The sequence below is a fragment of the Acinetobacter baretiae genome (genome assembly GCF_015627105.1).
Classification (GTDB): Bacteria; Pseudomonadota; Gammaproteobacteria; order Pseudomonadales; family Moraxellaceae; genus Acinetobacter; species Acinetobacter baretiae.
On record NZ_VTDM01000018.1, the window covers coordinates 1 to 83,731 of the forward strand.

Consider the following 83,731-nt stretch of genomic DNA (forward strand, 5'->3'; position numbering starts at 1 on the left):
GAAAGGAACACCATGTTATGGCTCATTTAACTGGCAATTAAAGAACCAAACCAATGCCATTGGTGCATTATATCAAGGTCAACTATTTGCAGTTGGTTTATTCGACTGCAAAATTAATTCAAATGTATTTCATTTTTGGGTAGAGCAGTTTCTTATTCCCGAACTACCCCAAAATAGTGTCATCGTGATGGATAATGCGACCTTTCATAAGCGATCGGATATACAGGAGTTATTGGAACACTATGGGCATCAGATTTTATGGTTGCCTGCTTATAGTCCTGATTTGAATTCTATTGAAAAGACATGGGCACAGATTAAGAAAAAAAGAAAAGAATGGCAAGAGGATTTTATTGATCGACTCTTTCAGATGTTTTTTCATTTCTGTATGAGTAATTAGATTGTTTGACTATATAATTTTTTACTTACAATGTTTTGAACTATTCATTCGTCAACGCCTTTAAATTTTTAATATATAAATTAATTTAACTTAATAAACTCGCTGCTATATTAATACAAATCGCTAAAATTAATGTGTTGTAGGCAAAAGCGAACAGTAAATGTAACGTATTTAAACGTCTCATTTTTGAACTTGTAATGGAGACATCTGCAGTTTGTGAAGCAGTTCCAATGACGTAGCTAAAATAAATAAAATCTGAGTATGTTGGCTTTTGTGTTTTTGGAAATTCTAAGCCTGTCTCTTGGTGTTTTTGATATGCTACATAAAAATCATGTGCATAGTGAATTGCAAAAATTGTATGTACAAAAAACCAAGTACTCATAATTGTAAAAATGGATAATGCTACACGCGCATATTTAATATCGGACTGAGCAGGAATGTGTGATAAATTGACTAATATTGCACATAAACACATGATCAAGGCAATAAATACCAATAGTAAAATCGTCCATTTTCCTTCATCTTGTTTTTTAGCTCTACGAATAATATGCTGTTGTTGATCTCCTTTTAATTGAGTGAAAGTACACATTAAATAAAAAATTACCGCAATATTCCAACTAATAAGTGTGATTGTAGACCATTTCCAATCCGTAGTTGTGTGTGTAATTAAACCAATCATTACACCGACAGGAATCATGGTATAAAAACGTGGATGATGAATTATGCCAAAATAGATTTTTTTTAAATATTTCATAAATACTCCTTTTATTCTTTTTAGTGTGTATAGATAAAGCTTAAATGAAGATGAATTGTTTTCTATAAAGCAAATATTATTCTGCTGAGTAGTAGTATTTTGTTTTAAAATCTTTTTAAGATATTTGCATAAATAGGTTGATACATGTCTATAGATTCACAAGAAATACAGGCGATTCATACAAAAAACTATTTACATTGGTTTCGTCATTCTGCTCCTTACATTAATGCACATAGAAATAAAACATTTGTTATTTGGTTTGAAGGCGCAGCCTTAAAGCAAACAGATTTTCATCATATTATTCATGATATTGCATTACTACACTCTTTAGGTATTCGTTTAGTTTTAGTTCATGGTGCTCGTGAACAAATTGATGATGAAATTTCAAAACAAGGGATTCAAACACCATCATATTTAAATCGTCGAGTAACTACTCGAGAGGCACTTCCCGCAGTAATGAGTGCTGTAGGCGCTTCACGGTTATACGTTGAAGCATTGTTATCTATGGGACTTGCGAATTCGCCAATGTTTGGTGCTAAGATTGATGTTGTTTCTGGTAATTTTATTACGGCTAAACCATTTGGTATTCATGATGGTGTAGATTTTAGTTTGAGCGGTGAAGTCAGGGCAGTAGATACAGTATGTATAGAAAGTTTACTAGAAAAAAATAATATTATTTTACTTGGCCCTACGGGTTATTCTACAACAGGAGAAGTTTTTAATTTGTTGTCTCAGGAAGTTGCGACAAAAACAGCAGTAGCTTTAAATGCAGATAAATTGATCTTTTTATGTCATCAAGATGGCTTAAAAAATAATAAAGGTCAATTGCTTAGAGAAATTTCTCCACATCATTTAGATCAATATATTGACCATGAAAATGATGTTGATACTCAAATGTCTTTGTTATTAGAAAATGCAAAAGAGGCTTCTTTAAATGGTGTACAGCGTGTACATTTGTTGCCATTTTCTTATGATGGTGCATTGATTCAAGAGTTATTTACCCGAGATGGTATGGGAACAATGATTACAGATGCGCATTATGAACAAGTACGCACAGCGACTATTCATGATGTAGGTGGTTTGATGGAGTTATTAAAACCTTTAGAGAAGCAGGGAATCTTAGTTTATCGATCTCGAGAGCGTTTAGAACATGAGATTGATCAGTTTGCTGTGATTGAGCGAGATGGTGCAATTTTAGCATGTGCAGCACTGTATCCGATGCATACTCAAAATCATGAATTTAAGAGTGCGGAAATTGCCTGTGTTGCGGTACATCCTGGTTATCGTAAATCAAATCGAGGACAACAAATTTTGGCATTTTTAGAACAAAAAGCACAAAACTTAGGTATTAAATATTTATTTGTACTCACAACAAGGACAGCACATTGGTTTTTAGAGCAAGGTTTTATGCAAGCTGGCGTTGATGATTTGCCGAGTAGTCGACAACAATTGTATAACTATCAGCGTAACTCACAGGTATTTAGAAAAGAAATTTTAGTGACTTAGATAGGCAAAAACGATGGTAGTTACTTGATTTTTTAATGAAAAAATCAAGTAAATTCAATGCAAAAACAAAACTAATTGATCTAAAATCAATGGTTCAAATTCTTTGATTGATTGTCATTATGGAACTTAAAAAAAGTACACAAAAACGCCATCAGCTTTTAAATGCAGCGTTGGATGTCTTTTGTCTGTATGGGTTTACTGGTGCAAGTTTAGATGACATTGCTAAACGTTCAGATATGCATAAATCAAATATTTTCTATTATTTTTCAAATAAAGAAGCATTATATATTGAAGTATTGACATCTGTGCTACAGAAGTGGTTGGAGTCTATGCAGATGTTAAATGTAGATGAAGATCCTGAAGAAATGTTGACCAAGTATATTGAAAGTAAACTTGAATTTTCACGTTTAAATCCAAAAGCATCTAAATTATTTGCCTTAGAAATTATACAGGGTGCACCTTATATTCAAACGATTCTAAAAGGTTCAATTAAAAAACATTTTAGACGTAAAGTGAAGGTGATTGCTCAATGGCAAACACAAGGGAAAATAGCGGCAGATATTTCACCTGAATTATTTATTATGAATTTATGGTCTATTACACAAAGTTATGCTGACTTTGAAACACAATTTGAAGTGCTTATTGGTAAAACACTGCGTAATCGCTCATTTTACCAAACAGCAATGAAAAATAATCTCCAATTGTTATTACACGGGGCATTGGTCAAATAAAAGTGCAGCATGTTTGCCATTGTCGTGCAGGTCAAAGACCTGCTCCAATGCCTGTAAAATTTATTTGAAAACGGGTCTACCTAAAAAGTATAGTTAATCTGTGATGATGACTCGTCTTTATGTATGTTTTAAATGTAAAAGACAGGCAAAGAAGAAATTATGTAATCAATTCGTATATTGGTTTTAAGTTAATCATACTTTTTTTGTGCTGCTCAGAGAGATAAAATCTCACTTTACGCTAAACAACAATAACACCCATAGTAGAGAATATGGCAAAATAGTGGCTTAAAACAGATAAGCATTATTGACTGATCTATGAATTTACTTCGCTTAAATGCATCAACACAGCACCTCAATTTGCCTCAAACCGCAGTGACAATTGGTAATTTTGATGGCGTGCATTTAGGGCATCAAGCCATGATTAAGCAATTAAAAACGGTGGCGCAACAAAAACAACTTAAAACGTTAGTCATGTTGTTTGAGCCACAACCGCTTGAAGTATTTTATGGTGAAGATGCACCTCCTAGAATTTCATCTTTGCGTGAAAAAGTGACTTATTTAAAAGAGCTCGGCGTAGATTATATTGTCGTGGCTCGTTTTGATCATTTTTTACGTGAACAAACAGCTGCAGAGTTTGCGTCTTTACTCAAAGAAAAACTCAACACACAAACGTTAGTCCTTGGGGATGATTTTCATTTTGGGAAAAATCGTCAAGGTAATACTCAATTCTTACGTCAAGCAGGTTTTGCTGTAGACAATTTGAATACAGTAGTTTTAAATGGACAGCGGGTGAGTTCTACTCGTGTTCGAGAAACGCTACAGGTCGGAAATTTAGCATTAGCTGCACAATTGCTAGGGCGACCTTATAGTATGATCGGAAGAGTTCAGCATGGTGACAAGCTAGGACGTACTTTAAATTTTCCGACCATCAATGTGGCATTAAAACGACATAAACCCTGTTTAAAAGGTATTTATGGTGTTGATGTACGATGTGAAACACAATCTTTACTTGATGTGGTTCGCAAAAATGATCTCACCCAAGGTATATTAGGTTATCAACCCAATACTTTATTTGGTGCCGCAAATTTAGGTGTGCGCCCTGCCATTGAACAAAAACAGCCACAGTGGCGGTTAGAGGTACATTTTCCCGATGTTTCTGCTAACCTGTATGGTTTACTGATGCGTGTCACTTTTTTGCATTATTTACATGGTGAACGTAAATATCTGTCATTTGAAGCATTAAAAGCAGGAATTCAAGATGATGTTTTGCAGTTACGACAATTTCGTTTGCAGAACACACAGTTTCCTTTTCACTAATTTTTATTTTGAAGTATAACGAGTTTATATACTCTGAAACACTGGAAGTAACTTGCATGAGCGATAAGCAAAATCCTGAAAATGTCGTGGACTATAAAGCCACATTAAACTTACCAGGCACCGAGTTTGCAATGAAAGCAAATCTTGCGGTACGTGAAGTTAAATGGTTACAAGAGTGGTATGCAGACAATATTTATCAGCGAATTCGCGACTCTCGTATTGGCAAAAAAAAATATACTTTACATGATGGCCCCCCGTACGCGAATGGTCAAATTCACTTAGGGCACGTAGTAAACAAAGTTCTGAAAGATATTATTGTAAAAAGTAAAACATTAGATGGTTTTGATGCACCATATGTTCCTGGTTGGGATTGCCACGGTTTACCGATTGAATTAAAAGTCGAAGAAAAAATTGGTAAAGTTGGGCAAAAAGTCGATGCTGCAACATTTCGTAAGCATTGTCGTGAATATGCTTTAGAACAAGTCGATTTACAGCGTAATGATTTTAAACGCTTAGGCATCTTGGGTGATTGGGACAATCCATACTTGACCATGAATTTTGATCAAGAAGCAAATATTGTACGTGCAGTCGGTGCGATCCAAAAAAATGGCCATATTCAACCCGGCTTAAAGCCAGTCAACTGGTGTTTAGATTGTGGTTCTGCATTGGCAGAAGCAGAAGTTGAGTATGAAGACAAAAAATCAGATGCGATAGATGTAGGTTTTGCGATCGTAGATTTAACGGCACTCTCTGAGCGTCTAGGTGTGGCAGTGACTAATCCAACAGATATGGTCATTTGGACGACAACACCTTGGACGATGCCGGCCAACCAAGCTGTGGCTGTACATGCACAGATTGAATACCAATTGGTAGAAGTACAAACTGAACGTGGATTACATAACTTAATCTTGGCAAAAGATCTTGTTGAGTCTGCATGTGAGCGATATGGCTTAGAAAACCCTGTGGTCTTGGCTGATTTTTCAGGGGAGAAACTTGAAAAATTATTGCTACAACATCCTTTAATTTCTGAACGCCAAGTGCCTGTTATTTTAGGTGAACATGTTATTGCAACCAGTGGTACAGGTGCAGTACACACGGCACCAGGCCATGGTGTAGATGACTATAAAGTCGGATTACAATACGGATTGCCTGTTGATAATCCTGTTGGTGGTAATGGTGTGTATTTACCAACTTCACCCTTGTTTGCAGGGGAACACATCTACAAAGCCAATCCAAAAATTATTGCCGCATTATCTGAAAATCACCGTTTATGGGCACATGTGCCAATTCGACACAGCTATCCACATTGCTGGCGTCATAAAACCCCAATTATTTTCCGTGCAACCCCACAGTGGTTTATTAGCATGGATCAACAAGGGTTGCGTCAATCTGCGCTTCATTCTATTGAAAAAGATATTGAATTTATTCCAAACTGGGGTAAAAACCGTATTGAATCAATGATTGATGGGCGTCCTGATTGGTGTATTTCTCGACAACGTACATGGGGTGTGCCGATCCCATTTTTTGTACATAAAGACACCAATGAATTGCATCCACGTACTGCAGAATTGATTGAAGATGTTGCATTATTAATCGAAAAAGAAGGAATCGATGCATGGTTTAATCGTGAACCTAAAGATTTCTTAGGTGAAGATGCAGATCAATACAATGCTGTGCGTGATACCTTAGATGTTTGGTTTGATTCAGGTACCACGCATTATGCTGTGCTTGAGCAACGTGCTGAATTAGAAAGCCCTGCTGATTTATATTTAGAAGGTTCAGATCAGCATCGTGGTTGGTTTCAATCCTCTTTACTAACATCAGTAGCGATCCATGGACGTGCCCCATATAAGACCTTATTAACACATGGTTTTACTGTCGATGAAAAAGGGCGTAAATTGTCTAAATCACTTGGTAATTACATTCCTTTAGAGGAAATTACCAAACAGCTTGGTGCAGATGGTTTACGCTTATATGTCGCATCAAGTGATTATCGTTATGAGATTGCTGCATCAAAAGAAATTTTTAATCGTGTAAGTGATAGTTATCGACGTATTCGTAATACTTTACGATTCTTGTTAGCAAACTTAAAAGGCTTCCAACCAAGTACAGACTTGTTGCCAACAGAACAATTGATTTCACTTGATCAGTATATTTTACAACGCGCCAATGAAGTACAAAGCACCATTGTAGCGTCGTATACTGAGATGAATTTTCATGCAGTGTGTAGTGCATTAACCAATTTCTGTATTAATGATTTAGGTGGTTTTTATCTCGATATTATTAAAGATCGCCAATACACTACTAAAGCGGATTCACACGCTCGTCATTCGGCACAAACTGCGCTGTACCATATTGTACAAGCTTTTGTTCGTTGGATGAGCCCGATCTTAAGCTTTACGGCTCAAGAAGCATGGCCATTGATTCCTGAACAAAATGAAAAATATGTATTTACAACACAGTGGTACGATTTACCACAAGTGGCATCAAATCTATTATCTGAACAAGATTGGCAACAATTAATTGCGGTAAAATCTGCTGTAAACAAGCAAATTGAAGTGGCACGTAATGCAAAGGCAGTGGGTGGAAATTTATCTGCGAAAGTCAGCGTATGGGCAACGCCTGAACTAGAGGCTTTATTTAATCGTTTAGAAAATGAGTTGCGTTTTGTTTTGATTACTTCACAAGTTGAAGTCCATGGTTGGTCAGAAACACAAGGTGAAGCAACTGAAATACAAGGCTTACGTGTTTTGGTGAGTGCAGCAGATGGTGAAAAATGTGCGCGTTGCTGGCATGTATTGCCAGATGTAAATACACATTCAGATCATGTGGGATTATGTTCTCGCTGTATTGTTAATGTGGATGGTGTAGGTGAAGAGAGAAAATATGCCTAACTTGCCAGTAAAGCCAAAATTTTACCGATCGAATATGTTATGGCTTGGATTATCTATCTTAGCCATTGTCATCGATCAATGGACCAAATCAATTGCAACTCAGCATTTGAACTATGCTGACCCACAGCATGTAGTGCCGTTACTCAATTGGACGTTACTACATAACTATGGTGCAGCATTTAGTTTTTTATCAGATGCTGGTGGGTGGCAACGTTACATTTTTACAAGTTTAGCTGGGTTGGTTTCGGTCGTATTTATTTATTGGTTAATGCGAATGCCCAAAGGTATATATGTCTTGCCTGCCGCAATTGCTTTAATTTTGGGTGGTGCAATTGGAAATTTAATCGACCGTGTCACTCTGGGGTATGTTGTTGATTTTATTCATGTATACTATGAAAGTTATAACTTTCCTGCCTTTAATATTGCTGATAGTGCGATTACTTTAGGGACAATTTTACTATTGATAGACACTTTCTTTTTAGAAAAAAAACGTCAAATAGGTAAAGAAAATGGCCAATAATATATGCCCAAATGAAGAAATACGTATTGAATCGGGTTGTTCAGTCACTCTACATTTCTCTGTGGCATTAGAAACTGGAGTTGAAATTGACAACACACGTCAGCATGAAACACCTGTGCAATTGGTGATGGGTGATGGTAATTTATTACCAGGTTTTGAAAAAGCATTATTGGGTTTAAGAGCAGGTGACCGCCGTACAGTGCATTTACCACCAGAAGATGCATTTGGGTCTTGGAATCCGGACAATGTACAGCGCTTTGATACGGTCAAGTTTGAAGAGTTTCCAATTGAAGGACATATTATTGAATTTGAAGATAAAGCCAAAGCTACAGTGTTTGGAGTCGTTAAATCAGTCACTGATGATGTAACAGAGATTGATTTTAATCACCCATTGGCAGGTAAAAATATTACTTTTTCAGTTGAGGTATTTAAAGTCATTCCAACAGGTGAACAAGCTGTATCTTTGTTATAACTGTATTTTATGCGTTAGCGCACATCTATAATGGTATTGTTGGCATCGACCAATACAAAGTCACTGTTAATTTTATACCACTGCTGTGAATTTTCTGCTGTAGGTAGATGAAACGCTAGCGCATTTACTTTGTATCGGTCACTGCGATAGTGCTGTGGAATGGTGTAGCCAGTTTTCCATTTTAGCTGTTTGAGTCGTTGAAATCCTCTTTCTTCACGTGCGCGTCGACGTTCTTGTAAGTCCTCAAACAGATCATCATTTTGTCTGTAATCAGAGCCAATATGACGTCCTCCCATCATACGGTCACTGCCATGAGAAGTATCTCCACCAAAGCCACCACCATGCATACCTCCTCCACCGGGGCCTGCAAATGTCAGTGTCGTGATGCATAAATTGAAGGTACATGTGACCAAAAGACGATTTTTCATCGGACACACTCAAAAACAGATAAACGATTGAGGACTAGTGTAGTGTATTGTGTTTAAAAAATTACCAAGAAATTGTGAAGATCATGAGGTGATTTATTTAATACACAGTGCATTTGATCACTTTTGAGGTTTATTGCGCATTTAAACTTTGGCCATTGATCTCTTTACTGTCTTTACCCATTAAATACAGATAGCTTGGCATGAGTTTTTCTGCTGTAGGCAATGTGAGTGGATCTTCATCTGGAAAAGCTTTTGCACGCATAGCAGTACGTGTTGCACCAGGGTTAATACAATTAAACCGTATATGTGGATAGGTATTTTCTTGTGCAAAAATCTGACTCAATGCCTCTACACCACATTTAGAGATAGAATAGGCACCCCATAGTGCACGTGCTTCACGTCCTACACCTGAACTTGTAAAAATCACTGAAGCATCATCTGATTTTGCCAATAAAGGCAATAATGCTTGTGTGAGTGCAAAGGGGGCTTTGAGATTGACTGCCATGACATCTTCCCATGTTTCTAAATCATAGCTTGCCAAAGGAACACGCTCACCTAAAATGCCTGCACTATGTAAAATTCCATCTAATCGACCAAATTGTTGTTCTAACGTGTTGTATAGTGCTTCATAGTCACGTACCGAAGCACTCGAAAGTTGCAATGGTAAAATGGCAGGTTGTGGTGCACCTAAATTTTCAATGTCATCGTAAATGACTTCAAGTTTATTGAGTGTACGGCCGTGTAAAACGACCGTTGCACCATGTAAGGCATAGCTAATGGCTACTGTTCGACCAATACCATCGCTTGCCCCTGTAATCAGAATAATTTTACCTTTAAGTAAGTCGGGTGCTGCTTGATATGTTAAATGTGGCATAAAAACATCTCCCTGATTGTGTGCTTAAACGTGTTGAAAAATCTCTTGTGTTAACGTCTCTACGTTATGCACAATTGCATTTGCTTGCCATGCATTAAGATCATCTTTATCGGCATGTGGTAGATAACCATAGGCTGCAAGTATGGTGTACATGTGTGCTGCACGCCCTGCATCAATATCTCTTGGGTGGTCTCCGACATAAATGATATCTTGAGGTTGAATTTTAAGATATTTTGCTGCTAAAAACATCGGTTCAGGGTCAGGTTTAGTGTGTTTAACATCTTCAGGACACACTAAAACAGCACAGCGTGTATCTAATTGAAGAGCGTGTAATAAACGCTCAGATAGATCTCTTGGTTTGTTTGTTACAATACCCCAAGGAATATTTTTGCGCTCAAGTGCGTCAAGAAGAACTGACATACCAGAAAAGAGTTGACTTTCGACTGCAATATTTTCTGCGTATTCATCTAAAAAACGCTGTCGATAGCGGTTAAATTTTTCATCTTGTGGTGATATGTCGGGATACGCCAGTTGTAACATGGCTCTAGCACCTTCAGAAACTTGCTCACGTATTGCATCTGCATGAATGATCGGTTTATTTTCTGCCTGACACATTGCTTGAATAATGCGAATAAAGTCAGCAGCAGTGTCAATGAGTGTACCGTCTAGGTCAAATAAAACAGCTTTTTTCATGACTATCCCTCACGTTGCGTATGCAACATATAATTGACATCGACATTGGGTGCAAGCCAGTATTTCTTAGTAATTGGGTTGTAATGAAGGCCAATGCTATGTTTGAAGTTTAACTGGGCTGCTTTAATATCTTGTTTTAACTCATTTGGGCGAATAAATTTATGATAATCATGCGTACCTTTAGGAAGGAGCTTTAAAATATATTCAGCACCAATAATTGCAAAAAGATAAGATTTTGGGTTTCTATTAATGGTTGAAAAGAAGACATGCCCATTTGGCTTAACCAATTGCTGACATGCTTTGATGATAGATGCAGGGTCAGGAACATGTTCTAACATTTCCATACAAGTGACTACATCGTATTGGCCTGCTTGCTCTTGAGCCAACTGTTCCACAGGAATTTGTTGATATTGAATATTGTGTACAGACTCTTTTTGAGCATGTAAACGTGCGACATTTAGTGGAGCTTCACCCATATCTATGCCTAAAACATCGGCACCAAGGCGAGCCATACTTTCAGATAAAATACCCCCACCACAGCCCACATCGAGAACTTTTTTCCCTTGTAAGCCCTGTGAGTGTTGATTGATCCAATTTAAGCGCAATGGGTTAATCTCATGCAGTGGACGAAACTCTGATGTTTTATCCCACCACTTTTCAGCAAGGGCTTCAAATTTTGCAATTTCTTGTTGATCTACATTTAATACTGACATATCGCTATCCATAATCTTTTATTTTATATTTCTAGTGTAGCGTGTATTCGTAAAAAAGCGATAACAGATAAAAAAAACTTCACACAAACAAGACGTTTTAGGCATGAATATTTTTGCATAAAAAGGTAATCTATAGTTTAAGACGATGATTTTAGTAGGACAGACGAGAGATTATGAAAAAATTTATTATTCATGGGTTTGCAGCAACGGTCATGGCTTTTTCTGTGCAAGCGATGGCAGCAGAGCCATTTGTTGCAGGTAAAGATTATACGGTATTAAAAAACCCAAGCCCTGTTACAGGTAATAAAATTTTAGTTCGTGAGTTTTTTTGGTATGGATGCCCACATTGTTTTAAATTAGAGCCATACATGCAAACATGGCTTAAAGCAATGCCAAAAGATGTATCATTTCTACGCACACCAGCGGCAATGAACCCTGTTTGGGAGTCAGGTGCAAGAACATATTATGCATCTGAACTGTTAAATGTTCGTCAAAAAACACATTTGCCACTGATGCATGCAATACATGTTGATAATCAACAAATTTTTGATCAGGTATCTGCTGCTAAGTTTTTCACAAAGTATGGTGTACCTGAAGCCCAATTTAATAGCGCATATAATTCTTTTGCGGTCAGTACACAGGTTGCTGAATCGAATAAACTTGCACAACAATACCAAATTACAGGTGTACCTGCGGTGATTGTGAATGGTAAGTATATGGTTCAAGGCGAAGACGGTAAGGTGACGCAGGTACTCAATTATTTAATTGAAAAAGAGCGTAAAGCGAAATAATCAAATGAAAACAAACGTATCTTTAATTCTTATAAAGGTACGTTTTATATTTTTGATTTACGTAACAAAAGCACGTTTTAAAAAGACCACTTTATTAAAACACGCACGCAAAAAGATGACTTTATCTTCAATCATATGGGTGTCTATTTTATGCAATTTAATCCATTGCTTTGACCAAACCATTGAAAGCTGAAGTAAAAGTTCTGCATATGTTCGTAGTGCGTTTTCTTCGCATACACGGTAGTATTCGAGACGTTTAAGGTCAAGCACAAGGTCATTGGCCAAGTCTTCTACGTCTTGTTCAATACTCCTTTCTAACACTGGATATCCTCCCCAACGTTCAGATACGAAAAAATGCCAATATAAGGCATGTTCTTCAACAGATTTAAAAAACATGGCCAAACGCACTTCTGTATCTTCTTCTGTATGAGTTAGAAATCGTGCACGAGATTGGAACAATCCGCTTTTAATAAATACACCCACTTGATCAACTGTGGCTTGAGCGAGTGTATCTTTATTGGGGAAGTAGCGATAAATTGCACTCGGCGCTAAACCCACTTCTTGGGCAACCTGTCTGAGACTGATATTGTAAAAAGGTTGTCCTTGGTAGCGAAGCAAAAGTACTTTATCAATAATATTTTGTCTGTTTTGGATTTTTCGTTCAGCACGTATCGACATATTGCATTCATCCATAGTTTACTTTTTGTCGTAAAATATAAAAATGTAAGTGTCCTTAGATGAAACGATGTAAGGCGTGTAAGAGAGTATGACCTTTGTAACGAACAAAGGCCATAAAAAGTCGGATTATTTTTGCGCTAAATAGGCTTTCGCTACATTCAGCACGTAGTCTTGGCACGCTGAACCTGTATTTGGATTGTAATTACCATTATTGGTAATATTATTAGACAAAACTCGAATACCTAAAAAGGGCACTTTATAAAGCGAGGCCACTTGTGCTGCCGATGCTGTTTCCATCTCTTCTACAGAAGTCTTGTAGTTTTGATGAAAATATTGAATACGATCCAACTCATTGTTCCAAACATCTGCCGAACCAATCACACCCTCAACCACTTGTCCTTGTGTATATGTGGTTTTAAGTTGGTTTGCGACAGCCAATAATTTAGGATCGGCTTGAAAACGTAAATGGCGTGTTTCTTCTTCTGGTGTATTATTTTTTGGCAATAAATTAAATGACTTGTTCCATGTGAGTGAGTTTGAACCCTCTCCAAGTGATTTTTTAGGTGTGATAAATGCACTGATATTTTCAGATTCTTTGCCGAGTACAATGTCAAATACTTTTAATGCAGGATCATGGCCACCTGAAGTGCCTTGATTAATAATGGCTTTGGGTTTGTAATGCTCAATGGCTAATGTAGTGGCAGCAGCAGCATTTGACATGCCCATAAGGGTACGAGAAATGACAATAGGATAGCCTTGGTATGTACCTTCCCAAAATTGCCAACCACCATACGTTTTTGTTTTAACGTTTTTTAATTGGCTGACCATACGATCAGTTTCAATATCTAAAGCACCTTGAATAACAACAGGTGCTTGTTTTGTTGCTGCATGTACTTGTACTGCAAGTAAGAGTGCACTCGATAATGCAACAGATTTAACGACAGTTTTTAACATAAAAATATTCCTAAAATACGTTATTTTAAAGCTTTGACATATTGAATGACGAGTTGAGATGAATTTTTTGCAGCTAGAGCAAAGAAAGTTCCTTCTTCATTTTCACCTGCTCCTCCACCTGCAAGGTCAGACACAGAGCGAAATACAATAAAAGGTACATTATTTGTATAGGCAACATGGCCGATTGCTGCTGATTCCATGTCGACCACATTGGCTTTAAAGGTGTCTGATGCAAATTGGCGAAGACCTGCATTATCCATAAAAGATTGCCCAGAAACACCATTTCCACCAAAGACCACTTTAGGAGTATGGCTTAAACAATGTTGGTCTGCGGTACAACGATCTAATTGTGGCTTTGCTAGAATACTTTTTGCTTGAGTTAATAAATTTTCATCAACTTTGAACCAAAATTTTTCTTCAGGGGCAGCTGTACCGTTGGCAATTTGGACATCTTGAGGATAAATCATGCCAAAGTTTGGATAAGGCGTCTTTAAAAACGCAGGTGCAACAAACTTACCATTGACCTCACGTGCCATAATGCTTTCTAAATATTGCCCCCATTGATCTGGGACGGAAACATCACCAATACTAAGTGCTGGATTAACGCCACCTGCAATACCAGAGAACACAATATTTTTGATATTGAAGTGATCAAGTGCCATTTGTGTGGTCATCGCGGCATTCACCATCGACATACCTGATAAAAAAAGCACAACGTCTTTATTACCAATTTTTCCTGTATAAAATACGCTGCGATTCACAATATGTTGTTTAGAGTCTTTAAGTGCGGCCAATAGCTCAGGAATTTCGGGTTGAAATGCACAAACAATGGCTGTACGTGATGTAGTATCAATTTTATGTGCAAATACACTACTACAAAGTAAAAATGCCATAATAAAGGTCAGCAATTTTTTCATAGAATTTACCTTAAAGAATAAATAAGTTGATCAATTTAAAGCAATCAATATGCCAAAATTAAAATGTAATCACATGACTAAAGCAATCAGCTTATAACTAACGCGATAGACATCGAAGCATCATAAACATTTAAAAACATGTGTCTTTGGTTACTCTTGAAACGATATCGCTGAAAACCTAGGGGTAAAATTAACATTTTTTAATATAAATGAAATAAAATATACACTGAATTTTAACATTAATGTGATTTTGCATTGAATGTGTCTTATTGCTAGTGGCATATAAATTGCTTAGTGAAGTAAGTGCTATTTATCTATGTGCAATAATAATTTTGATTGAGGAGAGCATTATATAATGTCAACCAAATTCATGAGCTGTGTTTTGGCTGCTACAGCAACATTTTGTGGGATGGGGCAAGCAACTGCGGGTATCGATGCAACACTTTGGGGAATTTATAGTAATGATATTAAATTTAGCCCGAAAAAAGTTGAAAATGCTTATCTAGAGCTTGAATACATGGGTCAAACAGGCCCAATCGATTGGTATGGTTATTTTGATGCACCGAAGTATTTTGGGGGAAATGACAATATTAATGGGGTTTGGGATAAAGAAAAAAATACGTCATTTATGTTTATGGAACATCAACCTAAATTATCTTTAAATCGTTTAACGGGTAAAGATTTATCTATAGGTCCATTTAAAGATTGGTTTATTGCGGCCGATTGGATTTTAGATGCAGGTAATGATGTACTTACTCGCCAACATACATTGTATTATGGCTTAGGGACGTCCATTGACACACATACCAAACTTGGAATGAATGTTAATATTTTTACCCGTCAACAATGGGAAAATTATGGTGCAGCAAATGCATATACATCAAATGATGGTGGACGTTTACAAGTCCAATTTTTCTATCCAATTTATCGTTTCTCAAATGGCGGAAGTGTAAATTACTTTACTTTCTCTAACTATGATTTTGGTTCAAAGTTAGGTGAAAGAACCGCAGGTGGTACACGTACGAATGAAGCATTAGTATCTACACATATATTTTCATATCAATTACAAAACTTTCGTGCATATACAGCCGCGCGTTATTTTCATAATGGTAGCCAATTTAAAGATGGTGCAATCAACAACTGGGGTAGTGGTGACTTTGCCCAAGACAGTACAGGTTGGGGATACTATGTGGGTTTAGGTTATAAATTTTAAAGAAAAATCATGAAAAGGCGATGTGGTGTAAGCGATATCGCCTTTGTAGAGATAGAAGTTAGCCTTTTTGTATTTTTATAAAAAATGGTCGATATCAGACCAATACACAACAGATAAATATCAAGACACCATCATAGAAATAGCGTGTTTACATCAGTAATAAATATTTGTTCTATGTGTTTTAGATCATTTGACCGCGCAACGGATGGCATAAATATGCCATAAAAATCTGTTACAATCTTGCGCAATTAATTTTGTATAAAAAGGATACTTGATCATGCGTATAGACCAAAGAACAGCAGAGCAGTTACGTGATGTTAAAATTACTCGTCAGTATACGCGTTATGCTGAAGGCTCTGTACTGATTGAATTTGGCCACACCAAAGTATTGTGTACTGCTAGTGTAGAACACAGTGTACCACGATTTTTAAAAGGCAAAGGACAAGGCTGGATCACTGCTGAATATGGCATGTTGCCACGCTCAACGCATACACGTTCAGACCGTGAAGCGGCACGTGGTAAACAAAGTGGGCGTACACAAGAAATACAACGCTTAATTGGTCGTAGTTTACGTGCGATGGTTGATTTGAAAAAACTGGGTGAAAATACAATTACCATTGACTGTGATGTACTTCAAGCAGATGGTGGTACACGCACAGCTGCAATTACAGGGGCTGCAGTTGCATTGGTCGATGCTGTAAATACCCTCATTGAAAATAAAAGAATTAAACAAGATCCACTTAAAGGATTGATCGCCGCTATTTCTGTGGGGATTTATCAAGATCAGGCATTGTTGGATTTATGTTATGAAGAAGACTCAAATTGCCAAACCGATTTAAATGTGGTGATGACCCAAAGTGGTGAATTTATTGAAATTCAAGGCACAGCAGAAGATAAGCCGTTTACTCGTGAACAGTCAAATCAAATGTTAGAATTGGCAGAGCAAGGCATTCAAAATCTGATTAAAAAACAACAGCAAGCATTAGGTTGGTAAGATCTATTGAGGTCGCTTAAAAAAGCCAGTGTCATGACACTGGTTTTTTTAGGTGTATGCATGTGCTTATTTTAATTCGATTGCACTAAAATATATACGCATCAACAAATTTTGTGCTAATTTAGAGAGGTCTTATACATTTTGTATGGCTGTAAAAGTGCAACAAAGTCGTCTTTTTGAAATCTGTATACTAATGTCGTATTTGATTTAGAGTGACGAGTCAATAAGGTACTTTAAACGTGATTGATAAGTGTAGTTTTTAAATAATCTTGATTTAAACATTACGCTACTTGGAAAGGGAAATGGAGTCGGGCATGTCATATTATGCGATTATGTTTGAAACAGATGATGCAAACTTTGGACGAGTAGAAGATGCTATTCATACCGTTTCAAAAGGGCATTGCCAAAAAATTGCACACAATTTTTGGGTTGTAAAAACCGTTCACCCCGATGCTAAAAAAGTGCGTGATTATATCAAAAACTATTTAAAGTTAGACTTTGACGATAAAGTCTTTGTTGTAGCAGTCAAAGAAGATGAGTCTCCTTGGGCATCTTGGGGCTTAGACAAACAGGTTGTAGATTGGTTAACATCTAAACCTTAAATTGCTGTACCGAAGTATCAAATATATTAAAGAAGATGGACTTTTACTTTAAAAGGTGAGTATAAAATGATTAATGTTGCTATTAATGGATTCGGCCGTATTGGACGTAGCTTTGTACGTGCGTTACAGGCAAAGCAAAATGAAATTAACATCGTTGCAATTAATGATCTTGGATCTGTAAAGCAATTAGCACATCTATTAAAGTATGATACAGCTTTTGGTAATTTCCCAGAAGCTATTCGCATTGAAGAAAATGCAATCTTTATTGGCGATAAAAAAATTGCAGTATACCAAGAAAGAGATCCAGAAAATCTACCTTGGAAAGAGTTAGAAGTTGACGTTGTACTTGAATCTACAGGTGTATTTGTTAGTGGTCCTGCTGCATCAAAACATTTAAAAGCAGGTGCGAAAAAAGTAGTTATTTCTGCACCAGCATCTGATGTAGATTTAACAATTGTTCATGGTGTAAACCAACATTTATATGACAAAGAAAATCATCACATCGTATCAAATGCATCATGCACAACAAACTGTTTAGCACCAATTGCTAAAGTGATTCATGATAACTTCGGTATTGAAAGTGGTCTAATGACAACAATTCATGCCTATACACAAGATCAAAACTTGCAAGATTCACCGCATAAAGACATGCGCCGTGCACGTTGTGCAGCACAAAACATGGTACCTACATCTACAGGCGCTGCAAAAGCCATTGGTCTAGTTATTCCTGAACTAAAAGGGAAGCTTGATGGTTACGCAGTACGTGTACCTGTGATTACAGGTTCAATGGTTGATTTAACATTAAATCTGAAAAAAGAAACAACTGTTGAAGAAGTTAAAGCTGTTGTGAAAAAAGCGGCTGAAAATGAATTAAAAGGTGTACTTGAATATACAGAAGATGAAATTGTATCTTCAGATATTATCAAGAACCCATCTTCTTCAATCTTTGATGCAGAATTAACCAACCTTATGGGTGGTAAATTCCTAAAAATCACAAGCTGGTATGACAACGAATGGGGCTTCTCTAATCGTTTGATCGATACGATTCAGGTTGTTGCTAAATAAGCTTCACTGAAAAACATAAGCCAGTATGTCTATCTTAGATATACTGGCTTTTTTAATGAGATTATAGAAATATAACCGCAATCCATGTAATCGTAATAATACTTAAAGCCATAAATTGTGCAGCACTCCCCATGTCTTTGGCTATTTTAGCTAAAGGATGGCGATCTAAAGAAATTCGGTCAACAACCGCTTCTATTGCAGAATTGAGCAATTCGACCATAATGGCAAACAAACCCACAATGATTAATAAAATATGCTCGACTTTAGAAATATCTAAAAGAAAACTAATTGGTAATAACACTAAATTTAAGTAAATAATTTGTCGAAAGGCTGCTTCATTTTTGAAAGCAGATTTAAAACCAGACATCGAGTAATTGAAAGCATTAAAAATACGTTTTAACCCCGTTTGACCTTTGAGGGGAAGGTGCTGACTCATAATAAAAATAATCATTAACAGTAATGATTTAGATCATACCGTGTTCAGTATGAAGTAAAAATGAAATTATAGATAAAATTAAACCGTGATGTAATATCTTATGTATTTGTCAATAAAACTTGTTATGCTCATTTTTTTGTTACAGTAACATTTTAACATGCAAGAAAGATCTAACCATTTTTTGATTGAAAAAGGGTGTCTTCATGGTGCAAGACAAGTGAGTTCACCGAATTTTAATGCTCGACCAGATGCTACAGACATTCAGTTGATCGTTATACATAATATTAGCTTACCTCCTGCACAATTTGGTGGTGGATATATTGAGGATTTTTTTCAAAATCGCTTAGATCATCATCAACATCCTTATTTTAAGCACATTGAAGGGCTAAAAGTTTCTGCACATTTGGTAATTTTACGTACAGGTGAGGTCATTCAGTGTGTTAACTTAAATGATCGTGCTTGGCATGCAGGTCGTTCGAGTTATTTAGGGCGTCCAGAATGTAATGATTATTCGATTGGAATTGAGTTAGAAGGGTGTGATCATTTGCCTTTTGAGCGCATACAATATACGGTGTTGTCAAAGGTTGTGGCATGTTTACAAGCACATTATCCTCAAATTCAACAGCATTTGGCAGGGCACTCTGACATTGCACCAATACGAAAAACAGACCCTGGTCCATGTTTTGACTGGATACATTTTCGTAATCTCGTCTCGAAAGAAAAAAGTAATCATTGCTAATTTATAACGGAAAAAAGTTTTTTTTTGATTAAAATAGCGACTTTAAAAATAACGAATTAGGAATCACGCATGGCGCTTTGGCGATCGACATTTGTCGTAAGTGCAATGACGATGCTCTCACGTATTTTAGGTTTAGTCCGTGACATGGTGTTGTTAAATGTATTTGGAGCAGGAAAAGAGTTTGATGTATTTGTAGTGGCCTTTCGTATTCCTAATTTTTTTAGGCGACTCTTTGCTGAAGGTGCATTTTCTCAAGCGTTTATTCCTGTACTGACTGAATATAAAACTGAGCGTTTACATGCAGAGGTACAAATACTGATTAGTCGTGTATTTGGTTGCTTGTTGATGTTGATGTCAACTTTAACTTTGTTTGCGATGATCATTGCACCTGCAATTATCTATATTTATGCACCAGGATTTCATGAGCATCCAGAAAAATTTGCTGATGCTGTTGGGATGTTTCGGTTAACGATTCCATATTTATTGTTTATGTCATTAACTGCATTTGCAAGCAGTATTCTCAATAGTTATGACTCATTTTTCAGTCCTGCCTTTTCGCCAGTGTTACTCAATGTTGCCATGATTGCAGGTGCATGGTGGTTAGCTCCATATATGGAAACCCCTATTATGTCTTTAGGGTGGGCTGTTATTGCCGCAGGCATGGTGCAATTGGCCATACAAATTCCTGAACTGTGGCGTAAAAAATTACTGATTACACCTAAAATAGATTTTAAACATGAAGGTGTCAGAAAAATTTTAAAACTCATGCTTCCTGCACTTTTTGGTGTGTCTGTGACGCAAATTAATTTATTGCTCAACACCATTTGGGCTTCTTTTATGCAAGATGGTTCGGTGTCGTGGCTTTACAGTGCAGAACGTATGACAGAATTGCCATTAGGTTTAATTGGCGTGGCGATTGGTACGGTGATTTTACCTTCACTTTCAGCACGCCATGCCGAACAAGATACTGAAAAATTTAAGGCCATGATTGATTGGGCTGCTCGGGTGATTATTTTGGTGGGTGTACCTGCCAGTTTGGCATTGTTTATGTTGTCTACTCCAATCATTCAAGCATTATTTCAGCATGGTGAGTTTTCTTTAAGAGATACTCAAATGACAGCATTGGCTTTGCAATCTATGAGTGGGGGCGTGTTGGCCTTTATGCTGATTAAAGTCTTTGCGCCGGGGTTTTATGCACAACAAGATACAAAGACACCTGTTCGTGTGGGGTTAATTGCTGTGGCAACGAATGCAATTAGTAATGTGATATTTATTAGCTTATTTAAATATTTAGATTGGCATGCTCCACATATGGCATTAGGAATGTCATCTTCTCTTTCTGCTTTAGCCAATGCAGGATTATTGTATTATTTTTTACATGTTCGTGGCATATTTCGCTTTGGTTCACATTGGAAAAAAATTGCCTGTCAATATGGCATTGCCAATGTCACCATGGTTGTGGCGCTATGGTGTGGATTACATTTTTACGATGGTACACAGGCTCAGTGGATACGTATTGCTGAAGTGATGGGTTTATGCGTGGTGGGTGTTTTAGCATATGCAGTTGCACTGATCTGTAGTGGTTTTAGGCCACGACATTTAAAACCTTAAACGAATGTTTATTGTACTGCCCTTGATATGCTTAAAAGGGCAGTCACCTATATTATTCTGCAACTTTAATCAGTTCAACATCAAAAATTAAAGTACTGTCTGGCTCAATTGCATCGCCTGCACCAATAGCACCATAACCTAATTTGGCTGGAATAAAAAAGCGAGATTTACCTCCCTCTTTCATGGTACCCAAACCTTGTGCAAGGCCTGTGATTACTTCATTAATTTTTAAAGTTACAGGTTGCTGACGTGCAATGGAGCTATCAAAAACAGTACCATCAATTAAGCGACCTTCATAATTAATAGTGACTGTACTGTCTTTGCTTGGGCTACGACCTGTACCTGCATTCAGTACTAGGTATTGAAGGCCTGTATCTGTGGTAATAACCCCAGTTTTTTTTGCGTTATCTGCTAAAAACTGTTCACTTTCACGATTATTTTTTTCTGAAACACGCTGTAGCGCATTTAATTCTTTTGCTTCTGATTGTTTTTTATATCGATCAAGAACTTTCATCATCTCTTGTTCTGATAAAGCAGGTTGTCGACCTTTAGCTGCGCTACTTAAACCTTGAATAAATGCATCAAGATTAATTCCTTGTAAGGCATCTGCATTATTTTTTCCCAATAAATAACCCAAACTGTAGCCCGCTTGATCACCTTGTGGGCTACTTGATATCACCGTATTATTGTTCGGTACTGCCATCAGTGAGCTAGATATACTGACCATGGTACACAAGACTAAAATATTCTTTATCATTTCATGACCTCTAAATTAAAAATGGAGAGCATTACCGCTCTCCATCATCTGATTATTTGACTGAGATGAGGTCGACTTTAAAAATCAACACGCTATTTGCAGGAATACTGCCGACACTGTGTTCGCCATAACCTAATTTAGCAGGGACATAAAGCATCATGCTACCGCCTTCTTTAATCATTGGTAAACCTTCAACCCAACCTGGAATGGTCGATGCAAGTGGTAAATCGACAGGTTCATTACGCTTAAATGAGCTGTCAAATACTGTTCCATCTACAAGCTTGCCTTCATAATTGACTTTCACAGTAGACATGGCAGTAGGAGATTTCCCTGTACCTTCTTTTAGAATTTGGTATTGCAGTCCTGAAGCTGTGGTTTTAATATCTGGTTTCTTTGCATTGTCTGCCAAGAATGTATCATTTTTTGCATTTAATGATTTTGCTTTTTCTTCTAATGTTTTTTGATACGCAGTCAATGCATTTTTAACGTCTTCTTCACTATAACGCGCTGTTTTATGTGACTTGCCATCTTCAATGCCTTTGGCAAGTTGCTTGCTGTCTATTTCTTCTGGCAACTGTGAACCGAGTTGGTAGCCTTGAGTGTAGCTTAAAACTTTAATTGGGTCTGTTGTTTTTGCAACTTTTGGTTTTTGTTCTGCTTCATCGTGTTTTGAACAAGCGACAGGCAGGAGTGCCATGCCAGTTAAAAGAACCGCAACAGAAACAGGTAAAATCTTACTCATAGTGATATCCTAACATCTACATTTTTATCATACTGCGAAGTATGATGTGACTTATTAAACCAAGCATATAACGTATTGTATCGAAACGATATGCTTTTTATGTGAAAGCAAGAAGCTTAAGTGAAAAAAGCTGTTGAAAAACTGTAAAAGCCCCCTTAAATTTTAACTTTTTTTCGCTACATTTTTCAAAAACAAAAATCGCAAATTCTGCTATATTAACGCCTTGACCGATCGCTGAAAGGTCACCAAAAAAAATATTAATTTTTAGGATAAAAACCATATGTTGCAACACCCTCACCTTCGTATTGCAGTGGTTGGACTAGGCTATGTTGGCCTGCCTTTAGCTGTTGAATTTGGTAAACAGGTCGCAACAGTTGGGTTTGATATTCAAGAAAAGCGTATTACAGCTTTACGTCAAGGACATGATCACACTTTGGAAACATCGGCTGATGAATTGGCTCAAGCCACGCATCTAAGCTATAGCACCACTATTGAAGATTTAGCAGAATGTAATTTTTTTATTGTGACAGTACCTACACCAATCGATCAGTATAAACAGCCCGATTTAATGCCTTTGATTCATGCCTCAAAAAGTATTGCAACTGTATTAAAAAAAGGCGATATCGTTGTATATGAGTCTACAGTCTATCCCGGTGCAACAGAGGAAGTCTGTATTCCTATACTCGAAGAAATATCTAGATTACGCTTTAATCAAGATTTTTTTGCAGGTTATAGCCCTGAACGTATTAATCCGGGTGATAAACAACACCGAGTGACCAATATCTTAAAAATTACATCTGGCTCAACACCAGAAACAGCAGAATATATTGATTCTGTTTATCGGTTAATTATTCAAGCAGGGACTTATAAAGCAACCACCATTAAGGTCGCGGAAGCAGCCAAAGTGATTGAAAATACACAACGTGATGTCAATATTGCATTGATCAATGAGCTTGCGCTGATCTTTAATAAAATGGGTATAGACACAGAGGAAGTTTTACAAGCAGCAGGTACGAAATGGAATTTTTTACCTTTTCGCCCAGGGTTGGTCGGAGGGCACTGTATTGGAGTGGACCCGTATTATTTAACTCATAAAGCGCAAGCCATTGGATATCATCCAGAAATCATTTTGGCAGGTCGACGTTTAAATGATGGTATGGCAAGTTATGTGGTCACACAATTGATCAAAACGATGATCAAAAAACGAATACAAGTAGAAGAGGCAAAGGTTTTGGTCTTAGGGCTGAGTTTTAAAGAAAATTGCCCAGATGTCAGAAATACAAAAGTAATTGATATTGTTAAAGAATTAAAAGAATATCATATTGATGTAGATATTTATGACCCATGGGTAGATACACACGATGTGATGCATGAGTATGGCGTTAGTTTAATTGATACACCTAAACAGCAATATTATGATGCTGTTGTATTGGCTGTAGCACATGATCAATTCAAAACCTTGACACAACCCCAAATTGCACAAATGGCAAAAACTAATTTTGTATTGTATGACTTAAAGTATGTGTTACCAAAGCATGTTGTTGATATTCGTTTGTAGTCACATATGAAAAAAGTATATCGTAATTCACTGTGGATGATGTCTGAAAAGCTATTGTCTATTGTGGGGCTAATTTTTGTGACATCATTTGTAGCACGATACATTGGCCCTGAAAACTTTGGTAAATTAACGTTTGCGACGTCTATTTTTGCGATTGTACAAACCCTTGCCATGTTTGGTTCAGACAATATTATTTTTCAAAAAACCAGCCAACGCCGTGCAACAGGTGAGCGTATTATTGCTGCCACTAAACATACACGCAATGTATTTTATGTGCTCTTTGCCACTGTTGTTTTGGGGTATTTATATTTTTCTGTCGATCAATTGACCTTCATTTTTTCATTGGCCTCTTGTGTGGCCGTGTATTTTGCATTGCACGATGTTTATAACATCTATTTTAATGCGACCCTACAGTCACATTTAAATACATTGTGTAATGTCACGGCAATACTGGTGAGTTTAGCGGTACGTTATGCAATTGCAATGTGGCAGTTACCTGTTGAGTACTTAAGTGTTCCGATTATATTGGTGACCTTCATTCCATTTGTCATGCGCCGTATATTGTTTGAAAAGTATAAAACGACTCAACTTTACTCACTAAAGCAACGCCATACACAATATCGCAATTACATGCTTGGGGTCGGTAAAAAATTGGTTTTATATAGTTTATCTGTTGCCATTTTTACTAAAACATCACAATTGTTTTTAGGGTTGTCGTCACAGCATGATTTAGGTATTTATACTGTAGCCATGACTTTAGGTGCAAGTTTTTACTTTGTGCTTAATGCATTGATTTCTTCATTTTTAACTCAGATTTATGCAGAAAAATCATTTGAACACAGCCAAGTGATGGTGGCACGTTTAAATAGTATTGTGGCAGGAGTCGCTTTATCGGCATTGATGTTCTTTGCACTTTTTGGACATTTAATTGTTGATTGGCTGTATGGGCCAGCCTATGTAGAAGTGAATCATATTTTAATTCCTGCAGTGATAGTGACTTTATTTTCGGGCTTATCTACTGTGGCAGAAAAATATTTAATTAAATTTAATGCATATGACTATTTGCATAAAAAAACCATATTGTTGGTCTTGTTTAACGTGGTTTTAACGTACAGTGCAATTCATTTTTATGGCCTAAATGGTGCTATTTGGGCGATTTTAGTCACTGAATTGATGTCATTAACCTTGTTTAATTATTTTTATAAAAATGCTGTGATCTTGAACACGCATATACGTATGTTTAAACCTTCGACTTATCGACACTTGTAGGCGCATGATCATGCAACTAAGCTTAATTATTCCGATCTATAAGGTGGAATCTTATATTGAGGCATGTATACAAAGTGTATGTATGCAATTACCACAAGATGGTGTTGAAATTATACTAATCAATGATGGTACACCAGATCAGTCGATGTATTTGGCACGTGAGTATTTACAAAGACAATCCGCTTTTGTACAACAACAGTTTAAATGTATTGATCAGCAAAATATGGGATTAAGTGGTGCACGCAATACAGGTTTAGCGCATGCAACAGGGCAGTATGTGGCTTTTTTAGATGCAGATGATGTACTCAAAGCCGATTATTTCCAAGAGATTTTAAGTATTTTAAATGCTCATCCCATGCTTGATCTTATACAATTTCAAGCAGAACGAATTGATGATCAGGGTAAACATTATGCCTTTTTGAGTACAGTGCCCTATACAGGATATCAGCAACTGACCAATGATATGTATTTGAATTTATTTAATCGCTCAGCATGGTTTTCTTGGCTTCGGGTATACCATCGTGATTTATTTAAAGACATACAATTTCCTGTTGGTCGTAATTATGAAGATGCATATACCACGCCATTTTTATTTTTAAATGCGAAAAATATCTATTTTAGTCATACAGTTTTATTGCAATATCGCATAAATGCACAAGGTATTACTGCCACAAAATCTACAAAAAATATTGATGACTTAGGGCAATGTGCGTTGCATTATCTTGCTTATTTGAAGCAATACCCTGTACTCACACCTACACTTATTTCAATCAGCCAATCTTACATTTATGACAGTTTAAGTGCTGAAGGGTACGATTATGCGTGTTTACGTTGGTCGAAACTTAAGCCGTGTATTGAGCAAGCACAAATCGACCATCGCTTACTACATAATCGCGGTAATCGTTTATTTTTACGCTTTGGCGTTTATTTTTTAGCGGTCGACCGTATTTTACGTCTGTGGGGGTTAAAATCATGACCACACAAAATATTTGTTTTTTGATTGGTAATTTGAATTTGTCGGGCGGTACTGAACGTGTAACTACGGTATTGGCCAACGCATTGGTCGAAGATGTAAATACACAGGTACATATTTTAAATATTTATGCAGGTGATCAGCCTTTTTTTGATTTATCTTACCGTGTAAAAAATCATGCATTGTTTACTGAAAAAGTGTCGATGAAAAAACATGCAATGTCTAGCATATTTAAGATTCGTAACTATGTAAAAACCCATCAAATTCATAGCTTGATTGTGGTCGATAGTATTTCTTGCGTCTTTACGGTACCTGCATTATATGGTTTAAAAGTACAACATATTTGTTGGGAGCATTTTAGTTTTCATGTAGATCTGAATCAAAAATTTCGCCGTTGGGGTCGTAAACTCGCATCACGCTATTGCGATGAGATAGTGACTTTAACACAACATGATTTAGCACAATGGAAACTGCACTTACCACATCATAAAGCACAGATTCGCTGTATTTATAATCCACTTCCTTTTAACGTGCAAACATCCACAGTTCCGCAACATAAAACAGTGCTAAGTGTGGGACGTTTACGACATGAAAAAGGTTTTGATCTGTTATTAAAGGCATGGGCTGTTGTACAAGAATATTATCCAGATTGGAATTTAAAAATTGTGGGTTCTGGGGTCGAACAAAAGGCATTACATACACATGCGCAGACATTAAATATTTCTGATTCTGTTGTATTTTGTCCTGCAACCGCAAACCTTTTTCCGCATTATCAGCAGGCGGGTATATATGTACTTAGTTCTCGTTCAGAAGGCTTTGGCATGGTGTTGCTAGAAGCAATGGCTTTTGGCTTGCCAATTGTGGCGTTTAAATGTCCTGTGGGCCCTAAAGAAATTTTACAGCACACACAAAATATTGTGGTAGAGCCTGAAAACTATAAGGCTTTGGCAGAAGGTTTAATGCAATTTATGCAAGATCCAGTACAGTATCAGGCATGTGCTCAGCGCAATAAAATAGATGTTACAGCGTATGATGTGTCTCATGTGGTGCAAGAGTGGCAACGTATCATGCATAGGAATGATACGCGATGAAAATTTTATTGGTCATTACCGGTCTAGGTTTAGGTGGTGCTGAACATGTGGTGCTGAATTTAGCAACACAGCTACTTAAGCGTGGACATCAGGTTAAAATTGCCTACTTGAAAGGACAGGTCAGACTGAAAGTACCTGAACATATTCAGACATATGCATTGGGTTTAGATTCCATGTTGCATTTACCTAAAGTGGTGCGCCGTTTTAGACAATTGCTTAAAGAATTTCAACCCGACATAGTACATGCACATTTATTTCATGCGATGATCTTCTCTCGCATAATGCGTATGTGTGGCGGTATGTATCCATTAATTTGTACAGCACATAGTACTGCTGTTGGGGGCAAACTACGGTGCAGGCTATATGGTTATACAGATGCTTTATCTGATCTAAATACCAATGTGAGTTATGAGGCAACGCAACATTTTATTGCACAAGGTGCTTTTTCAACCCAACGTAGTACAACTGTCACCAATGGTATAGATACAACTAAATTTATTTATGATGTGCAGGATCGAACACAGTATCGTCAACAGTATCATCTGACTGAACAAGACGTTGTTTTTATGGCGGTAGGGCGTTTTAACGTAGCCAAAGATTATGACAATCTCATCGATGCTTTTGCACAGTACAAAAATCCAAACAAAAAATTATTTATTATTGGTGATGGGGTACTACGTGAGCATATTACACGTTTGATACAACAGCAACAATTGAGTGCACAGGTAACTTTGGTTGGAGCACAGTTCCACGTGGAACATTGGTTGCCTATGGCAGATATTTTTGTATTGTCATCGGCATGGGAAGGCTTTGGTTTAGTGGTTGCAGAAGCGATGAGCTGTGAACGGGTCGTGATTGCAACAGATTGTGGTGGAGTCAAAGAAGTGTTGGCGTGTTCTGAATGGTTAGTTCCACCAAAAAATAGTCAAGCATTGGCTGAAAAAATGTCTGCTGCGGGTCGTTTAACGGTCTGTGAAAAAGCGCAGATTGGACAAAAACATCGTCAACGTATTCAAGCACATTATAGTCTTGAGAACATGTGTGACCATTGGGTCAAGATCTATCAAACGTATTTAGGATAAACCATGACAACAGCATATCAACAACAATGTGAACAATTGAAGCAGCAGCCAAAAACATGGTTAATCACAGGGGTTGCAGGGTTTATTGGTTCCAATCTACTCGAAAAACTACTCAAACTTAACCAAAATGTGGTTGGTCTAGACAATTTTTCTACAGGTTTTCAGCATAATTTAGATCAAGTACAACGTGCTGTTACTTCAACACAGTGGCAACGTTTTTCCTTGATTCAAGGAGACATTTGTTGCTTGGCCGATTGTGAACATGCCTGTCGTGATATCGATTATGTTTTGCATCAAGCTGCGCTAGGCTCGGTACCCCGTTCAATTGAACAGCCGATTGCCACGAATTCAACAAATATTGATGGCTTTTTAAATATGTTGGTGGCTGCAAAAAATGCACAGGTTAAAAACTTTGTCTATGCAGCGAGTAGTTCAACGTATGGTGATCACACCGCACTACCTAAACAAGAAGATATTATTGGGCAACCGCTATCTCCTTATGCAGTGACAAAATATGTTAATGAGCTGTATGCCAGTGTGTTTAAACGCAGTTATGATTTTAACTCGATTGGTTTACGTTACTTTAATATATTTGGTCCAAGACAAACCCCTGAAGGAGCATATGCGGCCGTTATTCCTCAGTGGACAGCTGCGATGATTGCACAAAAAAACGTGTTTATTAATGGCGATGGCCACACCAGTCGAGATTTTAATTTTGTCGATAATGCAGTACAGGCAAATATTTTGGCAGCATGTAGTACAGATGTGAATGCTTTAAATCAAATTTATAATGTTGCAGTAGGTGGCCGTACTACACTAAATGAATTGGTTGAGTTACTCAAAGAAAACTTAGCTAAACATGCAGTGAATTATACACAAGCAGTGATATACAGAGATTTTCGTGCAGGCGATGTTAAACACTCACAAGCAGATATCAGTAAAATTGAACAGCGTTTAGGCTATGTGGCTGAGTTTAATTTAGCACAAGGGATTGAGCGTGCTATGCCTTGGTACATTTCACATTTACAAGGCCAACTGTCGTGAAAAAGTTTTGTATTATTTCTAATGATTTATATACAGTGCGTAATTTAAGAGCAGATCTGTTGGCTGATTTGGCAGAAAAATCTTATCAGATTCATATTTTAGTGCCAAATATTACAGATTGCCCTCGGGAGCAAGCCTATTTTAAACAACTTGGTTACCACATACATCCATATTTTTTAAAAAAAACAGGCACGAATCCAATACACGATAGTCAGACTATTTTTAGTTTATATCAACAACTCAAACGTATTCAGCCACATAAAGTTTTAAGCTATACCATTAAACCTGCCATGTACGGTACGCTTGCTGCTTATATGGCAGGTGTTGCAGAACGCTATATTTTACTGAGTGGGTTAGGTTATGCATTTCAGACTACACATACTGGTTATTTTAAATATATTAAAAAAATATTCGATCGGTTGTTTCGTTTTAGCCTGTCGAAAGCCACACGCGTGATTTTTCAAAATTCTGATGATTTAGCTTTGATTGAACAATTAGGGCATTTAAACAACGTTTCTACGGGCGTTGTTAGTGGATCTGGGGTGAATATGAATCATTTTTCACGTCAACCATTAGTACAAGATCACCTGAAAAATAATCTTCCTGTATTTGTCATGATTGCTCGTTTATTACGAGACAAAGGCATTTACGAATATATGGAAGCTGTACAACACATTAAAAAAACGTACCCTGATGCAGTGTTTCATTTGGTGGGTTGGATTGATCAAAACCCAGAAGCGATTCATACATCTTTACTTGATGATTGGATTGATGAGGGCTTAATCAATTATTGGGGCAAGTTAGATGATGTGCGATCTGTGATTGCACAAAGTAATATTATGGTGTTGCCTTCTTATAGAGAAGGTACGCCACGTTCAGTATTGGAAGCCATGGCGATGGGACGGGCAGTGATTACAACTAATGCACCGGGTTGTAAAGAAACCATTGTTGATGGGGTCAATGGTTATCAAGTCAGTGTGGGTTCGGCCAATGACCTAGCACAAGCAATGCAAAAAATAATCATTCAGCCTCACGATATTACTCGTATGGGGCAAGCATCATATGACATGGTGAAAACACGTTATGATGTGAACTTGGTCAACCAACACATGATTGCATTAATGCAGTGTTAATTTTACCTTTTGTTCTGATGAATGCTGTTACGATCGTACCGATATCGGGTAAAATACGCACGCATTCATCATTTTTTGAAGTAAGACACCATTTTATGGGACTATGCCCTGAATGGTTGAGGTCATCACCATGTGTAAACGCGTTATTGATATTGTCATTGCATCTATTGCATTGGTGCTATTGTCTCCTTTGTTTTTGTATGTCATGTGGAAAGTGAAAAAGAATATGGGCTCTCCTGTATTTTTTTATCAAGAACGCCCAGGTAAAGATGGCAAGCTATTTAAAATGATGAAGTTTCGTTCGATGAAAGATGCGTATGACGAACAGGGTCAAGCCTTGCCTGATGAAGCACGTATTACATCTTTTGGGCAAAAACTACGCTCAACGAGTTTGGATGAAATGCCACAATTATTAAATGTAATAAAAGGGGATATGAGTGTGGTTGGCCCCCGTCCTATGCTCAAAGATTTTGTCGCGTTATACTCACCTGAACAGGCCCGTCGTTTATTGGTTCGTCCGGGCATGACCGGCTTGGCACAAATTAGTGGGCGTAATGAATTAGATTACGATGAACGTTTTAAACTCGATGTATGGTATGTTGATCATAGAAATATATTGATTGATTTTAAAATTATGTTTAAAACAGTATGGGTTATGCTAAAAAAAGAAGGTGTCAATGCGCCAGGCCATGTTGGGCCATCACTGTTTAAAGGAAACTCTTCAGAGGAATCTAAAAAAGAGACCTAATATCAATTACTGTTAAATATTATTAATGAAGTAAAGTAGAGTCGTTATGATTACAAAAGCTATTCTTCCTGTTGCTGGTTTAGGAACACGTTTTTTACCTGCAAGTAAATCAATTCCAAAAGAAATGGTCACTGTGGTAGATCGCCCTGCCATTGAGTATGTGGTGAAAGAAGCGGTTGCAGCAGGAATCAAGCAAATTATTTTAGTCACGCACTCATCAAAAGCATCAATTGAAAATTATTTTGATCGTAATTTTGAGCTTGAGACTACCCTTGAAAATAAAAAGAAATATGATTTGTTGGCTGAGATTCAGCATATCGTACCGAGTGATGTCTCTATTGTTAGTGTAAGACAACCACAACCCTTAGGTTTAGGCCATGCAGTACTGTGTGCCAAAGATATTGTGGGCGGTGAAGATTTTGCAGTGTTGCTACCTGACGTTTTAGTGAAAGACCAAACAGAACACAGTGACTTGGCACAAATGGTCGAACGCTTTAAGCAAACACATGCAGCGCAAATTATGGTTGAAGCCGTCCCTGAGCATTTAGTCAACCAATATGGAATTGTCGATGTTGCGCAATCCCCAGCGGTTGGGCAAAGTGTAAAAATGAAAGGGATTGTTGAAAAACCTGCTGTTGATCAAGCCCCAAGTAATTTATCTGTTATTGGTCGTTATATTTTACCGGCTAAAGTAATGCAAATTTTAGAAACAACACCTAAGGGTGCGGGCAATGAAATTCAATTGACAGATGCCATTGCACAATTACAAAATGAAGAAACTGTCGAAGCATTTCGTATGCAAGGTCAAACATTCGACTGTGGAAGTAAACTTGGCTACTTAAAAGCCGTATTACATTATGGTGTGTCACATCCAAAACTGGGTGAAGACTTCCAACAATTGATTAAAGAGCTTCAATTATAATAAGGATTCGTCATGAAAATTGCAGTTTATGGAACGACATTACATGCAGGCGTCATGGCGAGCTTATTTGCAGAGTATGGGCACCAAGTTTTTTGGTGCCAATATCCAACTGACAAAGATTTTTGCTCAGTGGTGTATCAAGATAAAGCCGTAAATGAGCTGATTAACAAACAGATGGTACGAAAAAATTTACACATCTGTTCAGCCTGTGACGTTTCTGTTGCGGTTGATACATACTTTTTTGCTTTTAACTCGCATGAATATGCACTGGCACAATACGTATTAAAAGATATTCAAAACAAACCAGTAATTCATCCAAAATTGATGATCAATGGATCAAGTTTTGGTTTAGAAGGTACGAAAAAATTACAAGCCCTTGCAACAAAAGATGACTGGTGTTATTTACCAGACACCATACAAGAAGGCAATACCTTAGATAGTGTGACGAAAGTTGAACATATTGTTATTGGGGTAGATGGTGACGCTGCCAAGCAAAAAATAAAAGAAGTATTACGTCCATTTTATCATGCAAATCATCACTATTTATTCATGCCCATTTTAGATGCCGAATTCACCAAACTTAGTGTTTCTGGCATGTTGGCCACTCGTATTAGTTATATGAATGATTTAGCACAAGTTGCAGAAAAACTAAATATTGATATTGCCAACGTGCGTTTAGGATTAGGCGCAGATTCTCGCATTGGTTCTGCATATATCGCTCCGGGTGTAGGATTTGGCGGAGAGAATTTTTCACAAGATATTTTGACACTCACACAAACCATTGAAGAAACAGGCATAAAAAGTGATTTGCTTGAACAGGTTTGGGCGATCAATGAACAACAAAAAGAGCTTTTATTTCGAAAGCTATGGCAATACTACCAATGTGATCTCAAAGGCAAAGTGGTTGCCATTTGGGGGGCATCATTTAAAGAAAATACACCACGCATTAACTTTTCACCGATTCATACTATGTTAGAAGCCCTATGGGCACAAGGTGTAACAGTTCAGTTACATGATCCCGAGGCGTTGCCTTTGATTGCTAAAAAGTATGGGTCACGTGAAGATTTAGTGTTGTGTGAGTCTCGCTATGAGGCGGTAGAAAATGCCGATGCACTATGTTTGCTGACGGCATGGAAACAATATTTAAGTCTAGATTATACCCGCTTACATCAATTAATGAAGCACCCACTCATACTAGATGGCCGTAATGTTTATGATGCAGCCTATGTGAAATCACAAGGCTTTGCATATGAAGGAGTTGGACGAATATGAGCGATCAAATTACCCGCTTCCCTAAAGAGGCAATTAATACCCCTTATAACCATTTAAAAAAACGCTCAGATGAACTCGCGTCTATACATCTAACAGATTTATTTCAGCAAGATTCAAACCGTTTTCAACATTTTTCACTTTCATTACATGGTTTAACTTTAGATTATAGTAAGCAACGTGTCGACCAATATGTAATGAATGAACTGATGGCCTTTGCTAAACAGCAAAAGTTAGAAGACTGGATTAAACGCTTATTTTCACAAGAGCAAATTAACTATACAGAACAAAGAGCAGTGATGCATTGGGCATTACGACTCCCACAAAACAGCACAGAACATACAGCAGTAGCTCGGCAAGTACATGAACAACTAGAAAGAATGTACAAGCTCGTGGATAAAATTCATGCTGGGCAATACCGAGGTGTGACCGGTGAAGTCATTCAAGATGTAGTCAACATTGGTGTGGGGGGGTCAGATCTTGGGCCATTGATGGTCAGCCATGCATTATCTGATTTTAAGGTAAATACAAAAAATGCTTTAAAAATGCATTTTGTATCTACGATGGATGGCACACAACTGTCAGATATTTTGCATCAAATTCGTCCTGAAACCACCTTATTTATTGTGTCATCGAAATCATTTGGTACCATTGATACGCTCTCAAATGCACAAACCGCACGTTTGTGGCTACAAAAAGCACTCGGTGATGACGATAAAGTGGTAAAAAGTCATTTTGTTGGAGTGTCTACAAAACCTGAAAAAATGACAGCATGGGGAATTGCGCCACATCGCCAATTTAAACTGTGGGATTGGGTTGGAGGAAGATACTCTTTATGGTCATGTATTGGTTTGCCTATTGCCTTAACCATTGGTGTAGAAGGGTTTAAAGACTTTTTAGCAGGTGCGTATGCAGTAGATCAACATTTTCAACATGCGCCTTTTGAACAAAATATGCCTGTGATTTTGGCCTTATTAGGAATTTGGAATACTAATTTTCTTAATATTCCAACCCATGCCGTACTACCATATGATGGCCGTTTAAAATACTTTACATCTTACCTACAGCAATTAGAAATGGAGTCGAATGGTAAAACCATTCAAAGAGATGGCCATAAAATAAAACAAACCACATGCCCAATTATTTGGGGTGAAGTTGGGCCGAATGCACAACATGCGTTCTATCAACTTTTACATCAAGGTACACACTCTGTAAGTTGTGACTTTATTGCACCAGTACAGCGCTATAATGCAAAACAGTTTACTTATGCAGACAATGCTGAGGCATTGGTCATTCAGCATCATTTGGCTTTGTCAAATTGTTTAGCACAAGCCCGTTTATTGGCATTTGGTAATGATGTCTTAGCGAAAGATGAAATAGATCATCTGCCTGATTACAAACAGTATGAAGGGAATCGACCAAGTAGCACAATGCTGATGAATGAATTGAATCCTCATAATTTAGGAATGATGATTGCTTTATACGAACATAAAGTTTTTGTGCAATCTGTCATGTGGAACATCAATGCATTTGATCAATGGGGTGTAGAAAAAGGTAAAGAAATTGCGAATCAATTATTGCCTGTACTCAATGGTGAAACCACAGATCTTTCACAATTTGACGACTCAACACGCGGTTTATTAGAAATATTATTAGGAAAAAATCATGGCTAATATTTTAGTCACAGGCGGTGCAGGTTTTATTGGTTCTCACACCTGTTTAGCATTGCTTGAAGCAAAACACACGGTGATTGTGATTGATAACTTAAAGAATAGTTCAATACGTGCATTACAGCGTGTCGAAAAATTGGCTCAAAAGACGCTCACTTTTGTCGAAGGTGATATTCGTGATGAAAATATTCTAGATCAAATTTTTGCACAACATCAAATTGATGCCGTGATTCACTTTGCTGGACTCAAAGCGGTTGGTGAAAGTCAAGAATTTCCATTGTCATATTTTGAACATAACATTGCAGGAAGTATTTGTTTATTCAAAGCCATGGAAAAAGCGGGTGTTTTTCGTATAGTATTTAGTTCATCTGCAACCGTATACGGTGATCAACATCCGTCACCGTTACATGAGTCTATGCCCACGGCCATGCCAAATAATAACTATGGTTACACCAAGTTGATGGTTGAGCAGTTATTAGAAAAATTGGCTATTGCCGATTCGCGTTGGTCAATTGCATTACTGCGTTATTTTAACCCAGTGGGTGCACATGCTAGCGGTGAAATTGGTGAAGACCCACAAGGTATACCAAATAACCTGATGCCATATGTCACACAAGTGGCTGTTGGTCAGCGAGAGAAACTATCTATTTTTGGTCATGATTACAATACCCCCGATGGTACAGGTGTACGTGATTACATTCATGTTGTTGATCTTGCAGATGCGCATTTGTGTGCGTTAGATCACCGTTTAAATACGACAGGATGTAGAGCATGGAATATTGGTACAGGGCAGGGGATTTCAGTCTTAGAAATTAAAAATACTTTTGAAGAAGTGAACGGTGTAAATATTCCATTTGCTTTTTCACCTCGCCGTGAAGGTGATGTTGCAGTATGTTTTGCCGATAATCAACGTGCAGTAGATGAACTCGGTTGGACGCCAAAATATCATTTAAAAGATATGTTAAAAGATAGTTGGCATTGGCAAAAGAAAAACCCTAAAGGGTATGCCTGTTAACTCAAACTAAAAAAACGCAGCCTTGGCTGCGTTTTTTTACAATTGCATTATTTATGCTGTAATTAATGCAGTCACTTCTTCAACATACGATTGTAATGATCGACCCGCTGCACCAGCACGTACTTCAATATTTAAACGTAATAGAGGCTCGGTGTTTGATGCACGAATATTTAAACGCCATGTACCAAAATCTAAACTCACGCCATCTGTTTGATCTATGCTTGGTTGAGCAACCGAGTAATGATCAAAAATACGTTGAATGACTGTTTTAGTATCAGAAACTTTAAAGTTAATTTCACCACTACATGGGAATTTAGCAATCATGTTTTCAACCAACGATGACAACGATTGTTGCGTTTCAGACAGCAATGCAGACACTAAAAGCCATGGGATCATGCCACTGTCACAGTAAGCAAAATCGCGGAAATAATGATGAGCGCTCATCTCTCCGCCATATACTGCATTTTCTTCGCGCATGATTTGTTTAATAAATGCATGTCCCGATTTAGACTGTACAGCTGTCCCTTGATATTTTTCAACAATATCTAAGGTGTTCCATACTAAACGTGGATCATGCACAATTTTTTCACCACTTTTTTGAAGTAAAAATGCTTGTGCTAACAGACCTACAATATAGTAGCCTTCAATAAATTGCCCTTTTTCATCGAACAAGAAACAGCGGTCAAAATCGCCATCCCATGCAATCCCCATATCTGCTTTATGTTCAAGTACGGCTTCAGAGGTACTGGCACGATTTTCGACTAATAATGGGTTAGGAATACCGTTTGGAAAAGTACCATCTGCTTCATGATGGATTTTCACAAATTCAATTGGAATATTTTTTTCTTTAAATTGTGCTTCTAACGCATCAATCACATGTCCTGCTGCACCATTACCTGCATTCACCACTAATTTTAATGGGCGAATTTTTTCAGGTTGAATATAAGTGAGCAAATGTTCAACAAATTCAGGCAAAATATTGTAATGAGTGGTTGTGCCTTTAGTGGTCACATCTTCAAATTGATTGGTTTCAGCCAAGGCTTGAATTTCTTTTAGGCCAGTATCTGCACTAATTGGTCGAGAGTTTTCTCGTACCAATTTCATACCGTTGTAATCCATTGGATTATGGCTTGCAGTAACTTCAATACCACCTTGTACGTCTAGGTGAAAAGCACCGAAGTATACTTCTTCTGTACCTGTCATGCCTAAATCGAGTACATTCACCCCAGCATCATTGAGTCCTTGAATCGTTGCTTGCTTTAAGCTCTCACTACTTAGGCGGACATCACAGCCCACAACAATTTGTGTTGGTTTATAAATTTGACCATAAGCGCGGCCCACTTTATATGCAATTTCTTCGTTTAGTTCAGTTTCTAGTTTGCCTCGAATATCATAGGCTTTAAAACAAGTCAGTGTTGTCATAGCTTTTTCTGTTGTTTCTAATGTTTACAAGAGTTTTGATTATAACGAGCATTTGGTCACTTGTAAGCATAAAAAACCTGCACTTTATAAAAGATCAACACAATATAGTGGCTTAAACTTTGCGTATCATTTTTGAGTTGGTGAGCTTGTACGGTATGTTTTTTTCGATATAAGACTTAGGTATAATTTATTCATATTTTAAATTTCATTTAAAGTGTAAAGTTAAGTAAAATTATAAAAAATATATTGATATAAATAAGTATTTGATTAATAAAGATAATAAAATATTTTTTGTGATTCAAGATTTTAACTGTGTAATTTTTTGTTGACCTAACCATAGCCCATGAGTACATTAACCCCGTCTTGAGGGAGCATGTCAGAAGTGTCATTGTGAAGTGATATGCTTAGTCTTTCCATTTCTGATAGATGTTGTGTTTTAAGACACAGCAAAGATCAGGCAAAGTAAATAGGGTTTTTAACCTATGAAAAAAATAAAGATTAGTTTGGCGTGGCAAATTTTAATCGCATTGGTTTTAGGGGTCATTGTTGGTGCTATTTTGCATGAACAACCTGAAGTTAAAGATTATATTGTAACCAACTTTTTAAAGCCAGCAGGTCAGATTTTTATTAGTCTGATTAAAATGATTGTAGTACCAATTGTTATTTCTACACTTATCTTAGGCATTGCTGGGGTTGGGGATTCGAAAAAACTAGGAACATTGGGTTTAAAGACCATTATTTATTTTGAAGTAATCACAACTGTTGCGATTATTTTGGGAATCTTCCTTGCAAACACTTTCCAGCCTGGTGCTGGTGTAGATATGTCTTTGTTGCATAAAGTAGATATTTCGCAATACGAACATACGACTGAGCAAGTTCAATCAGGTACACATAGCTTTGTTCAAACCATTTTATCACTCATTCCTTCAAATATTTTTAGTGCAATGGCAAATGCCCAAATGCTACCGATTATTTTCTTTTCGGTTATTTTTGGTGTAGGTCTGTCTGCATTGCCAAATGAAACAAAGCAACCTTTGTTAGATGTGATGAAGTCAGTTTCTGAAGCAATGTTCCGAGTAACACATATTGTGATGATGTATGCACCTATTGGTGTATTTGCATTAATTGCAGTGACCGTAGCAAGCTTTGGGTTCTCATCATTAATACCATTAGCAAAACTGGTTATTTTGGTGTATTCGGCAATTTTAATTTTTGGTTTAGTCATTCTTGGTCTTGTTGCCAAATTCTGTGGCCTTAATATTTTTACGATTATTAAAATCTTAAAAGACGAACTGATTTTAGCATTCTCAACGGCAAGTTCAGAAACAGTATTGCCACGTATTATGCAAAAAATGGAAGCATATGGTGCACCAAAGGCCATTTCTAGTTTTGTTGTACCTACAGGTTATTCATTTAACTTAGATGGCTCTACATTATATCAAAGTATTGCGGCAATCTTTATTGCGCAACTTTATGGTATTGATTTGTCTTTAACACAAGAAATTGTGTTGGTATTAACCCTTATGGTGACTTCTAAAGGCATTGCAGGCGTACCGGGGGTATCTTTTGTGGTATTACTTGCAACGTTAGGTTCAGTTGGTATTCCATTAGAAGGCTTAGCATTTATTGCAGGTGTTGACCGTATTTTAGATATGGCACGTACCGCATTAAATGTGATTGGTAATGCATTGGCAGTGCTTGTGATTAGTAAGTGGGAAAAACAGTTTGATACTGAAAAAGCCAAAGCATATGAGTTGTCTTTAAAATAAAATTAGTATGGTAATCATAAAAAACGGTTCATTATGAACCGTTTTTTTTACTGTGATTTATTTGATTTTCGTTGATATTTAAAATAACTATAAAAGAAAATCAGTAGACCTACAGCATATAAAATCCCTGAAAGTAAGAGAAGAGATAAGCCTGCGGCATACACCAACCAAGCAGCATACAGTGTTGCGATAGATGCAATACAGATATGTTTACTTTGACCAAGTTTGAGCGAAGTTTTAAGGTAAAAGGCAGAAACTAAAAAGTAAGGTAATAAAATCATCACAGATGAAATGAGGAGCAAATTGTTGTAGTTTTTATCAAAAAAACAAACCGCAATTAAAGAAACCTGAACCACAATAGAGGTGAGCCATAGTGAAGCAATCGGCACATTATTTTCATTGGTTTTTAAAAAAATGTCAGGAAAAGCACCATTTTTAGCAGCAAGAAAAGGGATTTCTGTTGCAAATAAAGTCCAACTTAAATATGAAGAAGCCACTGAAATAATAAGACCTACGGTAATAATGATTGTACCGGGTAAACCAATCAGATGCGTTAAAATGGTTGCCATAGATGGGTTATGTAAACCGGCAATATCTGCTCGACTGAGCACACCATAAGACAGTACAGTCACCATAATATAAAAAACTAATGCGACTACAACACCTAGTACAGTGGCTTTGCCAATGTCATGACGGTTTTTAGCACGAGATGACAAAACTACAGCACCTTCCACCCCAGTAAATACCCATAGTGTGATGAGCATTAAGTCTTTAACCTGTTGCCATACAGGGACTTGTAATGACGTATCTAAAAAATTAAGTTTAAATAAGTCGAGCTTGAAGGCAATAAAGCTGAAAATAATGAATACAACCATGGGTACGATCTTGGCAATGGTGGCAACCAAATTCACAATCGCTGCTTCTTTAATGCCTTTACTCACCAATAAGTGAATGAGCCACACAAAAATTGAAGAACCAATGATGGCATATAAGGTGTTACCTTCACCAAAGATAATCTGTTCTTTCGTGTCTACAAACATTCCTAGTGCAGAAAATGCAATCACCACATAACCGACAATACCAATGGTTGTACACAGCCAATATCCCCAAGCTGAACAAAAACCAATCAGCTCACCAAAACCTTCACGTGCATAGTTGTAAATACCACCTTCGAGTGTTGGAAACTGACGAGATAAATAAAGCAGGGAATAGGCTAAAAATAAAATACCGACCCCTGTGATTCCCCATGCAATGATTAATGCTGAACCATTAGCAACTTGAGCCATATTTTGAGGTAGGCTAAACACACCAGAACCAACCATTGAGCTAAACACAAGGGCAGTAAGAGCGACTAAACCGATTTTACGAGAAGAAGAAGACATAGTTATTATTCTTTAAGGTGGATAGACAATTGCTGTATGTGTGCTGGGCTAATACCACAGCACCCTCCAATTAAACTTGCACCTGCTTCTTGCCATTGTTTCGCAAAATCTAAGTACATCTTTTCATCGAGGTCTTTTCGAACATCATCTAATCCATCATTTGCTGTTGCCGTTTCATTTTGTGGTGGAAATGCATTGGCATATGCCCCAACATGCACATGAGGCAGTAATTGCTTCATTTCATGAATGGCCTGTAAAATGACTTCAGGCTGACAACAGTTAAATAAAACGGTATGTATGCCTAGTTTTTGAATGAGCTGTGCTGCTTGAGCTAAAGTTTCACCTGAGCGTAATTGACTTTGTGGTAAGTCAACATTGTCTTGTAAAGTAAATGAAACCCAATATGGTCGATCATCTTTAGGTACAAGAGCATGCACCATTTCTACTTCTTGTAGGCAAGATTGTGTTTCTGCAAGCCAGAGGTCAACATCGTGTGTTAATGTCTCAATAATAGGTAGCGCAATATCAGACACTTGATCTTGATCAAATAGGTCTGCACGGTACGAACCAAATAATGGTGGAAGACAGCCTGCAATTTTGGTTTGCTTTTTGGTGGCTTGTACTGCAAGTTTTGCTTGCTCAAGTGCGACCGCAGTCAGTTGTCTCACTTCTTTTTTAAAACGCTCTTCACCAATATGAAATGGTACAACGGCATAGTTATTTGTGGTAATGACTTCAGCACCTGCTTCAATGAAGTCAATATGAACTTGTTTCACAATGTCTGGTGCTTCCCATAAAGCAAGTGCAGACCATTCAGGTTGGCGAAATGGTGCGCCACGGCGTGCTAACTCTCGTCCAACACCACCATCTAAAATTTTCATTGTTTGCCCCAAGTTAAACTTTTATTTGGCAGTATACTGAAAAATGATGGTTTTTCGTTAATCAAGTTTTCAATAAACTTATTCAAAAAAATATTAAATGAATTTTATGGATATGGATGTGGATTATTTTTATATGAACCATAAAAAAAGCCAAGTCATACAACTTGGCTTTTTTATTATCTGGTTTGGTTATGCTTTTTCAGCGACCAGCTCAGGTTGTTTTTGTTTGAGGAGTGCATAGGTAATACCTGTTAATACACTACCTGCACAAATGGCCAATAAATAGGCACCAGCATGGTTCATCGCATTTGGAATTAAAAGGACAAAAATACCGCCGTGTGCTGTTTTGAGCTCACAGTTTAAATACGCAACCAAAGCACCTGTCAGTAGACCACCTAAAATACAACTTGGAATCACACGTTTAGGATCTTTTGCAGCAAATGAAATTGCACCTTCAGAAACAAAACATAAACCCAATACGAAAGAGGCTTTGCCTGTATCTCGTTCTGCTTGTTCAAATTTTGCTTTTGCTAAAAATGTTGCAATTGCCATACCTAAAGGAGGGACCATGCCACCTGCCATAGCTGCAGCAATTGGCATGTAGTGATTTGTTGTAAATAGACCAATGGCCACAGCATAAGCGGCCTTGTTAATTGGACCACCCAAATCAATACACATCATACCGGCAATGACCATGCCCATTAATACAGCATTGGTTGAACCCATACCCGTTAGAAACGTCTTTAGCATTTCAAAAAGGTAAGCGACAGGTGTACCCACCACATAAACCATCAGCAACCCTGTCACTAAGCTTGCTAATAATGGAATAATCAAGATTGGTTTTAATGATTCAACACTTTGGGGGAGTTTGAGTTTTTTAGCTAAAAAGAGGGCAATGTAACCTGCGATAAAACCAGATGCTATGCCACCTAAAAATCCAGCACCCAAAGGCCCTGAGGCCAATAATCCACCAATTAAGCCAGGTGTTAAACCTGGTCGATCTGCAATAGAGTAAGCAATATAGCCTGAAAGCATAGGTACCATTAACATCATGGCTGTTTTGCCAATCATGGCAAGATTTGCACCCAATGAGCCATCTACAGGATGTATACCAAATACTAAAGAAATGGCGAGAATCAAACCACCTGCAACCACCATGGGTAGCATGTAAGAAATACCTGTAAGCAAGTGTTTATATAAACCAGCTTGCTCTTTTTTCTCGTCTTGGGCTTTAGTTGTAGATTGTTTACCAGAATCTAAAACGGTTGCCTCTTTCACTGCATTTTCAAAGGCTTTGTCTGTTTGTTTGAGTGCAAAGCCTGTAGCACAACGATATACACGTTTACCCACAAAGCGATCTGTATTCACTTCAATATCTGTGGCTAAAATAACAATATCTGCTTGAGAAATGCTTTCAGCAGTTAAGATATTTTTTGCCCCTACAGAGCCTTGAGTTTCAATTTGAATCTCATAGCCATGCTTTTTTGCACCCTGTTGCAATGCTTCAGCAGCCATAAACGTATGCGCTACGCCCGTTGGACAGGCAGTAATTGCAACAAAACGAGTTGCCCCCGTAGCTGTTGTTGCTAATTGATCTGCCGTTGTTGCTGTGCTGAGTGCATGTGCCAAAATGTCTTTTGTATTGCTTTGAGCAACATCTAGACTCACAATTGAAACGGTTTTTTGTTCAATCATTTTGGTGTTTGTCGGCTTATCACCAACAATAATGACCTGTTGTGCTGTACTGATCGCTTCATCTTCGAGCGATTGTGCAACAGTGGCAGTGTAACCTTGTTGAGTGGCAGTTTGAGCCAGTTTACGTGTTAAAATAGATGCATTAACAGGTTTTTCTGCACTATTTGGCACAAATAGAATATGTTTGGTCTCTTCCATGTTATTCACCTAGCTCAAAGAATCAACAGTGATTTGTTTTTTTAGATTGTCAATCGCTGATAAATCTTCTATTGCAAATCCAATTTGAGTCACTGCATTGCTACCAATTGCAGTGGCTGTTTTGAGGGTTTCCTCTGGAGAGTATTGACTTAAAAAGCCATGAATCATACCTGCAACCAAAGAATCGCCTGCACCAACAGTACTTTTTACATGTACTCTTGGCGCTTTAGCATGTAATGGATGTACAGGATGTACCCAATTCACGCCATGTTCACCCATAGAAATCACAATGTTTTCAATATCAACTTGATGATCTTGAATTAATTGTTTTTGTTGTGCAAACGTTTCGGCAGGTTGGTTATATGCCTCAGCCAATTCATCTGTATTGGGTTTAATTAGCCACGGATTCGCTCGAATGGCAGCACTTAATGCAGGGCCACTCGTATCAACTACGACTTTTTTACCTTTACTTTTAAGCCATTCAATCAGTTCAACCAACTCAGTGGTGGTAAACCCTTGAGGCAAGCTTCCTGAAACAACCACAATTTCTACAGGATCAAGTAAGCCTTCAATCGTTGCATGGAGCGCGTCTTTATCTTTTTGTGTGACAGCAAAACCTTTTCCATTAATATCGGTCATTCGCCCAGATTGTTCACCTACTTTAATATTTTGACGAGTCTCGCCTTGAATATAAATGAAGTGATTGTCAAAACCTTCATGCGCAAAATGTTTATCAAAAATTTGACGATTTTCTTGACCCAAAAAACCAGTAATGATTGCTTTGTGGCCAAGATCTTTGAGCACTTGTGCGACATTTAAGCCTTTGCCTGCCGCAAGGCTTTGAGCTGACTGTTGACGATTTACATGCCCAACATGAAGGGTGTCAATCTGAATCGTGACATCAATTGCAGGATTGAGTGTTACGGTTAAAACTTTTGCCATAGTTATTCACCTAATTCTCGTACGGCTGTTGCGCTGTCACAGAGCAAAGCTTTCTGTGCAATTTGTTGGCATTCAGCAAAATTTAACTGACGAATTTGTGCTTTGACCAACGGGATACTTGTACTTGACATGCTGAGTTCATCAACGCCAAGACCCATCAATACAGGCACAGCTTTTGGATCTGCTGCTAATTCACCACAAATACCGACCCATTTCCCATGTTGATGTGCAGCACGGACGGTTTGGTCGATCAAAAGAAGCACACTTGGGTGTAAGCCATCTGCTTCTGCAGATAAAACAGGGTGACCACGGTCAATGGCCATGGTGTATTGGGTTAAATCGTTTGTACCAATACTGAAAAAATCAACTTCTTGTGCCAAAATTGGCGACAATAATGCAGCTGATGGCACTTCGATCATGATACCTACTTCGAGGTTCTCACATGGGTATGTTTCACGTAGCTCGTCTAAAATAATTTTTGCTGATCGCCATTCTTCTACACGTCCAATCATTGGAAACATAATACGTAGTGGGCGATTATCTGATGCTTTAAGCAAAGCAATCAATTGTTTACGAAGTAAATCTGGTTTACGTAAAGTTAAACGAATACCACGTACACCTAAGAATGGGTTTTCTTCTTCTGGGATCGGAACGTATGGGAGTGGTTTATCTCCTCCAACGTCTAAAGTACGTACCACTAAAGGACGGCCTGCAAGGTCATCTAAAATGACACGGTATTCAGATTCTTGAGTGGCTTCGTCTGGTGCACTATTGTGTGCCATAAAAACCAACTCAGTCCGTAGTAGTCCAATGGCTTCAGCACCATCTTTTACAGCTTTTTGTCCAGCATTGACTTTACCAATATTGGCTGCGATTTCGACTTGATGACCATCTAAGGTGATTGCTGGCTCTTGGCAGTGTTTTTCTGCTTCAATACGAATTTGGCGTTGGCGTTCACGTTCTGTAACGGCATGTTCAATCAATGATGCTTCAGGGCTAAGAACAAAGTCGCCATTGTCGCCATTAATCAGTACGGTTGAGTTACTTTCAATATTGAGTACGCCTGCACCTGCACCTACAATCGCAGGTATACCAAGCGCACGAGCCACGATGGCACTGTGGGCACTTGCACCGCCTACAGCGGTCAAAATACCAGCCACACGTTCTTTATCTAAGCGTGCAACATCGCTTGGCCCGACGTCATGCATAATTAAAATATAGGGTTCTTTGGGTTCAACCACATCAGGTACATTACATAATACAGCCAGTACACGTTCACCAATATCACGTAAGTCAGCAGCACGTTCAGCCAATAAGTGATCTTGCAAAGACTCTTGTGCTTTAGCTGCAGCTTCAATGTGCTCATGCCATGCTGCAGGCGCAGAAAGATTTTGCTTTAGTTTTTGATGTACACCTTGAATGAGATCAGGATCATCAAGCATTGCTAAATGGGCTGTGAAAATTTGCTTGATGGCTTCAATTTTGCTTTCAGCAATAAAGTCTTTAATATTGCTTTGTACGTGTTGAATCGCTTGTTCAAGTTTTTCAGTTTCTGCTTTTAAATTTTTGCTTTGGCGTTCGTAGTTAAATTGGCGTGGTTTAATTACATGTGCAGGGCCAAAAGCTAAACCACTCGATGCAGGAATACCAGAGGTTTGATCTTCGGTACTTTCGTCAAAGCGTAATACTTCTACTTTTTCTACTGCTTGAGTACTTGCTGTATTTTCCTCAATTGGTTCAACGTCTTCTCCTAAGCCATTTTTAACAGCCTGAATAACGTCATTTAATCCTGCCACTGCATCGGTATCAGGCTCTGCAATAAAAGTCAGCACTTGGCCACGTTTGCAACCAAGTGACAAAAGTTTGGTTAAACTTTTGGCTGAAATAAACTGGCCATCATCAACAGATACTTGTATATCGCCGACAAACTTTTTAGTGACATTAACAAGCTGTGTTGCAGGTCGTGCATGTAAGCCATGTGCATTGGCTAAAGTCACGTGCATTGATGGCCAATCTGGAATAATTTCTGCACCAATAATTTGTGCAATTTCATGACTATCGTGTTCGTAGGTCAGTTTTTTGAGTTGTTCAGGATCAAATAAAATATCCATTAAACGGTTAAACTGAGGCATGTCTAGTTGATCATTGCTTGCAATACACAATAATGTATTGAGCTCTTCACCTTGATACTCAAGTGCAGATTCAGGCTTTACAATACTCACAGCAGGGTTGAGTACATGTTGGTTGGCCGTCACTGACCAAATACCTTCACCAAGGTGAATCATTTGTTTGGTATCAAGTGCAGTAATAAAGCCAGCTTCAACAGCTTTTTGTTGTTTTAAACGTTGTGCAGCATGCCAAAATACATCATCAATATCGGTAGCAGGGACTTGTGTTTCGATTAAATTTTCGTGTAGTGCTAAAGACAGTGGTTGTGCTTGAAGAAGTTCAATAATTTGTTCTGCAGATGTAGCTTGTTTTACACGGTCAGAGACATCATTAATGAGTGCTTTTGTGAGTATTTGTAGTACTTGTAAATGTTCGTCAGATTTAGCTGCAATAACCACAGCGAGGTATATTTTATTTTCTCCATCCCAGACCACACCTTCGGGGAAGTGTGCTAGGCGGACACCTGTTTGTAAAATATATTGTCTGGATTGGGGTGTACCATGTGGAATTGCAATGCCTTGTCCTAGGTACGTTGCACTTTGTTGTTCCCGTGCTTTTAAACCATCCAAGTATTCAGGGGTAACGAGCTGGTCTTCAACTAAAATGTTGACTAGACACTGTAACGCCTGAGCTTTATCAACAGCATGTTGATTCATTCTAACATGTTGTATATCTAGCGCTAACATAAAAAATCCTTGAAAAACATCATAAATCGAGTTAAGGCGCTGCCTTTCCGGGAAGAGTTAAAGGCAAATTCTACTATGCTTTGTCTGTAAAAGCAGTTCTTTTGGTGACAAGACATGGCGGTAAATTTATTTTCGAAAGTTTACTTGAATTTACTTTCAATAGGTTGAGATTTTTTTCATTTTGAAAAACCTTATATAAATCATAAGTATATATTTTTAATACTTTATCGGTTATTAGATTCATCATACAATAAGTCCTTTTATTGTGCCAAGAAAAGAAAGTGAAGTCATGACACCTGCATGTAAGCTGTTAAAACAAAAAAATATTGCCTATACGTTACATGAGTATATTCATGATTCAAATTCGACCAATAGCTATGGTTTAGAAGCTGTAGAAAAACTTGCATTGCCTGCACAAGAAGTATTTAAGACATTACTTATTAGTGACAGCAAAAACTATTATGTGGCTATTTTACCCGTAAGTCATCAATTGAATTTAAAAAAAGTAGCATCAATACTAGGCTGTAAAAAACTTACATTAGCAGATGCAAAAGTTGCACAAAGATTAACAGGTTTTGTTGTAGGGGGAATTAGCCCAATCGGACAAAAAAGACGTTTAAAAACCGTGATTGATTGTACGGCACAACATTACACAAAAATATATGTAAGTGGAGGACGTAGAGGGCTCGATATTGGCTTAAACCCAATGGATTTATCATTATTACTTGATGCTGAATTTGCAGATCTAATATAGATGAAAAAAATGGTGAAATATAGGTCATATACGATTGAAATGTCTTTAATACACATTGCTTTATTGAAATTTGATTAAAATTCAATATGGCCAGTATTTTGAACGACTAATATATTTCTATTCCTAAGTCATAAGTGACATATAGATATTTGATTAAAAACCTACATTACAAATAAAACCATTAATATTTGAGATCAACTACAAATAAGCGCTATTTAAAATAGGATTTACTGAAAATAGGCGTACACATTTGAACTGACATATGATGTTAAAAAAGTGTGATCTATCATCACTATACTTTTGCGTGTGGCTTGGTTTTAATGCTTTTATAGGTAATATCAGGTGTCATCCCAATTTTCCTTGTTATTTTGGGATTTTAATGGTGAAAAATAGTGTTTTTCTTATATTAAGAATGATAGTGTTTTAAGCTAAAATAACCTAAATTACAGATTGTGAGTATCTTTAAGTTATTATGTTTTAGATAAGTTTATATAATAAATAGGGTGATTTTTCCAAAAATAGAAAGTGGATGCGATATAAATATAGTCAAACCACTCAAAAATACATACAAGTAAAAGCTACCAAATACGGCTACATAAGGCTTTAGCATGATTAACTGTATGAACAATTAGATGGTTTCACTATAGGTTACAGCATTAAAAATAAGTTATTACTTTTCAAATCATGTTCATAAAAATATCTAAAACAGTGTCTTATTCAAATAGCTTACATAAAAGTAGTGCTTTTAAGAAATAAACAGCTCATTTTAAGCCTTAAATCATAAATGAGCAGAATAATTCATCGTGGTAGAGCGATATATAACGTCATAACATTATTAAAGATTTTAATATGAATCAGAACACTAAAGAAAAGCCATCAAAATTATTATTGTTGTTGGTATTAAGTGCACTAATGGCCTTTACCTCTTTGTCTATAGATATTTACTTGCCTGCCATGCCAGTGATGCAAATAGATTTGAAAGGCCATGTGGAGTTGACAATTACAAGTTTTTTAATGGCTTTTTCAGTGGCTCAATTAATTTGGGGGCCAATTAGTGATTATATTGGACGAAAAAAGCCGTTATTTATTGGAATGATTTTATTTGTCATAGGCTCTATTGGTTGTGCACTGTCTCAGACCATCGATCACATTATATTTTGGCGAATTTTTCAAGCATTAGGTGCATGTACTGCACCTATGCTAGCAAGAGCAATGGTTAGAGATTTGTATGATCGTGTGGAAGCAGCACAAATGCTTTCAACATTGATGCTGATTATGGCGATCGCACCTATTTTAGGTCCATTAATTGGCGGACAAATATTAAAATTAAGCTCTTGGCATGCCATTTTTTGGTTGCTTGCAATGATTGGTATGATCATGTTTTTGTGTATTTTTAAATTACCTGAAACACATCTAGTAAAAACTCAACAGCAAAAAAATATGCCCATTCGACAAGCTTTTCTTAATTATGGTCATTTATTAAAAAATTGGCTTTTTATGCGATATGTGCTGTCATTAACAGCATTTTATGTTGCAGCATATGCATTTATTGTAGGTTCTCCTTTAGTCTATATTTCTTATTATCATATCGACTCGCAACATTATGGTTGGTTATTTGGTTTAAATATTGTCGGTGTGATGCTAGTCAGTATCATTAATAAAAAATTGGTTAAGCATGTTGCACTACATATATTACTGAAATGGGCAACAACGATATCTATGGTGGCGATGTTAATCTTGATATATTTGTTTTTTTCAGGGCATATGACTTTATTGCGATTAGTCATTTTTTTATTTATTTTCTTCTCTATGAATGGTGTGGTTGCTGCGACCTCAATCGCTGCTGCCTTAGATATGGTACCTCAAACGGCAGGATCCGCTTCTGCTTTGATTGGATCAATGCAATACGGCAGTGGGGTAATTTCATCATTATTACTCACGTTGGGTAAAGGTGATTCACCGCAAGCCATGATTGTGATTATGGCGATATTTGCTACCGTTAGTGCGTTTATTGCATGGTTTCCGCAGTATCATTCTAAATAATTCAAATCCTGTTTAAGCTTTTATTTAACAATTATTTACGTATGGTATTTTGATCAAATACTGAAATTATGTAGCAGATACTTTTAGTTACTCACAGTTGTTTTTTTAAGGGAAATCGGTCTATTTATTATACTGGACTGTAAAGGAAAGCATTTATTTTATATAAAAATATAAAACAGTAGCTTCCTTAAATTTCTTAATAGGATTCAGATTGGATGAATTTTTATATGATAAATCAATTGCTTATATTGTTATAGTGTGTCTGAGAGTTGTACATGTATTTGGTGTATCATCAAAAATACTCACAGATTCAAAATCAAAAAGCCTAATGAATATATTCACTCATACACACATAAAATAAAAATGAGCGTAAAGCTGGGATGTTAGATAGATCTTTAATTAAATGTATGACAATGAATGTAATGCCTGTGTACTTAGTTTTGGTAACGTTTATATCGAATAACAGTCGAGTTTAATCTGTATTTAAACCTGATTAAAATTTTTATTATTCAGCGTAGAGTCATATTATATTGAGTATTTGATATGTGTTTTTAAAAGTTGAGTATCTTGTATTTAAGATACTCAACTGTGTTGCTAACTTATAAAGTTACGTATTAAGGGAGTGTATAAGCAATTACATAATCCCCCCGATTTTCATTACTGCCTGTGCGTGTTGCACCGCCTGCAACCATCACAATATATTGTTTACCATCTTTACCAACATAACTCATAGGCGCACCTTGACCACCTACAGGTAGACGACTACGCCAAACTTCTTTACCTGTATTGCTATCTAACGCGCGTAGGTAATTGTCCAAAGAGCCATGGAAGAATGTTAAGCCACCTTTGGTGACCAGTGGGCCTCCCATTGTTGGCATACCAATTGGTATATGTACACCAGGACGAATGCCTTTGACTGGTGCATCTTCAATGCTGCCCATAGGCACTTGCCATTTGGTTTGCCCATTGGTTAAGTCAATTGCAGTCATTGTCCCAAAAGGTGGTTTAAAGCATGGAACACCTAATGGAGAAACAAACATTGAGCGTTCTACACCCCAAGGCGTTCCTAACTGCTCAGAATACTCACCCTCTGTACTTGGCTTTAAACCGATACGTTGAGCATCTTCACGCTTAATGAATTTACCCCATTGCGCCATACGAATATCATTTACAATCAGTGTACCTGTAGATGCATCTAATGCACCACCACCCCAATTGAATCCACCGTAATAACCAGGATAAATAAGGGTTCGTTTTTGATCAGAAAGTGGTGTAAATTCACCCTCCCAACGCATTTCTTTAAATTGAATACGGCAGATCAACTGATCAAATATGGTTGCACCCCACATATCTTGTTCTTTTAATGGGTCTGTACCCACAGAAATCGCTGAATATGGTTGAGTTGGAGACACTTGCATACCAGGCATAACATCTGTTGCTACAGCACGTTGTTCTACAGGGAATACAGGTTTACCATCACGGCGATCAAGAACAAAAATTTGCCCACGTTTTGTTAATTGAACAAGTGCTGGAATTTTGGAACCATCTTTTTGTGGAATATCATATAAGATAGGTTGTGATGATACATCATAGTCAAACGCATCAATATTCGCCGTACGGAAATGCCAACGCTCTTGACCGGTTTTCATGTCTACAGCAACAATAGAGTCGTTATATTCGTTTGAATATGAATGACGGTTACCTGTCCAAAAATCTGGAGTTTGGTTGCCTGTTGGGAAATAGGCTAACCCAAGTACAGGGTCGTATGCAGCCGTACCCCAGAAATTAGGTGTTTCAATTTTATATGTTTCACCTGGAGGTAGGGGAGTACTGTCGTTTTTACCTCGTGCAGCATCCCATGCCCAAAGCAGTTTGCCTGTCCGTACATCGTAACCACGCACAACACCTGAAGCTTCACCCACCGTAAGATTGTCGTTGAGCTTACCACCTACAAGAACAACACCATTTGCCACTAAAGGCGCTGAAGTTAAATAATATGAACCTTCAGCAGATGCACCAAGACCGTCTAATAGATTAACAAATCCGTCTTGACCAAAGTCATCACACTTTTTACCTGTTTGAGCATCTACCGTAAACAGTCGCCCATCATTGGTTGTACTCACAATACGTGTTGCACAGACTTGATCTTTTGCTACGTAGTCTTGACCAGAGAGTTGACTGAGATCTGCATAAGATACGCCGCGGCAACGCTTCCAATGTGCGTTACCCGAGGTTTCGCGTAATTTAGGGTCAAAACGCCAGTTTTCTTTACCGCTGATTGGATCTAAAGAAATAACTTCATTGTGCGGGGTGCATAAATACATCGAGTTATCGACTTTGAGTGGCGTTACTTGATATTCAGCACCATTAATCGCTAAGTCACCTGTGCGATAAGTCCATGCAACTTTTAAATCTTTTACGTTATCTTTATTAATTTGAGTAAACTGCGCAAAGCGGTCACCAGAGTTGTTTCTTCCCCAAGCACTCCAATCATCACCTTGATTGTCACCTGCTGTGGGGTTAATTATTGGTGATGAAGCTGTATTTTTTGCTTCTACTGTTGGGTGTGGTTTAAACATACTTGCAATAAATCCAAAGAAAATTATTGCAAATATTCCGATCAGTCCCCAAGAAGCCTTTTGATTGATTACAGGTTGTTTCGATTTTTTGAGAAGTTTTGGGGCAAAGAACGTGATAACTAGTGCAATGACAATAAATGTAACAATACGAGGAACCAATTGCCAAAAGTCTGTACCCACTTCCCATAATGCCCAAAGGGTTGCTGTGATGAGCAAAGCTATAGATATCCAAAAAGCATATGCTTGTTTTTTGAATAACCCAATTCCAATAGCAATCATTGCTATGCCAGCAAAGAAGTAAAAGAATGATCCATCTAAACTGATTAGATAGGCACCGCCTAAAGCTAAGCCTATACCAAATAGTATTAGTAATATGCTGACTATACGTAATAATACCGTATTCATAATTACTCCTTTATAAATATATTCAAAGTCCAATTTTGAATCATATGTTTAAGGCAATAACGGTAATGAGATCGGATTAGAAATGTATTTTTATATACGATAAAAATTGATATTGTGTTGAGAATATCAACGAAAACAGTGGTGCACACAGCATGACTGTGTAATCAAAACTGTTACATCCAATATGAGCGATATAAAATGAGCGGCTCTAATCCTTGAGCTTATTACTTACTCTCAAAGCTTTCCTGCTTTCGAGAGTATCTACGTAATGCATTACTGACATAAACATATAGACGTACATATCTTTACACAAAAAGATCTTTTTTTAAACATTTGTTTTATTTTTTATAATTATTTTAAGATTCTTATGATTCAAATGAATAATACGGATTTTTAAAAGACGACATATGACCATAGATTTTTGACATAAATCACACATTCGGCATGTAAATTAATATTTTTATTTAATAGCAATATGACAGGTATACACAGACGGTTTCATGCTTGGTTAAATTGGATGATTAACTTTAATTACGATTATTAGACTTTTATTTTTGATGCTTTCTAGGTAGGCACACACCAGCCTGAACGCTTTGAGTTGAAGTAATTTAGGGCGACACGGTTGTTTATAATCATAAAATATGGCGGTGAGAGAGGGATTCGAACCCTCGATACGCGCAAACGTATACACACTTTCCAGGCGTGCTCCTTAAGCCACTCGGACACCTCACCAACGATGGGCGATGATACCCAAAAAATTCAACTCTGCCAAGATAAAACGTACCTGCTTACAGCAAAAAGCATTATATAGTGATAAAATCTCGTTTAAATGCAGAGTGAACGTAGTTTTTTTATGCAAAATTCAAATGATAAGCCATCTAAATATGCGATTACACTTGCCGCTTTAGGTGTGGTATTCGGTGACATCGGAACAAGTCCATTATATGCGATAAAACAATGCTTTATTGAGGCACATATTGCGCTAAGTGAGTCTACAATTATGGGTATTTTGTCATTGGTTTTTTGGTCAATGATGCTTACCATTAGTGTTAAATATGTCACCTTTATTATGCGAGCAGATAACAATGGTGAAGGCGGTATTATGTCGCTGTTGGCATTAAATTTACGCCCAAAACATATCAATAAACACACAAAAATATTACTCATTGCGCTAGGTTTTATTGGTGCTTCTTTATTCTTTGGTGATGGAATCATTACCCCTGCAATTTCAGTACTTTCTGCGGTTGAAGGGTTAAGTATTGCAACACCTGCATTTAATAAATGGCTGATGCCAATTGCACTTGGAATTTTAACCGCATTGTTTTTGGTACAACGACATGGTACAGCAACCATGGGCAAGTTTTTTGGCCCTATTACCTTAACGTGGTTTCTTTCAATTGGTGCTTTAGGTGTGATGAGTATTATCAAAACACCTTTTGTTTTAGAGTTAGTTAATCCTTATTGGGCAATCCATTTTATTATACAAGAGCCTGGTGTCGCTTTTTTAGCGATGGGTGCAGTGGTGCTGACACTCACAGGGGGGGAAGCCTTGTATGCAGATATGGGACATTTTGGTCGTAATCCTATTCGACTAGCATGGTTTGTTGTAGTGTGCCCATGTTTAATGATCAATTATGCAGGGCAAGGCGCATTATTACTGCGTGATCCTAGTGCGATTTCTAATCCGTTCTATATGCTTGTTCCTGATTGGGGCTTATACCCAATGATTGCTTTAGCCACAGCAGCAGCCGTGATTGCGTCACAAGCAGTGATTACAGGTGTGTTTTCAATGGCAAATCAAGCCATACAATTACGTTATTTGCCACGTCTAACCGTACATCACACCTCAGATATAGAGCAAGGTCAAATTTACTTACCCTTTATTAATTGGGTTTTATATATTTCTGTGGTGATCTTAATCTTACTTTTTCATAACAGTGCCAATTTGGCGAGTGCTTATGGTGTGGCTGTGACTATGACCATGTTGTGTAGTACGATTTTAGTTACAGCATATGCACGAAGTGGTTGGAAGTGGCCAGTTTGGAAATTGGCACTCTTTGCAGTCCCTTTTTTACTAATGGATATTGTATTTGTATCGTCAACATCATTAAAGATTTTAGCAGGAGGGTGGGTGCCACTTGCGATAGGTGTGGTTGTATTCACTATATTAATGACATGGAAGAATGGGCGTGAAATTGTGATTCAACGTTTAGAAAAAGATGCTTTACCTCTTGAGTTATTTATTAAAAGTGTGAGCATGAGTGATGACACAAAATATGTACCGGGTGAAGCAATTTTTCTGACAGGCACACCAAATATCGTTCCGCATGCCATGTTGCATAATATTAAGCACAACAAAGTGCTTCACGAACGTAATATTATGATTACGGTGGTGACGCAAGATGTTCCTTTTGTTTCAGATCAAGATCGGATATATATTGAAAAATTAGATGCGCGTTTTTATCGTATATTTTTATATTATGGCTTTAAAGACCAGCCTAATGTGCCTGAAGCTTTAGAAAAAGCATATCACGAACTTCATTTTGAATTTGATATGATGCATATGAGTTTCTTTATTTCAAGAGACAGACTCATACATACAGTGGGGCAAGGAATGGCACCGTGGCGAGAGAAACTCTTTATTTCCATGTATCGAAATACCAGTCCTGTGAGTGATTTTTATCAAATCCCAACCAATCGGGTTGTAGAAATGGGTAGCCAAATTGAAATTTAAATAAAAAAACCGAGCGCCTAGCGCTCGGTTTTTTTATAGGTCACTTATTTTATGGTGAACGTACAGGTGCATTATCTGTATTGGCAGGTGATGCATTGGTATTAATTGGATCAGGTGAAATAAGTTGATACTCTCCACTTTGTAACAATTTGGCCAAAGAACCGGGTTGATCATTGACCGTTGTCGATACTGTAACCTTTGATAAACTCTCTAGCGTTTGTCCGGGTTGTACAGCAGGCTCTGCAAATGCAGAATGAAGAGATGAAAAACCGACCAATAGGCCAGTAACGAAAATAATATGACGCATTGTTCGACTCCAGAGCTTTGAAATCATGATATAGCAACAGTTAAACTCTTATTTTACACCCTTCCAAAGGTGCTTTATATAAAAGTAAATGCCATCGTTACATACGGGTAGAGGTAAATAGAAGGTGATTTTCGAAAACCGTTTAATCTATAAACAATTAACGCATCACTAATATACTTTATAATGTGAGATTGTTAATCTCTTCTTAAATTATTGCATTTGAAAAAAATATGAAGTCTGTGGCGAATGGTTTAAATTGCTTTAAAACAGGTATGAGTCATCAAATTATGAGTGTATCTCGCTATATGTACTTAGGTGCAATGTGTAGTGTGTTACTGCCACATACGGCCATGGCAAAAGTAGAAAACCTTTGGTCAACCATGCCTTGTACTAGTCAATTTTATAATAATGCGCCCCCTTATTTGGTTAAAGACAGTCTTAAAAAAAACACCACAGCATTATGTTTTAATGGTTTTAACGTGATGTATTCAGGGGTCTCTAAAACGCCATTTTGGAGTGCAGAATATTTAACACCTACACGTTTAAGCCAAAAAATAAAACGACAAGATAGCTTTCATGAAGAAGAGCGAGTGCCTTCGATTTACCGTGCAACACTCAAAGATTATAAAGGTTCGGGGTATGATCGTGGTCATATGTCTCCAAATGGAGATATGCCAGATGAAATGTCACAATATGACAGTTTTTCACTGGCTAACATGGTGCCACAAGCACCAAAAAACAATCAAGAAATATGGCGTATGCTTGAAGAAGCAACTAGAGGTATGGTCACCAAACAAAAGCAAGACGTTTATGTGGTGACAGGCCCTATATTTTCTGGAAATAAAATTCAAACCATTGGCAACGGTGTTTTTGTACCTTCTGCCGTATTTAAAGCAGTTTATTATCCCAAAACAGGGGTGATCGGTGCTTACTATGCACCAAATAATAATTCTTTACAGGTGAGTGTGGTGAGTGTTTGCCACATTGAAGCATTGACAGGTATGAATCTTTTTCCTGCATTAAATGAATCAGCAAAACGCAAAATTTATGACTTACCTCAATCAACCGCAGATGTACAAAGTAATGTAAAACCACGCTATTTGTCTGAAGATACCAAAAGTAGTTGTGCATCGGCAGTCAGCCATGACGATTTAATTGCACTGAAAAAACAATTTTCTGCCCCTCATCGCCCTGTAGGAGATGCTGAAACAACAGCTACGAGTGGTACACAAAACCATTGGATATTATTCTTTAAAAATATTGTCATGGATTTACTTGCGTTTTTTACGAAATTAATGGCTAAATAATCATCAATTGAGAGCAACAATAACAAATAGGAGTAAATATGTTTAAACCATTTGAAACCGATGAGTCATCTGCAATATATGATCTTACTTTAGAAAATGGCGCTGATCGAATAAATATATATGGCAATTTACAGGTGACGAAAGATCAAGACGGTTTAAAAACCGCAAAAGCGTTGCAAGCCTTCGTCAATGACCTTGTCATTGCTTTAGAGCAAACAACAGAATTGCCTGAAAAAATTAAAATACAAGATCAAAAAGAGGTTGAGAATCCCTTTTTATAGGTGTTAACGACGCATCAATTTTTGCAGTGTAAAAATACTGAAAAATAAAAATGCCATGGTTAATACAATACTTAAACCTGTGGCAATATTGAGTAGTGCGCTTGACCAAAGCCCAATAGATAATGCCACTTGGCCTAATATAAAGGCAAACAAAACCATTTGTTTAGGAGAATTTGCCAACAGTCGTGCAGTCAAAGCAGGAATGACCAATAAAGCGCCCATGAGCAATGAACCTACTGCTCGAAGTGCAAGTACAGTAAACATGGCGAGTAAAAGCATAAACACTAAGCGCTGTAACTTTGCATTAACACCTTCACTAACAGCGATGTCAGTATCAATTGCAATTTGAATTTGAGGGGTCCAAAAGATATATAAAACTGCAATTGCTATAAAAATAACAGCAGAAAAGAGCGGTAAATCTGTCCAATTAATAGTGAGTAAGTCACCAAATAAATAACTTTGTAACTCAGGTCGAAGGAGTGGAAGTTGTTGAATTAACAATAAACCACTACAGAGCAATGTGGCTGAACATAAAGCCAATAGTGCATCATTGGGTAAGCGTCGGTCATGTAAAAACCATAAAATTGCGACCAATAACAAGGCTAAAAAAGACACGCCAAGCCATAAGGGTAAAGACAATAACCCTGCCACAGCAACTCCAAGCAAAGTGCCGTGTGCCATTGTATCTGCAAAAAAAGACATACGGCGCCATAACATAAGACAACCGAGTGGTGCAGTGAGAAAAATAAGTAAACTGCCCATGACCCATGCAGGGAGCAATAGTTGTAACCATTCGATCAAGATCTATATCTCCGCTTCGGGATGAATGTGAGGAGTAGAATCATGCTGGCATGTCGTTGGTGTATCGCCGTGGGCACAGTGATCATGATGATGCTGATAAAAAGTACGTTGAGTTCCAAAAATGGCTAAATATTCAGGATGCTGTTGTACATTTTCAGGTGAACCGCTACAGCAAATGTGTTTGTTTAAGCAAATAACACGATGTGTACCTTGCATGACCCATTGAAGATCGTGTGACACCATAATTACGGCACAGCCATAACGTTCGGGTAAAGTACGAACATAGGCGTATAGTTCAGCTTCAGATTGAATATCTAACCCTTGCATTGGTTCGTCTAAAACCAAAACGTGTGGTTGTCTAAGTAACGCACGTGCCAATAATACTCGTTGACGCTCACCGCCAGAGAGCAGTTGTACTTTGGCATCAAGTAATTTGTAAATGCCTGTTTCTTCAATGATTTGTTGTTTAATACGTGGTGAGCATTTTTCTAAAGCAAGTAGATCCTTCACACGCAAAGGTAAACTTAAAGACGGATGGAATTTTTGAGGGACATAAGACAGTTTTAAATGATTGGCTTTTTTTATATAGCCTTGATTTGGCTGGACAATGCCAAGCAATACTTTAATTAAAGTCGATTTACCTGCCCCATTTGGCCCAATAAGTGTCACAATTTCATTCTCATGGAGTGTGAAATCTACACCTGTAAGAATATGGCGTTCATCGAGCTGAACGTGAATATTATCTAAAGAAATCAGTTCAGACACTATGCGAGATTGCACTGGCGACATGTTCCTGAAATTTCAATGGTGGTATGATGAATGGTAAATTCATCTGAGCCTGCAAGCATAGATAATTGATTCAGCGCAGAATCTGCAGAAGCTTCTTTGACTGTTTTGCAATTTGAACAAATTAAAAAAGCAGCTTGATGTCCTTCTCTAGGGTGACAACATGGAATAAATGCATTAATAGAACTTAATCGATGAATCAAACCCATATCAAGTAAAAAATCTAAACTTCGATACACTGTCGGTGGGGCAGCAGGTTTATCTGAGGTATTTTTGATTTGCGCTAAAATATCATATGCCCCAATTGGGCCATGAGATTGTAAAATTAAAGAAAGTACTTCTTTCCTAAGCGGTGTAAGACGAGCATGATTTTGACTGCATAGATTTTCAGCTTCAAGCAGTCGAGTATCGATGTCTGCATGATCATGTACGCCATGCACTGTATTATCATGTGAATGAGTACATGATGCCATATAATTTACCTGACCTGAAATAAGAGATTTTGACGATATATTTTCGAAATTATATTAGCATATTTCTGATATATGTTACAGTATAACGTAAAATGTTATATTATAACGCTTAAAATCGTATGATTAACACAAATGAGATCGACCATGGCACGTTTAATTGCAGTATTGATGTTGGTTTTTTATAGCCATAGTCTTTGGGCAAAAGGATTTGTTGTTTCAATTCATCCATTATATCTGATTGCTCAAGAAGTCACCAAGGGAATTGAACAACCAGAGTTACTGTTGGGCAATCAATCCGGTCATGACATTCAGTTAACGCCTGAGAATCGTAAAAGTATACAAGATGCAGAGTTGATTATTTGGTTAGGTAAAGCACACGAAGCCCCTTTAAGCAAATTACTGACAGATAACCCTAAAGCGTTTTCACTGCTTTCATCGGGTGTGCTAAATACTTTACCGTTAAGAGATGTTAAAGGAAATACCATTGCTCAGTCTGTTGATAGTCATGTTTGGCTAGAGCCAAATAATGCAGTTAGAATTGCCTTTTTTATTGCAGCAACACGTTCTAAACAACATCCTGAACATAAAGAACAATACTGGGCCAATGCACGTGCATTTGCACAAAAATTTCTAATTGCAACACATCAATTTGGACAGCATAAAACACCGAGGAAATATTGGTCATACCATGATGCTTACCAGTATATTGAACGTCCATTAAACATTAAGCTTGCAGGTACACTCACCAATGACCCGCATGTGCCACCAACTGTCGCTCAAATTAAATACCTCAATGACAATAGACCTTATCCAAGTATGTGTTTATTGGCAGAGGGTGAAGCAAATCGAAGCCAATATCAAAAATTACAACCCATACAATTTCAGCCTGTTGATGAAAGTTTAAAAGGTGAAAATGATTTCATTCAAGCGTGGATTGATCTTGCACAAAAAATTCACCAATGTGTGCAAACATCAACCAAATCTTAAAAAATAGGCTTAACTTAAGCTTAAATTAAAAAAAACTCGCTTTTTACCAAAAAGGTGGCGCTAACCGTCGGAAAAGATTGCATGTTGAGGGGGGTGACTCTATAATGCCTGCGATTAAAAACGATCATGAGTTAAACTTTTGAACATTCATGTTAGGTGTCAGCCAAAATGGCTCAAGTAAAGCGTATGATAGACCTACGTTTTGCCAAAGCTCAGGTCTGTTTACAAGCATTAATGATTCCAGTATCAGCCTTTATTACATGGCTTTTGAAAGGTGGAGCGGCTGCAAAAAGTATTGCACTTGGTGCATTGGTTTGCTGGCTTGCATGTACCTATTTTTCATGGCAGTCCTTTCGGACCGCAGGAGCACGCGCTTCAAAGCAAGTGCTTTTTAATATGTATAAAGGAATGATGGGTAAGTTTGCGATTGTTATGATTGGATTTGCTTTAATTTTAAACAATGTGAAACCGTTGTCACCAATTGCATTGTTTTGTGGTTTTATACTTGTTCAGATGATGTCATGGGTTGCCCCTTTTTTGGTGTCTAGACGAACAAAATAAACAAGTATAAGCACATAAAATTGAATATTATTGGAGAGACACGAGATACCTTTGCAGTACGCAGTATTCGTTTCTCTTTTTCGTAATTGACATTGACCAGGTGTGATTTATGGCTGCTGAAGAACATGCCCTGACTTCGACCGAGTATATCAAGCATCACTTGACCAACATGACCTATGGCAAATTGCCAGATGGAACATGGAAATTGGCTGAGAGTGCAGAAGAAGCTCAACAGATGGGGTTTTCTGCTATTCACTTGGACTCAATGGGTTGGTCAATTGGCCTTGGGGTCATTTTTTGCTTTATTTTTTGGTTAGTTGCTAAAGCTGCAAATGCTGGCGTACCTACTAAACTACAAGCTGCTGTAGAAATGATTGTTGAGTTCGTTGATTCAAATGTTCGAGATACCTTTCATGGTAAATCTCGCCTGATCGCCCCACTTGCACTGACCATTTTCGTGTGGATTTTCCTCATGAACTTGATGGATTTGATTCCTGTTGACTTTATTCCATATCTAGCACAGGTCATCGGTGCAAATGTATTTGGTATGGACCCACATCACGTATACATGAAAATTGTTCCAACTACAGACATCAATGTGACTTTAGGTATGTCGTTGTCTGTGTTTGCATTAATTATTTTTTATGGTGTACGTGAAAAAGGTGTAGGTGGTTTTGTTGGCGAGTTTGCACTCAACCCATTTAACCCAAGTAATTTGTTTTTTAAAGTATTGCTTATTCCAGTAAACTTAGTTTTAGAATTAGCAACTTTCCTAGCAAGACCAGTTTCATTGGCGCTACGACTCTTTGGTAACATGTATGCAGGTGAATTAATTTTCATTCTGATTGCACTATTACCATGGTGGGCACAATGGGCACTGTCTGTGCCGTGGGCAATCTTCCACATTCTTGTAATTACGCTGCAAGCTTTTGTATTTATGATGCTTACAATCGTTTACTTGAGTATGGCAAGCGAAAAACATTAATGGTATTGCCTAACTGTATTAATAGGGTTAGGCGTAATTTATATTTTAATTTGGTATAACCTAACCTCTGAGGATTTTTTCATGGAATTAGTAGTTGGATTATCTGCGATTGCAGTAGCTCTTTTAATTGCACTTGCAGCACTAGGTACTGGTATTGGCTTTGCATTGTTAGGCGGTCGTTTTCTAGAAGCAGTTTCACGTCAACCTGAACTTGCACCACAACTTCAAACACGTATGTTTATTGTTGCGGGTCTTCTTGATGCGATCCCTATGATCAGTGTTGGTATTGGTCTATTCATTCTTTTTGCTAATCCGTTTGTTGGCTTAGTAGGTTAATTCGTATATTCCAAAATTATGTGATTGAGGAATTGCAATGAATATCAACTACACATTATTTGGTCAAGCAATTGCATTTTTAGTTTTCGTCATATTTTGCATGAAGTTTGTTTGGCCACCACTAATCAATGCGATTAGTGAACGTCAACGTCGAATCGCTGATGGCTTAAACGCTGCTGAAAAAGCAAAAGCAGATCTTGCTGATGCACAGGCTCAAGTGAAAAATGAACTTGATGCAGCAAAAGTTCAGGCAGCACAATTGATTGAACAAGCGAATCGTCGTGCAAATCAATTGGTTGAAGAAGCACGTACACAAGCAACTGCTGAAGGTGAACGTATTCGTCAACAGGCGCAAGAAAATGCTGATCAAGAGATCAATGCTGCTCGCGAACAATTACGTCAACAAGTTGCTGCTTTGGCAGTAGATGGTGCAGAAAAAATTCTTAACCAAAATGTTGATGCAGAAGCTCACAATGCCATGCTGACTCAGCTGGCTGCGAAACTCTAAGAGAGGCGAGATATGTCTGAACTCTTGACGTTGGCACGCCCGTACGCTAAAGCAGCATTTTCTTATGCTGCTGAGCAAGGTGTAACTGACAATTGGTCAAATGCATTACAAATGCTCAGTGCTGCGGTGCAAGACGAAGCATTTTCCGCTTATTTGAACCGTCCTGAGATGACTCCGGAAGGGCAATTAAAGCTTCTTACGCACGTTTTAGGTGAAGCACAATCAGAAGCACTATCAAAATTCATCTTACTTTTGGCTGAAAATGACCGTTTGGCATTGCTTCCACAAGTATTAACTGAATACGAAGAGCTCAAGTCACAACGCAATAAAATTGTTGATATCGATATTGAATCAGCATTTCCGTTGACAGCAGTACAAGAACAGTTACTGATTCAAGCGTTAGAAAAACGCTTTAATAGTGGTGTGAAAGTATCTGTGAGCGTTAACCCTGCACTCATTGCAGGTGTTGTGATTCGTGCAGGTGATCAAGTGATAGATGATTCTGCGTTGAGCAAGCTTGAGAAAATGCGGACTCGTCTTCTTGCCTAAAGCAAAAGACTGAACTAATACAAGATTGAGGAATAGCGCAATGCAACAACTGAATCCATCCGAGATCAGTGCGCTCATTAAACAGCGTATCAGCGATCTGGACACTAGCGCAACTGCGAAGACTGAAGGCACGATTGTAAAAGTGTCTGACGGTATCGTGCGTATTCACGGCCTTGCTGATGCAATGTACGGTGAAATGATCGAATTTGACGGCGGCTTATTTGGTATGGCACTGAACCTAGAACAGGATTCAGTGGGTGCCGTTGTCCTAGGTAATTACCTTGGCCTTCAAGAAGGTCAAAAAGCACGTTGTACAGGCCGCGTATTAGAAGTTCCAGTTGGTCCTGAACTTCTAGGTCGTGTGGTTGATGCTTTGGGTAACCCAATTGATGGGAAAGGCCCAATTGATGCAAAATTAACAGATGCTGTTGAAAAAGTAGCACCTGGTGTAATTTGGCGTCAAAGCGTAGATCAACCTGTTCAAACAGGTTATAAATCAGTAGATACCATGATTCCTGTAGGCCGTGGTCAGCGTGAGTTGATCATTGGTGACCGCCAAACAGGTAAGACAGCAATGGCGATTGATGCCATTATTGCGCAAAAGCAATCTGGTATTAAATGTGTTTACGTTGCAATTGGTCAAAAACAATCGACCATTGCAAACGTTGTACGCAAGTTAGAAGAAACAGGTGCAATGGCATATACCACTGTGGTTGCTGCTGCTGCTGCTGACCCTGCTGCAATGCAATACCTTGCACCGTATGCTGGTTGTACGATGGGCGAATACTTCCGCGATCGTGGTGAAGATGCATTAATTATTTATGATGATTTGTCGAAACAAGCTGTTGCTTATCGTCAAATTTCATTGCTACTTCGTCGTCCACCAGGCCGTGAAGCGTACCCAGGTGATGTATTCTATCTTCACTCACGTCTATTAGAGCGTGCATCTCGTGTATCTGCCGATTATGTTGAGCAGTTCACTAAAGGTGAAGTGAAAGGTAAAACAGGTTCACTGACTGCACTGCCAATTATTGAAACACAAGCAGGTGACGTATCTGCATTCGTTCCAACAAACGTGATCTCAATTACAGATGGTCAGATCTTCTTAGAAACATCATTATTTAATGCAGGTATTCGTCCTGCGGTAAATGCGGGTATTTCTGTATCACGTGTTGGTGGTTCTGCGCAAACGAAAATTATCAAGAAACTCTCTGGTGGTATTCGTACAGCACTTGCACAATATCGTGAGCTTGCAGCATTTGCTCAATTTGCATCAGATCTTGATGAAGCAACACGTAAACAGCTTGAACATGGTCAACGTGTGACTGAGCTTATGAAGCAAAAACAATATGCTCCATACTCAATCGCTGACCAAGCAGTGTCAATTTATGCTTCAAACGAAGGCTACATGACTGATGTTGAAGTCAACAAAATTGTAGCATTTGATACCGCATTAATTGCATACTTCCGTTCAGAACATGCTGAATTAATGCAACAAATTGATGCAACTGGTAAATACGACAAAGACATCGAAGCTGCACTTAAAGCCGGTATTGAGAGCTTTAAAGCAACTCAAACTTACTAAGTTTTTCACGGATCAATGTTCGAAGGCTTTGATTTAAAGCTTTCGAACAGTAGGTTATTAAGCATATGGCAAATTTAAAAGAAATTCGCGCCAAAGTAGCCAGCATTAAAAACACGCAAAAAATTACGCGTGCAATGCAAATGGTCGCTGCTTCAAAAATGCGTCGTGCGCAAGATCGTATGGCCGTAGGGCGTCCGTATGCCGAAAATATGCACCGTGTTATTGCTCACTTGGTACAGGCTAATCCTGAATACAAACACCGTTACATGATAGATCGTCCTGTAAAACGCGTTGGTTATATCATCGTGTCTTCAGACCGTGGTCTAGCAGGTGGTTTAAACATTAACTTGTTTAAAAAAGTAGTTCAGCATGTTCAGCAACAAAAAGAGCAATCAATTGAAGTTCAATTTGCTTTAATTGGTCAAAAAGCGGTGTCTTTTTTTAATAGCTACGGTGGCAAAGTACTTGGTGCAACCACGCAAATTGGTGATGCACCAACATTAGATCAGCTTTCTGGTTCAGTACAAATCATGCTTGATGCTTTCGACAAAGGCGAGTTAGATCGTATCTACCTTGTGTCGAATGGTTTTGTCAATGCAATGACACAAAAGCCAAAAGTTGAGCAACTTGTTCCTTTAGCGCAGGCAGACGAAGGCGAAGAACTAAACCGTAATTATGGTTGGGACTATATCTATGAACCAAATGCAGAACAACTGCTAAATGGTTTATTGGTTCGCTACATTGAGTCGGTGGTTTATCAGGGTGTGATTGAAAATATCGCATGTGAGCAATCTGCACGTATGGTTGCAATGAAAGCAGCAACTGACAATGCAGGTCAGCTTATTAAAGACCTACAACTCGTTTATAACAAGCTGCGTCAAGCCGCGATTACTCAGGAAATCTCTGAGATCGTTGGTGGTGCCGCTGCCGTTTAACAATATTGAAATTTGAATTGAGGAGACAGCAATGAGTAGCGGTCATATCATTCAGATCATCGGCGCGGTTATCGACGTCGAGTTTGAACGAAACAGTGTTCCTAAAATCTATGATGCGCTTCATGTTGATGGTACTGAAACTACTTTAGAAGTTCAGCAGCAGCTTGGTGATGGCGTCGTACGTACAATTGCAATGGGATCAACAGAAGGCCTTAAACGTGGTCTAACTGTAACCAATACTAATGGCCCAATTTCTGTACCTGTTGGTGACGGAACATTAGGTCGTATTATGGATGTATTAGGTCGCCCTATTGATGAAGCAGGTCCAGTTGAGGCATCATCTCATCTACCAATTCATCGTCCAGCGCCTTCTTATGCAGAACAAGCTGCATCGACTGACTTACTAGAAACTGGTATTAAAATCATTGACTTACTTTGCCCATTTGCAAAAGGTGGTAAAGTTGGTTTATTTGGTGGTGCCGGTGTTGGTAAAACTGTAAACATGATGGAGTTAATCAACAACATTGCAAAAGCGCACAGTGGTTTATCTGTGTTTGCTGGTGTTGGTGAGCGTACTCGTGAAGGGAATGACTTCTATCATGAAATGAAAGATTCCAACGTACTTGATAAAGTAGCGATGGTTTACGGTCAGATGAATGAGCCACCAGGTAACCGTTTACGTGTTGCACTGACTGGTTTGACCATGGCTGAATACTTCCGTGATCAAAAAGATGAAAATGGTAAAGGCCGTGATGTCTTATTGTTTGTTGATAACATCTACCGTTATACACTAGCGGGAACAGAAGTATCTGCACTACTAGGTCGTATGCCATCTGCTGTAGGTTACCAACCAACACTTGCAGAAGAAATGGGTGTATTACAAGAGCGTATTACTTCGACTAAATCAGGTTCGATTACATCTATTCAAGCGGTATATGTACCTGCCGATGACTTAACAGATCCATCACCTGCAACAACATTTGCTCACTTAGATGCAACTGTTGTATTGAGTCGTGATATTGCATCTCAAGGTATTTATCCTGCAATTGATCCACTTGACTCAACATCACGTCAATTAGATCCATTGGTTGTTGGTCAAGAGCACTATAGCATTGCACGTGAAGTGCAAAATATCTTACAGCGTTACAAAGAACTAAAAGATATTATTGCTATTTTGGGTATGGATGAATTGGCTGAAGAAGATAAATTGGTAGTTTACCGTGCGCGTAAAATCCAACGTTTCTTCTCTCAACCATTCCACGTTGCTGAAGTATTTACTGGTGCACCTGGTAAATTGGTACCGCTTAAAGAAACGATTCGTGGCTTTAAAGGTCTTCTCGCTGGTGAATACGACCATATTCCAGAACAAGCGTTCTATATGGTGGGTGGCATTGACGAAGTGATTGCTAAGGCTGAGAAACTCTAATAAGGAGATCATCTCATGGCAACGATGCAATGTGATGTCGTAAGTGTTAGTGAATCGTTATTCTCTGGCACAGTGACTATGTTGATTGCTAAAGGTGTGGGTGGTGAACTCGGTATTATGCCAAGTCACGCTCCGCTTGTAACTTTGCTAAAACCTGGTCCAATACGTGTTGTGCTTGAAAATGGTAAAGAAGAAGTCATTTATGTGTCTGGTGGTGTATTAGAAGTACAACCTCACGTAGTTACTGTTCTTGCCGATACAGCCGTCCGTGCAGAAAACTTAGATGAAGTGGCAATTTTAGAAGCACGTAAACATGCTGAACAATTGCTAGCAAATCAAAAGAATGATTTGGATGCCGCAGCAGCGTTAGCATCTCTGTCAGAAGTTGCAGGACAACTTGAAACCATTCGTAAAATGAAGCATCGTGCAATGTAAATTGTTGATGTGAAAAAAGCCACTCAATCATGAGTGGCTTTTTTTATGTCTATTTGTTTTTGCATGTGATAAATATACGTTACTATACATTCAAAATTCGAGAAGAAAATGACTGAATTTAAGTCGGTAGATGGAGTCACGTATCATGTTAAAAATGAACTTGAAGTGATTGAAATAGATAATCAATTTTGTAATGCAATCATTTCATTACAAGGCGCACAAATATTAGAGTTTAAATCAAACAAAATGATAAATTCTAAAGGTTTACTTTGGACATCTTCTTTAAATACATATCAACAAGGTAAAGCAATTCGTGGTGGTATTCCATTTTGTTTTCCTTGGTTTGGCGGGCATAAAATACATCATGATTATCCTGCCCATGGTTTTGCTCGTTATCTTCCATGGCAGTTAATAGATGTAATTTATGCAGAAAAAAAAGGTCATGAGTTGGTGTTTCAATTAAAAGATACAGCGCATACTCGTCATTTATGGAATCATTCATTTCAATTACAGATGAAAATTTGTTGTCAAGATAAGCTAACTTTACATTTTGAAATCATCAATACGGGTGATATAGAGTTTGAATATGAATTTGTTTGGCACAGTTACTTTCCTGTAGATATTTATCATGCCAAAATCAAGGGATTGCATCAGACAGCATATATTGATCAATTAAAACATATGCAAGATGATGTACAAACAGAAGAATATATTGAAATAGAAAAAGAAATGGACAGAATTTATCCAAAAACAAAAGGAGTATTTAAAATTAGTTCGGGTCAAATGCCTACGATTTATGTCAAAAGTAATGCTAAAAGTGCAGTTGTTTGGAATCCATGGTTAACTAAAGCACAACGTTTGGCAGATGTGGGAGATCAGGCATGGCAAGATTTTGTGTGTTTAGAATCAGGCCAAATAAAAGATGCTAGTATGAAACTAGCACCTAATGCATCTGCTACATATGAGTTAATCATTTCTGATCATGACATGATATGAGCTTATTTTGCTAATTCAATTTCAATACACTTGAGAAACTCAGAGTCACTTGCAAGGGTGTCTGGTGAAAAGCGCGCAACAACATCACCATTTTTACCCACGATAAATTTTTCAAAGTTCCATAAAACTTCTGGTTCATCTGCTACATCAATGGATGCACTTTTCAGCTTTTCAGCAAATGCTTGTCCACCAATACGATGTGGCTGTGCATCAGTCAAGTATTGATATAGCGGATGTTTATCTTCACCAACGACAGAAATTTTGGAAAATAAAGGAAAATCAACTTTATAATTCAATGAGCAAAATTCTTCAATTTCATCATCAGATGCAGGCTCTTGTTGTAAAAAGTTATTGGCAGGGAAGCCAAGAACAGTTAATCCACTTGATTTCTTATCATGAAACAATGTCTGTAACCCTTCGTACTGAGGGGTTAAGCCACATTTAGATGCAGTATTGACAATGACTAAAACATGTCCTTGATAGTCTTTTAAACTGCTATTTTGTCCTTTAATATTTTTAACAGGAATATCATAAATTTTTGCCATGGAATCATCCTTTCATTGAGAGCATGAGTTACTTGTGTGAAAAAATAATTATGTGAGATAAGTTTATGATTTGATATATACGCTCTGTAAATTTTTCAATATTCATTTACAACTAATATTAGTTATCATTATTTTTTATGCAAACGAGTGAGTAGTGACATGAATATGTCATAAAATTGCGTTTAAATACCGCTTTAAGTTTGATAATGATCAATATATAGGGGTGAGTATCTCATGATACATAAGAAAAAATTACTTTCAGTATTAACTTTACTGCTTGGATATTCAACATGGTCTATTGCACATGCCGACCATCAGGATTTAATTGCACCCCAAGCAAAAGGTGATGTATCTCAATTTTCAGGTGCAACACGCTTGAAAGAAGAACGCAGTCAAGCTTTAAAAGCGGCTATTAGTCAACGTCATGTAAAAAATGTGATTTTAATTATTGGTGATGGAACCAGTGACTCTGAAATTACCAGTGCACGTAATTATATCAAAGGTGCAAGTGGTTATTTTCCTGGTATAGATGCTTTGCCATTTACAGGCAGTTATACCACTTATGCATTGAATAAAGATAAAAGTATTGAATATGTGACAGATTCTGCAGCTTCAGCATCTGCATGGGCAACAGGTGTAAAAACGTATAATGGTGCTTTAGGGATTAATATTTATGATCAGCCACAAACATCAATATTAGCACTTGCAAAGAAAGCGGGTTATGCAACAGGTAATGTAACAACGTCTGAATTACAAGATGCAACACCTGCAGCACTAATATCACATGTACCAAAACGTAAATGTTATTCACCATCATCAACCACTAAATTATGTCCAAAAGAGGCACTAGAAAATGGTGGATTAGGTTCAATTTCTGAACAATTACTAGATGCCCGTGCCGATGTAACTTTTGGTGGTGGTATGAAATCTTTCCAAGAAAAAGCAACAGCAGGAAAATTTCAGGGTAAGAGTTTGTTAGAACAGGCTCAAACTGAAAACTATCAAATTGTTACTGACAAATCAGAACTAGATCGAGTCGTGATTGCAAATCAAAAACAACCTGTACTTGGTGTATTTGCATCGGGGAATTTGGCTGTACGATGGGTGGGCCCAGAAGCAACACATGGTGGAAATGAAAAACCTGCCGAGCGCTGCCAACCGAATCCTGAATACAAAGCTTCGACACCAACGTTAAAAGAAATGACAGATAAAGCGATTAATTTGCTAAAAACCAATCCAAAAGGTTTTTTCTTACAAGTTGAAAGCGCATCGATTGATAAACGTAACCATGAAGCAGACGCATGTGGACAAATTGGTGAAACTTTAGCACTTGATGAAGCCGTACAATCAGCATTGGCATTTGCGAAAACTCATCCAGATACCTTAATTATTTTAACGGGCGACCATGCACATACCAGTCAAATTGTGCCTTTAGACTCGCCAAGCCCAGGTAAAACGGTCAAATTATTAACGCAAGACAATGCACCAATGGTACTTAATTACGCAACTTCTGACAAAGGAAGTCAAGAGCATACAGGTTCTCAAGTACGTGTTGCTGCACATGGGCCAAGAGCTGCAAATATTGTTGGTTTAACAGACCAAACAGATCTGTTTTTCATTATGAAAGATGCACTTAAAATTAAGTAACTCATTTATATAAAAATATCTCTCAAATGTAATGTTTATATTTGGGAGATTTTGAGAAAAAATATTTTTTTAAAAAATACAATATATTTTATGTTAATTCATATACTATAGTAGTGTGTATCTTATTTTGTATAAGTTTTACACAAATTAGAAGTATTTTAGCATTATGATATAAAAAAGCTTTATTTTTCTCGTAATTTTTAACGAGTTCTAGCTACACCGGCTTTTTATCATTTTATATCTCATAGAGGTAGACAGCATATACCTCTAAATTTTAGGAGTTTTATAAATGACAGTTTTAAAGAATAAGATATTATGTTCAGTACTTATGTATTCTACCGTCAGTCTATTAAGCACAGCTTATGCAGCAGATACCTTACAAAAAATTAAAACAAGTGGCAAAATTACACTCGGCTACTCTGAATCGTCAGAGCCTGTTTCATATGCAGTAGCTGGTAAGCCTTTAGGATATGCTCTTGATACTTGCCATAATATTGCCAATGAAATCAAAAAAGAATTACAAATACCAAACTTAAAAATAGAATATAAAAAAGTAACGGCTGAACAACGTATTCCTGAAGTCACTTCAGGTCAGATTGATTTAGTTTGTGATACGACAACCAATACAAAAGATCGACAAAAAGAGATTGGCTTATCTATTAACTATTTTGCAGCTGAGGTACGCTTCGCTGTAAAAAAAGACTCAAATATTAAAGATATACAAGATTTGAATGGTAAATCGGTGGTGACTACGAAAGGAACAACCTCTGAAAAGCATATTTTGCATATAGAAAAATCAAAAAATATTATGCTCACGACTTCTTATGGTAAAAACCATACAGAAGCATTTTCTATGTTTGCATCTGGAAAAGTGACTGCTTTTTTACAAAATGAGTCGATTTTGGCAAGTTATATTGCAAAATCACCGAATCCAAAAGATTTTATTATTCTTGGTGGTCAAGCTTTAGCGGTAGAGCCTTATGCTATTGTATTTGCTAAAGACGACAGTAAACTTAAAACGGTTGTAGATAAAGTAATTTTAAACATGTGGACGTCAGGTCAAATGGATCAGTTATATAAAAAATGGTTCCAATCGCCGATTCCACCACAAAACATTAATTTAAATATGCCACAAAGCCAAATTTTTAAGTATTTAAAAACACATCCAAATAATAGTGGCATTGTATTATAAGACCGATATGAAAAAAATGTATCACTGTTAAGTGAATCTACATTTAAAAAAAGCGCTTTAATAAACAGTGAGGGATACTGAATATTAGAGGGCTTTTTTTTATATTTTAGATTGCATGATCATCTACTTATAGTTATTAACTATCATCATTATCGTTTTTCTCATAAAAATTGGATCTATATTTGTTAAAAAGTATAGCGCAATAGTATTTGACTATGACTAGATGTCTCTTTTTTATACAGCACAGTGCAGACTTATGACCAATAAAGTGTAGAGCTTGACAGATTTTCTATATAAAAAACGTATAAATAGCGGAAATTGGCTTTCATTAAAGTATTCTTTATATAAATTTAGTTATAGTTTAAAACTATTTTTAAAAGAGGCATTTTTTGCACATAATCTAATCCATAGTGATTCAGTCGGATATCACTCACCAGTTAACCCTCTGATGTGTATTAACGCACATCATTTTCAAGCCCAGCTAACTCATTTTCAGCTGGGCTTTTTTTATGCACGAATAATTGTTCCTGTACGCGCATCAATAATACGACTCGGTTCAGAAAATGATCCTAGTTCTCCATCAATGTATGTGACTTGATCTTGAAAATAATCTTTTGCACTCTTTAATGATGTTGCAGGTATGGCACCTGCAGGGTTAGCACTTGTTGAAACAATAAAATGACCAAATGCTCGACATACAGAATGACATAGTGGGTGCTGTGTTACACGAACAGCAACACTATGATGCTCACCTGTAATCCATTGAGGAATACTTGCATCGGAAGGTAATAGCCACGTAGTCGCTTTAGAGCCTATATGTTGTTGACTCCAGCTTGCCATAATGCGTTGTTGAATGTGGAGATCTAATGATTTGAATAAATGTTCCACTTGGGAGATATCGCTGGCCAATAAAATGACCCCTTTTTCAATAGGGCGCTGTTTTAAAGTGAGTAGTTTTTGAAATGCTTGTTCATTGAGTGGGTCACAGCCGAGCCCCCAAACCGCTTCCGTAGGGTAAGCAATCACTTTTCCTTGCTTCAAGTCATTGACGGCTTGAGTAATTGTTGGCTCAAGTGGCATGTGTATTCCTTAGACCGATGAGAGAGTGTGTTTAAAGTACAACCCAAATTGTTGCACGCATAAACCTTCAAGTTCAAGCTCCATAAGATTTGAAAGAAGTGTACTCGTAGGTATTTGTGTTTTAGCAAAAATCTCATCAAGATCTTGCCCTTGCCAAGATAATGCGTGATAAGTGGCACTTAAATGTATTGGAATATCGCTAGAGCTTTGAGGTAATTCTGTTTGAGATGCATTTTTTTCGATATGCCAATGCGTAGGTAGTGCAATATCTTCTAAAATTTGTGTTGGATGATCAACTAAAATCGCTCCATCACGAATCAGTTGATGACAGCCTTGATAGTGCGCATCATAAATATGCCCCGGTGTTGCAAAAATCAATTTCCCTTGTTCAGCCGCTGCTTTGGCCGTAATTAAAGAGCCACTATTTAAAGATGCTTGTGTCACCAATACAGCCAAGCTAAGCCCACTGACAATGCGATTACGGCGAGGAAAGTGATGTTGTAGAGGTGGGGTAAATGGTAAAAATTCAGTAACAATTGCCCCTTTATGACGAAGTATTTGTTCTTTAAGTGAGGTGTTTGATTTAGGGTAGGTGGTATCTATCCCTGTTGCGATGACAGCAATGGTTCTATGGTGTTGTAAAGCTGCATCATGCGCTGCTTGATCTACACCACTAGCAAGTCCACTGGTAATTGTAAATCCTGCTTCAGCCAAAAAATATGAAAAATCATAACTGATTTGCATACCCGCTTTCGATGCTTTTCGGCTACCAACAATAGAAATTTGGGGTGTGTTGAGTAAATCAGCACAACCTTGACCCAATAAAATGGGTGGGCAGTCTGAGTAATGTAAGAGTTGCTGAGGGTAATATGGATCTTGGGTTGTACAAACAAAGTCACATTGATGGCAAATAATATCGATCAATGTTTGAAACTGTGCTTGTGAGTCAGGTTGTTGAAACTCTCTTGCACGTTCTATATGATTTTTATGAATCTTAAGTGTAGACCATTGCATTAAGTTTTTAGGGTCAAGTACAGCATCAATATGACCAAAGTGATTTACTAATTTGTGGTAACTCGCTAAGGAATGTTGCACGAGATACCACAAAGTAATCACTTGGTATTGATGTCTAGATAATTGCACAGACATAAATCGATTACTAATTACTCAGGAGCTTGTATTTTAGCACCTAATTGAATAGGAATACGGCTCTTTAAAACGTAACCATAGCTAATATGATTGAATGTTCTAAAGACCATAAGTTCACCTATGGTTTCGGTAGGGAGCTGTTGATGAATGTTTAGATCACGACTAATGACTGCAGTTTGAGTAATATTAAACACTTGTCCTACTTCAACGCCTTGATCACTGCCTTGATCGATCGTCACAATACTGTGTTTTGCTGCATCACCGATACTACCTGCCACTCGAATAATACGACCACTGCTAATTAAGGCTGGTGTTGGTGTGAAAGTCGTGAGTAAACTGTTGTTTTGCTCGGGTAAAACCAGATCTTTTTGTTTGACTTCTTCGTTATAGGTTTTAGTCAACTCTAAGGTTGCAATATCTTGCTGAATATCTGTCACTACGCCTGAAGCTGTTTGAATAAGCTCGGTGCCAGCATTGATTGTTTTTTTATCGTCACGATGAAGAATATACGGTTGCGTGGTTTTATATACTGCATAACGCTGACCGATATTGAGCCCTTGACCAGAAACATAGACTTTTTGTCCAAGCGCAGAAGACAGGCGTCCATTTTCAGACCCTATAATATAGGGGGTGTGTTTTATCGATTCTGCAGAAACGATATTGGCACGATTTAGCCAGACTTGAATATCTTTTAATGGAATAAGAGGAATTGCATCAGATAACGCTTGTACGCGCACTCTTGGTAATATTTCGGTGGTTTTTAAACCTGCTGCACGAGAAACGATACCGCTACAGCCATCACCTTCGTCTTTGCCAATCAGTGTATTGTTTTGATCTTTACAAATGAGCAAGCGGTCATTGGGATAAATTAAATTTGGATTTTTAATATGACTATTTTTAACCCAGATTTGTGGCCATAACCAAGGTTTTTGTAAAAACAACCCTGAAATATGCCAAAGCGTATCGCCTTTTTTTACCACATATACATTCGGTGCTGTTGAATTTAGATGGACAGGTGCTGCTGTAACATGTGATGCCACGAACACACTTCCCAAAACTAAAGATGAAACAAGTGCTTTTGCAGTCATCTGTTGAATCAGCTGTTTCTTTTTATACTGAAAAACTGCCCCAATATGATCAAAATTTTTTTTCATCTGTGTAATGCTCAAAACGATAGTGGTGAGATTCAGTTATAATAGCTAAAATTGTGGTTAATATTCTAGCAAGAAACGATTTTATCGTAATGATTTATGCAAATTTTAAGGAGGGCACATGGCCTTACTACCAATTCTTAGCTTTCCTGACCCACGTCTACGCATAATTGCTAAGCCAGTAGAGCAAGTAACAGCAGAAATCCGTACCTTAGCACAAGATATGTTCGATACGATGTACGATGCGCCAGGTATTGGTTTAGCTGCAACACAAATTGATCAGCATATCCAGCTTATTGTAATGGATTTATCTGAAAATAAAGACCAACCGATGGTTTTTATTAATCCTAAAGTGACTCCTTTGACGGATGAAATGCAACAGTATGAGGAAGGCTGTTTGTCTATTCCTCAAGTCTATGACAAAGTTGAACGACCTGCTCGAGTACGTATAGAGTACACTGACTTAGAAGGACAACATATTGATACTGAAGCAGATGGACTACTGGCCGTGTGTATTCAACATGAAATGGACCATTTAAACGGAAAACTTTTTGTTGATTACTTGTCGCCATTGAAGCGTCAGCGTGCTCGTGAAAAGGTTGAAAAGTACGTTCGTCAATGTGAAAAAAAGAGTAATACGAAAACTTAGTGAATGTATATAATTTCTGAGGCTTCTAATATGTATATATTAGGTGCCTCAAGTCATGAATAAAAAATACACCTGAAGATGAATATTGATTGATTTATTAAATAGTAATCATTAACATTACGTTTTTTATTACAGTAATGTTTCAATTTGAGTATTCAGCAGAAATTTCACGCCATATTATATTTTGCAATATTTCTGATTTGCCTGATTACTCATTTATTTTTCATATACTTAATATTTAATGAAAGTGTTTTCTTTGCTAAAACAAAGCAAGCGACCGCTTTAAAAAATACTGTGCAAGGGGCAAATCCTATACATGTTCGTTGGCAGCGTTCAACGGAAATATTGTCTAAAGAAAACCGACCAAAACCAATTCAGCAAAAGAGGGTTCAGTCACAACAGCACACTGTTGATCAAAGACATTCTGTTATAGCAACACAAGTGAGTCCACGAGTGACTGCACGTGTAGACAATAAACACATAGACTCATCATCTGAAAATCCAACAAATCCAACAAATCCAACAAATCCAACAATAGAAAAACATATTACGTCGTTTAATGAGATGCCTGTGTCGGTACCACAACATTCATTAGAAAAAGAAAAGCGAGTATCAGTTTCACCATCTATAGATGAAACATCAGAACAGGTGCAAGCAGTCGAAAAAACGATGCAATCTACAGCAACGCCTTCTCGTGATGTACAAATTAGTGATGTACAAATTATCAGTCGTCAAGTCAGTTATCCAAGTCGTGCACGTGCCTTAGGGGTTGAAGGACGAGTAAAAGTAAAATTTGATATTTCAAATCGAGGCACAGTTAAAAATATTCAGATTCTTGAAGAGGCACCCAAAGGCCTTTTTGTAAATGATCTTGTGCAAGAAATGGCACGTTGGCGATATCACGTTACACAGGGTGTAACAGATCAAATGGTTCATATTGTCTTTCGTTTAGATGGGCGAGTTGTGGTTGAAAATCCATAGATAATTATTTTTTGTCAGTAGGGGAAGTGAAAATACTCATGAATAGAAGCGTATATACCTTTTTAGTTTTTGGTGCATTAGTAAATGCTGCATACGCTGAAGAAAAAGCACTAGTATCAGATGAAGACACTATTGTGGTTCGATCTACACCCACCAGTCAAAGTATGGGTACACAAATCATTACTGCAACACAAATTGCAAAAATGCCAACACGTAACGGTTCTATTACTGAATTGCTTAAAAACAATCCCAATGTACAGTTTTCAAATCAATCAGATAATAGTAATACTCCCGGTGAATTACAGCCTGAAAATGTATCATTTCATGGTGAGAAATTTTATCAAAATAGTTATTTGATTGATGGCTTATCTAATAATAATACCATTAATCCCGGTGCAAATAATGGTGAGTTATCCAATAGCCCCGATGGTTATTCACCAACAGATTTACCTGCAGGTGGTACACAAAGTTTTTGGATTAATGCTGAGTTGATTGCTTCAGCAGAAGTGTTTGATTCTAATATTTCTGCTAAATATGGTGGTTTTACTGGTGGTGTAGTCGATGCAAAGTTAAAAGATCCAGATTTAAATAAACCATCAGGCCGTATCTCTTTTCGTACCACTAACCATCATTTAACAGAATATCATGTTGATGATCGTATTCATGAAGCATTTGAGCAAGCAACGAGCTTAACGTATCAACCTCAATTTACTAAAAAGTTTTATACAGCAACGATTAACCAACCCCTATCCGATCAAGCAGGTATTATTTTTTCATATAACCGACAAGAGTCGGATATTCCTTTTTACCATAGTGTGTTGGGGAAATGGGAAGATCAAAATAGAAAGTCTGAAAACTTTTTACTTAAAGGAAGTTATTTGTTAGCAAATGGCGATACTTTACGTGCTACAGCAATGTATTCACCTCACGAGTCAACATATCCAAAAAAAGATGTTGAAGACGGTGCATTTACCAATACAGGAGGAGGGTATCGCTTTAACTTAGAGTGGAATCATTTAGCACAGTGGGGCAAAGTAACGAGTCTGATTGGGTATCAGTTTGAAGAAAACGATATTCAACATGAATCAGACTACTATGCTAGTTGGTACAATCGTTACCAAAATACAAACTCTAAAAGCATTTCTTGGAACTCAACAGGATCAGCATCGACAGCAACACGTCTAGGATATTATGGGGGGTCTGGTCATTTTGCCACTGAAAAAAGTAGCTTAACTGCAAAACAAGATTATGAGCTAAAGCCAATACAGTGGGGACAGACACAACATCAAATTGATCTAGGTTGGAACATAGACAACTACAGTGCCCGTTATCAAAGGTTTGGCGATGTGATTTCAAGTCGTGGAACATCCACATGGAGTACGGCAACTGTTTGTCAAGCAGGCGATGTACTGTGTTTAGAGGGTGAACAATATTTTAAAAACCGTACTTTGTACCCTGCACGTGTAGTTAAAGGCAACTACACCAATATTGCAGCATATTTACAAGACAGTATGCGATGGAATAATTTCGAAGTTACAGCAGGTATGCGGTTATCTTATGATGATTATTTAAGTAACTTAAATATATCGCCTAGATTATCGGGTTCTTTCGATGTATTTGGTGATCACAAAACGCGATTATTTGCAGGTGCAAACCGTTATCATGCCCAAAGCTTATTGGCTTATAAACTTCGTCAAGGAATCAGTGAGTACTACGTGCAAAGTCGTACAAATGCAAGTAGTGCATGGACGACAGGCACCTTGACTAAAGCATCATATGATTATGATATTTCAACCTTAAAAACGCCATATAGTGATGAGTTAAATCTGGGTATTTCACAGCGTATAGCAGATACGGTATGGACTTTAAAATATGTTAACCGCCAAGGTCGAGATCAGTTTGGGCGCAATAATGCAACAGCCGCTGATGGGCAAAAATATTATTACCTGTCTAACGAAGGTAAAACGAAAGGTAATACAGTATCACTAAACATTGAACCAATCAGCCCGTATGCTTTTAAATATATTGACTTAACATGGTCATTTAATGCCAGTTACAGCAACAATAAATCTAGCTCACAAACTTATTATGATGTCAGTAACACCGATGAAAACATGGTGGTATTTGACAATAAGCTGATGCAACGTGGTGACATGGATGCCCTTGATTATAGTACGCCGTGGAAAGCATATTTTAATGTAGATATGACTGTACCACGCTGGAACTTCAATTGGACACAGCGTTTAGGTTACACCTCGGGTTATAAATCATATTCAACATCAACACTCATTTGTGATGGTACAGGTCTTTGTGGTAACTACGTTGGAAATGCAACGCTGTATACACCTGTAAAATATAAAAATTATGTATCTTACGATTGGCGTTTTAGTTATACCAAACCAATGTTTAAAACTCAAAGTCTAGAGCTGACAGTAGATGTAATGAATGTATTTAACACTGCCATAGAAAGCTCTAAATCAACCACATTAAGCAGTGCAATAACCTATAAAACAGGCCGTCAAATATGGCTTGGCGCTGCTTGGAACTGGTAAATAATTGAACCGTCATAAAAGTCGATGAAGATCGTAATTGCATCGGCTTTTATATGTAATGACTGATATATAGAGAATGAATATGTTGAAATACCTTCCTTGCATGACAGTTCTTGTTGTGCTCTTAACCCCTGTGTTTGGTCATTCAGAAATACTAAGCCCGATGCCAAAAATGACTTATGGCACATTAGATAACGGACTTCAGTACACGATCGTACCACTTGCAGGCCAAGGAAATCGTATAGATATACGTTTACTGGTTAATGCAGGCGCACTTGAACAAACTTTAGAGCAAGATGGTGTGGCGCATATGGTTGAACATATGGTATTTCATCACAGTAAAGAGCTTAACCAAGGTGTAGGGCATTACTTACAACAACAAGGGTGGCAAAGAGGTAAACATTATAATGCCGTCACGAATCATGAGCGCACCATGTTTATGATGAGTCCGCCAGATGGTAAAAAATCTTTAGACGTAAGCTTAAAAGCATTAAGTCAAATGGCCTATGCGAGTCAATTTAATCAAATTGAATTAGATCAAGAACGTCCAATTATTCTTGAAGAATGGCGTGGGAAATTAGGTGTTGCTGATCGTATGAATGAGCAACGTTTGCAAGCGATTCGAAAAGATGCCTTATATACTCAGCGTTCGGTAGCTGGTACAGAGCAATCTATCCAAACCATGCCATTATCGCAATTACAGACATTTTATCGAACATGGTATGTACCACAAAATATGCAAATTTTAGTTATTGGTGATGTCGATAGCCAGCATACAAAAAATCAAATTCAAAAATATTTTAGTGCGCTACCACCAACAAATATTCCTCAAAAAGAAAATTATGATGTTGCGTTAAAAAACCAACTCAGAGTGGTGCAATTACAAGACAGTGAAAGCGGGAGTAGTCAAATTTCATATATCTATCGTTTTGCAGATCATTTGGCAAAACAAAATAGCCTTCAAGGGTTAAGACAACGTTTATTACAGCAAATAGCTCTAGAAGCTTTAACACAACAAATCAAACAACAGTCAAAAACTGGCCTTGATCCAATTAGCCATTTGGTTGTACGTAAATCAGATATTGGGCCAAATAGTTTTGCAGTCGGTATTTTTGCAGATGTTGTGCCAGGAGGGCATCAAGAGGCATTGCCAATATTACTTGAAGAAATTTCACGATTACAGCAAAATCCATTATCAAACACACTTGTTACGCGTATTAAAAAGAACATACAAAATACAGCAGAGCAAATGATCCAAGCACCAGAACAACGAGAGTTTTCTGATTGGGTGCGAAAAATTGTTCCAGTATGGCAACAAAATCAAAATTATTTAGGCAGTGTCTATATTGGACAACAAGCACTACAACTTCTTCCAAGTATCAGTTACGACGACGTTAATCAGCAAGTGAATGATTGGTTAAACTCAACAGACCAATTAATACAGTACAGTGTACCGGGAATGACGAAAATTAATTTACCTCGTGCAAGCGATATTTTAGCACTTCAGCAGAAATACAAACATACACCACTTATGCTTAAAATATCAAAAGATATTGAAACACCGCAACTTTCTATCAAGAAAAATGTCGGAAAAATAAGTGAAAAACACATCAAATCGACATCTAGTCAAGAATGGAAACTTAGTAATGGCGACCGAATAGTTTGGCTAAAAACAGAACTGGCCAAAGATAAAATCTACTTTACAGCACAAGCAGATGCAGGTTTTTTGCGTCAAGATTTAAATGCATGGCAAGCACAAATTGCGTCACAGTTACTGTCACAAACAGGACCTGAACAATGGCAACAAGAACAGCTTCAGGCATGGAAGAAACAGAACAATGTTCAATTCTCAATTGAACAACAGCCACAAAAATTAGTTTTTTCAGGACAAGCATCAGAAAATAACATTACGCCACTGTTGCAGTTGTATGCTGCGACACAACAGCAGATAACTTTTAACACACATGTTTTAGCATCAGGCACGAGCATGCTTATGCGTAAAAAAGCATTAGAACAAACCTCCATTTCAGCCATAAAAAGTAAAGACATACAGCAACTAAGATTTAATCAAAAAAATATAGAGCCAAGTTTGGAGGATCTCAAAAAACTGCAACCCAATGTATTAACACAGCAATGGAATAAAATACGAACCACACCCGTCACATTTTACATATTAAGTGCAAGAGAACCTGAAGCATATCAACTCGACATAGAGCAATATCTTGCTGGCATTACACGACAAACATATATTGCACCCACCTCATATGTACAACAACAACCTGGCGTACTGAAAAAAGTAGCTGCAATTAATATTGAGCCTAGAGCTGAAGTCAGAGCGTGGAGTCAAAAGCAGTATATTTGGACCCCAGAAATTGCAATGCAGGTAAGCATCGTGAGAAATTTGGCAGAAAAATACCTGAAACACACATTAAGAGATCAAATACAGGGTATTTATCGTATGAAAATCAACAGTGAATTAGACGATACAAATAACCTGATCAAAACAGAAATTAGTTTTACTACTGCACCTCAGCGCACAGAGGAGCTTTGGAAGCAGACATTACTTACTTTAAATCAACTTTCAGATTTAATCACTCAAGAAGATATTCAAGAGCAAAAAAAATATTTTCAAGACAGTGAAAAAAATAAAGCACTTGATATTAATACACTACAACGAAGATTAATTTTGAGTGATCAACACTATAAAAATAGCAACTACTTAGAACAAGCAGGTCAACTTAGTCAACACATTGATGAAAACACGATTCGCCATTTAGCAAAACAAATTTTTGATCCTCAAAACTATGCGCTGTACATCACTACACCTCCAATAGATGTAAATTAAGCTCATAATGATCAAATAAACCTAAATAACGGTTTTTTTGCCCTCATTAAGAAAAAAAGGCGTTATTTAAGGGATTATTGTTTGAATAACGTTCGTTTGCAGACTAATTTTAAAAAAAGCATTATTTAGGGGTTGCAAAGGCTAGGGGATTATATATAATGCGTATCCATCGGCGGTGCTGTTGAGAGAAACTTCTTGATAAACAATAGCTTAGTTGATTAATTTAGGGTTTTGACTTTAAATTGATTGGTTGGGGTTGAGTTAAGTAGTTTAAAAAAACTTTCAAAAAGCATTTGACAAACTTTGGAAACGGAGTAGAATGGCCGACCTAGCTTACTGATGACGAATCAGTTAGAAGATCATTAATAGAATTGAAGAACAACTTGTGTGGATTTTTACTGAGTTATCACTGATATGAAATACATATCATTGAAATGACTAGTAGAAATTT

General features: G+C 37.5%; 76 protein-coding genes and 1 tRNA gene. 49 read left to right on the forward strand and 28 right to left on the reverse strand.

Features of this window, described 5'->3' with window-relative positions; translation table 11 throughout:
* Positions 1-397: transposase (locus tag I2F17_RS07990; RefSeq protein ID WP_211139539.1), on the forward strand; the 397-nt coding region annotated here is incomplete at its 5' end.
* Positions 398-482: 85 nt separating this feature from the next.
* Here I2F17_RS07990 and I2F17_RS07995 read toward each other — a convergent pair.
* The gene (locus I2F17_RS07995) at positions 483-1,151 is read right to left on the reverse strand and encodes a DUF1345 domain-containing protein (protein WP_211139540.1); all 669 of its coding nucleotides are present in this window, start codon (positions 1,149-1,151) and stop codon (positions 483-485) included.
* A gap of 144 nt (positions 1,152-1,295) precedes the next feature.
* On the opposite strand from I2F17_RS07995, the gene argA reads away from it, so the two are divergent.
* The 6 genes from argA (at position 1,296) to I2F17_RS08025 (ending at position 8,591) form a co-directional block, all read left to right on the forward strand.
* Positions 1,296-2,657, forward strand: coding sequence for an amino-acid N-acetyltransferase (argA, locus tag I2F17_RS08000; protein WP_196423303.1), 1,362 nt, complete (start codon positions 1,296-1,298; stop codon positions 2,655-2,657).
* A 119-nt stretch (positions 2,658-2,776) separates the two neighbouring features.
* Positions 2,777-3,388 (forward strand): TetR/AcrR family transcriptional regulator, encoded by a 612-nt coding sequence (locus I2F17_RS08005; protein ID WP_211139541.1) that lies wholly within the window; start codon positions 2,777-2,779, stop codon positions 3,386-3,388.
* A gap of 315 nt (positions 3,389-3,703) precedes the next feature.
* The gene (ribF, locus tag I2F17_RS08010; RefSeq protein WP_211139542.1) at positions 3,704-4,705 is read left to right on the forward strand and encodes a bifunctional riboflavin kinase/FAD synthetase; all 1,002 of its coding nucleotides are present in this window, start codon (positions 3,704-3,706) and stop codon (positions 4,703-4,705) included.
* 56 nt (positions 4,706-4,761) lie between these two features.
* Positions 4,762-7,599, forward strand: coding sequence for an isoleucine--tRNA ligase (ileS, locus tag I2F17_RS08015; protein ID WP_211139543.1), 2,838 nt, complete (start codon positions 4,762-4,764; stop codon positions 7,597-7,599).
* On the forward strand, positions 7,592-8,119 hold the full coding sequence (gene lspA / locus I2F17_RS08020; RefSeq protein WP_196423307.1) for a signal peptidase II: 528 nt from the start codon (positions 7,592-7,594) through the stop codon (positions 8,117-8,119). The genes ileS and lspA overlap by 8 nt, the downstream gene beginning before the upstream one ends.
* Complete coding sequence (locus I2F17_RS08025) at positions 8,109-8,591, forward strand: FKBP-type peptidyl-prolyl cis-trans isomerase (RefSeq protein ID WP_196423308.1); 483 nt, start codon at positions 8,109-8,111, stop codon at positions 8,589-8,591. The genes lspA and I2F17_RS08025 overlap by 11 nt, the downstream gene beginning before the upstream one ends.
* 14 nt (positions 8,592-8,605) lie before the next feature.
* Here the strand turns inward: I2F17_RS08025 and I2F17_RS08030 are convergent, their stop codons facing one another.
* The 4 genes from I2F17_RS08030 to ubiG all read right to left on the reverse strand — a co-directional run bounded on the left by I2F17_RS08030 (position 8,606) and on the right by ubiG (position 11,299).
* Complete coding sequence (locus tag I2F17_RS08030; RefSeq protein WP_196423309.1) at positions 8,606-9,019, reverse strand: RcnB family protein; 414 nt, start codon at positions 9,017-9,019, stop codon at positions 8,606-8,608.
* A gap of 130 nt (positions 9,020-9,149) precedes the next feature.
* Positions 9,150-9,893 carry a YciK family oxidoreductase gene (locus I2F17_RS08035; protein WP_196423310.1) on the reverse strand — a complete coding sequence of 248 codons (744 nt, stop codon included), beginning with the start codon at positions 9,891-9,893 and terminating at the stop codon, positions 9,150-9,152.
* A 24-nt stretch (positions 9,894-9,917) separates the two neighbouring features.
* Positions 9,918-10,586, reverse strand: a complete 669-nt coding sequence (locus tag I2F17_RS08040) for an HAD family hydrolase (protein ID WP_196423311.1) — start codon at positions 10,584-10,586, stop codon at positions 9,918-9,920.
* A 2-nt stretch (positions 10,587-10,588) separates the two neighbouring features.
* The gene (gene ubiG / locus I2F17_RS08045; protein WP_196423312.1) at positions 10,589-11,299 is read right to left on the reverse strand and encodes a bifunctional 2-polyprenyl-6-hydroxyphenol methylase/3-demethylubiquinol 3-O-methyltransferase UbiG; all 711 of its coding nucleotides are present in this window, start codon (positions 11,297-11,299) and stop codon (positions 10,589-10,591) included.
* A gap of 173 nt (positions 11,300-11,472) precedes the next feature.
* Between ubiG and I2F17_RS08050 the strand changes: the two genes are divergently transcribed.
* Positions 11,473-12,090: a thiol:disulfide interchange protein DsbA/DsbL gene (locus tag I2F17_RS08050; protein WP_196423313.1), complete on the forward strand. Its 618-nt coding sequence runs from the start codon at positions 11,473-11,475 to the stop codon at positions 12,088-12,090.
* Positions 12,091-12,147: 57 nt separating this feature from the next.
* On the opposite strand, the gene I2F17_RS08055 is transcribed toward I2F17_RS08050, so the two are convergent.
* The 3 genes from I2F17_RS08055 to I2F17_RS08065 form a co-directional block, all read right to left on the reverse strand.
* Positions 12,148-12,768, reverse strand: a complete 621-nt coding sequence (locus tag I2F17_RS08055) for a TetR/AcrR family transcriptional regulator (RefSeq protein WP_196423314.1) — start codon at positions 12,766-12,768, stop codon at positions 12,148-12,150.
* A 126-nt stretch (positions 12,769-12,894) separates the two neighbouring features.
* Positions 12,895-13,722, reverse strand: a complete 828-nt coding sequence (locus tag I2F17_RS08060; protein WP_196423315.1) for a 5'-methylthioadenosine/S-adenosylhomocysteine nucleosidase — start codon at positions 13,720-13,722, stop codon at positions 12,895-12,897.
* A gap of 20 nt (positions 13,723-13,742) precedes the next feature.
* Positions 13,743-14,639, reverse strand: coding sequence for a 5'-methylthioadenosine/S-adenosylhomocysteine nucleosidase (locus I2F17_RS08065; protein ID WP_196423316.1), 897 nt, complete (start codon positions 14,637-14,639; stop codon positions 13,743-13,745).
* 355 nt (positions 14,640-14,994) lie between these two features.
* Between I2F17_RS08065 and tsx the strand changes: the two genes are divergently transcribed.
* From tsx to gap, 4 genes are all read left to right on the forward strand, one after another.
* Entirely contained in the window at positions 14,995-15,852 is an 858-nt protein-coding gene (tsx, locus tag I2F17_RS08070; protein WP_196423317.1) for a nucleoside-specific channel-forming protein Tsx, read from the forward strand.
* Positions 15,853-16,129: 277 nt separating this feature from the next.
* Positions 16,130-16,846 (forward strand): ribonuclease PH, encoded by a 717-nt coding sequence (gene rph / locus I2F17_RS08075; protein ID WP_211139544.1) that lies wholly within the window; start codon positions 16,130-16,132, stop codon positions 16,844-16,846.
* 314 nt (positions 16,847-17,160) lie between these two features.
* Positions 17,161-17,448, forward strand: coding sequence for a hypothetical protein (locus I2F17_RS08080; RefSeq protein ID WP_196423319.1), 288 nt, complete (start codon positions 17,161-17,163; stop codon positions 17,446-17,448).
* Positions 17,449-17,514: 66 nt separating this feature from the next.
* Positions 17,515-18,513, forward strand: a complete 999-nt coding sequence (gene gap, locus I2F17_RS08085; RefSeq protein WP_196423320.1) for a type I glyceraldehyde-3-phosphate dehydrogenase — start codon at positions 17,515-17,517, stop codon at positions 18,511-18,513.
* Between the two features lie 61 nt (positions 18,514-18,574).
* Here gap and I2F17_RS08090 read toward each other — a convergent pair whose 3' ends face one another.
* On the reverse strand, positions 18,575-18,949 hold the full coding sequence (locus I2F17_RS08090) for a diacylglycerol kinase (RefSeq protein ID WP_196423321.1): 375 nt from the start codon (positions 18,947-18,949) through the stop codon (positions 18,575-18,577).
* A 157-nt stretch (positions 18,950-19,106) separates the two neighbouring features.
* On the opposite strand from I2F17_RS08090, the gene ampD reads away from it, so the two are divergent.
* Together ampD and murJ are read left to right on the forward strand one after the other, a co-directional pair.
* A complete protein-coding gene (ampD, locus tag I2F17_RS08095; protein WP_211139545.1) occupies positions 19,107-19,688 on the forward strand; it encodes a 1,6-anhydro-N-acetylmuramyl-L-alanine amidase AmpD in 582 nt (193 codons plus the stop codon).
* Positions 19,689-19,757: 69 nt separating this feature from the next.
* A complete protein-coding gene (murJ, locus tag I2F17_RS08100) occupies positions 19,758-21,299 on the forward strand; it encodes a murein biosynthesis integral membrane protein MurJ (RefSeq protein ID WP_196423323.1) in 1,542 nt (513 codons plus the stop codon).
* Positions 21,300-21,351: 52 nt separating this feature from the next.
* Here the strand turns inward: murJ and I2F17_RS08105 are convergent, their stop codons facing one another.
* The 3 genes from I2F17_RS08105 to I2F17_RS08115 all read right to left on the reverse strand — a co-directional run bounded on the left by I2F17_RS08105 (position 21,352) and on the right by I2F17_RS08115 (position 23,087).
* The gene (locus tag I2F17_RS08105) at positions 21,352-22,056 is read right to left on the reverse strand and encodes an FKBP-type peptidyl-prolyl cis-trans isomerase (RefSeq protein ID WP_211139546.1); all 705 of its coding nucleotides are present in this window, start codon (positions 22,054-22,056) and stop codon (positions 21,352-21,354) included.
* A gap of 52 nt (positions 22,057-22,108) precedes the next feature.
* A complete protein-coding gene (locus tag I2F17_RS08110; protein ID WP_211139547.1) occupies positions 22,109-22,798 on the reverse strand; it encodes an FKBP-type peptidyl-prolyl cis-trans isomerase in 690 nt (229 codons plus the stop codon).
* 97 nt (positions 22,799-22,895) lie between these two features.
* Positions 22,896-23,087, reverse strand: coding sequence for a hypothetical protein (locus I2F17_RS08115; RefSeq protein WP_211139548.1), 192 nt, complete (start codon positions 23,085-23,087; stop codon positions 22,896-22,898).
* On the opposite strand from I2F17_RS08115, the gene tviB reads away from it, so the two are divergent.
* The 12 genes from tviB (at position 23,079) to galE (ending at position 36,572) form a co-directional block, all read left to right on the forward strand.
* Positions 23,079-24,356: a Vi polysaccharide biosynthesis UDP-N-acetylglucosamine C-6 dehydrogenase TviB gene (tviB, locus tag I2F17_RS08120; protein ID WP_211139549.1), complete on the forward strand. Its 1,278-nt coding sequence runs from the start codon at positions 23,079-23,081 to the stop codon at positions 24,354-24,356. The two genes, I2F17_RS08115 and tviB, sit on opposite strands and share 9 nt — an antisense overlap.
* A gap of 6 nt (positions 24,357-24,362) precedes the next feature.
* On the forward strand, positions 24,363-25,625 hold the full coding sequence (locus I2F17_RS08125) for a lipopolysaccharide biosynthesis protein (RefSeq protein WP_211139550.1): 1,263 nt from the start codon (positions 24,363-24,365) through the stop codon (positions 25,623-25,625).
* A 10-nt stretch (positions 25,626-25,635) separates the two neighbouring features.
* The gene (locus tag I2F17_RS08130) at positions 25,636-26,601 is read left to right on the forward strand and encodes a glycosyltransferase (protein ID WP_211139551.1); all 966 of its coding nucleotides are present in this window, start codon (positions 25,636-25,638) and stop codon (positions 26,599-26,601) included.
* Positions 26,598-27,689, forward strand: coding sequence for a glycosyltransferase family 4 protein (locus I2F17_RS08135; RefSeq protein WP_211139552.1), 1,092 nt, complete (start codon positions 26,598-26,600; stop codon positions 27,687-27,689). The genes I2F17_RS08130 and I2F17_RS08135 overlap by 4 nt, the downstream gene beginning before the upstream one ends.
* Positions 27,686-28,771 (forward strand): glycosyltransferase, encoded by a 1,086-nt coding sequence (locus tag I2F17_RS08140; protein WP_211139553.1) that lies wholly within the window; start codon positions 27,686-27,688, stop codon positions 28,769-28,771. Before I2F17_RS08135 ends, I2F17_RS08140 begins: the two co-directional genes overlap by 4 nt.
* 3 nt (positions 28,772-28,774) lie before the next feature.
* A complete protein-coding gene (locus tag I2F17_RS08145) occupies positions 28,775-29,815 on the forward strand; it encodes an NAD-dependent epimerase/dehydratase family protein (protein WP_196423332.1) in 1,041 nt (346 codons plus the stop codon).
* A complete protein-coding gene (locus tag I2F17_RS08150; protein WP_328705928.1) occupies positions 29,812-30,948 on the forward strand; it encodes a glycosyltransferase family 4 protein in 1,137 nt (378 codons plus the stop codon). The genes I2F17_RS08145 and I2F17_RS08150 overlap by 4 nt, the downstream gene beginning before the upstream one ends.
* 130 nt (positions 30,949-31,078) lie before the next feature.
* Positions 31,079-31,696 carry a sugar transferase gene (locus tag I2F17_RS08155; protein ID WP_196423334.1) on the forward strand — a complete coding sequence of 206 codons (618 nt, stop codon included), beginning with the start codon at positions 31,079-31,081 and terminating at the stop codon, positions 31,694-31,696.
* A gap of 46 nt (positions 31,697-31,742) precedes the next feature.
* Positions 31,743-32,618: a UTP--glucose-1-phosphate uridylyltransferase GalU gene (galU, locus tag I2F17_RS08160; protein WP_196423335.1), complete on the forward strand. Its 876-nt coding sequence runs from the start codon at positions 31,743-31,745 to the stop codon at positions 32,616-32,618.
* 12 nt (positions 32,619-32,630) lie between these two features.
* Entirely contained in the window at positions 32,631-33,890 is a 1,260-nt protein-coding gene (locus I2F17_RS08165; protein ID WP_196423336.1) for a nucleotide sugar dehydrogenase, read from the forward strand.
* Entirely contained in the window at positions 33,887-35,560 is a 1,674-nt protein-coding gene (pgi, locus tag I2F17_RS08170) for a glucose-6-phosphate isomerase (protein ID WP_211139554.1), read from the forward strand. The genes I2F17_RS08165 and pgi overlap by 4 nt, the downstream gene beginning before the upstream one ends.
* Entirely contained in the window at positions 35,553-36,572 is a 1,020-nt protein-coding gene (galE, locus tag I2F17_RS08175; RefSeq protein WP_211139555.1) for a UDP-glucose 4-epimerase GalE, read from the forward strand. The genes pgi and galE overlap by 8 nt, the downstream gene beginning before the upstream one ends.
* Before the next feature lie 51 nt (positions 36,573-36,623).
* Here galE and I2F17_RS08180 read toward each other — a convergent pair whose 3' ends face one another.
* Entirely contained in the window at positions 36,624-37,994 is a 1,371-nt protein-coding gene (locus I2F17_RS08180) for a phosphohexomutase domain-containing protein (protein WP_196423339.1), read from the reverse strand.
* A gap of 482 nt (positions 37,995-38,476) precedes the next feature.
* Between I2F17_RS08180 and gltP the strand changes: the two genes are divergently transcribed.
* The gene (gene gltP, locus I2F17_RS08185) at positions 38,477-39,763 is read left to right on the forward strand and encodes a glutamate/aspartate:proton symporter GltP (RefSeq protein ID WP_196423340.1); all 1,287 of its coding nucleotides are present in this window, start codon (positions 38,477-38,479) and stop codon (positions 39,761-39,763) included.
* 47 nt (positions 39,764-39,810) lie between these two features.
* Here gltP and I2F17_RS08190 read toward each other — a convergent pair whose 3' ends face one another.
* The 5 genes from I2F17_RS08190 to ptsP form a co-directional block, all read right to left on the reverse strand.
* A complete protein-coding gene (locus tag I2F17_RS08190) occupies positions 39,811-41,145 on the reverse strand; it encodes a basic amino acid/polyamine antiporter (RefSeq protein WP_211139556.1) in 1,335 nt (444 codons plus the stop codon).
* Positions 41,146-41,150: 5 nt separating this feature from the next.
* Complete coding sequence (locus I2F17_RS08195) at positions 41,151-42,026, reverse strand: homocysteine S-methyltransferase family protein (protein WP_196423342.1); 876 nt, start codon at positions 42,024-42,026, stop codon at positions 41,151-41,153.
* 189 nt (positions 42,027-42,215) lie between these two features.
* Positions 42,216-43,919, reverse strand: a complete 1,704-nt coding sequence (locus tag I2F17_RS08200; protein ID WP_196423343.1) for a fructose-specific PTS transporter subunit EIIC — start codon at positions 43,917-43,919, stop codon at positions 42,216-42,218.
* Between the two features lie 9 nt (positions 43,920-43,928).
* Positions 43,929-44,861, reverse strand: a complete 933-nt coding sequence (gene pfkB, locus I2F17_RS08205; RefSeq protein ID WP_196423344.1) for a 1-phosphofructokinase — start codon at positions 44,859-44,861, stop codon at positions 43,929-43,931.
* Positions 44,862-44,863: 2 nt separating this feature from the next.
* Positions 44,864-47,716: a phosphoenolpyruvate--protein phosphotransferase gene (ptsP, locus tag I2F17_RS08210; RefSeq protein ID WP_211139557.1), complete on the reverse strand. Its 2,853-nt coding sequence runs from the start codon at positions 47,714-47,716 to the stop codon at positions 44,864-44,866.
* Between the two features lie 289 nt (positions 47,717-48,005).
* On the opposite strand from ptsP, the gene ybaK reads away from it, so the two are divergent.
* Positions 48,006-48,470, forward strand: a complete 465-nt coding sequence (ybaK, locus tag I2F17_RS08215; RefSeq protein WP_211139577.1) for a Cys-tRNA(Pro) deacylase — start codon at positions 48,006-48,008, stop codon at positions 48,468-48,470.
* Between the two features lie 849 nt (positions 48,471-49,319).
* The gene (locus I2F17_RS08220) at positions 49,320-50,513 is read left to right on the forward strand and encodes a multidrug effflux MFS transporter (protein ID WP_196423346.1); all 1,194 of its coding nucleotides are present in this window, start codon (positions 49,320-49,322) and stop codon (positions 50,511-50,513) included.
* 614 nt (positions 50,514-51,127) lie between these two features.
* On the opposite strand, the gene I2F17_RS08225 is transcribed toward I2F17_RS08220, so the two are convergent.
* Positions 51,128-53,497: a membrane-bound PQQ-dependent dehydrogenase, glucose/quinate/shikimate family gene (locus tag I2F17_RS08225; RefSeq protein ID WP_211139558.1), complete on the reverse strand. Its 2,370-nt coding sequence runs from the start codon at positions 53,495-53,497 to the stop codon at positions 51,128-51,130.
* Positions 53,498-54,139: 642 nt separating this feature from the next.
* Positions 54,140-54,229, reverse strand: a tRNA-Ser gene (locus tag I2F17_RS08230).
* Positions 54,230-54,350: 121 nt separating this feature from the next.
* Here I2F17_RS08230 and I2F17_RS08235 point away from each other — a divergent pair.
* The gene (locus tag I2F17_RS08235; RefSeq protein WP_196423348.1) at positions 54,351-56,231 is read left to right on the forward strand and encodes a potassium transporter Kup; all 1,881 of its coding nucleotides are present in this window, start codon (positions 54,351-54,353) and stop codon (positions 56,229-56,231) included.
* 49 nt (positions 56,232-56,280) lie between these two features.
* Here I2F17_RS08235 and I2F17_RS08240 read toward each other — a convergent pair whose 3' ends face one another.
* On the reverse strand, positions 56,281-56,538 hold the full coding sequence (locus I2F17_RS08240; protein ID WP_196423349.1) for a hypothetical protein: 258 nt from the start codon (positions 56,536-56,538) through the stop codon (positions 56,281-56,283).
* Between the two features lie 350 nt (positions 56,539-56,888).
* On the opposite strand from I2F17_RS08240, the gene I2F17_RS08245 reads away from it, so the two are divergent.
* Together I2F17_RS08245 and I2F17_RS08250 are read left to right on the forward strand one after the other, a co-directional pair.
* Complete coding sequence (locus I2F17_RS08245; protein WP_235985125.1) at positions 56,889-57,845, forward strand: DNA/RNA non-specific endonuclease; 957 nt, start codon at positions 56,889-56,891, stop codon at positions 57,843-57,845.
* A 38-nt stretch (positions 57,846-57,883) separates the two neighbouring features.
* The gene (locus I2F17_RS08250; protein ID WP_196423350.1) at positions 57,884-58,126 is read left to right on the forward strand and encodes a hypothetical protein; all 243 of its coding nucleotides are present in this window, start codon (positions 57,884-57,886) and stop codon (positions 58,124-58,126) included.
* 3 nt (positions 58,127-58,129) lie between these two features.
* Here I2F17_RS08250 and znuB read toward each other — a convergent pair whose 3' ends face one another.
* The 3 genes from znuB to I2F17_RS08265 are packed head-to-tail and all read right to left on the reverse strand — an operon-like array spanning position 58,130 to position 60,186.
* Positions 58,130-58,927 (reverse strand): metal ABC transporter permease, encoded by a 798-nt coding sequence (znuB, locus tag I2F17_RS08255; protein WP_211139560.1) that lies wholly within the window; start codon positions 58,925-58,927, stop codon positions 58,130-58,132.
* Between the two features lie 3 nt (positions 58,928-58,930).
* Complete coding sequence (gene znuC, locus I2F17_RS08260) at positions 58,931-59,716, reverse strand: ATP-binding cassette domain-containing protein (RefSeq protein ID WP_211139561.1); 786 nt, start codon at positions 59,714-59,716, stop codon at positions 58,931-58,933.
* Positions 59,692-60,186 carry a transcriptional repressor gene (locus tag I2F17_RS08265; RefSeq protein ID WP_211139562.1) on the reverse strand — a complete coding sequence of 165 codons (495 nt, stop codon included), beginning with the start codon at positions 60,184-60,186 and terminating at the stop codon, positions 59,692-59,694. The genes znuC and I2F17_RS08265 overlap by 25 nt, the downstream gene beginning before the upstream one ends.
* Positions 60,187-60,330: 144 nt before the next feature.
* Here I2F17_RS08265 and I2F17_RS08270 point away from each other — a divergent pair, with 144 nt between their 5' ends.
* From I2F17_RS08270 to I2F17_RS08320, 11 genes are all read left to right on the forward strand, one after another.
* On the forward strand, positions 60,331-61,173 hold the full coding sequence (locus I2F17_RS08270) for a metal ABC transporter solute-binding protein, Zn/Mn family (RefSeq protein WP_196423354.1): 843 nt from the start codon (positions 60,331-60,333) through the stop codon (positions 61,171-61,173).
* A 168-nt stretch (positions 61,174-61,341) separates the two neighbouring features.
* Positions 61,342-61,734 carry an ATP synthase subunit I gene (locus tag I2F17_RS08275; protein ID WP_211139563.1) on the forward strand — a complete coding sequence of 131 codons (393 nt, stop codon included), beginning with the start codon at positions 61,342-61,344 and terminating at the stop codon, positions 61,732-61,734.
* A gap of 109 nt (positions 61,735-61,843) precedes the next feature.
* Positions 61,844-62,719: a F0F1 ATP synthase subunit A gene (gene atpB, locus I2F17_RS08280; protein ID WP_196423356.1), complete on the forward strand. Its 876-nt coding sequence runs from the start codon at positions 61,844-61,846 to the stop codon at positions 62,717-62,719.
* Between the two features lie 81 nt (positions 62,720-62,800).
* Entirely contained in the window at positions 62,801-63,055 is a 255-nt protein-coding gene (gene atpE / locus I2F17_RS08285) for a F0F1 ATP synthase subunit C (RefSeq protein WP_092749547.1), read from the forward strand.
* A gap of 37 nt (positions 63,056-63,092) precedes the next feature.
* A complete protein-coding gene (locus tag I2F17_RS08290) occupies positions 63,093-63,563 on the forward strand; it encodes a F0F1 ATP synthase subunit B (protein ID WP_196423357.1) in 471 nt (156 codons plus the stop codon).
* A 12-nt stretch (positions 63,564-63,575) separates the two neighbouring features.
* Positions 63,576-64,112 carry a F0F1 ATP synthase subunit delta gene (locus I2F17_RS08295; RefSeq protein ID WP_211139564.1) on the forward strand — a complete coding sequence of 179 codons (537 nt, stop codon included), beginning with the start codon at positions 63,576-63,578 and terminating at the stop codon, positions 64,110-64,112.
* Positions 64,113-64,152: 40 nt separating this feature from the next.
* Positions 64,153-65,697 (forward strand): F0F1 ATP synthase subunit alpha, encoded by a 1,545-nt coding sequence (gene atpA / locus I2F17_RS08300; protein WP_211139565.1) that lies wholly within the window; start codon positions 64,153-64,155, stop codon positions 65,695-65,697.
* Positions 65,698-65,762: 65 nt separating this feature from the next.
* Positions 65,763-66,632: a F0F1 ATP synthase subunit gamma gene (gene atpG / locus I2F17_RS08305; protein ID WP_196423360.1), complete on the forward strand. Its 870-nt coding sequence runs from the start codon at positions 65,763-65,765 to the stop codon at positions 66,630-66,632.
* 31 nt (positions 66,633-66,663) lie between these two features.
* The gene (atpD, locus tag I2F17_RS08310) at positions 66,664-68,058 is read left to right on the forward strand and encodes a F0F1 ATP synthase subunit beta (RefSeq protein ID WP_196423361.1); all 1,395 of its coding nucleotides are present in this window, start codon (positions 66,664-66,666) and stop codon (positions 68,056-68,058) included.
* 15 nt (positions 68,059-68,073) lie between these two features.
* A complete protein-coding gene (locus tag I2F17_RS08315; RefSeq protein WP_196423362.1) occupies positions 68,074-68,493 on the forward strand; it encodes a F0F1 ATP synthase subunit epsilon in 420 nt (139 codons plus the stop codon).
* A gap of 108 nt (positions 68,494-68,601) precedes the next feature.
* Positions 68,602-69,489: a D-hexose-6-phosphate mutarotase gene (locus I2F17_RS08320; protein WP_211139566.1), complete on the forward strand. Its 888-nt coding sequence runs from the start codon at positions 68,602-68,604 to the stop codon at positions 69,487-69,489.
* 2 nt (positions 69,490-69,491) lie between these two features.
* On the opposite strand, the gene I2F17_RS08325 is transcribed toward I2F17_RS08320, so the two are convergent.
* On the reverse strand, positions 69,492-70,034 hold the full coding sequence (locus I2F17_RS08325) for a glutathione peroxidase (RefSeq protein ID WP_211139567.1): 543 nt from the start codon (positions 70,032-70,034) through the stop codon (positions 69,492-69,494).
* A gap of 234 nt (positions 70,035-70,268) precedes the next feature.
* On the opposite strand from I2F17_RS08325, the gene phoA reads away from it, so the two are divergent.
* Positions 70,269-71,681: an alkaline phosphatase gene (phoA, locus tag I2F17_RS08330; protein WP_211139568.1), complete on the forward strand. Its 1,413-nt coding sequence runs from the start codon at positions 70,269-70,271 to the stop codon at positions 71,679-71,681.
* A 289-nt stretch (positions 71,682-71,970) separates the two neighbouring features.
* A complete protein-coding gene (locus I2F17_RS08335) occupies positions 71,971-72,873 on the forward strand; it encodes an amino acid ABC transporter substrate-binding protein (protein ID WP_211139569.1) in 903 nt (300 codons plus the stop codon).
* 507 nt (positions 72,874-73,380) lie between these two features.
* Here the strand turns inward: I2F17_RS08335 and I2F17_RS08340 are convergent.
* The 3 genes from I2F17_RS08340 to I2F17_RS08350 are packed head-to-tail and all read right to left on the reverse strand — an operon-like array spanning position 73,381 to position 76,256.
* Entirely contained in the window at positions 73,381-73,953 is a 573-nt protein-coding gene (locus I2F17_RS08340) for an L-threonylcarbamoyladenylate synthase (protein WP_211139570.1), read from the reverse strand.
* 9 nt (positions 73,954-73,962) lie between these two features.
* Positions 73,963-75,102, reverse strand: a complete 1,140-nt coding sequence (dprA, locus tag I2F17_RS08345) for a DNA-processing protein DprA (RefSeq protein WP_211139571.1) — start codon at positions 75,100-75,102, stop codon at positions 73,963-73,965.
* 14 nt (positions 75,103-75,116) lie between these two features.
* Positions 75,117-76,256 (reverse strand): LysM peptidoglycan-binding domain-containing protein, encoded by a 1,140-nt coding sequence (locus I2F17_RS08350; RefSeq protein WP_211139572.1) that lies wholly within the window; start codon positions 76,254-76,256, stop codon positions 75,117-75,119.
* 118 nt (positions 76,257-76,374) lie between these two features.
* Here I2F17_RS08350 and def point away from each other — a divergent pair, with 118 nt between their 5' ends.
* From def to I2F17_RS08370, 4 genes are all read left to right on the forward strand, one after another.
* Positions 76,375-76,902: a peptide deformylase gene (gene def / locus I2F17_RS08355; RefSeq protein ID WP_196423967.1), complete on the forward strand. Its 528-nt coding sequence runs from the start codon at positions 76,375-76,377 to the stop codon at positions 76,900-76,902.
* A 294-nt stretch (positions 76,903-77,196) separates the two neighbouring features.
* The gene (locus tag I2F17_RS12695; protein ID WP_211139573.1) at positions 77,197-77,883 is read left to right on the forward strand and encodes a TonB family protein; all 687 of its coding nucleotides are present in this window, start codon (positions 77,197-77,199) and stop codon (positions 77,881-77,883) included.
* A gap of 38 nt (positions 77,884-77,921) precedes the next feature.
* Complete coding sequence (locus I2F17_RS08365; protein ID WP_211139574.1) at positions 77,922-80,435, forward strand: TonB-dependent receptor plug domain-containing protein; 2,514 nt, start codon at positions 77,922-77,924, stop codon at positions 80,433-80,435.
* Positions 80,436-80,517: 82 nt separating this feature from the next.
* Positions 80,518-83,280: a M16 family metallopeptidase gene (locus I2F17_RS08370; protein WP_211139575.1), complete on the forward strand. Its 2,763-nt coding sequence runs from the start codon at positions 80,518-80,520 to the stop codon at positions 83,278-83,280.
* Positions 83,281-83,731: the final 451 nt, after the last annotated feature.

Bases quoted from the DNA above. Each gene is read 5' to 3' on its own strand.
- I2F17_RS07995 (WP_211139540.1), bottom strand. From the start codon at position 1,151: ATGAAATATTTAAAAAAAATCTATTTTGGCATAATTCATCATCCACGT.
- argA (WP_196423303.1), top strand. From the start codon at position 1,296: ATGTCTATAGATTCACAAGAAATACAGGCGATTCATACAAAAAACTAT.
- I2F17_RS08005 (WP_211139541.1), top strand. From the start codon at position 2,777: ATGGAACTTAAAAAAAGTACACAAAAACGCCATCAGCTTTTAAATGCA.
- ribF (WP_211139542.1), top strand. From the start codon at position 3,704: ATGAATTTACTTCGCTTAAATGCATCAACACAGCACCTCAATTTGCCT.
- ileS (WP_211139543.1), top strand. From the start codon at position 4,762: ATGAGCGATAAGCAAAATCCTGAAAATGTCGTGGACTATAAAGCCACA.
- lspA (WP_196423307.1), top strand. From the start codon at position 7,592: ATGCCTAACTTGCCAGTAAAGCCAAAATTTTACCGATCGAATATGTTA.
- I2F17_RS08025 (WP_196423308.1), top strand. From the start codon at position 8,109: ATGGCCAATAATATATGCCCAAATGAAGAAATACGTATTGAATCGGGT.
- I2F17_RS08030 (WP_196423309.1), bottom strand. From the start codon at position 9,019: ATGAAAAATCGTCTTTTGGTCACATGTACCTTCAATTTATGCATCACG.
- I2F17_RS08035 (WP_196423310.1), bottom strand. From the start codon at position 9,893: ATGCCACATTTAACATATCAAGCAGCACCCGACTTACTTAAAGGTAAA.
- I2F17_RS08040 (WP_196423311.1), bottom strand. From the start codon at position 10,586: ATGAAAAAAGCTGTTTTATTTGACCTAGACGGTACACTCATTGACACT.
- ubiG (WP_196423312.1), bottom strand. From the start codon at position 11,299: ATGTCAGTATTAAATGTAGATCAACAAGAAATTGCAAAATTTGAAGCC.
- I2F17_RS08050 (WP_196423313.1), top strand. From the start codon at position 11,473: ATGAAAAAATTTATTATTCATGGGTTTGCAGCAACGGTCATGGCTTTT.
- I2F17_RS08055 (WP_196423314.1), bottom strand. From the start codon at position 12,768: ATGTCGATACGTGCTGAACGAAAAATCCAAAACAGACAAAATATTATT.
- I2F17_RS08060 (WP_196423315.1), bottom strand. From the start codon at position 13,722: ATGTTAAAAACTGTCGTTAAATCTGTTGCATTATCGAGTGCACTCTTA.
- I2F17_RS08065 (WP_196423316.1), bottom strand. From the start codon at position 14,639: ATGAAAAAATTGCTGACCTTTATTATGGCATTTTTACTTTGTAGTAGT.
- tsx (WP_196423317.1), top strand. From the start codon at position 14,995: ATGTCAACCAAATTCATGAGCTGTGTTTTGGCTGCTACAGCAACATTT.
- rph (WP_211139544.1), top strand. From the start codon at position 16,130: ATGCGTATAGACCAAAGAACAGCAGAGCAGTTACGTGATGTTAAAATT.
- I2F17_RS08080 (WP_196423319.1), top strand. From the start codon at position 17,161: ATGTCATATTATGCGATTATGTTTGAAACAGATGATGCAAACTTTGGA.
- gap (WP_196423320.1), top strand. From the start codon at position 17,515: ATGATTAATGTTGCTATTAATGGATTCGGCCGTATTGGACGTAGCTTT.
- I2F17_RS08090 (WP_196423321.1), bottom strand. From the start codon at position 18,949: ATGAGTCAGCACCTTCCCCTCAAAGGTCAAACGGGGTTAAAACGTATT.
- ampD (WP_211139545.1), top strand. From the start codon at position 19,107: ATGCAAGAAAGATCTAACCATTTTTTGATTGAAAAAGGGTGTCTTCAT.
- murJ (WP_196423323.1), top strand. From the start codon at position 19,758: ATGGCGCTTTGGCGATCGACATTTGTCGTAAGTGCAATGACGATGCTC.
- I2F17_RS08105 (WP_211139546.1), bottom strand. From the start codon at position 22,056: ATGATAAAGAATATTTTAGTCTTGTGTACCATGGTCAGTATATCTAGC.
- I2F17_RS08110 (WP_211139547.1), bottom strand. From the start codon at position 22,798: ATGAGTAAGATTTTACCTGTTTCTGTTGCGGTTCTTTTAACTGGCATG.
- tviB (WP_211139549.1), top strand. From the start codon at position 23,079: ATGTTGCAACACCCTCACCTTCGTATTGCAGTGGTTGGACTAGGCTAT.
- I2F17_RS08125 (WP_211139550.1), top strand. From the start codon at position 24,363: ATGAAAAAAGTATATCGTAATTCACTGTGGATGATGTCTGAAAAGCTA.
- I2F17_RS08130 (WP_211139551.1), top strand. From the start codon at position 25,636: ATGCAACTAAGCTTAATTATTCCGATCTATAAGGTGGAATCTTATATT.
- I2F17_RS08135 (WP_211139552.1), top strand. From the start codon at position 26,598: ATGACCACACAAAATATTTGTTTTTTGATTGGTAATTTGAATTTGTCG.
- I2F17_RS08140 (WP_211139553.1), top strand. From the start codon at position 27,686: ATGAAAATTTTATTGGTCATTACCGGTCTAGGTTTAGGTGGTGCTGAA.
- I2F17_RS08145 (WP_196423332.1), top strand. From the start codon at position 28,775: ATGACAACAGCATATCAACAACAATGTGAACAATTGAAGCAGCAGCCA.
- I2F17_RS08155 (WP_196423334.1), top strand. From the start codon at position 31,079: ATGTGTAAACGCGTTATTGATATTGTCATTGCATCTATTGCATTGGTG.
- galU (WP_196423335.1), top strand. From the start codon at position 31,743: ATGATTACAAAAGCTATTCTTCCTGTTGCTGGTTTAGGAACACGTTTT.
- I2F17_RS08165 (WP_196423336.1), top strand. From the start codon at position 32,631: ATGAAAATTGCAGTTTATGGAACGACATTACATGCAGGCGTCATGGCG.
- pgi (WP_211139554.1), top strand. From the start codon at position 33,887: ATGAGCGATCAAATTACCCGCTTCCCTAAAGAGGCAATTAATACCCCT.
- galE (WP_211139555.1), top strand. From the start codon at position 35,553: ATGGCTAATATTTTAGTCACAGGCGGTGCAGGTTTTATTGGTTCTCAC.
- I2F17_RS08180 (WP_196423339.1), bottom strand. From the start codon at position 37,994: ATGACAACACTGACTTGTTTTAAAGCCTATGATATTCGAGGCAAACTA.
- gltP (WP_196423340.1), top strand. From the start codon at position 38,477: ATGAAAAAAATAAAGATTAGTTTGGCGTGGCAAATTTTAATCGCATTG.
- I2F17_RS08190 (WP_211139556.1), bottom strand. From the start codon at position 41,145: ATGTCTTCTTCTTCTCGTAAAATCGGTTTAGTCGCTCTTACTGCCCTT.
- I2F17_RS08195 (WP_196423342.1), bottom strand. From the start codon at position 42,026: ATGAAAATTTTAGATGGTGGTGTTGGACGAGAGTTAGCACGCCGTGGC.
- I2F17_RS08200 (WP_196423343.1), bottom strand. From the start codon at position 43,919: ATGGAAGAGACCAAACATATTCTATTTGTGCCAAATAGTGCAGAAAAA.
- pfkB (WP_196423344.1), bottom strand. From the start codon at position 44,861: ATGGCAAAAGTTTTAACCGTAACACTCAATCCTGCAATTGATGTCACG.
- ptsP (WP_211139557.1), bottom strand. From the start codon at position 47,716: ATGTTAGCGCTAGATATACAACATGTTAGAATGAATCAACATGCTGTT.
- ybaK (WP_211139577.1), top strand. From the start codon at position 48,006: ATGACACCTGCATGTAAGCTGTTAAAACAAAAAAATATTGCCTATACG.
- I2F17_RS08220 (WP_196423346.1), top strand. From the start codon at position 49,320: ATGAATCAGAACACTAAAGAAAAGCCATCAAAATTATTATTGTTGTTG.
- I2F17_RS08225 (WP_211139558.1), bottom strand. From the start codon at position 53,497: ATGAATACGGTATTATTACGTATAGTCAGCATATTACTAATACTATTT.
- I2F17_RS08235 (WP_196423348.1), top strand. From the start codon at position 54,351: ATGCAAAATTCAAATGATAAGCCATCTAAATATGCGATTACACTTGCC.
- I2F17_RS08240 (WP_196423349.1), bottom strand. From the start codon at position 56,538: ATGCGTCATATTATTTTCGTTACTGGCCTATTGGTCGGTTTTTCATCT.
- I2F17_RS08245 (WP_235985125.1), top strand. From the start codon at position 56,889: ATGGCAAAAGTAGAAAACCTTTGGTCAACCATGCCTTGTACTAGTCAA.
- I2F17_RS08250 (WP_196423350.1), top strand. From the start codon at position 57,884: ATGTTTAAACCATTTGAAACCGATGAGTCATCTGCAATATATGATCTT.
- znuC (WP_211139561.1), bottom strand. From the start codon at position 59,716: ATGTCGCCAGTGCAATCTCGCATAGTGTCTGAACTGATTTCTTTAGAT.
- I2F17_RS08265 (WP_211139562.1), bottom strand. From the start codon at position 60,186: ATGGCATCATGTACTCATTCACATGATAATACAGTGCATGGCGTACAT.
- I2F17_RS08270 (WP_196423354.1), top strand. From the start codon at position 60,331: ATGGCACGTTTAATTGCAGTATTGATGTTGGTTTTTTATAGCCATAGT.
- I2F17_RS08275 (WP_211139563.1), top strand. From the start codon at position 61,342: ATGGCTCAAGTAAAGCGTATGATAGACCTACGTTTTGCCAAAGCTCAG.
- atpB (WP_196423356.1), top strand. From the start codon at position 61,844: ATGGCTGCTGAAGAACATGCCCTGACTTCGACCGAGTATATCAAGCAT.
- atpE (WP_092749547.1), top strand. From the start codon at position 62,801: ATGGAATTAGTAGTTGGATTATCTGCGATTGCAGTAGCTCTTTTAATT.
- I2F17_RS08290 (WP_196423357.1), top strand. From the start codon at position 63,093: ATGAATATCAACTACACATTATTTGGTCAAGCAATTGCATTTTTAGTT.
- I2F17_RS08295 (WP_211139564.1), top strand. From the start codon at position 63,576: ATGTCTGAACTCTTGACGTTGGCACGCCCGTACGCTAAAGCAGCATTT.
- atpA (WP_211139565.1), top strand. From the start codon at position 64,153: ATGCAACAACTGAATCCATCCGAGATCAGTGCGCTCATTAAACAGCGT.
- atpG (WP_196423360.1), top strand. From the start codon at position 65,763: ATGGCAAATTTAAAAGAAATTCGCGCCAAAGTAGCCAGCATTAAAAAC.
- atpD (WP_196423361.1), top strand. From the start codon at position 66,664: ATGAGTAGCGGTCATATCATTCAGATCATCGGCGCGGTTATCGACGTC.
- I2F17_RS08315 (WP_196423362.1), top strand. From the start codon at position 68,074: ATGGCAACGATGCAATGTGATGTCGTAAGTGTTAGTGAATCGTTATTC.
- I2F17_RS08320 (WP_211139566.1), top strand. From the start codon at position 68,602: ATGACTGAATTTAAGTCGGTAGATGGAGTCACGTATCATGTTAAAAAT.
- I2F17_RS08325 (WP_211139567.1), bottom strand. From the start codon at position 70,034: ATGGCAAAAATTTATGATATTCCTGTTAAAAATATTAAAGGACAAAAT.
- phoA (WP_211139568.1), top strand. From the start codon at position 70,269: ATGATACATAAGAAAAAATTACTTTCAGTATTAACTTTACTGCTTGGA.
- I2F17_RS08335 (WP_211139569.1), top strand. From the start codon at position 71,971: ATGACAGTTTTAAAGAATAAGATATTATGTTCAGTACTTATGTATTCT.
- I2F17_RS08340 (WP_211139570.1), bottom strand. From the start codon at position 73,953: ATGCCACTTGAGCCAACAATTACTCAAGCCGTCAATGACTTGAAGCAA.
- dprA (WP_211139571.1), bottom strand. From the start codon at position 75,102: ATGTCTGTGCAATTATCTAGACATCAATACCAAGTGATTACTTTGTGG.
- I2F17_RS08350 (WP_211139572.1), bottom strand. From the start codon at position 76,256: ATGAAAAAAAATTTTGATCATATTGGGGCAGTTTTTCAGTATAAAAAG.
- def (WP_196423967.1), top strand. From the start codon at position 76,375: ATGGCCTTACTACCAATTCTTAGCTTTCCTGACCCACGTCTACGCATA.
- I2F17_RS08365 (WP_211139574.1), top strand. From the start codon at position 77,922: ATGAATAGAAGCGTATATACCTTTTTAGTTTTTGGTGCATTAGTAAAT.
- I2F17_RS08370 (WP_211139575.1), top strand. From the start codon at position 80,518: ATGTTGAAATACCTTCCTTGCATGACAGTTCTTGTTGTGCTCTTAACC.